General features: G+C 67.5%; 112 protein-coding genes and 2 tRNA genes (2 of these 114 cut by a window edge). 70 read left to right on the top strand and 44 right to left on the bottom strand.

The window, feature by feature from the left end:
* The 4 genes from lysX to GO488_RS14160 all read right to left on the bottom strand — a co-directional run.
* Positions 1-325: the 5' end (the start) of a lysine biosynthesis protein LysX gene (gene lysX, locus GO488_RS14175; RefSeq protein ID WP_162318469.1), read on the bottom strand. 572 nt of this gene lie to the left of the window's left edge; the window shows 325 of its 897 coding nt (coding positions 1-325); its start codon is at positions 323-325; its stop codon lies beyond the left edge, outside the window.
* Between the two features lie 84 nt (positions 326-409).
* Positions 410-574 (bottom strand): lysine biosynthesis protein LysW, encoded by a 165-nt coding sequence (gene lysW / locus GO488_RS14170; protein WP_135303513.1) that lies wholly within the window; start codon positions 572-574, stop codon positions 410-412.
* Positions 575-738: 164 nt separating this feature from the next.
* A complete protein-coding gene (gene argH, locus GO488_RS14165; RefSeq protein WP_162318468.1) occupies positions 739-2,229 on the bottom strand; it encodes an argininosuccinate lyase in 1,491 nt (496 codons plus the stop codon).
* Between the two features lie 3 nt (positions 2,230-2,232).
* A complete protein-coding gene (locus tag GO488_RS14160; RefSeq protein ID WP_162318467.1) occupies positions 2,233-3,549 on the bottom strand; it encodes an argininosuccinate synthase in 1,317 nt (438 codons plus the stop codon).
* A 400-nt stretch (positions 3,550-3,949) separates the two neighbouring features.
* On the opposite strand from GO488_RS14160, the gene GO488_RS14155 reads away from it, so the two are divergent.
* The 5 genes from GO488_RS14155 (at position 3,950) to GO488_RS14135 (ending at position 9,162) form a co-directional block, all read left to right on the top strand.
* A complete protein-coding gene (locus GO488_RS14155) occupies positions 3,950-4,138 on the top strand; it encodes a DUF7554 family protein (protein WP_135303510.1) in 189 nt (62 codons plus the stop codon).
* Positions 4,139-4,195: 57 nt separating this feature from the next.
* Positions 4,196-4,705, top strand: a complete 510-nt coding sequence (locus GO488_RS14150) for a 2'-5' RNA ligase family protein (RefSeq protein WP_162318466.1) — start codon at positions 4,196-4,198, stop codon at positions 4,703-4,705.
* 57 nt (positions 4,706-4,762) lie between these two features.
* The gene (locus GO488_RS14145; RefSeq protein ID WP_162318465.1) at positions 4,763-5,185 is read left to right on the top strand and encodes a PPC domain-containing DNA-binding protein; all 423 of its coding nucleotides are present in this window, start codon (positions 4,763-4,765) and stop codon (positions 5,183-5,185) included.
* A gap of 1 nt (position 5,186) precedes the next feature.
* Entirely contained in the window at positions 5,187-8,849 is a 3,663-nt protein-coding gene (locus GO488_RS14140; protein WP_162318464.1) for a DNA polymerase II large subunit, read from the top strand.
* An 85-nt stretch (positions 8,850-8,934) separates the two neighbouring features.
* On the top strand, positions 8,935-9,162 hold the full coding sequence (locus GO488_RS14135; RefSeq protein ID WP_162318463.1) for a hypothetical protein: 228 nt from the start codon (positions 8,935-8,937) through the stop codon (positions 9,160-9,162).
* Here GO488_RS14135 and GO488_RS14130 read toward each other — a convergent pair whose 3' ends face one another.
* The 4 genes from GO488_RS14130 to GO488_RS19705 form a co-directional block, all read right to left on the bottom strand.
* The gene (locus GO488_RS14130) at positions 9,163-11,043 is read right to left on the bottom strand and encodes an ATP-binding protein (protein ID WP_162318462.1); all 1,881 of its coding nucleotides are present in this window, start codon (positions 11,041-11,043) and stop codon (positions 9,163-9,165) included.
* Positions 11,040-12,875, bottom strand: a complete 1,836-nt coding sequence (locus GO488_RS14125; RefSeq protein WP_162318461.1) for a PAS domain-containing sensor histidine kinase — start codon at positions 12,873-12,875, stop codon at positions 11,040-11,042. Before GO488_RS14125 ends, GO488_RS14130 begins: the two co-directional genes overlap by 4 nt.
* Positions 12,876-12,981: 106 nt before the next feature.
* Positions 12,982-14,565, bottom strand: a complete 1,584-nt coding sequence (gene serA / locus GO488_RS14120; protein WP_162318460.1) for a phosphoglycerate dehydrogenase — start codon at positions 14,563-14,565, stop codon at positions 12,982-12,984.
* A gap of 308 nt (positions 14,566-14,873) precedes the next feature.
* Positions 14,874-15,041, bottom strand: a complete 168-nt coding sequence (locus tag GO488_RS19705; protein WP_164509647.1) for a DUF7556 family protein — start codon at positions 15,039-15,041, stop codon at positions 14,874-14,876.
* A 412-nt stretch (positions 15,042-15,453) separates the two neighbouring features.
* On the opposite strand from GO488_RS19705, the gene GO488_RS14115 reads away from it, so the two are divergent.
* From GO488_RS14115 to GO488_RS14100, 4 genes are all read left to right on the top strand, one after another.
* Entirely contained in the window at positions 15,454-16,299 is an 846-nt protein-coding gene (locus GO488_RS14115) for a CBS domain-containing protein (protein WP_162318459.1), read from the top strand.
* Positions 16,296-18,032 (top strand): glycine--tRNA ligase, encoded by a 1,737-nt coding sequence (gene glyS / locus GO488_RS14110; protein ID WP_162318458.1) that lies wholly within the window; start codon positions 16,296-16,298, stop codon positions 18,030-18,032. The genes GO488_RS14115 and glyS overlap by 4 nt, the downstream gene beginning before the upstream one ends.
* Before the next feature lies 1 nt (position 18,033).
* Entirely contained in the window at positions 18,034-18,627 is a 594-nt protein-coding gene (locus tag GO488_RS14105; protein ID WP_162318457.1) for a diacylglycerol/polyprenol kinase family protein, read from the top strand.
* 108 nt (positions 18,628-18,735) lie between these two features.
* Positions 18,736-21,288: a DEAD/DEAH box helicase gene (locus GO488_RS14100; protein ID WP_162318456.1), complete on the top strand. Its 2,553-nt coding sequence runs from the start codon at positions 18,736-18,738 to the stop codon at positions 21,286-21,288.
* A gap of 51 nt (positions 21,289-21,339) precedes the next feature.
* Here GO488_RS14100 and GO488_RS14095 read toward each other — a convergent pair whose 3' ends face one another.
* Positions 21,340-22,218 carry an Sjogren's syndrome/scleroderma autoantigen 1 family protein gene (locus tag GO488_RS14095; protein ID WP_162318455.1) on the bottom strand — a complete coding sequence of 293 codons (879 nt, stop codon included), beginning with the start codon at positions 22,216-22,218 and terminating at the stop codon, positions 21,340-21,342.
* 180 nt (positions 22,219-22,398) lie between these two features.
* On the opposite strand from GO488_RS14095, the gene mdh reads away from it, so the two are divergent.
* Positions 22,399-23,313, top strand: coding sequence for a malate dehydrogenase (gene mdh, locus GO488_RS14090; protein WP_162318454.1), 915 nt, complete (start codon positions 22,399-22,401; stop codon positions 23,311-23,313).
* 56 nt (positions 23,314-23,369) lie between these two features.
* On the opposite strand, the gene GO488_RS14085 is transcribed toward mdh, so the two are convergent.
* Genes GO488_RS14085 through GO488_RS14075 form a run of 3 tightly spaced genes read right to left on the bottom strand, consistent with a single transcriptional unit; the run spans position 23,370 to position 25,102 of the window.
* Positions 23,370-24,071, bottom strand: a complete 702-nt coding sequence (locus tag GO488_RS14085; RefSeq protein ID WP_162318453.1) for an OapC/ArvC family zinc-ribbon domain-containing protein — start codon at positions 24,069-24,071, stop codon at positions 23,370-23,372.
* On the bottom strand, positions 24,071-24,454 hold the full coding sequence (locus GO488_RS14080; RefSeq protein WP_162318452.1) for a DUF2073 domain-containing protein: 384 nt from the start codon (positions 24,452-24,454) through the stop codon (positions 24,071-24,073). Before GO488_RS14080 ends, GO488_RS14085 begins: the two co-directional genes overlap by 1 nt.
* A gap of 6 nt (positions 24,455-24,460) precedes the next feature.
* Complete coding sequence (locus GO488_RS14075; RefSeq protein ID WP_135303491.1) at positions 24,461-25,102, bottom strand: Era-like GTP-binding protein; 642 nt, start codon at positions 25,100-25,102, stop codon at positions 24,461-24,463.
* 1,156 nt (positions 25,103-26,258) lie between these two features.
* Here GO488_RS14075 and GO488_RS14070 point away from each other — a divergent pair.
* A complete protein-coding gene (locus tag GO488_RS14070; RefSeq protein ID WP_162318451.1) occupies positions 26,259-27,812 on the top strand; it encodes a Cdc6/Cdc18 family protein in 1,554 nt (517 codons plus the stop codon).
* A 4-nt stretch (positions 27,813-27,816) separates the two neighbouring features.
* Here GO488_RS14070 and GO488_RS14065 read toward each other — a convergent pair whose 3' ends face one another.
* Positions 27,817-28,509, bottom strand: a complete 693-nt coding sequence (locus tag GO488_RS14065) for a S26 family signal peptidase (protein WP_162318450.1) — start codon at positions 28,507-28,509, stop codon at positions 27,817-27,819.
* Between the two features lie 48 nt (positions 28,510-28,557).
* Positions 28,558-29,193, bottom strand: coding sequence for a S24/S26 family peptidase (locus GO488_RS14060; protein WP_162318449.1), 636 nt, complete (start codon positions 29,191-29,193; stop codon positions 28,558-28,560).
* 216 nt (positions 29,194-29,409) lie between these two features.
* Here GO488_RS14060 and GO488_RS14055 point away from each other — a divergent pair, with 216 nt between their 5' ends.
* The 6 genes from GO488_RS14055 to GO488_RS14030 all read left to right on the top strand — a co-directional run bounded on the left by GO488_RS14055 (position 29,410) and on the right by GO488_RS14030 (position 34,886).
* Positions 29,410-30,978 (top strand): DNA-directed DNA polymerase II small subunit, encoded by a 1,569-nt coding sequence (locus GO488_RS14055; protein WP_162318448.1) that lies wholly within the window; start codon positions 29,410-29,412, stop codon positions 30,976-30,978.
* A gap of 364 nt (positions 30,979-31,342) precedes the next feature.
* On the top strand, positions 31,343-31,807 hold the full coding sequence (locus GO488_RS14050) for a hypothetical protein (RefSeq protein WP_162318447.1): 465 nt from the start codon (positions 31,343-31,345) through the stop codon (positions 31,805-31,807).
* Between the two features lie 61 nt (positions 31,808-31,868).
* A complete protein-coding gene (locus GO488_RS14045) occupies positions 31,869-32,321 on the top strand; it encodes a pyridoxamine 5'-phosphate oxidase family protein (protein ID WP_162318446.1) in 453 nt (150 codons plus the stop codon).
* 114 nt (positions 32,322-32,435) lie between these two features.
* On the top strand, positions 32,436-33,731 hold the full coding sequence (locus tag GO488_RS14040) for an O-acetylhomoserine aminocarboxypropyltransferase/cysteine synthase family protein (RefSeq protein WP_162318445.1): 1,296 nt from the start codon (positions 32,436-32,438) through the stop codon (positions 33,729-33,731).
* A 180-nt stretch (positions 33,732-33,911) separates the two neighbouring features.
* On the top strand, positions 33,912-34,487 hold the full coding sequence (locus GO488_RS14035) for a DoxX family membrane protein (protein ID WP_162318444.1): 576 nt from the start codon (positions 33,912-33,914) through the stop codon (positions 34,485-34,487).
* A gap of 90 nt (positions 34,488-34,577) precedes the next feature.
* The gene (locus GO488_RS14030; RefSeq protein ID WP_162318443.1) at positions 34,578-34,886 is read left to right on the top strand and encodes a DUF7521 family protein; all 309 of its coding nucleotides are present in this window, start codon (positions 34,578-34,580) and stop codon (positions 34,884-34,886) included.
* Positions 34,887-34,896: 10 nt separating this feature from the next.
* On the opposite strand, the gene serB is transcribed toward GO488_RS14030, so the two are convergent.
* On the bottom strand, positions 34,897-35,529 hold the full coding sequence (serB, locus tag GO488_RS14025; protein ID WP_162318442.1) for a phosphoserine phosphatase SerB: 633 nt from the start codon (positions 35,527-35,529) through the stop codon (positions 34,897-34,899).
* Between the two features lie 200 nt (positions 35,530-35,729).
* Between serB and GO488_RS14020 the strand changes: the two genes are divergently transcribed.
* Positions 35,730-36,653 (top strand): bile acid:sodium symporter family protein, encoded by a 924-nt coding sequence (locus tag GO488_RS14020; RefSeq protein WP_162318441.1) that lies wholly within the window; start codon positions 35,730-35,732, stop codon positions 36,651-36,653.
* A 24-nt stretch (positions 36,654-36,677) separates the two neighbouring features.
* On the opposite strand, the gene GO488_RS14015 is transcribed toward GO488_RS14020, so the two are convergent.
* Positions 36,678-38,861, bottom strand: a complete 2,184-nt coding sequence (locus tag GO488_RS14015; RefSeq protein ID WP_162318440.1) for an ATP-dependent DNA helicase — start codon at positions 38,859-38,861, stop codon at positions 36,678-36,680.
* Between the two features lie 77 nt (positions 38,862-38,938).
* On the opposite strand from GO488_RS14015, the gene GO488_RS14010 reads away from it, so the two are divergent.
* Entirely contained in the window at positions 38,939-39,682 is a 744-nt protein-coding gene (locus GO488_RS14010; RefSeq protein ID WP_162318439.1) for a hypothetical protein, read from the top strand.
* Here the strand turns inward: GO488_RS14010 and GO488_RS14005 are convergent.
* Complete coding sequence (locus GO488_RS14005; RefSeq protein ID WP_162318438.1) at positions 39,673-40,656, bottom strand: cation diffusion facilitator family transporter; 984 nt, start codon at positions 40,654-40,656, stop codon at positions 39,673-39,675. The two genes, GO488_RS14010 and GO488_RS14005, sit on opposite strands and share 10 nt — an antisense overlap.
* A 66-nt stretch (positions 40,657-40,722) precedes the next feature.
* Between GO488_RS14005 and GO488_RS14000 the strand changes: the two genes are divergently transcribed.
* Positions 40,723-41,232: a metallophosphoesterase gene (locus GO488_RS14000; RefSeq protein ID WP_162318437.1), complete on the top strand. Its 510-nt coding sequence runs from the start codon at positions 40,723-40,725 to the stop codon at positions 41,230-41,232.
* Positions 41,233-41,394: 162 nt separating this feature from the next.
* Here GO488_RS14000 and GO488_RS13995 read toward each other — a convergent pair whose 3' ends face one another.
* Positions 41,395-42,063, bottom strand: a complete 669-nt coding sequence (locus tag GO488_RS13995; RefSeq protein WP_162318436.1) for an ArsR/SmtB family transcription factor — start codon at positions 42,061-42,063, stop codon at positions 41,395-41,397.
* 160 nt (positions 42,064-42,223) lie between these two features.
* On the opposite strand from GO488_RS13995, the gene GO488_RS20100 reads away from it, so the two are divergent.
* Both GO488_RS20100 and GO488_RS13990 read left to right on the top strand, forming a co-directional pair.
* A complete protein-coding gene (locus tag GO488_RS20100) occupies positions 42,224-42,346 on the top strand; it encodes a DUF7859 family protein (RefSeq protein ID WP_277814713.1) in 123 nt (40 codons plus the stop codon).
* 43 nt (positions 42,347-42,389) lie between these two features.
* Positions 42,390-43,481, top strand: a complete 1,092-nt coding sequence (locus GO488_RS13990; protein WP_162318435.1) for an aminopeptidase — start codon at positions 42,390-42,392, stop codon at positions 43,479-43,481.
* A 208-nt stretch (positions 43,482-43,689) separates the two neighbouring features.
* Here GO488_RS13990 and GO488_RS13985 read toward each other — a convergent pair whose 3' ends face one another.
* Positions 43,690-44,421 (bottom strand): class I SAM-dependent methyltransferase, encoded by a 732-nt coding sequence (locus GO488_RS13985; RefSeq protein WP_162318434.1) that lies wholly within the window; start codon positions 44,419-44,421, stop codon positions 43,690-43,692.
* A 158-nt stretch (positions 44,422-44,579) separates the two neighbouring features.
* On the opposite strand from GO488_RS13985, the gene GO488_RS13980 reads away from it, so the two are divergent.
* Both GO488_RS13980 and GO488_RS13975 read left to right on the top strand, forming a co-directional pair.
* On the top strand, positions 44,580-44,954 hold the full coding sequence (locus GO488_RS13980; protein WP_162318433.1) for a YccF domain-containing protein: 375 nt from the start codon (positions 44,580-44,582) through the stop codon (positions 44,952-44,954).
* Positions 44,955-44,994: 40 nt separating this feature from the next.
* Positions 44,995-45,315, top strand: coding sequence for a zinc ribbon domain-containing protein (locus GO488_RS13975; protein WP_162318432.1), 321 nt, complete (start codon positions 44,995-44,997; stop codon positions 45,313-45,315).
* Here GO488_RS13975 and GO488_RS13970 read toward each other — a convergent pair.
* Positions 45,312-46,157, bottom strand: a complete 846-nt coding sequence (locus tag GO488_RS13970) for a DUF2157 domain-containing protein (RefSeq protein ID WP_162318431.1) — start codon at positions 46,155-46,157, stop codon at positions 45,312-45,314. The two genes, GO488_RS13975 and GO488_RS13970, sit on opposite strands and share 4 nt — an antisense overlap.
* Positions 46,158-46,290: 133 nt before the next feature.
* Here GO488_RS13970 and GO488_RS13965 point away from each other — a divergent pair, with 133 nt between their 5' ends.
* Positions 46,291-47,187 carry a winged helix-turn-helix domain-containing protein gene (locus GO488_RS13965; protein WP_162318430.1) on the top strand — a complete coding sequence of 299 codons (897 nt, stop codon included), beginning with the start codon at positions 46,291-46,293 and terminating at the stop codon, positions 47,185-47,187.
* 77 nt (positions 47,188-47,264) lie between these two features.
* Positions 47,265-47,540, top strand: a complete 276-nt coding sequence (locus tag GO488_RS13960; protein WP_162318429.1) for a hypothetical protein — start codon at positions 47,265-47,267, stop codon at positions 47,538-47,540.
* An 85-nt stretch (positions 47,541-47,625) separates the two neighbouring features.
* Here the strand turns inward: GO488_RS13960 and GO488_RS13955 are convergent, their stop codons facing one another.
* Entirely contained in the window at positions 47,626-48,645 is a 1,020-nt protein-coding gene (locus GO488_RS13955; protein WP_162318428.1) for a radical SAM protein, read from the bottom strand.
* A gap of 111 nt (positions 48,646-48,756) precedes the next feature.
* Here GO488_RS13955 and GO488_RS13950 point away from each other — a divergent pair, with 111 nt between their 5' ends.
* The 6 genes from GO488_RS13950 (at position 48,757) to GO488_RS13925 (ending at position 54,997) form a co-directional block, all read left to right on the top strand.
* On the top strand, positions 48,757-50,082 hold the full coding sequence (locus GO488_RS13950; RefSeq protein ID WP_162318427.1) for an MFS transporter: 1,326 nt from the start codon (positions 48,757-48,759) through the stop codon (positions 50,080-50,082).
* Positions 50,083-50,435: 353 nt separating this feature from the next.
* Entirely contained in the window at positions 50,436-52,040 is a 1,605-nt protein-coding gene (locus GO488_RS13945; protein WP_162318426.1) for a helix-turn-helix transcriptional regulator, read from the top strand.
* A 91-nt stretch (positions 52,041-52,131) separates the two neighbouring features.
* Complete coding sequence (locus GO488_RS13940; protein WP_162318425.1) at positions 52,132-53,232, top strand: DUF373 family protein; 1,101 nt, start codon at positions 52,132-52,134, stop codon at positions 53,230-53,232.
* Positions 53,232-53,528, top strand: coding sequence for a hypothetical protein (locus GO488_RS13935; RefSeq protein WP_162318424.1), 297 nt, complete (start codon positions 53,232-53,234; stop codon positions 53,526-53,528). The genes GO488_RS13940 and GO488_RS13935 overlap by 1 nt, the downstream gene beginning before the upstream one ends.
* A 39-nt stretch (positions 53,529-53,567) precedes the next feature.
* A tRNA-Arg gene (locus GO488_RS13930) sits at positions 53,568-53,642 on the top strand.
* Positions 53,643-53,989: 347 nt separating this feature from the next.
* A complete protein-coding gene (locus tag GO488_RS13925) occupies positions 53,990-54,997 on the top strand; it encodes a threonine aldolase family protein (protein ID WP_162318423.1) in 1,008 nt (335 codons plus the stop codon).
* 33 nt (positions 54,998-55,030) lie between these two features.
* Here GO488_RS13925 and GO488_RS13920 read toward each other — a convergent pair whose 3' ends face one another.
* Positions 55,031-56,476, bottom strand: coding sequence for a M61 metallopeptidase family protein (locus GO488_RS13920; RefSeq protein ID WP_162318422.1), 1,446 nt, complete (start codon positions 56,474-56,476; stop codon positions 55,031-55,033).
* 241 nt (positions 56,477-56,717) lie between these two features.
* Here GO488_RS13920 and GO488_RS13915 point away from each other — a divergent pair, with 241 nt between their 5' ends.
* Entirely contained in the window at positions 56,718-57,170 is a 453-nt protein-coding gene (locus GO488_RS13915; protein WP_162318421.1) for a TRAM domain-containing protein, read from the top strand.
* Between the two features lie 45 nt (positions 57,171-57,215).
* On the top strand, positions 57,216-57,998 hold the full coding sequence (locus GO488_RS13910) for an SDR family oxidoreductase (protein WP_162318420.1): 783 nt from the start codon (positions 57,216-57,218) through the stop codon (positions 57,996-57,998).
* A gap of 21 nt (positions 57,999-58,019) precedes the next feature.
* Here the strand turns inward: GO488_RS13910 and GO488_RS13905 are convergent, their stop codons facing one another.
* Together GO488_RS13905 and GO488_RS13900 are read right to left on the bottom strand one after the other, a co-directional pair.
* Positions 58,020-58,247, bottom strand: coding sequence for a hypothetical protein (locus tag GO488_RS13905; protein ID WP_162318419.1), 228 nt, complete (start codon positions 58,245-58,247; stop codon positions 58,020-58,022).
* A gap of 145 nt (positions 58,248-58,392) precedes the next feature.
* Entirely contained in the window at positions 58,393-58,692 is a 300-nt protein-coding gene (locus GO488_RS13900; protein ID WP_162318418.1) for a DUF7091 family protein, read from the bottom strand.
* Positions 58,693-58,906: 214 nt separating this feature from the next.
* Here GO488_RS13900 and GO488_RS13895 point away from each other — a divergent pair, with 214 nt between their 5' ends.
* Entirely contained in the window at positions 58,907-59,848 is a 942-nt protein-coding gene (locus tag GO488_RS13895; RefSeq protein WP_162318417.1) for a replication factor A, read from the top strand.
* Positions 59,849-60,460, top strand: coding sequence for an RPA family protein (locus GO488_RS13890; RefSeq protein WP_162318416.1), 612 nt, complete (start codon positions 59,849-59,851; stop codon positions 60,458-60,460).
* A gap of 55 nt (positions 60,461-60,515) precedes the next feature.
* Here the strand turns inward: GO488_RS13890 and GO488_RS13885 are convergent, their stop codons facing one another.
* Positions 60,516-60,932: a VOC family protein gene (locus GO488_RS13885; protein ID WP_162318415.1), complete on the bottom strand. Its 417-nt coding sequence runs from the start codon at positions 60,930-60,932 to the stop codon at positions 60,516-60,518.
* 126 nt (positions 60,933-61,058) lie between these two features.
* Between GO488_RS13885 and GO488_RS13880 the strand changes: the two genes are divergently transcribed.
* The 3 genes from GO488_RS13880 to dpsA (GO488_RS13870) all read left to right on the top strand — a co-directional run bounded on the left by GO488_RS13880 (position 61,059) and on the right by dpsA (GO488_RS13870) (position 62,953).
* Positions 61,059-61,487 (top strand): DUF8146 domain-containing protein, encoded by a 429-nt coding sequence (locus GO488_RS13880; protein WP_162318414.1) that lies wholly within the window; start codon positions 61,059-61,061, stop codon positions 61,485-61,487.
* A gap of 309 nt (positions 61,488-61,796) precedes the next feature.
* Entirely contained in the window at positions 61,797-62,372 is a 576-nt protein-coding gene (gene dpsA / locus GO488_RS13875; protein ID WP_162318413.1) for a DNA starvation/stationary phase protection protein DpsA, read from the top strand.
* Positions 62,373-62,374: 2 nt separating this feature from the next.
* The gene (gene dpsA, locus GO488_RS13870; RefSeq protein ID WP_162318412.1) at positions 62,375-62,953 is read left to right on the top strand and encodes a DNA starvation/stationary phase protection protein DpsA; all 579 of its coding nucleotides are present in this window, start codon (positions 62,375-62,377) and stop codon (positions 62,951-62,953) included.
* 15 nt (positions 62,954-62,968) lie between these two features.
* Here dpsA (GO488_RS13870) and GO488_RS13865 read toward each other — a convergent pair whose 3' ends face one another.
* A complete protein-coding gene (locus GO488_RS13865) occupies positions 62,969-63,421 on the bottom strand; it encodes a DUF5814 domain-containing protein (RefSeq protein ID WP_162318411.1) in 453 nt (150 codons plus the stop codon).
* A 102-nt stretch (positions 63,422-63,523) separates the two neighbouring features.
* Positions 63,524-64,975 carry a DUF4397 domain-containing protein gene (locus tag GO488_RS13860; RefSeq protein WP_162318410.1) on the bottom strand — a complete coding sequence of 484 codons (1,452 nt, stop codon included), beginning with the start codon at positions 64,973-64,975 and terminating at the stop codon, positions 63,524-63,526.
* 271 nt (positions 64,976-65,246) lie between these two features.
* Here GO488_RS13860 and GO488_RS13855 point away from each other — a divergent pair, with 271 nt between their 5' ends.
* From GO488_RS13855 to GO488_RS13845, 3 genes are all read left to right on the top strand, one after another.
* Entirely contained in the window at positions 65,247-65,525 is a 279-nt protein-coding gene (locus GO488_RS13855) for an ArsR/SmtB family transcription factor (RefSeq protein ID WP_162318409.1), read from the top strand.
* A 63-nt stretch (positions 65,526-65,588) separates the two neighbouring features.
* Positions 65,589-65,870: a DUF8036 family membrane protein gene (locus GO488_RS13850; protein WP_162318408.1), complete on the top strand. Its 282-nt coding sequence runs from the start codon at positions 65,589-65,591 to the stop codon at positions 65,868-65,870.
* Positions 65,871-66,207: 337 nt separating this feature from the next.
* Positions 66,208-66,609, top strand: a complete 402-nt coding sequence (locus GO488_RS13845; protein ID WP_162318407.1) for an SHOCT domain-containing protein — start codon at positions 66,208-66,210, stop codon at positions 66,607-66,609.
* 70 nt (positions 66,610-66,679) lie between these two features.
* On the opposite strand, the gene GO488_RS13840 is transcribed toward GO488_RS13845, so the two are convergent.
* The 3 genes from GO488_RS13840 to GO488_RS13830 all read right to left on the bottom strand — a co-directional run bounded on the left by GO488_RS13840 (position 66,680) and on the right by GO488_RS13830 (position 69,436).
* Positions 66,680-66,937: a DUF8028 family protein gene (locus GO488_RS13840; protein WP_479682644.1), complete on the bottom strand. Its 258-nt coding sequence runs from the start codon at positions 66,935-66,937 to the stop codon at positions 66,680-66,682.
* A gap of 358 nt (positions 66,938-67,295) precedes the next feature.
* Positions 67,296-68,180 carry a universal stress protein gene (locus GO488_RS13835; RefSeq protein ID WP_241692946.1) on the bottom strand — a complete coding sequence of 295 codons (885 nt, stop codon included), beginning with the start codon at positions 68,178-68,180 and terminating at the stop codon, positions 67,296-67,298.
* A gap of 62 nt (positions 68,181-68,242) precedes the next feature.
* On the bottom strand, positions 68,243-69,436 hold the full coding sequence (locus GO488_RS13830) for a site-2 protease family protein (protein ID WP_162318405.1): 1,194 nt from the start codon (positions 69,434-69,436) through the stop codon (positions 68,243-68,245).
* A 234-nt stretch (positions 69,437-69,670) separates the two neighbouring features.
* Here GO488_RS13830 and GO488_RS13825 point away from each other — a divergent pair, with 234 nt between their 5' ends.
* The 19 genes from GO488_RS13825 to GO488_RS13735 all read left to right on the top strand — a co-directional run bounded on the left by GO488_RS13825 (position 69,671) and on the right by GO488_RS13735 (position 88,262).
* On the top strand, positions 69,671-70,048 hold the full coding sequence (locus tag GO488_RS13825; RefSeq protein WP_164509646.1) for a CBS domain-containing protein: 378 nt from the start codon (positions 69,671-69,673) through the stop codon (positions 70,046-70,048).
* 262 nt (positions 70,049-70,310) lie between these two features.
* A complete protein-coding gene (locus tag GO488_RS13820) occupies positions 70,311-72,392 on the top strand; it encodes a DEAD/DEAH box helicase (RefSeq protein WP_162318404.1) in 2,082 nt (693 codons plus the stop codon).
* Between the two features lie 39 nt (positions 72,393-72,431).
* Positions 72,432-73,277, top strand: coding sequence for a hypothetical protein (locus GO488_RS13815; RefSeq protein WP_162318403.1), 846 nt, complete (start codon positions 72,432-72,434; stop codon positions 73,275-73,277).
* Between the two features lie 75 nt (positions 73,278-73,352).
* Positions 73,353-75,212 carry an SLC13 family permease gene (locus GO488_RS13810; protein WP_162318655.1) on the top strand — a complete coding sequence of 620 codons (1,860 nt, stop codon included), beginning with the start codon at positions 73,353-73,355 and terminating at the stop codon, positions 75,210-75,212.
* A 56-nt stretch (positions 75,213-75,268) separates the two neighbouring features.
* Positions 75,269-75,339, top strand: a tRNA-Pro gene (locus GO488_RS13805).
* A 237-nt stretch (positions 75,340-75,576) separates the two neighbouring features.
* The gene (mbhE, locus tag GO488_RS13800) at positions 75,577-77,928 is read left to right on the top strand and encodes a hydrogen gas-evolving membrane-bound hydrogenase subunit E (RefSeq protein ID WP_162318402.1); all 2,352 of its coding nucleotides are present in this window, start codon (positions 75,577-75,579) and stop codon (positions 77,926-77,928) included.
* The gene (locus tag GO488_RS13795; protein WP_162318401.1) at positions 77,925-78,389 is read left to right on the top strand and encodes an MnhB domain-containing protein; all 465 of its coding nucleotides are present in this window, start codon (positions 77,925-77,927) and stop codon (positions 78,387-78,389) included. Before mbhE ends, GO488_RS13795 begins: the two co-directional genes overlap by 4 nt.
* Positions 78,386-78,727: a sodium:proton antiporter gene (locus GO488_RS13790; protein ID WP_162318400.1), complete on the top strand. Its 342-nt coding sequence runs from the start codon at positions 78,386-78,388 to the stop codon at positions 78,725-78,727. The genes GO488_RS13795 and GO488_RS13790 overlap by 4 nt, the downstream gene beginning before the upstream one ends.
* 1 nt (position 78,728) lies before the next feature.
* Complete coding sequence (locus GO488_RS13785; RefSeq protein WP_241692944.1) at positions 78,729-80,336, top strand: complex I subunit 5 family protein; 1,608 nt, start codon at positions 78,729-78,731, stop codon at positions 80,334-80,336.
* Positions 80,333-81,040, top strand: a complete 708-nt coding sequence (locus GO488_RS13780) for a Na+/H+ antiporter subunit E (protein ID WP_162318399.1) — start codon at positions 80,333-80,335, stop codon at positions 81,038-81,040. The genes GO488_RS13785 and GO488_RS13780 overlap by 4 nt, the downstream gene beginning before the upstream one ends.
* On the top strand, positions 81,030-81,335 hold the full coding sequence (locus tag GO488_RS13775; RefSeq protein ID WP_162318398.1) for an MrpF/PhaF family protein: 306 nt from the start codon (positions 81,030-81,032) through the stop codon (positions 81,333-81,335). The genes GO488_RS13780 and GO488_RS13775 overlap by 11 nt, the downstream gene beginning before the upstream one ends.
* 103 nt (positions 81,336-81,438) lie before the next feature.
* Positions 81,439-81,780: a monovalent cation/H(+) antiporter subunit G gene (mnhG, locus tag GO488_RS13770; RefSeq protein WP_162318397.1), complete on the top strand. Its 342-nt coding sequence runs from the start codon at positions 81,439-81,441 to the stop codon at positions 81,778-81,780.
* Positions 81,781-81,855: 75 nt separating this feature from the next.
* Entirely contained in the window at positions 81,856-83,034 is a 1,179-nt protein-coding gene (locus tag GO488_RS13765; RefSeq protein ID WP_162318396.1) for an AGE family epimerase/isomerase, read from the top strand.
* Between the two features lie 149 nt (positions 83,035-83,183).
* Entirely contained in the window at positions 83,184-85,280 is a 2,097-nt protein-coding gene (locus GO488_RS13760) for a minichromosome maintenance protein MCM (RefSeq protein WP_162318395.1), read from the top strand.
* The gene (locus tag GO488_RS13755; RefSeq protein ID WP_162318394.1) at positions 85,281-85,553 is read left to right on the top strand and encodes a DUF7854 family protein; all 273 of its coding nucleotides are present in this window, start codon (positions 85,281-85,283) and stop codon (positions 85,551-85,553) included.
* A gap of 173 nt (positions 85,554-85,726) precedes the next feature.
* Positions 85,727-86,062, top strand: a complete 336-nt coding sequence (locus GO488_RS13750) for a DUF7855 family protein (RefSeq protein ID WP_162318393.1) — start codon at positions 85,727-85,729, stop codon at positions 86,060-86,062.
* Complete coding sequence (locus tag GO488_RS13745; protein ID WP_162318392.1) at positions 86,059-86,868, top strand: DUF7856 family protein; 810 nt, start codon at positions 86,059-86,061, stop codon at positions 86,866-86,868. Before GO488_RS13750 ends, GO488_RS13745 begins: the two co-directional genes overlap by 4 nt.
* Before the next feature lie 33 nt (positions 86,869-86,901).
* Complete coding sequence (locus GO488_RS13740) at positions 86,902-87,600, top strand: DUF7857 domain-containing protein (protein WP_162318391.1); 699 nt, start codon at positions 86,902-86,904, stop codon at positions 87,598-87,600.
* The gene (locus GO488_RS13735) at positions 87,597-88,262 is read left to right on the top strand and encodes a MinD/ParA family ATP-binding protein (protein WP_162318390.1); all 666 of its coding nucleotides are present in this window, start codon (positions 87,597-87,599) and stop codon (positions 88,260-88,262) included. Before GO488_RS13740 ends, GO488_RS13735 begins: the two co-directional genes overlap by 4 nt.
* Here GO488_RS13735 and GO488_RS13730 read toward each other — a convergent pair.
* Positions 88,241-89,101, bottom strand: coding sequence for a transcription initiation factor IIB (locus tag GO488_RS13730; protein ID WP_162318389.1), 861 nt, complete (start codon positions 89,099-89,101; stop codon positions 88,241-88,243). The genes GO488_RS13735 and GO488_RS13730 overlap by 22 nt on opposite strands.
* A gap of 175 nt (positions 89,102-89,276) precedes the next feature.
* Here GO488_RS13730 and GO488_RS13725 point away from each other — a divergent pair, with 175 nt between their 5' ends.
* The gene (locus GO488_RS13725; RefSeq protein WP_162318388.1) at positions 89,277-89,777 is read left to right on the top strand and encodes a DUF7858 family protein; all 501 of its coding nucleotides are present in this window, start codon (positions 89,277-89,279) and stop codon (positions 89,775-89,777) included.
* A gap of 194 nt (positions 89,778-89,971) precedes the next feature.
* A complete protein-coding gene (locus GO488_RS13720; protein ID WP_162318387.1) occupies positions 89,972-91,492 on the top strand; it encodes a glutamate-cysteine ligase family protein in 1,521 nt (506 codons plus the stop codon).
* An 11-nt stretch (positions 91,493-91,503) separates the two neighbouring features.
* Here the strand turns inward: GO488_RS13720 and GO488_RS13715 are convergent, their stop codons facing one another.
* From GO488_RS13715 to GO488_RS13695, 5 genes are read right to left on the bottom strand one after another with little or no spacing between them, the layout of a single operon-like run.
* Complete coding sequence (locus tag GO488_RS13715) at positions 91,504-91,953, bottom strand: TIGR00725 family protein (protein ID WP_162318386.1); 450 nt, start codon at positions 91,951-91,953, stop codon at positions 91,504-91,506.
* A gap of 44 nt (positions 91,954-91,997) precedes the next feature.
* On the bottom strand, positions 91,998-93,419 hold the full coding sequence (gene phaC, locus GO488_RS13710) for a poly(3-hydroxyalkanoate) polymerase subunit PhaC (RefSeq protein WP_162318385.1): 1,422 nt from the start codon (positions 93,417-93,419) through the stop codon (positions 91,998-92,000).
* Between the two features lie 3 nt (positions 93,420-93,422).
* On the bottom strand, positions 93,423-93,968 hold the full coding sequence (locus tag GO488_RS13705; RefSeq protein ID WP_162318384.1) for a poly(R)-hydroxyalkanoic acid synthase subunit PhaE: 546 nt from the start codon (positions 93,966-93,968) through the stop codon (positions 93,423-93,425).
* Between the two features lie 47 nt (positions 93,969-94,015).
* A complete protein-coding gene (locus GO488_RS13700; protein ID WP_162318383.1) occupies positions 94,016-94,567 on the bottom strand; it encodes a hypothetical protein in 552 nt (183 codons plus the stop codon).
* A gap of 6 nt (positions 94,568-94,573) precedes the next feature.
* The gene (locus tag GO488_RS13695) at positions 94,574-94,873 is read right to left on the bottom strand and encodes an AbrB/MazE/SpoVT family DNA-binding domain-containing protein (RefSeq protein WP_162318382.1); all 300 of its coding nucleotides are present in this window, start codon (positions 94,871-94,873) and stop codon (positions 94,574-94,576) included.
* Between the two features lie 296 nt (positions 94,874-95,169).
* Here GO488_RS13695 and GO488_RS13690 point away from each other — a divergent pair, with 296 nt between their 5' ends.
* Positions 95,170-95,727: a MaoC family dehydratase gene (locus GO488_RS13690; protein ID WP_135304670.1), complete on the top strand. Its 558-nt coding sequence runs from the start codon at positions 95,170-95,172 to the stop codon at positions 95,725-95,727.
* Positions 95,728-95,764: 37 nt separating this feature from the next.
* Here GO488_RS13690 and GO488_RS13685 read toward each other — a convergent pair whose 3' ends face one another.
* From GO488_RS13685 to GO488_RS13670, 4 genes are all read right to left on the bottom strand, one after another.
* Positions 95,765-96,607 carry an alpha/beta fold hydrolase gene (locus GO488_RS13685; RefSeq protein WP_162318381.1) on the bottom strand — a complete coding sequence of 281 codons (843 nt, stop codon included), beginning with the start codon at positions 96,605-96,607 and terminating at the stop codon, positions 95,765-95,767.
* Between the two features lie 71 nt (positions 96,608-96,678).
* Positions 96,679-97,992: an oxidoreductase gene (locus GO488_RS13680; RefSeq protein WP_162318380.1), complete on the bottom strand. Its 1,314-nt coding sequence runs from the start codon at positions 97,990-97,992 to the stop codon at positions 96,679-96,681.
* 81 nt (positions 97,993-98,073) lie between these two features.
* On the bottom strand, positions 98,074-98,586 hold the full coding sequence (gene cgi121 / locus GO488_RS13675; protein ID WP_162318379.1) for a KEOPS complex subunit Cgi121: 513 nt from the start codon (positions 98,584-98,586) through the stop codon (positions 98,074-98,076).
* Positions 98,586-100,994 carry an ATP-dependent DNA helicase gene (locus GO488_RS13670; protein ID WP_162318378.1) on the bottom strand — a complete coding sequence of 803 codons (2,409 nt, stop codon included), beginning with the start codon at positions 100,992-100,994 and terminating at the stop codon, positions 98,586-98,588. The genes cgi121 and GO488_RS13670 overlap by 1 nt, the downstream gene beginning before the upstream one ends.
* Positions 100,995-101,105: 111 nt before the next feature.
* Here GO488_RS13670 and GO488_RS13665 point away from each other — a divergent pair, with 111 nt between their 5' ends.
* From GO488_RS13665 to GO488_RS13655, 4 genes are all read left to right on the top strand, one after another.
* Positions 101,106-101,351: a ferredoxin gene (locus GO488_RS13665; RefSeq protein ID WP_162318377.1), complete on the top strand. Its 246-nt coding sequence runs from the start codon at positions 101,106-101,108 to the stop codon at positions 101,349-101,351.
* A 64-nt stretch (positions 101,352-101,415) separates the two neighbouring features.
* On the top strand, positions 101,416-102,882 hold the full coding sequence (locus GO488_RS13660; RefSeq protein ID WP_162318376.1) for an MATE family efflux transporter: 1,467 nt from the start codon (positions 101,416-101,418) through the stop codon (positions 102,880-102,882).
* Between the two features lie 69 nt (positions 102,883-102,951).
* Complete coding sequence (locus tag GO488_RS20235; RefSeq protein ID WP_422111222.1) at positions 102,952-103,047, top strand: hypothetical protein; 96 nt, start codon at positions 102,952-102,954, stop codon at positions 103,045-103,047.
* On the top strand, positions 103,048-103,833 hold the full coding sequence (locus tag GO488_RS13655) for a DUF7089 family protein (RefSeq protein ID WP_162318375.1): 786 nt from the start codon (positions 103,048-103,050) through the stop codon (positions 103,831-103,833).
* 1 nt (position 103,834) lies between these two features.
* Here the strand turns inward: GO488_RS13655 and GO488_RS13650 are convergent, their stop codons facing one another.
* Both GO488_RS13650 and GO488_RS13645 read right to left on the bottom strand, forming a co-directional pair.
* Positions 103,835-104,962 carry an ORC1-type DNA replication protein gene (locus GO488_RS13650; RefSeq protein ID WP_162318374.1) on the bottom strand — a complete coding sequence of 376 codons (1,128 nt, stop codon included), beginning with the start codon at positions 104,960-104,962 and terminating at the stop codon, positions 103,835-103,837.
* A 419-nt stretch (positions 104,963-105,381) separates the two neighbouring features.
* A complete protein-coding gene (locus tag GO488_RS13645) occupies positions 105,382-107,367 on the bottom strand; it encodes a helix-hairpin-helix domain-containing protein (RefSeq protein WP_162318373.1) in 1,986 nt (661 codons plus the stop codon).
* 109 nt (positions 107,368-107,476) lie between these two features.
* Here GO488_RS13645 and larE point away from each other — a divergent pair, with 109 nt between their 5' ends.
* Positions 107,477-108,352 (top strand): ATP-dependent sacrificial sulfur transferase LarE, encoded by an 876-nt coding sequence (gene larE, locus GO488_RS13640; protein ID WP_162318372.1) that lies wholly within the window; start codon positions 107,477-107,479, stop codon positions 108,350-108,352.
* Between the two features lie 9 nt (positions 108,353-108,361).
* Here larE and GO488_RS13635 read toward each other — a convergent pair whose 3' ends face one another.
* Together GO488_RS13635 and tatC are read right to left on the bottom strand one after the other, a co-directional pair.
* Positions 108,362-108,979: a histidine phosphatase family protein gene (locus tag GO488_RS13635; RefSeq protein WP_162318371.1), complete on the bottom strand. Its 618-nt coding sequence runs from the start codon at positions 108,977-108,979 to the stop codon at positions 108,362-108,364.
* Complete coding sequence (gene tatC / locus GO488_RS13630; protein ID WP_162318653.1) at positions 108,976-110,565, bottom strand: twin-arginine translocase subunit TatC; 1,590 nt, start codon at positions 110,563-110,565, stop codon at positions 108,976-108,978. Before tatC ends, GO488_RS13635 begins: the two co-directional genes overlap by 4 nt.
* 576 nt (positions 110,566-111,141) lie before the next feature.
* Between tatC and GO488_RS13625 the strand changes: the two genes are divergently transcribed.
* Positions 111,142-111,504, top strand: the 5' portion of a protein-coding gene (locus GO488_RS13625) for a twin-arginine translocase subunit TatC (RefSeq protein WP_162318370.1). It continues 1,863 nt past the right edge of the window; only the first 363 of its 2,226 coding nucleotides appear in the window; its start codon is at positions 111,142-111,144; the stop codon falls past the right edge of the window.

Here is a 111,504-nt window from a genome sequence, read left to right as displayed (position 1 = left end):
CGTCGGTGTCGGGCGTCGGGACGCCCGCTTCGACCAGCGCGAGGCTGTTCTTGACCTTGTCCGAGCAGACCTCCGCGACGTCGGGGCCGTTGACGACCGGCACGTTGTAGGCCGCGGCGAACTTCGTCGCGTAGACGCTCCGGGAGGTCGCCAGACAGCGGTCGACGACCAGGTCAAGGTCCTCGAACTCCTCGGGCGCGTCGCTGATGTTGAACTGCTGCTTGCGGACGTCGATCTTCACGACCTCGTGATCGCGCTCGCGCAGTTCCGACAGCAGGAGCTTCTCGTCCTTGCGGATGCGCGAGTAGAGCATTCCGACCTTCATGCTGTGGTCTCCGCGTGTTCGCGGGTCGCGGCGTCACGGGTCACAGTCACGAGCGACGCAACGCGCCGCGCCACCGCGAACACCTCACTCACCCCAGTCCTCTTCGAGCTCGGGCGCGCTGTCGAGCTCGACGGGGTCCGTGGCGACGACTTCGAGCTCGGCGCCACAGGTGGAACAGTCGACGATCTCTCCGACTTCGAGGTTGTCGTGCAGGGACACGTCGGCCCCGCACTCGATGCATTCTGCCATTGTACCTCACCCTCGCACACCCACTCACTTAAACCCTTCGAACCTATCAGAAAGACTATCTAACCATACAGCACTCTAATGGAGTGTTAATCCCGATATCCGCCTATGTCTGAAATCCGTATCAGATTTATGGTATAATTTCCCCTCGCGGGGCTGGTCGTCGCTCACGCATAGCGACTCACCTCCGTCTGCCGGCGGTCTGTCGCGCGTTCGACGGCGTCTCGCCGCGATTCGACCGTCTCTCGGTGCGCCGTCAGAACGTCTTCCGCGTCCGACACCTGTTCGGCGACGGCCGCGGGCGCGGGCCCGCCGCGGGAGTCGCGCATGGCGACGCTCTCGGTCGGATCGAGCGCCCGCTCGACGGCCTCGCGCTCGACGAACTGGGAAAGGGGGTCGCCCAACACGTCCTCGGCGACCGCCGAGAGCGCCTCGTAGTCCGGGGCGTCCTCGTCCGCGTCGAGCCCGGCGGCCGCCTCCGCCACGACCTCGTGGGCGGTGCGGAACGGGACGCCAGCCATCGCCAGCAGGTCCGCGACGCCGGTCGCGGTGGCGAAGCCCTCCCCGGCCGCGGCTTCGAGCGTCTCGGCGGGCCAGTCGGCCGTCGCCACCGCGCCCGCCGCGACCTCGACGCTGTCGGTCACGCTGTCGATGGCGTCCCACGCGTGCCGGCCCGCGCGTTGCAGGTCGCGGTTGTACGCGCGCGGCTGGCCCTTGAGGTTGGTCAGCAGGCCGTTCAGCCCGGCGGTCGCGTCGCCGGTGCGACCCCGCACCAGTTCCAGCGTGTCGGGGTTCTTCTTCTGTGGCATGATGGAACTCGTCGAGGAGTAGTCGTCGTCGAGTTCGACGTGGTCCTTGCTGGCCATCACGATCACGTCCTCGGCGAGACTCGACAGCGTCGTCGCCAGCGCGGCGACGGCGCTGATCGTCTCCACGAGGAAGTCGCGGGTCGCCGAGGCGTCCATCGAGTTCTCCGCTACGGAGTCGAACCCGAGCAGTTCGGCGGTTCGCTCGCGGTTCACCTCGAACGGCGTCCCGGCGAAGGCGGCCGCGCCCAGCGGACTCTGGTTGATGCGCTCGTAGGCATCGAGCAGCCGACCGGTGTCTCGCTGGAGCGCCTGTTCGTAGGAGAGCACCCAGTGAGCCACCGTCGTCGGCTGCGCGGGCTGGAGGTGCGTGTAGCCAGGCATCACCGTCTCGTCGTGGTCGCTCGCCACCGCGAGCAACTGCTCGCGCGCGCCGACGAGCGTCGAGAGCAGGTCGAGGACGTCCTCGCGCAGGCGGTACCGGATGCACGCGGCCACCTCGTCGTTGCGCGAGCGGGCGGTGTGCATCTTCCCGCCCTCCGGCCCGACTCGGTCGATGACCGCGCTCTCGATGGCCTCGTGGACGTCTTCGCCGTCGGAGAGGTCGCCGTGACCCGCCGCCTCGACCTCGTCGAGGGCGGCCAGGATCTCGCCGACCGTCGCTTCGTCGACGATGCCCTGCTCGGCGAGCATCACGACGTGGGCGCGGTCCACCGCGAGGTCGGCCGCGAAGATGCGCTCGTCGTCGGCGAGCGAGGAGAGGAACGAGCGGGCCGGCCCGCCGGCGAAGCGGTCGCGGCGGACGACCGTCTCGTCGTCTGGCTCCGAGGTGGGGTCCTCTCCGTCGCTCATCCGTTATTCCTCCGACTCCGCGTTCGCTGTCTCGCTCACGGTTTCACCGTTCGCGTTCTCCGAGGGCCGCTCACTCCGTTCGCGCCCCTCGCTGCCACCGTCCGTGACCGCCGTGTTCTTGCGCGCGTCGGCCAGGATCTCGTTCGCCAGACGGGACTGGAAGCCGTGGTACTTGGCGACGCCGGTGGCGTCCTGCTGGGTGATGCCGCCGGTGACGTCCTCCTCGTCGAAGGAGGCCGCCGATTCGCTGTAGACGGCGTAGTCGGACTCGCGGGAGACTGGACGGCAGTGACCGCCTTCGAGTTTCACCGTCACGGAGCCGGTGACGCGCTCGTTGGTGTCGTCGACGAACGCTTCGAGCGCGCTGACCAGCGGCGCGTCGACGAGTCCCTCGTAGGCCTTCTGGGACCACTGCTGGTCGACCTGGGCCTTGAACTGGCGTTCCTCCTGCGTGAGGACGAGGCCCTCCAGCGCCTCGTGGGCGGTCAGCAGGACGGTGGCCGCGGGGTGCTCGTAGTTCTCGCGGACCTTGAGCCCGAGCATGCGGTCTTCCATCATATCGGTGCGGCCGATACCGTGGGAGCCCGCCTGCTCGTTGAGCTGCTCGATGAGTTCGACCTTCCCCAGTCCGTCGCCGTCGACGGCGACGGCTTTCCCCTCCTCGAACTCGATATCGACCAGTTCGGCGTCCTTATCCGAGGGATTCTCGGTCCACTTGTAGATGTCGTCCTCGGGGATCGTCGACGGGTCTTCGAGTTCGGAGCCCTCGATCGAGCGGCTCCAGAGGTTCGTGTCGATGGAGTAGCGGCCGCCGTCGCCGCCCTCGACGGGGAGGCCCTTCTCCTGGGCATACTCGTTCTCCCACTCGCGGGTCAGGCCGAGTTCGCGGACGGGGGCGATGACCTCCATATCGGAGTCGCGCCAGATGGCCTCGAAGCGAAGCTGGTCGTTGCCCTTGCCGGTACAGCCGTGGGCGATGCCGTTACAGCCCTCCTCCTCGGCGACCGAGAGGATGGCCTTGGCGATGACCGGGCGCGCGAGCGCGGTGCCGAGCGGGTAGCCCTGGTAGTCGGCGTTGGCCTTCACGGCCTTCAGACAGAGGTCGGCGAACTCCTCCTTGGCGTCGACGACGTACTGCTCGACGCCGAGCGCTTCGGCGGTCTCCTCGGCCTCCTCGAACTCGTAGTCGGGCTGGCCGACGTCGACGGTGACGCCGATGACCTCGTCGTAGCCGTACTCCTCTTTGAGCAGCGAGACGCAGACTGTCGTGTCGAGCCCGCCGGAGAAGGCGAGCGCGACGGTTCCGTTTCCTTCTGGCATAGTTGTGTACTCTGTGGGTTCCGTGGTGTGACTGTCGGTTTGGAATGACGCGCCGGACAGCCGACCGGCGGCGCTTGGGGACGAGACGAACCGTGAAACGGAGTGAAGATAGTAGTGGGCCTAGCAGAGGCCCGGTCGTCGTCGGCTCGGCGTCTGAACCGACTGCTCGTCGGACGGAGTCCGACGGCGTCGTCGGGGGGAAAAACGGGCGGACCCATCGCTCGCGACAGCGAGCCGATCGGTGGCGTGAGTCCGCGTCATGTACTCCCGACTACTGTAGGTCGCCTACTAATAGCTTCCGTGTTCGGGGCGGTCGTGCGTCTTCCTCCCACGCGAATCGATCCCATCCGCACGATACCGCGCCGCAAGCGGTTTCACCTCGCGCGGAGACGGCGACCACATGGACCGCGGAGACATCGACGTTGACACGCTGTTGCGCATCGTCCTCGTCCTCCTCGTCGTCTGGATCGCGCTGGAGATCGTCGAGGGGCTGCTCGGTATCCTCGGGTGGTTGCTCGGCCCGCTGCAGCCGCTCTTGGGACTGGCGCTCGTCGTCCTCATCGTGCTGTATCTGACCGATCGGCTCTGAAGCAGGACCGTCGACCTGACCGCACGCCTTTTCTCGCCCGCCCCGCTCTAACCGACTGTGTACAGCCTGAACGTCCCGCTCCCGTCGGCGGTCACCTCGCTGGCCGGGGAGTTGGCCCGCGACCTGCCGCTCGCAGAGGCCCGGCGACGCGGCGAGCACACGCTGGTCGCCAAGCGCCTCGGCGGCGGCGACCACGCGGTCTACGCGAACATCGAAGCGCGAGCGCGGGACGCCCTGCGCGGGACGGCTCCCTTCTCCGTTCGGATCACCGGCGTGGAGCAGTTCGAAGTGGCCGAGACCGGCTCCTCGCCGGTCGTCTACCTCGCCGTCGAGAGCCCCGAACTGGTCGCGCTCCACGAGCGGCTCTGCGAGGCGTTCGACGTCGTCGACGGCCTGGAAGACGGCGAGTACGTCCCCCACGTCACGGTCGCCCGCGGGGGCGACGCGGCGGCGGCCGAGCGGCTGGTCGGCCGGGAGATAGAGCCGGTCGAGTGGACCGCCGAGGAACTCGAGTTCTACGACGCCGAGCGCGGGCAGTGGGTCAGCCGCGTGGCGCTGCCGGCCTGAGTCCGCCCGCGACCGAGGGCGGTACGTTTTTGCCGTCGCCTGCCATCCAGTTCCTGTATGGATTATCGGGAGGTCGACACGGCCTCGGAGTACGTCTGCCGACTGGACCACGGCGCGGACTGGCGGGGACAGATAGAGGAGTTCGCCGCCGAACGGGACATCGACGCGGCCTTCTTCTACGGTCTGGGCGCGGTACAGGACGCCGAAGTGCTGTTCTACGACCAAGACCGACAGGAGTACGACGCGATCGAGTTCGACGAACCGCTGGAGGTCGCGACCTGCGTCGGGAACGTCTCGCATCTGAACGACGAGCGGTTCGCGCACACGCACGCGGTGCTCTCGCGGCCGGACGGGACCGCGCTCGCGGGCCACTTAGACCGCGCGACGGTGTTCGCCGGCGAGCTGTACGTCCGGGCGTTCGATACGCACCTGGAGCGCGAACACGACGAGCCGACGGACCTGGACCTCTGGAACCTCTGAGATGCGCGAGGCCGACGAGCGGTACTTCGAGACGCTGGAGACGGAACTCGACGCGGCGATGGCCGTCGCCGAGCGCGCCCGCGAGCGCGGCGGCGACCCGAAGCCGGAAGTCGAGATCCCGACCGCGCGCGACATGGCCGACCGCGTCGAGAACATCCTCGGCATCGACGGCGTCGCAGAGCGCGTCCGCGAACTCGAAGGCGAGATGTCCCGCGAGGAGGCCGCGCTGGAACTCGTCGACGACTTCGTCGACGGCAGCGTCGGTGACTACGACACCCGCGAGGGGAAGATAGAGGGCGCCGTTCGAACCGCCGTCGCCCTGCTGACCGAGGGCGTGGTCGCCGCGCCCATCGAGGGCATCGACCGCGTCGAGTTGCTCGAGAACGACGACGGGACGGAGTTCATCAACGTCTACTACGCCGGCCCGATCCGCTCGGCGGGCGGGACCGCACAGGCCCTCTCCGTCCTCGTCGCCGACTACGCCCGCGCGCTGCTGGGCATCGAACAGTACGAGGCCCGCCAGGAGGAGATCGGCCGCTACGCCGAGGAGATAGACCTCTACGACAAGGACACCGGCCTCCAGTACTCCCCGAAGGAGAAGGAGACGAAGTTCATCGCCGAGCACATGCCCATCATGCTCGACGGGGAGGCCACCGGCGACGAGGAGGTCTCGGGGTATCGGGACCTCGAACGGGTGGACTCGAACTCCGCCCGCGGCGGGATGTGTCTCGTCCTCGCGGAGGGGATCGCCCTGAAAGCCCCGAAGATCCAGCGCTACACCCGCAATCTCGACGAGGTCGACTGGCCGTGGCTGCAGGACCTCATCGACGGCACCATCGGAGAGAGCGAGAGCGAGGCCGACGACGGGGCGGCCTCGGACGACGCGAGCGGCGACGCCGCGGGCGATGCGGACGGCGAGAGCGGAGGGGCCGACGGCGACGACGAGGTAGCCGACGAGAGCGAGGAGCGGCCCGGCCCGCCGCGGGTCGATCCCGCCAAGAAGTACCTCCGGGACCTCATCGCCGGTCGGCCGGTGTTCTCGCATCCCTCGAAATCGGGCGGCTTCCGCCTGCGCTACGGCCGGGCGCGCAACCACGGCTTCGCCACCGCCGGCGTCCATCCGGCGACGATGCACCTGGTCGACGACTTCCTCGCGACCGGGACCCAGATAAAGACCGAGCGGCCCGGGAAAGCCGCCGGGGTCGTCCCCGTCGACACCATCGAGGGGCCGACGGTGCGACTGGCCAACGGCGACGTGCGCCGCATCGACGACGCCGAGGAAGCTCTCGAAGTCCGCAACGGCGTCGAGAAGATCCTCGACCTCGGCGAGTACCTCGTCAACTTCGGCGAGTTCGTCGAGAACAACCACCCGCTCGCGCCGGCCTCCTACACCGTCGAGTGGTGGGAGCAGGACTTCGAGGCCGCCGGCGCGGACGTCGCCGCGATGCGGGACTCCCCGCACATCGACTTGGCCGACCCCAGCGCCGACGAGGCCCTGGAGTGGGCCACCGAGTACGACGCGCCGCTGCACCCGAAGTACACCTACCTCTGGCACGACGTGAGCGTCGAACAGATGGCGGCGCTCGCCGACGCGATCGAGGGGGCGGAAGTCGCCGCGACAGACGGTGCTGTAGTTCGAGACGACGGCGACCGGCGAGCCACCACCGGCGACCTCGTCCTCTCGCGGAGCGGCCCGGTCCAGACGGCGCTCGAACACCTGCTGGTCGAGCACACGCAAGACGGGGACCGACTCGTCGTCTCCGACTGGCTGCCGCTGGTGCGCACGCTGGGCTTCTCGCGCTCGCTCGAACGCGACTGGACGCGCTCGGATATCTCCGAGCGCGCGAAGACCTACGGCGAGGGCGAGGCGACCGACGCCATCGGCTACTCGCCCGAGGAGAACGACGGCGACGGACTGAACGCCGTCCTCGCGGTCAACGAGGTCTCGCCCTTCGAAGTCCGGGAGCGGGCACCGACCCGCATCGGCAACCGGATGGGCCGTCCGGAGAAATCCGAGCGCCGGGACCTCTCGCCGGCGGTCCACACCCTCTTTCCCATCGGCGAGGCCGGCGGCTCCCAGCGCAGCGTCGCCGACGCGACCAAGCACGCCGACTCGATGAGCGAGACGCCGGGCCGCGTCGACGTGGAGGTGGCCCACCGCCGCTGTCCCGCCTGCGGCACCGAGACCCACGAGGCCCGCTGCCCGGAGTGCGACCAGATCGCCGAGACGGTGTACGTCTGTCCCGACTGCGAGATGGAGGTAGAACCCGACGAGTCCGGCCGCGCCGAGTGCGGCCGCTGTGAGACGCTCGCTTCGCCGACCCAGTACAAGGAACTGGACTTACAGTCCATCTACCGGGACGCCCTCGAAACCGTCGGCGAGCGCGAGACGGCCTTCGAGAAACTGAAGGCGGTCAAGGGACTCACCTCCGCCGAGAAACTGCCCGAGCCGATGGAGAAGGGCGTCCTGCGGGCGAAGCACGACGTCTCGGCGTTCAAGGACGGCACCGTCCGCTACGACATGACCGACCTCCCGGTGACGGCCGTTCGGCCCGCCGAACTCGACGTGGAACCGGACCGCCTGCGTCACCTCGGCTACGAGACGGACATCCACGGCGACCCGCTCACCCGCGCCGACCAGCTGGTCGAACTGAAGGTGCAGGACATCGTCCTCTCTGACGGCGCGGCCGAACACATGCTCAAGACCGCCGACTTCGTCGACGACCTCTTGGAGCAGTACTACGGCCTCGGGCCGTACTACGAGTTCGAGGAGCGCGAGGAACTGGTCGGCGAACTCGTCTTCGGGATGGCTCCCCACACCAGCGCCGCGACGGTCGGCCGAGTCGTCGGGTTCACCTCGGCCGCCGTCGGCTACGCGCATCCGTACTTTCACGCCGCGAAACGTCGGAATTGCGACGGCGACGAGGACTGCGTGATGCTCCTGATGGACGGCCTGCTGAACTTCAGCAAGTCCTACCTCCCCGACAAGCGCGGCGGGCAGATGGACGCGCCGCTCGTGATGTCCTCCCGCATCGACCCGAGCGAGATCGACGACGAGGCGCACAACATGGACATCATGGACACGTATCCCCGCGAGTTCTACGAGGCCACCCGCGAACTCGCCGACCCCGCCGAGGTCGAGGACGTGATGAAGATCGCCGAGGAGACGCTCGGCACCGACCGCGAGTACACCGACTTCCGGCACACCCACGACACGACGAACATCGCCGCGGGACCGGACCTCTCGGCGTACAAGACGCTGGGGTCGATGGAGGACAAGATGGACGCCCAACTATCAATCTCGCGGAAACTGCGGGCCGTCGTCGAATCGGACGTGGCCGAGCGCATCATCGAGTACCACTTCCTGCCGGACCTCATCGGCAACCTCCGGGCGTTCTCCAGACAGGAGGTCCGCTGTCTGGACTGCGGAGAGTCCTATCGACGGATGCCGCTCACGGGCGACTGCCGGGAGTGCGGCGGCCGCGTGAACCTCACTGTCCACGAGGGGTCGGTCAACAAGTACATCGACACGGCCATCCGCGTCGCCGACGAGTTCGGCGCTCGCGATTACACGAAACAGCGCCTGAAGATTTTGGAGCGGTCCATCGAGTCCGTCTTCGAGAACGACCACAACAAACAGTCCGGCATCGCCGACTTCATGTAGGGGTCGGCTGAGCACTCAGGGCGCAAGACGGACGTGCGACGGCCGTCCGATGGGTGCTTTTGCCGGGTGGGGACGATTACCACACATGCCCACGCGACTCACCGGAGTGGCATCGCCCCCGACGCCGCCGACCACCGAGAACGGCATCGAGAGCGGACGCGTCACGCCGCATCGGCCGTCGACCGTCGCCTCGCGGAGTCACCTGTTGCTCCTGCGCTGTCAGATCGCGGCCTTAGAGCTGGAGTTACAGCGCGAGCGGCAGCGTCGGCAGGAGGTCGTCGACCGGTACGAGCGGTTGCTGGCCGAGCGCTGATCACCGGATGACGCCGGTGAACTCGAAACGCGCGCCGCCCGATTCGCTCTCCGTGGCGCGGACGGACCACCCGTGGGCGTCCGCGATGGTCTCGACGATGTAGAGACCGTACCCCGTCCCCCCATCGCTGCCCGTGTAGCCCATCTCGAACACCGCCTCGCGCTCGCTCTCCGGGACCCCGACGCCGTCGTCCTCGACGTAGAAGCCGTCGGCGAGCATCCCGACGGTGACCGTCACCGCATCGGTCTCGTCTGCCGGTCCGTGTTCGACGGCATTCCGAAACAGGTTCTCCAGTAGCTCTACCAGTCGGGAGCGATCGGCCTCGATGGTCGCCAGTTCCTCGGTGACTATATTAGCGCGCTGGTCGGAGACGCTCTCGCGAGTGTCGAGGACGGCCTCTCGCAGCTGAACGCGATCGGTCTCGCCGACCGTCTGCCCCTTCTTCGCGAGCGTCAGCAGTTCCTCGGTCAGCTGTTCCATCCTGTCGAGCGCGCGGTCGGCTCGTTCCAGATGGGCCGGCTTCGGGTCATCCTTCGCGAGTTCGATGGAGGAACTGGCGACGCTGAGCGGGTTGCGGAGGTCGTGACTGACGATGCTCGTGAACTCCTCTAAGCGCTCGTTCTGGTGTTCGAGTTCGCGTTCGCGCTCGGCGCGGTCGAGCGCCGCCTCGACGTTCGCGGCGAAGATGTTCGCGAGTTCGTACGTGAACTCGTCGATCGTCCGCTCGCCCGTCGTGACGCCGAAGACGCCGTGCGAGCCGAGCGGGACGAGCGCCGCCGCCGGTCGCTCGATGGCGTCCCAGTCGGTGACCGCGTCGCTCCCGTCTTCGAGGACGAACAGCGCCTCGGCCCGCTCGTGGGCGCGTTCGCACCACTCGGCGTACCGGGCGTAGATGGACGGCTCGCCGTCGGACTCGACCGGCTGCAGCTCCCCGGTCGTCCTGTCCGCGAGGACGAGTTGCACGCGCGGGAGCGCCGGGATGTCCTCGGCGATCGAGGCGGTCACGTCGCCGATCTCGGTTCGGTCGCCCGCCCGGACGAGGTCGCGGCTGGCCTCGTGGACCGCCCGGACGACGTGCTCCTGTCGCTTCTCCTCGGTGATATCGCGCGTGCCGCCGACGATGCCGGTCACCGCTCCGGCCCGATCGTAACGGGGGGCTTTCGTCGTGTTGACCCACCGGCTGTGGCCCTCGGCGTCGACGTAGTGTTCGACCTTGTTGAGCATTGGCTCCTCGGTCGCCATGATCCGCTGTTCCTCCTCGTAGAGGTCCTCGGCGAGGCTCATCGGCATGAGCTCGTAGTCCGTGAGCCCCATCAGCGCCTCGCGGTCGAAGTCGTACTCCCGCGCCGTGACGGCGCTGGTGTCGACGAAGCGGCCCACGTCGTCCTTGACGAACAGTTGGTGAGGAAAGGACTCCAAGAGCGAGTCCAACAGCGCCGCGTCCGACTGGAAGTGCTCCTCGAAACCGGCGACCTGCTTGATCCGCCGAACGATGAGTTCCGTTCGCTCGCCGGCCATCGTCATCGCGGCGTCGCCGCCGTGGTCGACGACTCGACGGGCGAACTCCCGGGTCGTCATCATCGCCGATTCGATGTCGACGCCGTAGACGGCGACCGGAACGCCCGGGTGCGCCTCGACGAACTCGTCGAGTTGCGCCAGCCCGTCGACGGCGTCGTGCGTCTCGGTCTCGGGCGCGTGTAACAGCACGCAGCAGTCCGAGTTTCCCTCGACGGCAGCTACGTCGCCGACGACGGAGACGGCGACGTCGTCGACCGCTCGGAGCGCGGCAACGACCGGTCGGAGCCGCCCGTCGGGGTCGACACAGGAGACGCCTATGGGCGCGGTGGCCGTCGTCGTTCGACCGTCGCTATCGGCGGTCACCGGACCGTCACCCCCGTTATCTCGAAGCGAGTGTACCGGCCGTCGGTGTCGGCGCTCGTCACGGTCCAGCCGTAGGCCTCCGCGATCGTCGAGACGATGTAGCGGCCGTACTGGGTCCAGTCGTCGGTGTCGAGCGGGCGCGTCGCCGACGGGTCGGCCTCGGTCGATCCGTCGCCGTCGGCCTGTTCGATGTAGAGGCCGTCGTCACCGAGGCGGCCGACCCGGATCGTACGGCCGTCGGCCTGCCGCAGCAACACCCAGAAGAGGTTCTCGAACAGCTCGCGGAGGCGGTCGCGGTCGGCGAGGACGGTCCCGGCGCCGTCCAGTTCCAGCGTGGCGGCACCGGTATCGAGCGCGCCCCACGCGGCCTCGGCCAGCGAAGCGACCTCGACCGGCGTTCGCTCCCCGACGATCTCGCCCTCTCGCGCGAGCGTCAGCAGCTCGTCGACGAGGCGGTTCATCTGAGAGAGCGCGGCGTAGAGGCGGTCTCCGTGCTCGCCTTCGGCGTCTAACATCTCGGCCGCGCCGAACGCGATCTGCAGTGGGTTGCGCAGGTCGTGACTGACCATCGTCGCGAACTCCTCGAGGCGCTCGTTCTGGCGCTCCAGCTCCGCCTCGCGCTCTCTGAGTTCCTGTTCTCGCTGCGCCCGGTCGAGCGACGCCTCGACGGTCGCGCCGAGCACGTTCGCCAACTCCAGCGTGAACTCGTCGAGGGGGTCGTCCGGCCACATCCCCAGCGCGCCGTGTCGGCCGAGCGGCAGGACGACGGCGTCGATCGCCGACGGGTCGGCCGCGTCGGTGCGGACCGTCCGACCGTTCGGCTCGGTCGTGACGTACTGCGGGTCGCTCGTCTCGAAACTCCGCCAGAACCACCGTTCGTACCGGTCGAACGCCGTCTCCCGCTCGTCGGTCGTCACACTCGGGCGGAGCGTCTGGCCGTCGTAGAGCGCGACCTGAACCGACGGGAGCGCCGCGATGTCGTCCGCGAGTTCCGTCGTCGCCCGGCAGACGGCGGCCCGCGTCTCCGCTCGCATCAGGTCTCGGCTCCCCTCGTGAAGCATCGCCACGAGGCGCTCGCGACGGCGCGACCGCGTCACGTCGCGCGTGCCGCCGACGATGCCGGTGACGTTCCCCCCGGCGTCGTATCTCGGAACCTTCGTCGACGTCACCCAGCGGTCCCGTCCGTCCTCGACGTAGTGTTCGACGACGTCGACCTGTGGCTCCCCCCGTTCGCGGATGCGGCGCTCCTGCTCGTAGAGCGCGTCGGCGAGGTCGGGATGGAGCAGTTCGTAGTCCGTGAGCCCCGCTAGCTGGTCGCGGTCGTACCCCTGTGGCTGTGTCGTCGGCCGACTGCCCACGGCGAAGCGGCCGTGGTCGTCCTTGACGTAGACGTCTTCCGGAAAGTGCTCGAAGAAGTCCGCGAGCAGTCGCTCCGCCGAGTCGAACCCGTCGTCGCCGGTCGCCGCACAGCGCAGTCGATGCGCCAGCAGTTCGCCGCGTTCGGGCGGGACGTACACGGCGTCGGCGGCCCCCGCCTCGAGGGCCTCGACGGCGACCGCGGCTCCCGGAAAGCCGATAGCGTAGAGCACGACCGGGCAGTCGACGGCCGCGATCGCCGTCTCGACGCCGGCGACGCCATCCCGTTTCGGCGTCGTCGTCTCGTCGTGGACGACGACCACGAGGTCGTACCCGTCGGTGTCGGTCTCGGCGAGCGATTCCGGGTCGGTCACGTGGTCGATCTCGAACCCGCGTTCGGCGAGTTGACCCGCTAAGACGTCGAGTCGTCCACTCCCGTCCGCGAACAGGATCCGAACCACCTGTTTGTCGTCCACTCCCATACCACCACTTCGTTACCGGACAGTAACCACCGCGGCAGATAACCGTTCCCCTCGGAGAATCAGCGGGAAAAACCCGACTCGCTCGCCGTCTGGTCGCCGACTAGTCGTCGAGCGCGACGTAGGTCGTCCCGATGATGCGGTCGTCCTCGTTCAGTCGGTCGAGGATCTCCGCGCCGGGCTGGGAGTCGAGGTTGTACACCGAGAGCGCCTCCCCGCCGATGGTCTCGCGGCCGTTGAACATCCCCGCGATGTTTATGTCGGAGTCGCCCAGGACCGTCCCGATGAAGCCGATGGTGCCCGGCTCGTCCTTGTTGCGGACGACGAGCATGTGCCCGTGCGGGACGGCCTCGATGCGGTGGTTGTCGATGCGGACGATGCGGGACTCCTCGCCGCCGAACTGGGTCCCACAGACCGACACCGACTCCTCGCCGTCGGAGACGGTGACGGTGATGAGGCTCTGGTAGTCCTCGGCGGAGCTCGTCTTCGACTCCGTGACGTCGATGCCGCGCTGTTCGGCGATCTGCGGGGCGTTGACCGCGTTGACCTGGATGTCCGACGGCGCGAAGACGCCCTCCAGCGCGCTGGCGGTGACGTACTCGACGTCCTCGTCGGCGATGTCGCCGGCGTAGGTCACTTCGACGGAGCTCATGTGGCTACCGAACAGCTGGACGGCGATGCGACCGGCCGTGCTGGCCAGTTCGAGGTACGGCTCGACGCGCTCGAAGGTCGCCCGGTCCAGCGACGGCGCGTTGAGCGCGTTCGCCACTGGCTGGTGGTCGAAGGCGGCGATAACCTGGTCGGCAGTCGAGGTGGCGACGTTCTCCTGTGCGGCCTCCGTCGACGCGCCGAGATGCGGCGTGAGGATGACGTCCTCGACGCCCAGCAGGGGGCTGTCCTCGGGGAGCGGCTCCTCGCCGAAGACGTCCAGCGCCGCGCCCTTGAGGACGCCGTCCTCGACGGCCTCGGCCAGCGCGGGCTCGTCGATGATGCCGCCGCGGGCGCAGTTGACGACGTAGCCGCCCTCCAGTTGAGCGAGTTCCTCCTCGCCGATCATGTTCTCGGTCTCGGGGGTCAGCGGCGTGTGGATGGTGACGAAGTCCGCGGCGTCGAGGCAGTCGTCGAGATCGTCGACCAGTTCCGCGCCGAACTGCTTCGCGCGGTCCTCGCTGATGTAGGGGTCGAACGTGACGATGTCCATTCCCAGGTTACCGAGGCGCTTGGCGACCTCCTGGCCGACGCGACCGAAGCCGACGACGCCCAGCGTCTTGTTGTTGACTTCGGTCCCGAGGAACTCGCCTTTCGCCCACTCGCCGGCCTTCATGCGGTCGTGAGCTTGCGGGATGGAGCGAGCGGTGGCGAAGGCCATCGCGACGGTGTGTTCGGCGGCGGCGCGGACGTTGCCCTCGGGGGCATTGGCGACGATGACGCCGTGGTCGGTGGCGGCGTCGATGTCGATGTTGTCGACGCCGATCCCCGCCCGGCCGACGATGACCAGCTCGGGAGCCGCCGAGAGCACTTCGTCGGTGACTTCGGTGCCCGAGCGAACGATGAGCGCGTTCGCGTCCGACACCGCGTCGAGGAGCGCGTCGCCCTCGACGTCGTAGGCTGTCTCCACTTCGTGGCCCGCCTCGCGTAACCGGTCGAGACCGGCGTCGGCGATGGGGTCCGTGACGAGTACCTTCATACCCGACCGAACTTACCGGGGGGGCATAACGCTTGTTTTCTCGGAACGCACTGACGGGACTCCGCGACAGTATCGGCCGGTTTCGCCGTCTGAAACGCGCGTTGAAAAATTTCGGGAGCGTTCGATCGCTCTACCGGTCGCTCGCCGAGACTCGCGCGCCGAGCGTCCGCCAATCCGACGCGGACGTGGCCTCGCCGTCGGTCGCGCCCGACGACTGTGTCCCTCGTGGCGTCCGCACACCGAACGAGAACACCGGGGCTATCGGGGTCGATGCTCGGCTCGAAAAGGCGTCTTCCGGATGGGCCGACTTACCGCCACTCCGGGAGCGATGCGGCGTCGGAAAGCGGGAGTGTCATATAGGCGTCGTCCTGCGAGATATCTGCGATGACGAGCGTTTCAGTCTGACCTTCCTCGACGGAAGCCATGACTTCTGCGTCTTCGGCGACCTCCGCTGGGGCAACCGTGTCCGGCTCCATGCATGATAATATGTAACACCCACATATAAACGTAGCGGAATCACCGTCCGACGTGGGAGTACGTGCTACAATTCTGAACAAAAGAATCGTCAGTAAGTCGTAATGAATCTCGTTCGGAGCACGGAGAGACGAGCCCGATGTCCCTCGTTTTGTAGCGGAAAGAGGCGCTGCGGGAGAGAGTATACCGGGACGGATCCGATTCTTGGATACGCGATGTGAACATACCAGTTTTCGGTGGATTCTCTCCGCGCCTCGCCGTGCCGGCGCTCGTGTCTCCCCCGACCGGTCCGATCCAGTTCGGCACCCCGGCCTCGACATCGACGGCGGGAGACGGCTTCGTCGGACGATAACTCCCGGACGAGACCAGTGGATGTTAAGGACTTAGTAGATGCGGGGAGGAAGGTACGGCAGTATGAACGTTGCAGACGCGATGACGCCGCGCTCGGAAGTCGTCACGGTCGAGATTCCGGGTACCCGTGACGACGTGCTGGAGTACCTCCAAGAGCGGGCGTTCTCGTCCGTCCCCGTCATCAAAGAGACAGACGGCGGCGAGGAGTTCCGCGGGATCGTCTCTCGCGAGACGCTCATCAACAACCCCGACGAGGACCAACTCGCGATTCTGGTCGAGGAGACGCCGACGATCACGGCCGACGCGAGTATCGAGGAGGCCGCGCGGCTGATGGTCACCGAGGCGGCGCGTCGAGTCCCCGTCGTCGACGGCGAGTTAGAGGGCATCGTCACGATCACCGACGTCGTCCACGCCATCGCCAACGGCGACGTCGACGGGGACGCCGAAGTCGGCGGACTCGCCCGGAGCGACATCAACTGCATCTACGTCGAGACGCCCCTGACCGTCGCCGAACGGGAGCTCTCCCACGCGGAGGTCCCCTACGGCATCGTCTTAGACGACGGCGGCGAGATGGCCGGCGTGCTGACCGAAGTCGACATCATCGACGTGGCCCGCGTCGTCGAGGGCGAAGACGACACCGGTGACTCCATCGCCAATCAGGACGACGAGTGGGCCTGGGAGGGCATCAAGGCCGTCGGCGGTCGCTACATGCCGACCCGCAACGTCGAGTTGCCGACCGAACCCGTTCGGGAGTTCATGACCGCCGACGTCGTCACCGTCAGCAAGCGTCGGACCGCGCGGGAGGCCGCTCAGCAGATGATCGAACACGACATCGAACAGATCCCGCTGATGGCGGGCAACGAACTCGTCGGCATCGTCCGCGACGTCGACCTGCTGGAGGCGCTATGAGCGAGGGCGAACGGCTGACCGAGCTGGCCAAGCGACGCGGCTTCTACTTCCCGTCCGCGGGCGCGTACGGCGGCGCTTCGGGCTTCTGGACCTACGGCCCGCAGGGCGCGGCGCTCAAATCGAACATCGAGGACGCGTGGCGCGACCGCTTCGTCGTCCGCGAGGGCCATCAGGAGATCTCCGCGCCGGACGTGATGCCCGAGCCGGTCTTCGAGGCGTCGGGCCACCTGGAGGGCTTCGACGACATGATCATCGAGTGTCCCGGCTGCGGCGCGACCCACCGCGCCGACCACCTCGTCGAGGACGAGACCGACATCGAGGAGGCCGAGTCCCTGCCGAACGAGGAGATCATGGATATCATTGCCGACCACGGCATCGAGTGTCCCTCCTGTGGCGAGTCGCTTTCCGGCGTCTCGGTCGACAACTTCAACCTGATGTTCGAGACGAACATCGGCCCCGGCAGTTCCTCGCCGGGCTACCTCCGCCCGGAGACCGCACAGGGCATCTTCGTGGAGTTCCCGCAGCTCTCGGAGTACGCCCGCAACCAGTTGCCCTTCGGCGTCGCCCAGATCGGGAAGGCCTACCGGAACGAGATCTCCCCGCGGAAGTCCCTCGTGCGCGTGCGCGAGTTCACGCAGGCCGAACTCGAACACTTCGTCGACCCCGAGGACGACGAACCGCCGCTCGAAGCCGTCGAGGACGTGACGCTGCCGCTCTACTCCGGCGAGAGCCAGCAGGCCGAGGACGGCGGCGTCGAGAGGCTGACCGTCGGCGAGGCCGTCGAAGACGGCGTCATCGCGAGCGACTGGGTGGCCTACTACCTGGGCGTCGCCCGCGACTGGTACGAGCGCATCGGCGTCGACATGGACCGCTTCCGGTTCCGTCAGCACCTCCCGGGCGAGCTCGCCCACTACGCGTCGGACTGCTGGGACGCCGAGACCGAGATCGACGGCGACTGGATCGAGGTCACCGGCTTCGCCTACCGGGGCGACTACGACCTGCGGAAACACGCCGACCACTCCGGCGAGGACTTCACCGTCTTCAAGCAGTACGACGAACCCGTCACGGTCGAACGACCGACGGTCGACCCCGACATGAGCTATCTCGGTCCCGAGTTCGGCGGCGACGCGCAGGCCGTCGCGGACGCGCTCGAAGCGCTGGCCGAGCGCGACCCGGATGCCTTCGAAGGCGACGAGGTGACCGTCGAGGTCGACGGCGATTCGTATACGGTGCCGGTCGAGGAGACGAACTTCAGCGTCGAGGAGGTGACCGAGAACGGCGAGCACGTCCGACCGCACGTCGTCGAACCCTCCTTCGGCGTCGGTCGCCTCATCTACACCGTCCTCGCGCACGCCTACACCGAGGACGAGGTCGACGGCGAGGAACGCACCTACCTCGACCTCCCGCCCGAACAGGCCCCGACCACCGTCGGCGTCTTCCCGCTGATGGACAAGGACGGCATGGCCGAGTACGCGGGCGACATCGCGGACGCGCTCCGGGAGGCCGGCCACTCGGTCACCTACGACGACTCGGGCGCGATCGGCCGACGCTACCGCCGACAGGACGAGGTCGGCACGCCCTACTGCGTCACCGTCGACTACGAGAGTCTCGAAGAAGACACCGTCACCCTCCGCGAACGCGACTCCACCGAGCAGACGCGGGTCTCAATCGACGGCCTCGCCGAGACGCTCGACCGCCTCGTCGACGGGGAGACGACCTTCGACGCCCTGTAAGATGGCCGACGAGGTCGCCCGGCGGCTCGTCCACGTCACCGGCTCGACGGTGCCGCTCGCGCACGTTCTCGCCCCCACCGTCGTCACCTGGCGGGTCGTCCAGGCGTTCCTCGCGCTCTCGCTCGCCGTCGTCGTCGTCCTGGAGTTCCTCCGCCTCTCCGTCGGGTTGGACTGGGCGATCTACGACCGACTGACGCGGCCCTACGAGCAGGACAACCCGGCGGGCTACGCGCTGTACATCGTCGGGATGGCCCTCGTCGCGGGTTCGGTCGGCGTCCTCGGCATGCCCGTCGCCGTCGCCGTCTCGGCGATGTTGATGCTGGCCATCGGCGACCCCATCAGCGGCCTGCTCGGCTCCAACGACGCCAGCACCGTCAAGCAGGTCTGGGTGTTGCTGGCGATGTTCGGCGTCTGTACGCTGCTGGCCTCGCCGTTCGTCCCGCCCGCGGCGGCGGTCCTCGGTGGCCTGGCCGCGACGTTCGCCGACGGCGTCAAACCCACCGTCGCCGGCTACGTCGTCGACGACAACTTCTCGATCCCCGTCCTCGCCGCCGCGGCGATGTGGGCCGGCGTGGCGTTTCTCGGTGGCTTCTGAACCGCTCGATAGCGACACCACCACCGACCGTGCCGAGCGAACCGCGAGCGCTTCACTTTCACCACGCTACCTGAATCCTTAACCGGCATCGGGACGAACGCCACCCCAATGGCGACCGCCGACGCCGACGCAGACGCCGGTGGGGAGTACGTCGAGCACCCGCTGGTCACCGACGATCTGCTGGAGAACCGTCGGTATCAGGTCGAACTCGCCGACGTGGCCGAACACGGCGACACGCTCGTCTGTCTGCCGACCGGCCTCGGGAAGACGACCGTCTCCCTGCTGGTGACCGCCCGACGCCTCGCCACCGTCGGCGGCAAGTCCCTCCTGCTGGCCCCGACGAAACCGCTCGTCCAGCAACACGCCGAGTTCTACCGCGAGGCGCTGACGATTCCCGACGACGAGATCGTCGTCTTCACCGGCGAGGTCCGCCCCGACGACCGCGCCGACCTCTTCACCGACGCCCGAATCGTCATCGCCACGCCGCAGGTCGTCGAGAACGACCTCGTCGGCAACCGGATCGACCTCGGGCCGGTCACCCACTGCACCTTCGACGAGTGCCACCGCGCGACCGGCGACTACGCCTACAACTACATCGCCGACCGCTACCACGCCGACGCCGGGAACCCCCTCGTCACCGGCATGAGCGCCTCGCCCGGTGACGACGAGGAGGCCATCTTGGACGTCTGTGAGAACCTCGGCCTCTCGGAGGTCGCGGTGATGACCGAGGACGACGCCGACGTGGCCGAGTACACCCACGACACGAGCGTCGAGTGGAAGCGAATCGAACTGCCGGAGGTGGTAATCGAGATCCGCGACGCCGTCAACGAGGTGGTCGCCGACCGCCTGGCGGAACTGAAAGAACTCGGCATCACCAACAAGTCTTCGCCGGACGTCTCCGAGCGCGAGATCCAAGGAATGCAGGCCGAGCTCCGGAAGCTGATGGACAACGACCAGAGCGAGGGGTACCAGGGGATGAGCTTCCTCGCGGAGATCCGGAAGCTCCGGACGGCGGTCACCTACGTCGAGACCCAGAGCGTCGAGTCTCTGCGGCGGTACTTCGAGCGCTTGAAGGAGGCCGCGCGCTCCTCGGGCGCGTCGAAGGCCGACCAGCGGCTCGTCAGCGAACCCAAGATCCGCGAGGCGATACGGAAGGCCCGCGACTACGACGACCTCCACCCGAAGTTCCGCCGCACCCGGATGCTGCTCGCCGAGACGCTCGGCATCGAGAACGGCGAGCGTGTCATCGTCTTCACCGAATCGCGGGACACCGCCGAGACCCTCGTCGACTTCCTCTCGGAGCACTTCCAGACCGAGAAGTTCGTCGGCCAGAGCGACACGGAGGGCAGCGAGGGAATGACCCAGAAAGAGCAACAGGAGACGCTCGATCGCTTCCGCAGCGGGGAGTTCGAGGTGCTCGTCTCCACCTCCGTCGCCGAGGAGGGGCTGGACGTCCCCGAGGTCGACCTCGTCCTCTTCTACGAACCGGTCCCCACCGCCATCCGCGCCATCCAGCGGAAGGGCCGGACCGGCCGACAGGCCGAGGGTCGCGTCGTCGTCCTGCTCGCCGAGGACACGCGCGACGAGGCGTATTTCTGGAAGGCCAGGAACGACCAGAAGCGGATGAAACACGAGCTGAACGACCTCAAGAGCGCCGCCGGCGAACTCGAAGCCCGACTCGACCAGACTGGGCTGGACGAGTACGAGGACGCCGACGGGACCGGCCAGGCCAGCGGATCGGGCGCAGTCGACAGTTCCAGTGGAAGCGGGGGGGTAGCCGAGACTGCCGAGGCGACGGCCACTCCAGCCGAAACTGAGGGCGGATCGGCGACCGGAGAGAGCGAGGGTCCGGACGCCGACGCCGCCGCCGGTGCCGACGGTTCCGGTGACAGCGACGGTGACGGCCAGACCGGTCTCGACGCCTTCGCCGGCGAGGACGTGGCCGCGACCGAGACCGGGGCGAGCGAGGCGGAACTCGACGGCACCGTCGCGGCCGCCGACGGCGACGACGGGATCGAGATCGTCGCCGACCAGCGCGAACTGGACTCGACCATCGCCCGCGACCTCTCGACGCGCGAAGGCGTCGAGACGCGACTGGAGACGCTCGCCGTCGGCGACTACGTCCTCTCGGACCGCGTCGTCGTCGAGCGCAAGACGGTGGCTGACTTTTTGGATACCCTGACTGGCGGCGACCGCTCGATGTTCGAACAGGTCGGCGACGCCACCCGCCACTACGCCCGCCCCGTCGTCGTCATCGAGGGCGAGGACCTCTACGGGTCTCGGAACGTCCACCAGAAGGCGATCAACGGCGCGCTGGCGTCGCTGGCCGTGGACTTCGGCGCGAGCGTGATGCACACCGCGGACGAGGGCGAGACGGCCGACCTGCTAGAGGTCATCGCCGGCCGCGAGCAGGACGACGGCGACCGCGAGGTGAGCGTCCACGGCGAGAAGCAATCGAAGACCCTGCCCGAACAGCAGGAGTACGTCGTCGCCTCGGTCGCCGAAGTCGGTCCGGTCACCGCCCGCAGTCTCCTCGACCACTTCGGCAGCGTCGAGGCGGTGATGACCGCGGCCCACGAGGACTTACTCGACGTCGACGGCATCGGCGACGTGACCGCAGAGCGCATCCGCGACGTGGTCGGTGCCGACTACGAACCCTGAGTCCGCCTTCCGCGTCTATTTCGCTCGCGGCGGATAGCGGCGTTACCGACGCTAGCGTCTCGTCGCGTCGAGCGCTTCGGCCGCCTCGCGGGCCGCCGCGAGGTAATCCTGAGCCTCCCTCGGGTTCTCGGTGGCCGCGGCCCGCTCCGCGAACCGTCGGACCGTCTGCGCGAGCGCCGTCTCCGCCGCCGCGAGGTCGGTCGCCACGTCGCCGCCCGACTCGGACCGGGCGGCGGTTCGAGTCGAAGCGGAGGGGGTCGACCGACCGGCCGGCGACGGCTGTCGACGGGCAGAATTCCGCTGTGGGTCCTCTTCCCGCGATTCCGTGCCGGCATGGTCGGTCCCGGCACCTTCCGCCGGCTGTTCACCCCCCGCTTCGGCTGGAGTGCGCTCCGGGTCGGCCGACGGTATCTCCTGGGACGTCTCCCGGACCTCGCGCTCCGACCGGCCGGCGGTCGGGTCCTCGGTAGCGGGCCGTCCGCTGGCCGTCTGCTCGCCCGTCGAACCGGTGGCGGGCGAGTCCGTGCCGGCCGGCGCTTCGTCGCCGGCTTCGCCGTCGGCGGCCGCACTCTCGTCGTCCCCGCCGAACTGGACGCGGGCCTCCTCGCTCGGGTTGGCGACCTCGATGTGGTCGCCTGACTCCCCGCTCGCGTCCGGTCCGCTCTCGTCGTCCGCTCCGTCTCCGGTCGTCTCCGTCTCGTCGTCGGCCTCGGCTTCCTCCCGCGAGATCGGTTTCTGGCAGGTGGGACAGAACTCCTGGCCGTCGTAGCGGAAGACGGGATCCCCGCAGTCCGAACAGTGAGCGTTCGTCATCGTCGCGCCCTTCAACAGGAGTTCGCTCATCTGTTCGGTCGCCTCGCGTTTCTCCTCCTCGGCCTCGAACCTCTCGCGTAACTTCTCGCGCTCGGCCTCTTTGTCGAAGTCGCTCATACCCGATGCAACGCCGCGGGGCTGAAAACCCTTTACGGGTAGCGACTGGCGAACGGGGGCTCCGTTCCGGTGGAGAGGCGTTCCGACGGGCCTCTCGTGGCGGACTTGTTCATCGTCGTTTGCCCGGATGAAGGGGGTTTCGACACGTTTAACGTTCGCGCGGCAGGCGTTTCGAATGGTATGACAAAGGTAAGCGTAGTCGGCGCGGCCGGAACGGTCGGCGCTGCGGCAGGGTACAACATCGCGCTCCGCGACATCGCCGACGAAGTCGTCTTCGTCGACATCCCCGACAAGGAAGAGGACACCATCGGGCAGGCCGCCGACACCAATCACGGCATCGCCTACGACTCGAACACGACGGTCCGACAGGGCGGCTACGAGGACACCGCCGGCTCGGACGTCGTCGTCATCACGGCCGGCATCCCCCGCCAACCGGGCCAGACCCGCATCGACCTCGCGGGCGACAACGCGCCCATCATGGCGGACATCCAGTCCTCGCTGGACGAACACAACGACGACTACATTTCGCTGACCACGTCGAACCCCGTCGACCTGCTGAACCGCCACCTCTACGAGGCCGGCGACCGCTCGCGCGAGCAGGTCATCGGCTTCGGCGGTCGTCTCGACTCGGCGCGCTTCCGCTACGTGCTCTCGGAGCGCTTCGACTCGCCGGTCCAGAACGTCGAAGCGACCATCCTCGGCGAACACGGCGACGCGCAGGTGCCCGTCTTCTCGAAGGTCCGCGTCGACGGGGCCGACCCCGACTTCACCGACGACGAGCGCGAAGAGATCCTGGGCGACCTCCAGGAGTCCGCGATGGACGTCATCGAGCGCAAGGGCGCGACCGAGTGGGGCCCGGCCCGCGGCGTCGCCCACATGGTCGAGGCCATCGTCCGGGACACGGGCGCAGTCCTGCCCGCGTCGGTCAAGCTACAGGGCGAGTTCGGCCACGAGGACACCGCATTCGGCGTCCCCGTCCGACTCGGCAGTAACGGCGTCGAGGAGATCGTCGAGTGGGACCTCGACGACTACGAAGAAGAGCTGATGGCCGAAGCGGCCGAGAAGCTCTCCGACCAGTACGACGAGATCGAATAAAGCGAGTGATAGCGGGCGTCTCTCGTCCCGTCCACTGTCCGCCGCTTTCGCTCTTTCTAGGACTCTCGAATCGTCTCCGGAACCTGAATCGAGTAGCGCCCGTCTTCCTGCAGGGCGACGATGTACTCCTCGCGGTCGTACAGCTCCATCAGATTGAGTTCGTACTGCCCCGGTTCGAGCACCTTGATCGACTCGAACTGGTCGTTGAGTTCCTCGCGCAGTTCCTGGAGGTCCGGGCGGTCCGCTTCGTCGGGTTCCTCGGATTCGTCCTCGTCCGTCTCCACCGGCTGGAACCGGTGTTCCGTCTCGGAATCGCCCTGCGCCGCGGAGATCTCGTCGGGCGAAACCACGTCGCCGCGAGCGCTCGCCTGTGCGGCGTCTTCCGCGTTGGCGGCCTGTCCTTCGGCTGAGTCGGCCGCCGGTCCGTCGGCGTCCTCGGTCGCGCCGGCAGACGCCCCCGCGCCGGCGTCCGCCTCGGGTTCGGCACCGATAGTCGGCTGCTCGTCTTCGCCCGACGGACCGCCGACGAAGTCTCGAACCGTCGCTGCGGTCTTGCCGACCGTGCGCGCGACCGCGCTGTCGCCGCCCGGTGGCTCCGGCGGTTCCGGCGGTTCCGCGTCGCTATCGGGCGGCGTCCCGCTGTCGACGCCGTCGGGGCGGAACTGGAACTTGTTGCCGCCGCAGTTCGGACAGCCCGAGAGCATCTCCTTCGAGCCGTCGTCGAACACGCGGCCACAGTTCGTGCACTGGTGGGGCATTATTTCCGGGAGACGAGCGCGCTGATGAGGGTTTCGTCCTTGTGGAGCGTCTGGATCTGGTTGGCCGGCCCGATAACGGTCAGTTTCTTCGTCGACTCTTTGCCCATGATACGGTCCAAGATGCTCGCGTCGGCGGCCTCGGATTTGGGGTAGGTCTCGATCTCGATGCCGTTGAACTCGTCGGGGCTGATCTCGGTCATCGTCACCTCGATGAGTCGGGACTCCTCGTCCGGCGAGAGCCCCTCTTCGAGGATGACGATGTTGCCGTCTCGCACCCCGTCGAGAATCATCCGTATCTTCTCCATCGAGGCCATCCCGTCCATCCGTTCCCCGCTGATGAGGTCTATCTGGACGCCGTCGTCCTGTCCTTTGATTTCTGCCATTCTAGTTCACCCGAAGTACTCCGCGATCTTGTCGTAGACCTCGTCCATGTTGTCCCCTTCCAGCGCCGAGAGCGGAATCGTCTCGTGCTGGGGGTAGGCGTTTCGAATCCGCTGGACCGACGAGTCCTCCAGGTCGATCTTGTTCGCGAGAATCAACACCGGGAGGTCCTGACTCTCGATGATACCGATGAGCATCGTGTTGACCTGCGTGAACGGATCGGTCGAGGAGTCGAGCACGTAGATGACGCCGTCGACGTCCTCGCGAAGCCAGTGCATCGCCTCCGCGACCCCTTCCGTGGCTTCCCGGGAACGGCGTACGGCGTCGTCTTTCTCCATGTCGTGTTCGAGGAACTCGGTGTAGTCGACTTTCGTCGTGACACCGGGCGTGTCGACGATGTCGATGGTCACCTTCTTTCCGTCCCGCTCGATCTCGACGTTCTCCTTTCGCCGCGCGCGGCGCGTCTCGTGGGGGACGTGACTCTCCGGGCCGACGGCGTCGCCGGTCCAGTCCCGCGCGATCCGATTCGCAAGCGTCGTCTTGCCCGCGTTCGGCGGGCCGTAGATACCGATCCGCTTCGGGTCTTCTTCAGAGAACAGCGTCGATGCTGCCCGCGAAATGCTATCTTTGAGGTTTGTTAACAATCCCATCCTATCCTCCGGCCGCCCGGACGTGCCGAACTGGCGGCTTCTGCCCGTAGAAGACAGACGAATTCACTTAAGGCTACGTCAGACATATGAAATGACTCTGATATAATTGGCTGTCGAATATATGGGATCTTACTGCGCTTCCTCTTTCAGCAGGATCGACTGAGAGACCGTCGGGGTGTCCGAAAGCGACGAAAACAGCATTCTCTATCGATATTCACCCCTGTCACAGTATATCGATCGTCTAATCGATGTTAGAGTAGACAGGTGAGAGAGCGAGAGTGAAGCGGTCGAGAGTTTGTCAATATGGAGAGGTGACGCGAGACAGCAGGCGTTAGGTGAGCCGGGCGGAGCCGATATGTCAGAATGGGTCCAGAGTAGGTGGACGGGAAACAACGGTGGGCGGGATAGGTTCCCCCCCCACCCCTTCGTTTCGGGTGGAACCGGCAGTAGGTCCGTCATCGGGACCGCGCGACGGCCGATTCGAGAGCGTTCGAGGAGGGCTCGTCGCGACCTAGACTAGCGGTGAATGGACTGACAGAGACTAAAACACTAGTCTAGCCGTACACCACAACTACTAGTCACTTCTTCCTCTCTAGTGCGGGTTTGGTTTTTGTGATACCCTATTAAATCTTTCCTAGACTAGCGACCGACCGCTGCTGACTCACACCCCCACCCACCTTCTTGAGCCATTCCACCCGAAACGAAGGGGTGGGGGGGTCCTCCGGAATTCGGGTTAGAGGTCTCTCCGTCATCTCTCTCGGAAGTGGTAACCACCTCTTACGACGACGGTCGGAGCGATCGCGATCGAGCAACTGCCATAGGTCAACTTCCCCGTGGTTCGGCTCGAATCGACTCACTACCCTCTCTCGCTCGTAGCCAGCCGGTGGTACCACCGCCCTAACGACTGGCTATCGGTCGTCTTCCAAAACCGCGATTCAGAGCGTCTCTTCCCATCGATGGCGACGTTTCAGGTCCAGTCGAGAGCGGCATACGACCGAAATATTTAATATGCAATCAGCCACGGGTTCATGTGGTTCAACTGGACGCACCCGAGAGCGTCGAAACCCGTCAGCGATGGCAAAAACGCGCCTGTCGCGTCCGCTCTCCCTGTGCGTGCCCGTCTTTCCACTCGAAACGAAGGGGTAGCTCTCCGAGCATGACTGACCCAAGCGACGACCCGGACACGGAGCCTGAGACGCCGGAGGACGATTCGTACGACCTCTCAGCGGACGAGCAGTCCGACGAGACGCGATCGGGGATGCCGGATCTCGACGACGTCGTCCTCGACAACCTCGATACCGGCGACAGTGACGACTCCGACGAGGCCTCCCGCGGATTATTCGACGACTTACTGGAGGGCGAACCGATATTCGAGAACAAAGAGGTGCTTCGCCCCTCCTATACGCCGCACAAACTCCCCCACCGCGAGGAGCAGATCAACAACATGGCGACTATCCTCGTCACGGCGCTCCGCGGGGATACGCCCTCGAACATCCTCATCTACGGGAAGACGGGGACGGGCAAGACTGCCAGCGCCAAGTTCGTCAGCGAAGAACTGGAGACGACGTCACAGAAGTACGAGGTCCCCTGCGAGGTCGAGTACATCAACTGCGAGGTGACGGATACGCAGTACCGCGTCCTCGCGCAACTCGCCAACAAGTTCATCAACAAGAACGTCGAGGTGATCGACGACCGGCTCGGGGAACTGAACGACCTCGCTTCGCGCGCACGCGAAGACGACGCCGCCCTCGCCGACGCCGCCTTCGGGAGCGTCGACGCGATCGAAGACGAGATCGACTCGTTGGCCGCGGACAAGGAGGAGTTCGAGGAAGTGCCGATGACGGGGTGGCCCACCGATCGAGTGTATTCCTCCTTTTTCGAGGCCGTCGATTACCACGAGCGAGTGGTCGTCATCATGCTCGACGAGATCGACAAACTCGTCGAGAAGTCGGGCGACGACACGCTCTACAATCTCTCGCGGATGAACTCCGAGCTGGATAACTCCCGGGTCTCCATCATGGGAATCTCGAACGACCTGAAGTTCACCGACTTTCTGGACCCCCGCGTCAAGTCGAGCCTCGGCGAGGAGGAGATCGTTTTCCCGCCCTACGACGCGAACCAGCTGCGAGACATCTTGCAGGCACGGGCCGACGTCGCGTTCAAGGGCGATGCGCTCTCCGAGGACGTCATCCCGCTGTGTGCGGCCTTCGCCGCACAGGAACACGGTGACGCCCGGCGCGCGCTCGACCTCCTGCGGACCGCGGGCGAACTCGCCGAGCGCGACCAGACCGACCACGTCGAGGAGGGCCACGTCCGGCAGGCCCAGGAGAAGATCGAACTCGACCGGGTCGTCGAGGTGGTCCGGACGCTCCCGACCCAATCGAAGATCGTCCTCTTCGCGATCATCCTCTTGGAGAAGAACGGCGTCCGCAACATCAACACCGGCGAGGTGTTCAACATCTACAAGAACCTCTGTGAGGAGATCGACGCCGACGTCCTGACACAGCGTCGGGTCACGGACCTCATCTCCGAGTTGGACATGCTCGGCATCGTCAACGCCGTCGTCGTCTCGAAGGGCCGGTACGGCCGGACGAAGGAGATCTCGCTGTCGGTGCCGACCGAAGAGACCGAAGCGGTCCTGCTCTCGGACTCCCGACTCGGCGACATCGACGACGTGCAACCGTTCGTACAGGCGCGATTCGACAACTGAAACGCTACGCGGCGGCAGTTCCGTTCTGCTGGGGGACCGGGTCGTTCGCCGAGGTGACCGGCCCCGATTCGAGCGCTGCGGCCCGATTCCACCCGAGTCTGATCTCTCCCAACAGCGGGACGCGCCACTCGGCGGTCCCGACGACCCACGACGCCTCGACGGGTTCGCTGATGGGGCTCATCCCGACCTGATCGTAGCGGGCGTTGTTGTCGCCCTTGGTGATGAACCCGGCGTGGGGAGCGGGGCAGTGAGTGAGTTCGGCGCAGTCGTCGGCCGCTCCGATGGCCGCGGGGTCGGCGCGGTCGTACCAGTTCTCGCCGTCCTCGACGTAGAACATCGCTCGGTGGATGATGGGCGTCGTTCGGGTGTCACCGTCGGGGGCGTAGACGATGACGTCGCCGGGCCGCTGGAAGCGGACGTAACTCTCTCCACGCTGGTAGGTCACGACGCCGTGAGTGGCGTTCGGTCCGGCGAACCGCTCCTCTTCCATGACGAACACGAGGTCGCCCTTCTGGATGTGAGGGTCCATGCTGGGGCTCTCGATGGCGACCAGCGGCGGCCAGACGCCGCTGACCGAGAACAACAGGAGGCCGACCAGCAGGACGGCACCGGCGCTGCCGACGACGTCCTTCACGTAGACCAGTGCGCCGGGACCCCCGTCGTCACCGATCGCCGACAAACCCTCGTCGCTGGACATTCCTATGGGGGTACTGCCAGACGGGCAATCAACGTTCCGCTGTCGGAGCTACGTCGCGCGGTTCTGCGGCGGCGACTGCGCCGGCCGCGTCGGCTGCGTCTGGAGGCGGATCCAGCCTAACCCCGGTATCCGGAGCTCCGCCGTGCCGATGACCCACTCGGCGCGGACGACGCCGCTAGTGGTCGTCGCCTGGTCGTACGCGTCGTTGTTGTCACCCTTCGTGATGAAGCCGGCGTGGGGGGCGGGACAGTTGCGCAGTTCGGCGCAGTCGTCGGCCCCGCCGACGGCGTCGGGGTCGGCGCGGTCGTACCAGTTCTCGCCGTCCTCGACGTAGAACATCGCCCGATGGATGACGGCCGTCCGACGTTCGCTCCCGTCCGGTTCGTAGATGATGACGTCGCCGGGCTGTTCGAAGCGGACGTACCCCCCGGCGCTGCGAGCGGTGACGACGCCGTGGACGGCGTTCGGCCCAGAGAACCGTTCCTCGTCCATCAGAAACACCATGTCGCCGGTGTCGATGTGCGGTTCCATGCTCCCGCTCTCGATGGCGACCAGCGGCGGCCAGATACCGCTGACCGCGAACAGGAGCGCGCCGACGAGCAACACCGCGCCGACGCTCGACCCGATGTCGCGGACGTACACCGCTACCGGGACGCTCTCGTCGTCGCCGCTCGCGTCGGCCATCTCAGAACCACCCGCTACAGACTGGCCGGTGTCGTCTGACCTCTCGTCGACAGGGTCGTCGGGGACCATCCGTACCCCGGATTGTCAGCACCCGTGCATCAATGTTGTGACGCCCGCCGAGTACCGGCCGCTCGTCTCGCGGTCACCTGCCGTGTCGCGTCCGCCCGCCGTTTCGGGTCCGCTATATTTTTGCCCGCAGACGCGGAGTACCAGGACGTGCCGCTCTCGACGCCGGCCCGGATCGTCAGCGAACTCGCCAGTCGCGGCTACAACGCCGAGCGCGAGGCCGTCACCCGACTGGCCGACGCGCCGGATTCCGCTGCCGCCCTCGAACGCGCACTGGAAACGGTGCCCGACGACGCGCTGAAGCTCACCGTCGCGCACGTCGATTCCGTTCTCGACCGCGAGGAATCGCGCGCCGACGCCACCGCGCGGCCCGGTAACTCGCCACAGCCGAACGCGACGCCGACAGACGGGGGCGACCCCTCTGTTTCGACTGGAACCGCCGCTTCCCAATCGCCGGACAGCCACGACCGAGCTCCACCCGAAACGAGGGGGTCGCGGGACGTGGACCTCTCGAAGCGAGCCATCGAAGTGGCCAACGACATGACCGGCAACTCGACGGGCACCGGCGAGTATCAGGACTTCGTCACGGTGTTTCGGGACCGCTACGAGAAACTCGCGGGCAACCTGCGCGGCCGGGTGAACCACCGACCGACGGACGCCATCCAGAACATGGCGGGGGGAAGCGAAGCGGCGCTCATCGGGATGGTCTCGGACATCCGCTCGACGGCCAGCGGGCACTGGCTGGTCGAACTCGAAGATACCAATGGGACCTTTCCGTGTCTCGTGATGAAAGACCGCCCGATCGCCGATCTGGTCCAGCAACTCCTCTTGGACGAGGTCATCGCCGTCGACGGAACGCTCGCCGACGACGCGGGCATCCTCTTCGTCGATTCGCTGCACTTCCCCGACGTCCCGCGGACCCACAAGCCCTCGACGGCCGACCGCCACGTCCAGGCGGCGCTGATATCGGACGTCCACGTCGGCAGTCAGGAGTTCATGGCCGACGCGTGGCATCGCTTCACCGATTGGTTGCACACGCCCGAGGCCGAACACGTCGAGTACCTGCTCATCGCGGGCGACATGGTCGAAGGCGTCGGGGTCTACCCCGAACAGGACAAGGAACTCGACATCGTCGACATCTACGAGCAGTACGAGGCGTTCTCGGAGTACCTCAAGGAGGTGCCGGGCGACATGGAGATCCGGATGATCCCGGGCAACCACGACGCGGTGCGGCTGGCCGAACCACAACCCGGCTTCGACGAGGAGCTGCGGGGGATCATGACTGCCCACGACGCGCGGGTCCACTCGAACCCGGCGCTGGTGACGGTGGAGGGGGTTACCATCCTCATGTACCACGGCGTCTCGTTGGACGAGGTCATCGCCGAGCTCCCCGACGAGGAGGCCAACTACGACGAGCCCCACAAGGCGATGTACCAACTCCTGAAGAAGCGCCACGTCGCCCCGCAGTACGGCGGCCACACCCGCCTCGCGCCGGAGGACCGCGACTACCTCGTCATGGAGGAGGTCCCGGACGTGTTCCACACGGGCCACGTCCACAAGCTCGGCTGGGGGAAGTACCACAACGTCCTCGCGCTGAACTCGGGGTGCTGGCAGGCCCAGACGGAGTTCCAGAAGTCCGTCAACATCGATCCCGATGCCGGTTTCGCCCCCATCCTCGATCTGGATACGTTGGATATGACGGTGCGGAAGTTCGCGTGAACCCACCTTTTTCACCCGGGGGCTCGCGCTCGCCAGCGGCGAGCGCTCAACCCCGGGCCAAAAACGTGGGCGAAAAAAGCCGGAATCGCCGTCGGCGATTCCGGTGAACCGGCGGCAAAGCCGCCGGATGCTCTCAGGTCAGCCTGCCCTTCCCTGTCTTCGTGAGCAGCGTGAACGAAGGCTCGTCAGAGTCCGCTCTGACGGTGTCTGTGCGCGATGAAACGCGCTCCCGGCCCGGCGTCGAACTGACTCTCAGATACTCCCCAGTTTGCCCCCTATTTCCACTCCAGCGACGCCGCGGGATGGCATTTTGCGCGCCGGGGTCAGCGAGAACCCTTTTGCGCCTCCCGCGACACGTTCGCCTGTGTCGAAGCCACGTCGCGCCGAAACCGAGTCTGTCGAAACGCGCCGTCGGGTGCTCGCGCTCGCCGGAACGGGCATCGCAACGGCCCTCGCGGGATGCGATGGGGCCTCTCAAACGGAGACGCCGACGCCGACGTCGGGAGAGGTGTCCGTCACGCTCACGCTCGAAAACCGGGACGACGTCGCCCGGTCCTACGAGGTCGTCGTCAATCAGGGATCCAGCGTGACCGATAGTTTCTCGGGGACGTTGCCCGCCGGCGAGTCCGTGAAGATGGTCGCGACGCTCCGGCGGACCGACGAGCAGTACGACTTCAGCATCAACAGCGAGGGCGGCCAACGGGGGCGAACGTGGGACCCCGCGGAGTGTGCCGACTTCGTCGTCGACGCAGCCATCGAGAACGGCGAACCGACGTTCGACGCGCGGTGTCTGAGCGAGGGCGAATCGCCGTCCGCGTCGCCGTCGTAGCCACCGGATCGCGGTTCGCGTCGCCGCCACTCTATTCGGCCGGGCGCTCCTCACGCCGGTCATGGAGATCGTCGAAAACACGCTCGACACCTCGATAGACGAGTTCCTCGCCCGCCCGCTGTTTTGCTTCCTCGCGCAGTCGTCGGCTGCCGGGCCGCGGGTCTCGCCGCTGTGGTTCCGCTGGGAGGACGAACAGGTGTGGCTCGTCGCGATGGAAGACGGGCGTTCGTACCCCGACCGGGTCCGGGAGTACCCCGACTGCGCGCTCGCAGTCGTCGATTTCGACCCGAAATCGGGGGCCGTCGAACACGTCGGGATGCGCGGGACGGCGACGCTCGAAGCCTACGACGCCTCCCGAGCGGGGCGGTTGCTCCGGAAGTACCTCGGTTCCGATCGAGACGAATGGGACGAGCGGTTTCGCGGACTCGGCGGCGACGGCTACGGGCTCGTCCGCTTCGACCCCGAGACGGCGGTCGCGCGCGACCAGTCTTACGCCGGGTCGCTGCAGACCTGAGCGCCGGCCCGTTCGTCCGCGACGACGGCAGATATCCGCCGGTATCCCGGATTCCGAGGGCGTGTCGCCGCTGCCAGCGAGACTTAAGGGGGTCCACCGTGACAGGGCGGGTGTATGAGCAACGACGACCGCCAGTTCGAGACAGACGCGCTCCACGTCGGACAGGAAACGCCGGACGCCGAGGCCCGCGCGCGCGCCCCGCCGATCTATCAGACCACCTCCTACGTCTTCGAGGACGCCGAGGACGCCGCCGCCCAGTTCGCCCTGGAGAAACCGGGACACATCTACTCGCGGCTGATGAACCCCACCGTCGGGATGTTGCAGGAACGACTGGCCGCGCTCGAAGGCGGGGTCGGGGCCGTCGCCACCGCCTCGGGGATGGCCTCGCTCAACCTCGCGACGTTCCTGCTGGCCGACGTCGGCGACAACGTCGTCACCGCCTCCTCGCTGTACGGCGGCACCTACACCTACTACACCCACACCGCGCCGCGAAACGGCGTCGAGACGCGCTTCGTCGACACGCTGGACTACGACGCCTACGAGGAGGCCATCGACGACGACACCGCCTACGTCCACTGTGAGACCATCGGCAACCCGGCGCTCGTCACTCCCGACTTCGAGCGGCTCGCGGAGATCGCTCACGACCACGGCGTCCCCTTCTTCGTGGACAACACCTTCGCCACGCCGTACCTCTGTAACCCCATCGAGCACGGCGCGGACCTCGTCTGGAACTCCACGACGAAGTGGATCCACGGCCACGGCACCACCGTCGGCGGCGTCCTCGTCGACGGCGGGTCGTTCCCGTGGGACGAGTACGAAGAGAAGTACCCCGAGATCGCCGGCGACAACCCGGCGTACCACGGCGTCAACTTCGAAGAGCGCTTCGGCGACGCGGCGTTCACCTACGCCGCCATCGCCCGCGGCCTGCGCGACCTGGGCTGTCAGCAGTCGCCCTTCGACGCCTGGCAGACCATGCAGGGCCTCGAGACCCTCCCCGCGCGGATGGACCGCCACTGCGACAACGCGATGACCGTCGCGGAGTTCCTAGAGGACCACCCGGAAGTGTCGTGGGTCACCTACCCCGGTCTCGAGAGCCACGAGACCCACGACGCCGCGAGCGAGTATCTCGACGGCGGCTACGGCGGCATGATCACGTTCGGGCTCGAAGACGGCTACGACGCCGCCCGGACCACCGTCGAGTCCACCGAAATCGCCTCTCTCCTGGCGAACGTCGGCGACGCGAAGACGCTCGTCATCCACCCCGCGTCGACGACCCACCAGCAGCTCACCGACGAGGAGAAGGCCGCCGCGGGCGTCACCGACGACATGGTTCGCCTCTCGGTGGGGACCGAGGCGGTCGAGGACATCGTCGCGGATCTGGACCAGGCCATTGGGCAGGCGACGCGGTAGCGCCGTCGATCACGGGAACGCGACTCGGCCGTTCGACGGCCGCCGTCTGCGACCGGCGTTCGGTCCGGCGCTCAGCGACCGACTGACGGCGACAGACGCGCTCTGTTCCCACTCTGTGGGAACGCTCTCCTCGATTCAAGGGGTGGCGGGTCCAACTCTCACCTGTAGAGGGAACCAATCATGTCCACCAACACCCGACGCCTCGACGCGGAACTGTTCGGCCGCGAGACCGACTTCGAGTACTCCGAGCACTGGATCGGCTACGCCATCCTCGCGCTCCGGGTCACGATGGGGTGGGTCTTGCTGCAGGGCGGCCTCACGAAACTCATCACGTACCTCGACGCCGACCCGGCGAACGACTGGACGGCGGCCGGTTACCTCGCCAGCGCCATCCCCGAGGGCAACCCCTTCGTGGGGATGTGGGGCGCGATGGCCGGCAGCCCGATGGTCGACCTGCTCGTGATGTGGGGGCTCACCCTCACCGGGATCGGCCTCATCGTCGGCGCGTTCGTCCGCTGGAACGCGTTCTGGGGCGCGGTCATGATGATGATGTTCTGGGCGGCGAGCCTCCAGGGCGGTCTCATGGCCGGGCTCCCCATCGCCCACGGCTGGGTCGTCGACGACCACGTCGTCTACGCGGCGCTCCTGTTCGGCCTCGGTGCGATCGGCGCGGGCCGCATCCTCGGGCTGGACGCCTACCTGGAGAAACTGGAGGTCGTGAAAGAGAACGCGTGGCTCCGCGCGCTCCTCGGGTGAGGACCGTGCGGCCACCTCGTTCGCTACCCGAGAGCCCGGTGGCGGGACAGCCGAGACCGACCCTCCGCTTCGACGTGAGGGGGGACTGATATGGACCCGGCACTCGCGACCGTCCTCGTGGTGATAACCAGCGCCGTCGTGTTGGTCCTCGGCGGCGTCGTCACCCACCTCGCCTACCGAGCGGCCCGCCGGAGCGGATCGCCGGTCATGCGGCGGTTCGCCGTCGGATTCGGGCTCGTCACCCTCGGCCTCCTGCTGGGCGGCGGCGTCCACCAGATGCTCGGCTGGGGGTTTCTGGACGGCGTCCTCGTCCAACGCGTGGTGACGGCGCTGGGATTCGGCCTGCTCGTCCACTCGCTGTACAGCCACGCCGATCCCGAGTCCGCGTCGAGGTCGTGACCGCCTCGCCTCAGAGGATATCCCGTTCTTCGAGGAGGTCGTACAGTTCCTCCATCGTCGAAACGGTCACGTCACACGAGGGCGCGACGGCCGGCTTCGGTTCGAACCCGATCGCGAGCTCGGCGACCTCCAGCATCGGGAGGTCGTTCGCGCCGTCGCCGACCGCGACGGTCCGGTCGCGGTCCTCGCCGGTGATGGCCGTCGCCACTTCCAGCGCGTCGTCTTTCGTCCCCTCGATGAGCGGCCCCTCGACCTCGCCGGTGAGTTTCCCGTCGGCGACGGGGAGGCGGTTGGCGACGATGGCGTCGACTTCGACGCCTTCCTTCGCGAGTGCGGCCTCGACGCCGCGTTCGAACCCGCCGGTGAGGACGGCGACGTAGTGGCCTGCCTCGCGCAGCGCTTCGATGACCTCGCCCGCGCCGGGGCGCAGCTCCACCTCGTCGAAGGCCGCCTGCGCTTCCTCGTCGGGCAGGTCTTCGAGCAGCGCACAGCGCTGGCGCAGGCTCTCCGCGTACTCGATCTCGTCGTTCATCGCCCGCTCGGTGATGTCGGCCATGTCCTGTGCGGTGCCGTTCCGTTTCCCGAGCAACACCGTCATCTCCGAGTCCGAGAGCGTCCCGTCGAAGTCGAACGCGATTAGCATTGCCCGGTGGTTTCGCGCGGAGGGTTTCAAACCATCCGGTTTCCTCGTACGGGAGCGGTCTGTGCGAACGCGCGGCCCGACGGCCGCTGTCCCGTGAGCGGCGACGCCTTCTTCACCGATAGCACACGCGACTCGCGTCCCTAGGTATCCGAGCCGGAACGCGAACGAACAAACCGCGGCGGACCAAGTCGAACACGTCGATGTCGAACTCCCCCCTCGCCCGCGTCGCCGCGCTCGTCGACGAGTGGCTCCTGCTCTGGGTCGTTCTCGCGGTTCTCGTCGGGGTGGCCGTCCCCTCTATTGGCGCGCTTTCCCGGCTATCGACGCCGATTCTGGCGGTCATGATCGGATCGGTGTCACTGACGCTCTCGCCAGAGCGGTTCCGGGAGGTCCGAGGTCGCGCGGTGCTCGCCATCTTGCTCGCACAGACGGCGATGCCGCTTCTCGGGTTCGCGATCGCGTCCGCGCTCTCCCTGTCGCCGGCGCTGACCGCGGGGTTCGTGGTCGTCGGAGCGGTGACGCCGGAGCTGGTCACGCCGACGATGACGGAACTCGGTGGCGGCGATACGGCGCTGGCGACGACGGCGCTCCTCCTCGTCGGACTCGGCACGCTCGCGGTGGTCCCCGGCGCGACGACGGCGCTGCTGGGCGCGTCCGTCACGGTCGACGCCGTCGCCATCGTCGAGCAACTGCTGCTCGCCGTCGTCCTGCCGATGACGCTGGCCGTTTCGCTCCGGTCTCGGTGGCCGGAGCGTATCGGCGCGTACGACGACCTCTACCCGTCCGTCTCCGGCGTCATGGTCGTCCTCCTCGTCGGTATCGTCACCGCGTCGAACGCGTCGCTCGTCCGCGGCGGCGGCGTGACGCTGCTCGTCGTCGCGGGCGGCGCGGTCGCCCTCAACTGCACCGGCTACGCCCTCGGCTGGACCGTCGGGGCTCGGCTCACCCGGCCGGAACGCATCGCGACCGCCCTCTCGGTTGGAATGCGGGACTTCGCGGTCGCCGCCGCGATCCTCGTCGGCGCGGGCTTTCCCCCGGCGGCGACGCTCCCCGCGGTCGCGTTCGGTATCGTCGAGATGGCCACCAGCGCCGGACTGGCGAAGTGGTTCGGCAGGGCGCGGTGAGGTCGGCGACGAGCCGATACCGCCCTACGGCTTCGGCGGCGGCCCGTCGTACGCCCGCATGTCCTGATAGAAGTTCAACAGCGCGAACTTGAGCTTGTCCGGGGCGACGTCGACCATCTCGCTGCGCTCCTCGGGCGGGAACGTCCCGCGGACCGCGTAGTCGTGCATCTCCATCTCGGCTCCCTGCGTGTAGCGCGTGTCTAAGAGGATGCGAGCGCCGAAGTCCTCGGGCGAGCGGACCACCCGACCGAGGGCCTGTCTGGTCTTTCGAACGGTCGGGATCTCGACGGCGTAGCGCCAGCCGGCCTCTTCTGCGTCCGCGTCGTCGGCGAAGGCGGTCCCGTAGGCGTCCTGAACGGCTTCCATTCGGTCGTCGAGATGGGGGTAGGGGACGCCGACCACGACGACGGTGCGGGCGTCGTCGCCGTCGTAGCTCACACCCTCCCCGAGGGTGCCCCACAGCGAGGTAAAGAGGACGCCATCGTCGCCGTCGGTGAACGCTTCGCGGAGGTCGTGCGCCTGTTTGCCGGGTTCGTCGAGATAGCGCGTGCCGCTGACGGCGACCATGTCGTGGTAGCGCTCGGCCTCGCTGTAGGAGGGACAGAAGACGAGCGTATTTCCGGGGGTAAAGCGGATGACGTCCTCCAAGGTGCGCGCGATGGTCCGCTGGGTCTCGGGGTCGTCGCGTTCGCTCGAAAAGAGCGCGGGACCGTCGACGGAGTACGTCCGGCGGCGCTCCTCGGGGAACTGCGCGCCGTAGGCCATCGTCACCGGGTCCGAGAGGCCGACCACGTCCTCGGTCACGTCGAAGGGGCGCAACGTCGCGCTCATCAGCACCGAGGCGTGTAAGTCCTCGAAGAGGTCGCGGGTCACTTCCTCGGGGATGCAGGTGTACAGCTCGGCGCGGCCGTAGACGTCGCCGCTGCTCTCGTCCCGGCGGACGCTCGCGACGGGGTACTGGCCGGCGTCGTCGGACTCGGCCAGCCACTCGGCGAGGAACGTCGCCGCCTGCAGGGTCTGACACTCCTTGCGGGTGTCGCGTTTCCCGTCTTTGAACTCCTCCTCGTAGCGGGCGTCCAGGTCCCGGCCGAGGTCGACCGCTTTGTCGACCTCTTCGGGGAAGCCGGGGCCGGTGTATCCCTGCAGGAAGGAAAGCGTCAGGTCGTCCTTCCGATCGTCGTTGGCGACGGTGACGTCCTCCCAGCGGTCGTCGACCGCCTCGCGGTCGCCGAAGCCGAAGGAGTCCTCGTAGGTCTCGACCAGCGCGTCGCGGAACGTCTCGAGGACGTTGGCAGCGTTGGGCGCGCGCGAGTCCTCGACGCCGTCCAGTTCGTCCAGCGCCTGGTCCAGCGTGTTCTCGGTGAGCGTGCGCCGGGCGTGGTCGCGCGCCGCCGACTCGACGTTGTGAGCCTCGTCGAAGACGGCGACGACGTCCTCGGGGTCCCGGCCGAGCCAGCGGAAGAACTGCTCGCGGATGGTCGGGTCCAGCAGGTGGTGGTAGTTACACACCACGAGGTCGACGCCGTCCATCCCCTCCTTGAGCAGTTCGTACCCGCACATCCCCTGCTGCTCGGCGTACTCGTAGACGTCGTCGGGCGTGCGCACGTCGTCGTAGAGCCACGCGTAGAACTCCTCGGTGTTCTCGGTGAGGTTTCGGTAGTAGTGCTCACAGACGGAGCGCTCCTCGCGGAGTTCTTCCTGCTGCTCCTGCAGGTCGCGCAGTTCGTCGACGACGGCGTTGCGAGCGTCCATCGCCTCGCTGCTGCCAGCCTGTCCCTCTTCTAAGAGTTCGCCCTCGCGGCGTTCGAGGGCCGCGATGTCTTCCTCGACGTCGACGAGTTCGCGGGTCGTGTCCCGCAGGGCCTGACACTCCTCGTAGTCCACGTCGATGTGACACATCGACCCCTTGCCGCGGAAGACGACCGCGCGGAGGCGCTCCTTCCGCGTGATCGCGCGGGCGTCCTCGACGAACTGGCGCATCTGCTGGTGGACGTTCGTCGTGATGACGACGGTCTTGCCCGTCTCGCGGGCGTGTTCGAGCGCCGGGACCAGCGAGGCCAGCGTCTTGCCGGTGCCACACGCACCCTCGAAGAGGACGTCACGGCCCTCGTCTAAGGCGTCGTAGATAGTCGACATCGCCTCTCGCTGGTGGTCGTACGGCTGATCGTACGGGAAAAAGCGGAGGTAGCCGTCGTCGGTCGTCGCCACGGAGTCCGGTTGGTCGCTCTCGGGCAAAAGGGTTCGGCCCCGGCAGCCACTTGTCGCGTCGCCCCCAGTGTGCGAGTATGTGGCGTCCGCTGCTCGTCGTCACGGTTGTCGCCCTCGCGGGCTGTTCGGGGTTCTTGGCGACTGGCGAGGCGAGCGACGCTAGAACGACGCTGACGCCCGCGCCGGTCCCCGAACCGACGGCGACGCCGGTCGAACTGCCCCGAGAAAACGGGAGCGTCGACCTCGACAGAGTGATCGACCGACACGAGGCGGCGCTGGCCGAGCGGAGTTTCCATCGGCACGTCGAACGCGAGGGCCCGCAGAACACGCGGGACGTCTGGATCGACCGCGACGGCGGCGTCGTTCGCGTCCGGCAGACGTTCGGCCCGCTGACCGACGACGCCATCGTCGCCGGCGGCGTCGTCTATCGGAGCGTTCGCGACGACCCGGAGCGGGACTACGTAACCGACGAGAGCGACGGCCGGATTCCCTACGTCTTCTCGGCGTCCGGCGCGCCGCGGCTCAGACAGGTACTCGACGCCGAGGACTACGACCGGGTGGGGACCGTCCGACGGGTCGGTCGCCCGCTCGCGGTCGTCGCCTCGAACGACACGGGCGTGTCCCGCTCCGGGGCCGACCCGAACCAGGCGGTCGCGGTGCGCTCGCGCATCTACGTCGATAGGCAGGGGATCGTCAGGGGCGTCGAGCACTGGGAGCGACGGAAGGACGGCACCGTCGTCGAACTCCGGATGCGGGTCCGGACGGGAATCGACCGCGTGCCGATACCGTGGTGGGCCGAGGACGCGGCTATCTACGGCTGATCGCTGATTTCGGGCTCGATGTATATCTTTCTGATGTCCTCGTTAGTCGCCTGCAGCTCGTCCTCGATGGCGGTGATGGCGTCGTCGATCTCGGTCGTGCTGAGCCCTTTGACGAACGCCACGTCCGCAGAGAGGATCACCTCGTTGGGCCCGAAGTAGATCGTCCGGAAGTCGATTATCTCGGCGACGTGCTCGTCGCTGCGGATGACCTCACGCAGGCGGTCGTTCTCCGACTTCGGGAGGCTCTCGCCCAACAGGAGGCGCTTGTTCTCCCACGCCAGGGCCACGGCGAAGCCCATGAGCATGATACCGATGAGCAGCGCCGAGAGCCGGTCGAAGACCGGGTTGCCGGTCTGCTGTTCCAAGAACAGCCCTGTGAGGGCGATGACGATGCCCGACAGCGCGATCGTGTCCTCGGTCAGCGCCGTCAGCGTCGTCACGTCGCTGGTCTTGCGGAACGCCTCCCGGTAGCTCCCCCAGTCGTTGCGGTTCATCTGCCGTCGCATCTCGGCGCGGGCTTTCACCAGCGCGTACGCCTCGAAGACGAACGCGCCGATCAGGACCGTGTAGTTGACCATCAGCGGGTCGAGCCACGCCGGGGGCTGGAAACTGAAGAAGAGGAACTCGACGGCTTCGCCGGCGTGCTCGCCGCCGCCGTGTCCGCCGCTGGTCAGTTCGTTGTAGCCGTGCTTGGCGCTCTCCCACCCGGCGATACCGAACAGGAGGACTGAGACGAGGAAGCTGTAGAAGAACTGTGCCTTCCCGTAGCCAAACGGGTGGTTTCGGTCGGGGTCTCGGCCGCTGTAGCGGATGCCGATGAGGAGGAACACCTGATTGCCGGTGTCGGAGATGCTGTGGTACGTTTCCGAGAGCATCGCGGCGCTCCCGGTCAGCAGGAAGCCGAAGAACTTCAGGACGGCGATGGCTCCGTTGGCGACGAGGGCGGCGAGGACGACTGATTTACTGCCTGCCATTACCCACACCACACGAGGCGGGCGGAAAGTGGTTCTGGATTTACGTCCGCGGTGTGAAGGGGCGGTATGCTCACCGTTATCTCTGACACGCACGGGACCGACGGCCATCGCTTGGAAGGCGAGACGCTCGCGGCCGTCCGCGAGGCCGACCGCGTCGTCCACGCCGGCGACTTCACCACCGAGACCGTGCTCGACGCCGTCGAATCGGAAACGACAGCGCTCACGGCGGTGTACGGCAACAACGACACGCGAGGGGTCCGAGGCCGACTCACCGACGTCGCGACGCTTTCGTGGGCGGGACTGACGGTTCTCGTCGTCCACGGCCACGAACACACCGAGACGGCGCTCTCGATGCTCGCCCGACAGGAGGACGCCGACGTGGTCGTCGTCGGTCACTCGCACCGACCCGAACTCGCCGAACTGGACGGCCGACTGCTCGTCAACCCCGGGAGCTACGCCGACCCGCGGCGGTACGAACCGGCACACGCGGAACTCGACGTCGAGGACGGGCGTCTCACCGTTCGATTGCGTTCGCCCGACGGGACGACCGTCTCCTCGATAACGCGAAAGCGGTGAGGGGCCGGCGGCCGAAACGGCGTGCCGGCCGCATCGTCGTCGAAGCCGAATGCCAGTAGATGTCAGTGTGACCCGTGACGCGCCGAGCGGGTCGGCACGCATGTGAACGTACTGCACGGCAAATAAAGGAGTTACCGGAGAGTGAAACGGGCGTTTGACACTCTATCGGCGCGCGTACCAGATCGCGCCCAGCGCGAAGAGGACGAACGCGCCGCCGGCGAAGAAGGCGAGGCCGGGCGGCAAGCCGGCGACGGCGTCGGCACCGCCCTGCGAGGCGGCGTCGACCGCGTACGGCGTCCCGCCGTCGGCGACGGTCCCGTTCTCGATGTAGAAGCTCGGGTCGACGCCGCCCGTGTCTCCGCTGCCGCTCCGGATCGTGGGGCCGAAGAACGTCCCGAGACCCCGCCCGAACAGCTGCTGAACGAAGAGGGCCGTCAGACCGACGACTGCGAGCCCGCCCAGCAGGTTCGAGATCGCGGCCCGGAGCCCGGAGGTCTCCTTCTCGTCGCCAGCGCAGATGACCAGCGGCTGGTTCGCGGGCGCGAAGACGTCCATCTCCCGGCCCTTCTCGGAGTAAGCCGTGTCGACGACCTCGACGGCACCGGCCTTTTCGAGCTTTTTCAGGTGGTACTGTGCGTTCTGGAGGGAGGTATCGACACGGTCTGCTAACTCCGCCGGCGGCGCCGGCTCGCGGTTGAGCGCCGCCAGGAGGTTACGAGCGGTCTCCGATGAGAGCGCCGACAAGACGTCGTCCGCGTCCTCGCTATCGACCCCGATGACCCGAGGTTCCGCGTCGGGCACTGCCGGGTCCCGAGAGGGCAGCAACGACATGGAATAGCGTATGTTCCATGGTGTTATGAGTCTTCCCCAAGGTACGGTGACCACTTCACCTATCGCTCAAATACGCATTTTACTCTTCGAAATCGACCCGCTCAGCGGTTTTATCCGGAGTGGCGAAACCTCTTTGTCGGCGCGTCCGCAACCGGATGGTATGGACCTTATCACCTACGGTCTCCTCGCCGCGGTACTCGCGTTCTTCTTTTTCATGTACTTAATGCTGCGGCGGACCTTCCTCGGGTTCCGCGAGGGACTCGAAAACAGCAGGGAGAAGTGACCGACGGCGAAAGTGGTTTGGGGCCGTCGCCGGACCTTTCCCTATGGACCCGCGCATCCGCGAACACGCAGAAGTCGTCGTCGACCACTCCGTCGATCTGAGCGAGGGCGACGACGTCGTCATCGACGCCCACCCCGTCGCCGAGGACCTCGTCGTCGCGCTGCACGAACTCGCCGCCGACCGCGGCGCGAACCCCCTCGTCGTCCAGGACCGACTCGGCGAGCGCTATCAGCGCGCCTTCCTCCGCAACCGCGAGGAGTTCGAGACGCCCGGCCACGTCGAGGCGCTCTACGACGCGATGGACGCCTACATCGCCATCCGGGGCAACGCGAACGTCACCGAGACCAGCGACGTGGACCCCGAAACGAACGCGGCCTACCAGCAGGCTCAGCAGCCCTTACTGGCCGAGCGCCTCTCGAAGACGTGGAACCTCACGCAGTACCCGGCGGCCGCCAACGCCCAGCTCGCGCAGATGTCCACCGAGGGCTACGAGAACTTCGTCTGGGACGCCGTCAACAAGGACTGGGACGCGGTCCGAGAACACCAGTCACAGATGGTCGACATTCTCGACCCCGCCGACGAGGTGCGCATCGTCTCGGGCGATACGACCGACGTGACGATGTCCGTCGCCGGCAACCCGACGCTCAACGACTACGGCGAGAAGAACCTCCCCGGCGGCGAGGTGTTCACCGCGCCCGTCGCCGACAGCGTCGAGGGCGAGGTGCTGTTCGACAAGCCGCTCTACCACCAGGGCCGCGAGGTCACGGACGTCTACCTCGACTTCGAGGGCGGCGAGGTCGTCGACCACAGCGCCGGCAAGAACGAGGAAGTACTCACCGAGGTGCTGGAGACCGACGACGGCGCGAACCGACTGGGCGAACTCGGCATCGGGATGAACCGCGACATCGACCGGTTCACATACAACATGCTGTTCGACGAGAAGATGGGCGACACCGTCCACATGGCCGTCGGCCGCGCCTACGAGGACACCGTCGGCGAGGACAACGAACAGAACGACTCGGCCGTTCACGTCGACATGATCGTCGACATGAGCGAGGACTCGCGTATTGAAGTGGACGGCGAAGTGGTCCAGCGGGACGGGACGTTCGAGTTCGAGGACGGGTTCGAGGGCTGAGTACCGCGCCGAGCCGAGCGAGGCGCGGCCTTTTTCATCGACGTTTTTGCGCGAGTGGTCGCCGGAGGCGACCCGATGCGGAAAAAGGTCGGTCGACACGAGCGAGGACTCGCGTATCGAAGTGGACGGCGAAGTGGTCCAGCGGGACGGGACGTTCAAGTTCGAAGAGGGGTTCTGAGGAGTTCTAGTACGCCGCAGACGCGTATTTCTACGCCGACTTCTCCAGTCGAGCCACGTACTTCGGTCCGTCCTGTTCGACCCCTTCGACGGACCAGACGGTGTCGGCGACCAGATCCCGCATCGTCTCGGGGGCGACGTGGAGGTAGTCGTGCCACTCGCCGACGTACTGCCGGTAGCGGGTCCTGATGCGGACCCGGCCCGGGAGTCGGCCCCGTTCGCGATTTCGCTCGTGATAGTCTAGATGCACCTCTCTATCGGTGATCCTCGGGTCCATGCTGGCGGCGACGAGCGTGGCGTCGTCGGTGGTCACGGCGGCGAGACTACCGAGGACGGCGGGCGCTCGCTCGGCGCTCCCGACCAGTCCGAAGTTGTTGCCGAGCATGACGACGGCGTCGAATCGCTGGTTCAATTCCCCGACGTCGGCGACGTCCAGGATTCGAGCGTCCGCGACGCCGCGATCTCGGGCGACTCGGAGCGCCCCCGGCGAGCGGTCGATACCCGTCACGTCGTGGCCGCGCTCCTGCAACGCCAGCGCGTGGCGGCCGGGGCCACAGCCCGCGTCGAGGACGCGGCCCTCGGCCCACTCGATGGCGGTGCGGTCGAGTGCCTCCCACTCCTCGGGCCGTTCGAAGTACACTTCCGGTCCACCGGGCAGTTCCAGCAGACCGTCGTCTCGCTCGACCGCCTCGAAGGCGTCACCGCGCTCGTGGTAGTCGAGACACATCGCGCCGAACGCGTCGGTCTCGGGGAGGTCGGACATGGCGTAGCCGTCGGCAGGTCGATAGAAAAGTGTTGCTCAAGCGTGTAATAGAATGGCAACGTACGGGCGCGTCGAGGCTCAGACCTCGACGAGATGCGCGCTTGCCCGTGCTGACGCCCGACAGCAGGCTTATCTCCGCCGCTGGGCTATCTCCACCCATGAGCGACCAACCCGCCCTCTTCGTTCGCGCCCTCTGGTTCCTACTGGTGGGGTGGTGGGCGACCGGCATCTGGCTCTCCGTCGCCTGGCTGTTGAACATCACTATCATCGGCATTCCGCTGGGTATCTGGATGATAAATCAGGTGCCGATGCTACTGTCGCTGAAGCGCCGCGATCCGCTCGTCGAGAAGCGAGTCGGCGGCGGACAGTACCCGCTCGTCGTTCGCGCGGTGTGGTTCCTGCTGGTCGGCTGGTGGGCCAGCGGCGTCTGGACCGGCGTCGCCTACACGCTGACGCTGACCGTCGTCGGTATCCCGCTGGCCGTCTGGATGTACAACCAACTGCCCTACGTGGTCTCGCTGTATCGCTACTGACCGGCGAAGCGTTCTCGGTGCTCGAGAACTATGTGAACGCATGGCACTCAGCCAGCTGGAGCTGGCGTTTCGCGTCGGTGCGGGGCTGTTCGTCATCGTCGCGCCGACGCTGCTGTTCCTCGCGCTGTGGCGCGGGCTGGAGTCGATGCGCGACGACGAACTCGTCGAGCGAGCGAGACAGCGAGCGGAGAACGCGGAGCGGTCGAGCACGGAGTGGTCCGTCGGTGGGTCCGCCGTATCGGTCGTCCCGGATAGCGGCGCGAGCCGCGCGGAGACGGTCGCCTGTCCGAGTTGCGGGACGGAGAACCGAACCGGCGTTACCTACTGTCAGGCGTGTCTCGGCGAGATCGCCGACCCCTAATCGCGCCGGAGCTCTCCCTCGCCCACCGAGACGATCAGCGTCGGCGCGGAGCGGTCGACGGTGCAGTCGGTGCCTCGTTCGATCGCGACCGCCGCGGGTTCGGTCTGATTGACGTCGACGGGGATGCTCGCCCTGACGCCGAACTCGCGGCTCGCCCCGCCACCGATCGTGTCCGGGCGCTCGTAGTCGGGAAACTCGTAGGAGAGCCACACGTCGTCGCGGGGCACCGCGTCGGTGCCGACCAGACAGCCGTCGAGCGTCGGCAGCGAGAGCGCTCGGGTGAAGACGAACGGGTTGGTCGCGGTCATCGTCCCGACGGCTCGGTCGACGTTCACGTAGCCGCTATCGGGCGCTCTGGCCGGTGGTGAGACGGTCACTGACTCCTCGGTCCGGAGGTCGTAGGTCACGTCCCCGCCCAGCGCGTCGACGCCGACCAGTACCGCGCTCACGAGGAGGAGGGCGACGACGACGCCGGTGGCCGTCCGCCGCGGCACGTCGATGGTCTGCTGGCGGAGGAGGTACCCCAGCGTCACGAACAGCGCCGCCGAGATAGCGAGCAACAGGAACGTCCCGGTCTCGCTCGGTCCGTATCGAATGACGACGTAACCGACGAAGACGACGTAGGCCACCCCGGAGAGCGCGAAGGCGACGACGTCTAAGACGTCCCGCTCGACCGTGACGCCGGCGACGAAGAAGGCGACGAACGCGAGGAACAGCAGGACGGCCTTGACGGTTATCGAGAGGCCGAACACCACGTCGCGGACGAAGTAGAGGAACGCCGCCGCGGCGAAGAGCACCCCGAGCACATACAGGAGTTTTCCGCTGTCGATCTGGAGCTTCATGGAGGTCGCGTGGACAGACACACGAGCTTCATATCAACCTTGGTACAGTCGCGACCGAACCGACGGCGGTGATTCGGACGGATTCGTCTCCATTGCCCGCCACGTCTAAACCGCGCTCGCCCCATATGGGGCCATGAGCGAGACGGGACTGACCGAGACGGCCGACCCCGACGAGGCGTTCGGCGCGCTGGCGAACGCCACGCGGGTCGACATCCTCCGGGCGCTGTGGTACGCCGACGACCAGACGGCGACGTTCTCCGAACTGCGCGACGCCGTCGAGATGGCCGACTCGGGCCAGTTCAACTACCACCTCGACAAGCTCACCGACCGCTTCGTCACGAAGGGCGAGGACGGCTACGAGCTCACGCTGGCCGGCCGCGCGGTCAACGGGGCCATCCACGCCGGCGCGTACACGATGGACGGCTCGATCGACCCGATGGCGCTTTCGGACCCCTGTCCGGCCTGCGGCGGCGAGCGGACCTTCCACTACGAGGACGAACGCGTCCGCGTCGAGTGTGACACCTGCGACATGACCGCCACCGCGCTGGTCCCGCCGGGGGTCTTCGCCGACTACGACCGCGAGCAGTTGCCGGCGGTCACCAGCCGGTACTTCCGCACCATCTACCAACAGCTCGCCAACGGCTTCTGCTGGCACTGCGAGGGGAAGATCTACCCCACCGTCGTCCCACTGCCCGAGACGACGCTGCACATGGAGACGGTCCCGGACGACGCCGCGGACCTGCCCTTGGTCCGGTACGACTGCCAGCGCTGCGGGGCCGAACTCATCGGCGACCTCGGGGCCGCCCTGCTCTCACACCCCGCCGTCGTTTCCTTCTATTACGATTACGGCATCGACGTCAACGAACGGCCGTTCTGGGAATTCAGCGCGTGGAACACCGACCACGCGGTCATCCGCCAGCGCGACCCGTTCCGCGCGAGCGTGACCTACCGGAGCGGCGACGCCGCGCTGACCCTCGTCGTTGACGACGCCCTCAGCGTGATAGAAAGTGACAGGCGCGACGCCGGGTGAAGGAAATTTCAGTAACCGACGGGACAGAAGTATATTTCAGATTACACTTATCGGGGGCGGCGACCTCTCTATACACGATGGTATCCCCTCGCTACGCCCGACGCGGAGACGCGCAGTACGCCGGAATCGGCGCGAACGACTCGCTTACGCTCCTCGGTCTCGTCGGCTACCTGACCGTGTTGGCCGGCGTCGTCGGCCTCCTCTCCGCGCCGGTTCTCGTCGGCGCGAGTCTCGCCGCGCTCGTCTTCATCGTGGCGACTGTCCGCCTCGCACGTCGATTGGACTCGCCTGCCCCCGCGGCGACTGCCGACCGAGAGTCACGGACCGACGGTCGAGAGCGTCTCGCAGACTGACGCCTGTTCCTGTAGGTCACCGCTGATGACCGCCTGTCGGAACTTCGGCAGAGAAACCGGCTCTCACTCGCGTCGCATACGCAATTCAATCGCCAGCAGCCGCCTGCCCGCCGCCGGCCAGCGGCGTCCGCTCGACGACCGTCCCGTCGTAGGTCGGGTACTGCTCGACGATCTCGCCCTCCTCGACGTCGCCGTCCTCGACCATCTCCTCTAAGAGCCACCACGCGACTTCGACGTGGTCCGATTTGACGGTGTAGAACTCCTCGGGGACGCCGAGCGCCTCCAGTCGCGCCTCGGTGGTCCACGTCTTTCCGTAGACGAGCGTGCCGTCCTCGGTCACGTCGTCGAACGGCCGTCGGACGTTGCGAGCCATCCGCTTGAGTCGGGAGCGGTGCTGGGCGGCGTCCTTGAAGACGCTCGTACAGAAGTAGACCTTCTCGTGGTCGCCCATCTTCTCTAAGATGTCGTGGCTCCCCTCGACGGCGCTCATGTGGTCGTCCTTGAGTTCGAAGCCTTCCTCCTGCATCCGCCGGTAGTTGCCGTCGGACATCTCGAACTCGTTGATGTTACAGAAGTCGGCGGCTCCCTCGTCTAGGAACTCCAGGAACTCCTCTTCGGCGCGGATACCGGGGATCTCGAAGGCGGGAGTCAGTCCCTCTTCACGGGCGATGTAGAGGATCTCCTCCCACTCCGTGCCGTGGAGGTCACCCCACTGCTCTAGCGGTGGGTGGAAGCGGATCTCGTCCAGTCCGGCCTCCGAGAGTCGGCGCATGTTCTCGCGGCCGCCGGTGATGCCGGTGTAGAGGTGCGTGTGGTGGTCCTCGCCGAACTCGTCTTTCAGGAGCGAGAGGTAGTGACAGGTCCGGTCGAGGGCCTCCTGCGGTTCGCCACCCGTGATGGACGTGCCCAGCGCGCTCATGCGCTTGGCCTCCTCGATGACGTCCTCGTCGGTCTCGACGGGACGCTCGTTGGCGTACATCTGGGTGACGTTCTTCCGGTTCTCTCCGAGGGGACAGTAGAAGCAGTCCCGCTGGTCGCAGTAGCCGTAGACGAACAGCACCATCTTGCCGCCCTTGGCGCACTGTTCGCAGCCCTCGGAAATCATCGTGTATCGCTAGAACCACGTCCAACGGGAAAAAGCGTGCGCATCCCGCTCGCCGTGGTGTGCGTCGCCATGGCCCGCTCGCTTATCCCGCTGGCAGTCCCACCGGGCAGTATGGTCGACTCCAGTCGCCGCGGCCTCGCCATCGTCTTCGCCGTCGTCTTCCTCGACCTGTTGGGGTTCGGCATCGTCATCCCCATCCTGCCGTACTACACCCGCTCGTTCCCCGGCGGGACGGAGTTCGTCATCGGCCTGCTGGCGGCGTCGTACTCGGCGATGCAGTTCGCGTTCGCGCCGCTGCTGGGATCACTCTCGGACCGCGTGGGCCGCCGGCCGGTCCTGATTCTCTCGCTCTGTGGCTCGGTGCTGGCGTGGACGGTGTTCGGCCTCGCCACCGCGCTGTGGCTGCTGTTCGCCTCGCGGATGCTCGCCGGCGCGATGGGAGGGAACATCTCGACGGCCCAGGCCTATGTCGCCGACGTGACGCCGCCGGAGCGCCGGGCCGCCGCGCTGGGCTTCATCGGGGCTGCCTTCGGCCTCGGCTTTATCTTCGGGCCGGGCATCGGCGCGGTGCTGAGCTTCGACGCCACCGTCGCCGCCGTCGATTCGGTCGTCCCCGCGGCCGTCCCCATCAATCGCTTCTCGCTGCCGAGTTTCGCGGCGGCCGCCGCCAGCCTCTGCGGCGTCGTCGTCGCCTCGCTCTTTCTCCCCGAGTCGCGAGCGCCGAGCGCGGACACCGATGCGGCGTCTGCGGAGCGTCCCTCCGCGATCGCCCAGTTGCGCGCGGCCATCGCTGCACCGGGGCTGCGAGAACTGCTCTCGGCGTTCTTTCTGGTCTCCTTCGCCTTCTCGGGGGTGCAGATAATGTTCGTCCCGTACGTCGCGGACGTCTACGGCTACACGGCCGCCCAGAGCGCGCTCCTGCTGACCTACATCGGCGTCCTCGCCGTCATCACGCAGGGCGTCCTCGTCGGCCGACTGACCGCCCGCTATCGCCCGGTGACGCTCTCGCTGGCCGGGACCGCACTTCTCGTCGGGAGTATCGGGGCGCTCCCCTTCTCGCGGACGCTCGGTCTCGTCTTTCCGAACCTCACCTCGCTGACACCGTTCCTCACGCCGGAACTACTGGGACTGCTCGCGATCCTGACGGTCCTCCCCGTCGGGAACGGGATCCTCTCGGTGACGCTGACGGCGCTCGTCTCACAGCGGGCCAGCGCGGAGCTGCAGGGCAGCGCGTTCGGCGTCACGCAGGGCGCGGGCAGTCTCGCCCGGACCGTCGGGCCACCGGTGATGGGCGGTCTCTACGCCGCGGTCGGCTACTGGTCGCCGTTCGTCGTCGGGAGCCTCCTTCTGGTCCCCGTCGCGGTGCTCGTCGCTCGACTCGGAACCGTCGAGGAACCGCCCACGCCGCGACCGACGGACCCGGGACACGTCCGATAGCTGTTCGAGCGACGCGCTCCGCGACTGCGAACGCCCGTCCGGGGAAACGCCGGCCGCGCGATGCGTCGACCGAAATAGCTATGTTCTGGACGCTGGCACCGAAAAAAGAAGCCGTCGGCCTGTCAATTGAGTCGGTGTTCGTTCCGAAACGATGCTCGCTACGACAGCGCGGTAACAGTATCTTCCCGATGACACGACGAAATGTCACCCGTGATATCTCGCGGTCCCGGTGTATCAGTACCGACGATCTCGATCCGCAATCTGGCTATACTATCAGATTGTGTAACAAATAGTCTCAACTTGATGCGAAAAGCATTATGTCTCCGTGGCTTCGACAGAGTACAGGCGACAATATGACACGCCCAAGTCTCTCTCTGCTTGGGAACGCCCTTCTCGTGGTGGTCTTACTCGTCTCCACGGCCAGTATCCCGATCGCCGCGCAGACTGCCGGCGCGACCGACGTCCAGATTCGCGGCATCGAACACGCCGGACCGGGGGTCGTCGCCACCGAGAGCGACGGGACCTACGTCACCGCGTGGCAACCCTCGAACGTCACCGTGACCTTCGGGGGCGAGAGCGGCACTTACAGCGTCTGTACGCGGGTCCAGAGCGGCCCGAACTCGGCCACTCAACTCGGCTGTCGACAGATAAACAGCGACGGGGGACAATCGAGCGTCACGTTCGACGTCGAGCAGTGGCCGACCAACGAGACGGGTAGCCAACAGCTCGTCGTCGAGGTGTTCGGGGCCAACGGGACCGACTCGCTCGCACAGACGAGCCGCCCGCTCACCGTGTTCCCGCCGGAGGGCGACGCCGACGGTGACGGCCTCGCGAACCAGCGGGAACTCGAATACGGCGCGGACATTCGAACGAGCGACACCGACGGCGACGGGCTGAGCGACGGCGCCGAAGTGAACAACTACGGCACCAGTCCGACGGACCCCAACAGCGACGGTGACACGCTAAGCGACGGCGTCGAAGTCAACGAGTTCGAGACCAACCCGACCGAGGCCGACACCGACGGCGACGGCCTCACCGACGGCAAAGAGGTGACGACGTACAACACCGATCCGACGGCCGCCGACACCGACAACGACGGTCTCGACGACGGCGAAGAGGTGAACCAGTACGAGACGGATCCCAACGTGGCCGACAGCGACGAGGACGGGCTCGACGACGGCGAGGAAGTGAACCAGTACGAGACAGATCCGACCGACTCAGACACCGACGAGGACGGCCTCACCGACGGCGCGGAAGTGAACCAGTACGAGACGAACCCGACGAAGGCCGACACCGACGGCGACGGCCTCACCGACGGCGAAGAGGTCAACGAGTACGACACGGACCCGAACGACCCCGACACCGACGGCGACGGCGTCGGCGACGGAACCGAAGTCGAACGCGGAACCAACCCAATCACGCGAGTCGAACGCTCCATCGGGTTGCCCGGTGCCGACGTCCGCGTCTCGACGCTGCTGATCCTCGGGGCGATCCTCCTCGTCGGCCTCGTCACCGGTGCCCTCCTAGCCAAGCGACACAGCGGTCTCACCGGGCTCCTTCCGTGGACTGCGACCCGCGACCGCGACGAGGGCGTCCCCGCCGAGTTCTCTCCCCCCAGAAACGACGGCGGCGACGAGCCGACGGACGACGAGACGGGCGACGAGGACGAAGACGCGAGCGGGGCCGCGGCCGACGACACCCAGGAGCAAGCGGAGGAAGAGGAATCACCGCTCAGCGACGAAGAGCGCGTGCTCTACTTACTCGACCAACACGACGGTCAACTCCGCCAGTCGGCGGTCGTCGACGGCACCGGCTGGTCGAAGTCGAAGGTGAGCCGCGTCCTCTCGCGGATGGCCGACGAAGGCACCATCGAGAAGATAAACATCGGGCGCGAGAACATCATCGCCCGGCCCGAGAGCGTCCCGGACCACGCGCGGTCGCAGCCCGACGACCGCTGAGACGGTCCGGTGAAGCGATCCGCCGTCGACACCGATTTTCCCGCCACCGTCTCCCGAAGACAGATAAACGCCGCTCGTCTACCCGGAGACGATGCTGCTGGTGCTGTGTGTGGACTTAGACGACGACCTCGGCCGCAAGACCGACGTGGAGACGCCGGTCGTCGGTCGGGACGCCGTCCTCGACGCGGCCGTCGCGTTAGCCCAGGCCGACCCCGAAGACTCGGACGTGAACGTCCTCTTCGAGGGCGTCCACATCACCGACGAGGTCACCGACGAACCGGTCGAAGTCGCCGCCGTCACCGGCGTCGACGGCAGCGACGTGGCCGCCAACCGCGCCGTCGGCGAGGAGGTCGACACCGTCCTCGCGTCGCTCTCGACCAGCGAGGACGTCCGCGCGCTGGTCGTCACCGACGGCGCACAGGACGAGTCCGTCATCCCCGTCATCCGCTCGCGGATCCGCATCGACGGGGTGCGACGCGTCGTCGTCCGGCAGGCACAGGACCTCGAATCCATGTACTACACCATCAAACAGGTGTTAGACGACCCCGAGACGCGCGGCACCATCCTCGTCCCCCTCGGCATCCTCCTGCTCATCTACCCGCTCACGATCGCCGTCGAGTCGCTCGGCCTCCCGGTCTCCTCGCTGGGCATCATCTCCGGGCTGCTCGGTCTCTACGTCCTCGCCCGCGGACTGGGAGCGGAGCGACTGCTCGACGAAGCCGCCGACCGCGCCACCTCCGGGCTGTACGCCGGTCGCGTCACCATCATCACCTACGTCGTCGCCGCCGCCCTGCTCACCATCGGCGGCGTCAGCGGCGTCAACGTGCTCGAATCCCAGCCCGCCCCGCTCTCGCCCGTCGAGGTCGTCGCCGCGCTGGTCTACGGCGCGATCCAGTGGTTCACCGTCGCCGGCATCACCTCCAGTCTGGGCCGCGTCACCGACGAGTACCTCCACGACGAGTTCGAGTGGCGCTACCTCAACGCCCCCTTCTACGTGCTGGCCATCGGCGGCGTCCTCCACGGGCTGAGCGCCTTCTTCCTCGGAATTCGAAGTCTGGAGTACCTCGCCGTCGTCCTGACCGGCGGCACCCTGCTGGGGCTGGCGAGCACTCTCGCCTTCGCCGTCGCCGAGGCCCGCCTCGATCCGCCCGAACGCCACAACCAAGGCCCCGGCGGCCCCTCCTCCGAGTGATGTACGTCTCCCGCGCCGTCCGGAGCATCCGCGAGGACCCCATCGAGGGCGAACCGGTCGCGCTCTCGCTGGCGACCGACGACGACGCCGACCCCGACGCCGTCGCCGCGGCCGCCGAGGACGCCGGTGCGACGGTCGAACGCCGCCTCCAGTTCGACGACCTCGCCGTCTCGGTCCCGCAGGACCGGGTCGCCGATATCTGCCAGTTGGACGGCCTCACGGCGGTCGAGACGACCGACGTGATCGCCATCGCGACCGGCGACGCCACCGACGAGGACGTCGAGTTCGACCGCTAATCGCACGGCTTTTGAGACTCCTCTACAACTACCGGGTGAGGGCACGTAGCTCAGCCCGGATAGAGCGTCGGACTTCTAATCCGACGGTCGTGGGTTCGAATCCCACCGTGCCCGTGAAGCCGCCGAGCGACGCGAGGTCGCTCGCGACCTCGAACGGCGAGCGGTGCCAACCGCGAGCCAGCGAGGCGTGCTGAACCGCAGCACGCAGGGGATTCGAAGCCTGGAAGTCGCAGCGGCCGAACGAAGTGAGGCCGACCGTCTTCCTTCGGTGAGAATCCCACCGTGCCCGTCCACCTTTTTCTTCGTCGGGTGCGATTCGCGCACCACTCCTCGAAAAACGTGGGCGAAAAAGGCCGGAATCGCCGACGGCGATTCCGGTGAACCGCGCTCGCTTCGCTCGCGCGGATGCCTACCGCACATCTGCCCCCGCTCTTTTGTCGATACGCTCGCTACCACGTCCCATGATAGACCTCCGGAGCGACACCGTCACGCGGCCGAGCGACGCGATGCGGGAGGCGGCCCGCGACGCCAATGTGGGCGACGACGTCTACGGCGAGGATCCGACGGTGAACGAACTGGAAGCGCGAGTCGCCGAGGTGCTGGGGACCGAGGCGGCGCTGTTCGTGCCGTCGGGGACGATGGGCAATCAGGTGGCCGCGCGGACCCACACCGAGCGGGGAGAGGAGGTGCTCTGCGAGCGCGAGAGCCACATCTACAAGTGGGAGCTCGCCGGGCTGGCACAGCACGCACAGGTCCAGCCGCGGACCATCGAGGGCGACGAGCGAGGCGTCGTCGCGCCCGAGCAGGTCCGCGAGGGATACGTCGAGGCCGACGGCCACCGCCCGGGCACGGGGCTGCTGACGCTCGAAAACACGCACAACAGCAAGGGCGGGGCGGCCATCGCGCCCGAGCGGATCGCCGAGGCGGCCGACGCGGCTCACGACCGCGGCGTTCCAGTCCACCTCGACGGGGCGCGGCTGTTCAACGCCGCGGCGGCCCACGATGCGCCCGCCGCCGAGTTCGTCGCGCCCGTGGACTCGGTGATGTGCTGCCTCTCGAAGGGGCTGGGCGCGCCGGTCGGCTCCGTCCTCGCCGGGTCAGAGTCGTTCGTCGAGGCGGCCCGCCGCAACCGGAAGCTGTTGGGCGGCGGGATGCGACAGGCGGGCATCGTCGCCGGACCGGGACTCGAGGCGCTCGAAAATCGCGACCGACTGGCCGAGGACCACCGCAGAGCCGAGCGACTGGCGGCGGGACTCGATCGGATCGACGGTCTCTCGGTCGAGCCGCCGGAGACCAACATCGTCCTCGTGGAGACCGACCGGCCCGCCGAAACGTTCCTCGACGACTGCGAGCGAGAAGGCGTCGGCGGCGTCCCCTTCGCCGACCGCGTCGTTCGATTCTGTACGCACTGGGACGTGGACGACGACGCGATCGACGCGGCCGTCGACGCCGTCCGCCGGGCGGCGTAGCGCTCGCTTCGGACGCTGTCCCCGTCTCTCCGCTCACTGCCTGTGTCGCCACAGCGCCGCGGTGAGCAGACCGACCAACACCGCGAGCGCGCTTGCGAAGAGCGCGAGCGGTGGCGCGTCCGTCCTCGCAGCGCCGCCTCGGCCGCCGCCGTCCGCGACGCTCGGGTCGTCACCGGCTCGCTCGGGCGCGGCCGAGGCCCCGGCGCTCTCTACGTCTCCGGCACCGCTCCGGAGCCGCTCGCTCCCCGACCGGAGTCGGACGTCCTCGTCCGGATGCCGATAGGGGTTCGTCCCTCGCTCGCGTTCCTCTTTCGTCGAGATGCCGTCGCCGTCGGGGTCGACGGGGATCGACGGCGCGGGACCAGCGACGGCGTCGCGGACGAACGCTTCGAGGTCCTCGCCCGCCACCGCCGACACCGCCTCGGCGAACGACGCGAGCGTCACCGGTTCCGACGAGCGGACGAGTCGGTCGAGGACATCGGCGAACGTTCGCTGCCCGCCGGTCGCCGACCGGATCCGCACGTCGAGGGCGGCGACGACGCGGCCCCCTTTGTCGTAGGGGACGTCGGGGCTCGCCCACGTCTCGGGCCGGGTGAGGTCGGCGTCGGCGAAGCGGTCTGTCGTCACCCGCTTCCGGTAGCGGTCGTAGCTGATGCGTCCCTGTTCGAGCGTCGAGCGGGCGGCGTAGTAGTCGGCGGAGCCCTCTTCGAGCCACCGCATCTCGCGGCTCGTCCGGAAGTACTGGCGCGTGTGACGGTACTCGTGGACCCAGACGTTTCTGGGCGTATCGACGCGCTCGTTAGCGCTGACGAGCATCACCGGCGCGCCGTTGGCCGGGACGTAGCCGCCCCGCGCGAGCTGGTTGGGGACGGCGATGACGAGCAGGTGCTCGTGTGCCGGGCCGACCGTCGTCGAGCGTTGGGCGGCCGCGATCGTATCGAGGATCGCCGCTCTGTCCGCCCGGAGCGTCGCCGCGTCGGGGATCACCAGTTGAATCGTCCCGGCGTTGGTCGCCCGGACGCTCGTCTCGTGGGGGCCGAGGTAGACCGCCGACGGCCCGGCGACCCCCTCGTGGCCCTTCGGGACGACCATCGTCTCGTTCCACCCCGGGTTCGGTCCCCGCTGCCAGCGCCAGCGGGCCCGAAGCGAGACCTCGCGCCGGACGACCAGCGACCACTGCTCGCCGGCCGCGGTCCGCTGGCCGTAGGCCGTCTCCATCCCGACCGGCAGCAGGTAGGTCAGCGAGGCCGTCTCGCTCCGCCCGTCCCACTGCCAGCGACCCCCCGTCGACCGGAATCCGTCGGCGTCTAAGACCGTCGCGTCCGAGGGCGCACGGACCGAGAGCCCGGTCACTCGATCGGGGATCGTGAGGACGGCGGTGACCTGGACGCGTCCGGTCTGTTCGGGGAGGCTGTAGACGACGTAGCGGACGTGTATCGCGCCGCCGTCGCCGTCAGTCTGTACCGACGCCGCCGACATATTTGGGGCGTCGCCGTCGGGTACCGCGGCCAGCGCGGGCGACGCATTCGCCGCTAGCGCCAGGGACAGCAGAACGATCGGGACGGCGACTCGGATACGGGACACGCTCTCGTTGTACCATAATCAACTATCGCTACAGATTAAAAAGGGTTCCCCGGAATCGATGGTCGGCGGCCGGTAGCGGTGCCGTACCCGCTGATAGGTCGCAAGCGTTTTGCCAGCGGCAATGCTACCCGATTCTATGGCCGACTGTCCGCTCGCAGACGAGTGCCCCAGCTTCACCGAACGAATCGAGGGGATGGGGTGTACCCATTACGGCGACAGAGGCGGTGCCGAGTGGTGCAACCACTACAACCAGCCGATTTCGGACCTGAAGAGCCAGCCCGTCAAGCCGGGCGAAGAGGTCGTCGTCACCGTCGACGACATCCACGAGAGCGGTGCCGGCGTCGGCCGGACCGACGACGGCTTCATCGTCATGGTCGACGGCGTCCTGCCGCCGGCGAAATCGAAGGTCGAGATCACGAAGGTGCGCTCGAACCACGCGCGAGCGGACGAACTCGAACGGCTCGAACTCGACGAGGAAGAGAGCGACGAGGCGGACGACGACGCCGATGCCGACGTCGATTCCGATGGCGACGGGAGAGACGACGACGGGCGTCGCCTCGGTAGCCGCGACAACTTCTGGGGCAGCTAGGGTCGACGGCGGAGATTTTTGGGTCACTCGGCCGTCGAGTCGACTATGGACTTCGAACTCGACGGCGACGCCGCGCTGTGTACCGCAGCGACCAGCGGACTGGGTCTGGCGAGCGCCGAGCGATTGGCGAGCGAGGGGGCCGACGTCGCCGTCTGCGGGACGACGCGAGCCCACGTCGAACGGGCACGCGAGCGACTCGACGCCGCCGGTGACGGCGACGTCCTCGCCGTCCGGGCCGACATCACCGACCCCGACGAGGTCGAGGCATTCGTCGACGAGACCGTCGAGACGTTCGGCGGCCTCGACCACGTCGTCACGAGCGCGGGCGGACCCGCACCCGGCCCGTTCCTGGATACGACCGAGCGGGAGTGGTACACCGCCTACGACGTGCTCGTGATGAGCGTCGTCTGGACCACTCGCGCCGCCTACCCCTATCTGCGCGAGTCCGAGACCGGCACGATCGTCAACATCGCGTCGCGGTCGGTCCGGGAGGTCATCGACGACCTCGTCCTCTCGAACGCGGTCCGCCGAGCGGTCGTCGGGCTGATGAAGACCCAGTCCCGCGAGTTCGCCCCGGAAGTGCGCGTCAACGCGGTGCTGCCCGGCGCTCACGAGACGCCGCGCATCGAGGAACTCGTCGAGGCCGCCGTCGAACGCGGCGAGTACGCCTCCTACGAGGAGGGTATCGAAGCGTGGTCCGACGCCCCCTTAGAGCGGGTCGGCCAACCGGAGGAACTCGGCGACGTCGTCGCCTTCCTCTCGTCGGCCCGGTCGTCGTACGTCACCGGAACGGCGCTGCCCGTCGACGGCGGAGCGATGCGGAGCTAGGCGCAGCGCCGCTCGGTAGCGTCAGAGCCGCTCGTACCGGTCGGCGCTCGACCCGCCGCCAGCGGCGAGTTGCCACACAAGTATCCCGAGCGAGACGAGCGCGACGGCGGCCGTTGCGACGTAGGTGGTACTCCCGACTTCGTACAACTGGTCGGGAAAGAGCGCGGCCAGAACGAGAAGTCCGACCGCCGAGAAGCCCGCGAGCAGCGGAACGACGGTGAGCCAGAACTGCCGCGCCATCCCGTCCATGCCCCCTCTCTCGACAGCGACGGTAATGAACCCTTTCCCCGGGGTAGTCACGCCCGCTCGAACCGAGTGTCGCCGCTCGTCACCGTCTCCCACAACCCCCCTATTTCGACTGGAAAATCGGCCGACGGTGATACGATGGCGTCGCTCACCACGTCTCGATACTCCCGTCGCGGATGTCCTCGACGCAGCCCTGACAGTCCGGGTGGTCGGCGTCGAAGCAGTCGGGCCGGGAGGCGGGGTCGAGCGAGACGGCGCGGTACTCGGCGTGGCGGCGACAGACGACGCGGGCGCGCCCGTCCTCGTCCGTCGGTAGGCCGACCAGCGCCGCCCGTTTCCCGTCGCTGTAGGCGCGCTTGGCGTCCGAGAGCTGGTTCTCGACCGACCGGAGCGTCTGCTGGATGAACCGTCCGAGTCGCTCGCTGTCGCCCTGCTCGTCGTCGGTCACGTCCACTCGTTACGACTGCTACCCAATCAATCTTCTCGCGTGTGCGGCGGCAGCGCCGACACGTCGCGGGCCCCCCACTCACCGGGAAAGCCGACCCAGACAGGTCGTCACTTCGCGGTTTTCACTTTCACTCCGGCGAGCGAGAGTTTATACGTGAGGCCGACCAATCGTCGAATGTCTCCCATCGAAAACAAGGCGGAGACAGTGACAGCACATGAGTGATTCAGATTTGCGTACCCACGCAGAGGAAGTACACGAGCAGTTCAGCGACCAGCTAGATCTCGACGTCGAGGACGTCGAGGAGCGACTCGACACGCTGGTCAACGAGTACAAAGTCCCGATGAGCGAAGCCCGCCGGAGCGTCGTCAACACGTACCTAGACGAGGCCGGAATGGACCGCGACCAGTTGGGCGGCGGGTCCGGCGGCAACGAACAGGTGCAGGTGTCGGACGTCGACTCGCCCGAGGAGTGGGTCGACATGCGCGTCACCGTCGTGGACCTGTGGGACCCGCGGGCCGACGCCGTCGCGCAGGTCGGCTTACTCGGCGACGAGACGGGCACCATCAAGTTCACCAAGTGGTCGAAGTCCGACCTGCCGGAACTCGAAGAGGGGAAATCCTACTCCCTCCGCAACGTCGTCACCGACGAGTATCAGGGCCGCTTCTCCGTGAAGCTCAACCGGACGACGACGATCGAGGAACTCGACGAGGCGATCGACGTCGGCGACGACAGCGTCGAGGTCGAGGGCGCGCTCGTCGACATCCAGTCGGGGTCGGGGCTCATCAAGCGCTGCCCCGAGGAGGACTGCACCCGCGTCCTCCAGAACGGCCGCTGTAGCGAACACGGCGAGGTCGAGGGCGAGTTCGACCTCCGCATCAAGGGCGTCCTGGACGACGGCGAGGAGGTCACCGAGGTCATCTTCGACGAGGAGGCGACCGAGCAACTCACCGGCATCACCTTAGAGGAAGCCAAGGAGATGGCGATGGACGCGCTCGACACCACGGTCGTCGCCGACGAGATGCGCGACGACATCCTCGGCCGGTACTACCGCGTCACCGGGCCGACGTTCGGCCGGTACGTCCTCGCGGACGAACAGGAGCGACTGACCGGGGCAGTGGATGCCGACGAAGTGCTGATCAAAGCGAGGTCGATCTAGATGGCGAGTACACCCACCCGCGAAGTCGCCCGCCGCGTCTTCGCCCGCGAGTTCAACGACGCGAGCTACACGTTCAAGGAATCGGACGACGACCGAGCGCCGGTGTACGTCCTCCTCCCGACGGGCGAGCGCGCGAACCGCGTGTTCCTCGTCGGCACGCTCACCGAGACGGAGGACGTCGGCGAGGACAGCGAGTACTGGCAGGGACGCGTCGTCGACCCGAACGGCGATACGTTCTTCATGTACGCCGGGCAGTACCAGCCCGACGCTGCCTCGATGCTCCGGGAGCTGGAACCGCCGGCGTACGTCGCCGTGGTCGGCAAGCCTCGGACCTACGAGACCGACGAGGGCGACGTGAACGTCTCCGTCCGCCCCGAGTCCATCTCGCAGGTCGACGAGGCGACGCGCGACCGCTGGGTCGTCGAGACGGCCGATCGGACCCTCGACCGGATCCGCCGGTTCACCGAGGCGGACCCCGAGGACGCCGCGACCGACGAGTACGTCTCGATGGCCTACGAGGAGTACGGCGAGGACGTCTCGGCGTACCGCGACTCGGTGGTCGGGGCCCTAGAGAGCATGCAGGACGAACAGGCCGAAGCGAGCGCCGACTGACCGAACGGCGGCACGTCGGCGTCGCGGCTCCGCTCGGCTGACTTTTCCCGGGCGATCACGTCTCCAGCAGTTCGACCAGCGTCCCCTCGGGGTCTCGCAGGAAGCAGATACGCGTCCCGCTCTCGGTGGTCTGTGGTTCCGAAAGCGTCTCGACCTCGTCTGAGAGGCCCTCGTAAACGGCGTCCAGGTCCTCGACTTCGAGACCGAGGTGGGTCGCGCCGGGTCGGTTGAGATCCCCGTCGGAACGGGGCTCGCCTTCGGGCGCGTACTCGACGAGTTCTATCCGTGCGCCGCCGGCGTCCAGATGCGCGAAGTCGGCGCTGGCTCCCTCGATACCGACGCCGGTGGCGAAGGCGCCGCCGCCGACGGAGAACCGGGCGAGGACGTCCAGTTCGAGCGCGTCGCGGTAGAACGAGACGGCGCGATCGAGGTCGCTGACGGTGACGGCGTAGTGATGTGCGGTCGCGTCCATACCGGAGGCGCGGCCGGCGCGGGGTAAACGCCTGCGGTTGCTCGGTCGCTTTCTTTCGGCGGCCGGCGTTCCGTGCGAGCGTCTGACAAATCGTTAAATAGGGTGAGTGACGAATTGCAGACAACTATGGGGAACAAGAACAAGACCATCTCCTTTCGCGTGAGCGAGGACAAGTTCGAGACGCTCCGCGAGATCGCCGAGGAGCGGGACATCTCCCTCTCCGCGGTGTTTCGGGACTACGTCGACACGCTGGTCGCCCACGACGGGCAGGTGAAGGTCGCGCCGGAACACGAACTCGAAGCCGCGGAGGAGAGCAACGCCGAGAGCTTCCCGCCGAAGGTCGAGGTGCCGAAGAGCTTCGTCCGCGAGCACGAACGCCTCGAACTGGAAGCCGAACACCTCCGCGAGCAGCTCGAAGAGCACAAGCGCTACGTCACGAAGCTCCGCCAGCAACTCGACGAGATGGACCAGGACGAGGTCATCCACTTAGAGGACCTGGACGAGGGCGAGGACGAGGACGCCTCCTACCGCATCGGCAGTTTCGACGACCGCTGATCGACCGTCGGCGTACTCGTCGCTGTTTCTCTCTCCAGTCGGATGCTAGCTGTTTCGCAAACTTGACAAATATATTATATTTTTATCGGGACCGACGGTCGCCCTCTTTCGGGCGCTTTTCCGAGTCGTAGACCGGCCGAATATCGAATGGGAGACGGTCTGAACGACCTTTTGCTCGTTCGCGCTACCCGCGCCCGCGGTTTGGGCTCGCCTAATTATTATCGCTCTGCTAATATTTATAGGGGAGGCTCGCCAAGGGAGAACAGAGTGATGAGACATGCCACGGGAACGCTCGGTCACGGTGGATAGATGACGAGAGAACAACTGGGCCTGGTCCGCGAACCTGAGCGCGGCGACCGCCGCCAGGAGTGGGGAACGCTCGACGCGAACGAACTCAGAATCGATCGCGACGACGCGGCGGCGGTCGTGGACGCGCTCGGCGTCGATTTCGCCGGCTCGTTCAACCTCTTCTATCTTCTGCGGAAGCACTTCTGGACGGCCGAGGGAGCCGAGTTCCACGAGGTCGCCGAGTTCCTCGAAGCCGCCTACAAGCGCACTCGCGAGGTCAACGACGACCTCGCGGTCCGCATCGTCGAACTGGGCGGGATCCCGCCGAACACGCCCCCGACGATTCAGGAGCGCGCCGCGGTCCACTTAGAGGCGGAGGGTCTCTACGACCTGCGCGCCTCGCTCGCCGGGGACCTCGACGGCTACGCGACGCTGGTCGCGAGCATGCGCGAACACGTCGACCTCGCCGAGGGCGTGGGCGATTCGGGTACGGCGGAGCGCCTGCGCGACCACCTGACGACGCTCGAAGACGACGCTCACGAGATCGAGCAGTTCCTCGAAGACGACACGCTCGTCCGGGAGGGGGCGCTCGACTGACCATGACGAGCACGCCACATCTCCGAGACCCCGGCGCGGACCACCGCCGGCAGGAGTGGGACACCGTCCGCGCGAACGAACTCCGGCTGAACCGGGCCGCTGCGGAAGAGCTGGTGGCGGCACTGAACGCCGAGCTCTCCGGGTTCTACCTGCTGTTCAACCAGGTCAGAAAGCACTACTGGACCGTCGACGGGGCGGAGTTCGGCGACGTCGCCGAGTTCCTCCGGTCGGCCGCCGACAGGCTCGCGGAGATGACCGACGACCTCGCGCTCCGCGTCCACGCCCTCGGCGGCGTACCGGTCTGTGGTCCGATGGGTATCCGACAGCACGCCCCGCTCTCCATCGAGACGCCTCATCGTTACGACGTGCGCTCGTCGCTCTCGCGCGACCTCGACGGCTACGCGACGCTCGCGGTACAGATGCGAGACCACGTCGAACTGGCGGACCGGTTCGGCGACCAGGCGACGAACGAACTGCTGAGCGTCCACCTCAAGATGCTGGAGGAAGACGCCCAGACGCTCGCGCGATACCTGGCCGACGACACGCTCGTCCGGAGCGACGCCGTCGGCTCCGAGAACTAACCCACCTCCGCCGCGTTACATCAGTCGATTGCGTCGCTGCTGTACCTCTTCAGCTACCTCGTCCCGGCCGTCGACCTGGGCCAGCGTCTCGACGGCTTCGAGCGTCCGGACGGAGTCGTCCAGGAAGGAGAGCATATCGCCCGGATAGGCGTACAGCAGGTAGTCGTCGCTCATCACGTCGACGACCGCGTCGGGGCCGAGGCCCTGTTCGCGCAGTTCCAGCAGGTAGGCGACGAACTTCCGCTCGGGACAGCCACAGTGTGGGTTGGCCTGACAGTCACAGTCCAGGAAGTCCTCCGCGAAGTCCAGCACGCGGTCCTGCGAGGCGTCGTCGAGCTTCGCCAGCCCCTCGCCCTGAAAGAGGATGTCCAGCGTCGCCCCCTTGAACGCCCCCTTCGGGAAACTCGTCTCTAGCTGGGAGACGAGCTGCTGGTGGTTCTTGACGTAGATCTTGTCCGTGATGGCCACGCTTGTGGTCGCGTAGGCCGCGGCGACCTAAAAGCGTCTCGGAGACGTGGGCCGAAGCGTTCGGGGACCGGGCGGGAGAAGGATGGGGCGGGGCAGCGGCGGCTACATCCCGCCGGTGTCTTGGGCGACGACGAGGTCGAAGGGGGTGTCGGCCGGCTCGTCGTCCGGCGAGAGGTAGCCCGCGGCGAAGGCGGTGTAGGCCTGTCCGCCGGCGAGACTCACGTCGAAGTCGGCGACGACGTCGCCGTCGTTGCTCTCCGTGTCACCCCGAATCTGGACGGTGTAGTCGCCGGCGGGCACCTCGACCGTCCCGGATTCGGTGTAGGCGACGCCGTCGAACAGCGCGTCGCCGCTCGACGCGGCCGTGATGTCGACGGCCGGCGCGTCCGGCGAGACGTGGACCGCTCGGAGGCGAGCGGTGTCGTCGCTCGGACTGGCGGTGTCGTCCGAGAGCACGAGCGGCTGGAAGGGTTCGTCGGCTTCCTCGCCGATCTCGCCCGCCGCGACGATCGTGTAGGCCTGCCCGCTCTCGACGCTCACGTCACCCTCGAAGACGGACGTCTCGGCGTCGCCGGCGGCGGTGATCTCGACGGTTCGGCTGCCGGCGGGCACGTCGAGGTAGTCGCTGACCGCGCCGAAGGGCACGTCTTCGAGCACCGCCGACCCGTCGACGTAGACGTCGACGTTCGGGGCGTTTGGCGACATGTGCGCGACGCGGACGCTCGCTGGGTCGTCGCCCGTCGACTCGCCCGCCGTGTCCTGTGCGACGACGAGGTCGAAGGGGGTGTCGGCCGGCTCGTCGTCCGGCGAGAGGTAGCCCGCGGCGAAGGCGGTGTAGACCTGCCCGCCGGCGAGGCTCACGTCGAACTCGGCGGCGACGTCGCCGTCGTTGCTCTCCGTGTCGCCGCGGACCTGTAGCGTGTAGTCGCCGGCGGGTACCTCGACGTATTCGGACTCGCCGTAGGCGACGCCGTCGTAGACGGCGTCCCCGCTCGACGCGAGGGTCACGTCGACGGCCGGCGCGTCCGGCGAGGCGTGGACGAGTCGGACGCGAGCCGTCTCGCCGCCGGGGTCGCTGTTGTCGTCTTCCAGAATCAGGGGTTCAAAGGGCTGGTCGGCCTCCTCACCGATCTCGCCGATCGCGGCGACCGTGTAGGCCGTCTCCGCCTCGACCGGGACCGCTCCGGAGAAGACCGACGTGTCTCGGTCGCCGGCGGCGGTGATCTCGACCATCCGCTCGCCGGCGGGCACGTCGAGGTAGTCGCTGACCGCGCCGAAGGGCACGTCTTCGAGCACCGCCGAATCGTCGACGTAGACGTCGACGTTCGGGGCGTTGGGCGACATGTGCGCGACCCGGACCGACGCGTTCCCCATCGGCGTATCGGTCGCGGTCGAAGTTTCTGTCTCCGTCCCGGCGTCAGTAGTCGTCTGGGTATCGGTCCCGTCGCCGCCGCTGCCGCCGTCGCCGGCACACCCGGCGAGGCCGACGGTCAACCCGGTCCCGATGCCGAACAGTACCCGTCGTCGACTCGTCTCCGCTGTATCTGATGACATCCACTCCCGACTGCGTATGATGGATAGATAACAGTTTTCGAGAATCTGCCGAAACTCTCACCCAAATCCGGCCATACTCTCTCTGGGAACGGTTTACGGGCGTTTTAGTTAGCTCCCCCGAAAGGCTTTTACCCTGTATTATCGGAGGTATGAAACATGGACCCCTCCGTCTCCGACCCGGCTGGCGGGGCCGGCCGGGACCGACGCGTCGGGTACCGCTCTGCCCATCCGCCGGTGGATTCTTGCTCGCTGGCGGCAACTATACACCAGCATGGACACGGTCCTCTGGCAGACTCTCGCCGGTACCCGCGGAGGACCGAACCGCGCTCGCGTCTTGCGTGCGCTGGACGAACGGCCCAGAAACGCCAACCAGCTAGCCGATGACCTCGATCTGGCGTACAACACGGCCCGCTACCACCTCGACGTGCTCGAAGCCAACGGGGTCATCACGAGCAGCGAGCAGGACTACGGCGCCGTGTATCTCCCGAGCGACCGGACGCGGAATCACTGGGAGACGGTCGAGAAGATACTCACACAGGTGGACGACTGATATGAGCTCGACGAAACTCCCCCGATGGCCGCGGTCCGCCGTCGGGAGACGGGAGCACGCACGATGAGTCTCGTACTGGACGCCGCCCGCGTCGCAGCGGGCATCAACGTCCTGTTACTGGCGGGGCTGATAGCTATCTGGCTGCGAACCTACCGGGAGATCCGCGCCCCGATGACGCTCGGGACGATCCTGTTCGCCACCTTCCTCCTGGCCGAGAACCTCGTCGCGCTGTATTTCTACTTCAACGCGCCGGCGATGCCGACCCTGGCCGTTCAGGTCATGATGCTCCTGCAAATTCTCGAAACGCTCGGTATCGTCGTGCTGACGTACTTCACGTGGAAGTAGCGTCTTTCGGCGCGGCCGGTCTGCTTTCGTTCCTCGTTCTCGTCCATATCCGAATCTGCCGCAACCGGACGGGTCGGTCCCGTCGCCGGCGTCGGCGTGCGACGCGTTGGCTCTCGGCTGTGAACTCGGGATTCGTAACGTATTTCTGTGCCAGCGAAGTAGCTGAAAACGCCTCAGTAGGCGCGTCCGGGCTGGGGTAGTGGCATCCTTTAGCCTTGTGGTGGCTAAGAGGCGGGTTCAATTCCCGCGCCCGGACTCCCCTTCTCTCGACGCATTCGACGTTCATTCGCCGCTGAGACGCCGCATTTTATTATCTCAGCCGCGCTCGTCTCCGGTGTTGACCACTGCTGGGCCGCTCCGCCGGGCGTCCGAGAACGCGACCGAGATAGTCTCGACGCTCGTCACCGGCGTCTGGCTGGCCGCCCTCTTTACCGGGCAGGACTGGTGGTTGGGATTCATGCTGTTCGGATACGTCGTGCTCGTCCCGCTCACCGCCCTCCTCTTCGGCGACCGCGACGAGATGGAGGAGTGGCGGGACGATCAGTGGGGCGAGTCAGCGGACGCGACATCCGAGCGCGACACCGGGAGCGACGACGCGCTCTCGACGCTTCGGGACCGGTACGCTCGCGGCGAACTGACCGACGAGCAGTTCGAGCGGAAACTGGAGACCCTGCTGGAGACCGAGACGCTCGAGGATCTCGAAGAGAGGGATCGGGAACTGCTCTCGGAACGGGAGTAACGGCTGTTTCGAGTCGATTCGTAGTCGTCTAGTGGTGAGAAATACACCGGACCGGGCGACCGAAGCCGGCTCAGAGCGCGGGCGAGTGGTTCCGACCGACGACGGCACAGACGACGTTCAACGCGACGAGTGCGACGACCGAGCGCGGCGAGGACGCGACGAATCCGGTGACGAGCGTGCTCGCGATGAGGACCGGGAGGAGAATGGTCCCCCAGAAGGCGATCCCTCGGACCAGCGCCGTACACACGCCGGCAGTAACGGTACCGACGGTCCGAAGACTTCTCATATCAGAATCTATACGTGAAAGCGGTGAGCGTGCGATGGACATGGCTGATTCGTGTACCGCAACCATGAACTCGAATCGTCATATAAAGTCGATATTATTCACGTCAGTTTTCGAAGTTCGTCTGCAACTGTTTCGATTGCGGATATTTTATAACCGATACAAACGGCCCAAGAGTGGCGAAAACGGCAGAATCGCTTAGCCGAATAAGTCCGCAGTTAGCGCTCTCACTTACCTCTCAGTAACACATTTTCTCTATTGTCTGTCTGACTTATTAGTACAAAATATGATGGTTTCTCCGGGTCTTTATATCAGGGATAAAATATTTGAATACTTTTACTATAGCCATCTCGGCCGGTACCGTCCGACTGGTGCGGTCCACGCTGGCGGTCGGTGAGAGGGTTCACTCGGCCGGTGACTGCTTCACCGAAAGCACCGGTACGTCCGCCAGACGGACGATGCGTTCGGTAACGCTCCCGAGAATGTACCGCTCTAAGCCGGTTCGACCGTGCGTCCCCATCACGATGCAGTCGATCTCGTGTTCGTCGGCGTAGTCCACGATCGAGCGATGTGGATTGCCAGTCAGGAGCTCGGTTTCGACGGTCGAGACGCCCGCGTCCGTGGCGCGGGTCTCGATAGTCTCGACCGCTTGCTCGCCGACGTCTTCGAGCGCCTTGAGCAGATCGCTGGGGTCGACTTGGGTGTCGAGCAGATATGGATCAACGACGTGAACGACGTGGAGTGCCGCGTCCGTGGCCAGCGCGAGATCGATGGCGCGGTCGGCGGCGACGAGCGCGCCGTCGCTTCCGTCGGTCGGGACCAGGATTCGTTCGAACGGGAACCCGAGGGTGGTCTCCTCGTGGACGGTCAACACCGGAACCGACGCCTCACGGAGCGTCCGCTCGGCGACGCTCCCGAGGACGAACCGGTCCAGTCCGGTCCGCCCGTACGTCCCCATCACGATGCAGTCGACGTCGTGGTCGTCGGCGTAGTCGAGGATGCCCCGATGTATCGGGACGCCGCCGACGATGACCGACGTGGTCGCCTCGACGCCGGCCTCGGCCGCTCGCTCGGCGGCCGCCGTCGTCGCTTCCGAGCCGACCGATGCGAACTGGTCGGCGTCGTCGTCTTCGACTCCTGGCGGGAGTTCGCCCATCTCCAGGACGTGGATAGCGTGTAGATGCGCGTCGAAGCGGTCGGCGAGCGTGATCGCCGCCGAGACGGCGGCGTCGGCGACTTCGCTGCCATCGGTCGGAACCACGATCTGGTCGAACATTGTCGTTCGCATTGACATAGTTGCGACGCGCTCTTAGTACCCGCCGTCCGTATCCCGGTATCTCGGTCACTCCTTCAGGACTCCGTCCGGAGCGTCTGTGAGTCGGCGTCGTCGGCGACCCCGTACGCGTCGCTTGATTTGATGATGGAGAGGGCGGTCATGATGTCCGTGCGAGTGAGCAGGCCGAGGAACTCGCCGTCCTCGTCGGTGACGATGAGCCGGCCCACGGAGTTGCCCTGGAGTTGGCTCAGCGCGTCCATCACGTCCGTCTCGGGACCGGTCGTGACCAGGTCGGTCGTCATCACGTCGCCGACGGTGTAGGCGTCGCGCTCGACCTCCCGGACCGCGCGGGCGTCCTCTAAGGTCACGAGGCCGACGATCTCGCCGTCCTTCTCGACGGGATAGCCGGTGTGGCGCTCCTCGAACATCGTCCGGATGAGCTCGGTGACGGACTGTTTCGGCGTGACCGCGGTGACGCGGTCGGCGGGCGTCATCACGTCCCTGACGGTGACGCCCTCGAAGGCGGCCCGCATCGTCATCTGGCGGGACTCGCCCTGTGCGCCGATGTAGATGAAGAAGGCGAGGCCGGCCAGCAGGAGGTTGTTGGCGACGAACAGGCCGAACAGGCCGAGTCCGACGGCGAATATCTTCCCGACCTCGGCGGCGATCTGGGTCGCGCGGGCGTACGAGCGGGTGCGAGCGAGCAGCGCCCGCAGGACGCGCCCGCCGTCCATCGGGAACCCCGGGAGCATGTTGAACACCGCCAGCGCGACGTTCATCAGCGCCAGGTAGGCGAAGACGAAACGCGCGCCCTCGATAGCCGCCGATTGCGTTCCGGGGAGCACGGCGAACGCGACGTAGGAGAGCACGCCGAGAGCGACGCTGACGGCGGGGCCGGCGACGGCGATCGCCAGCTCCTGCTTCCAGTCTTCGGGCATCTCCGTCAGCTGCGCGATGCCGCCGAAGAGCCACAGCGTGATCGAGTCGATGGGGTAGCCGTACCGAATGGCGACGAGCGAGTGGCCCAGTTCGTGGAGCACGACGCCGGTGAAGAGGCCGACGGCGGCGAGGACGCCGAGCACCCACACGAGGTTTCCGTCGACCAACACGGCGGGGTCGAGTCCCGCCCCGAGCGTGTCGTTCAGCAGTTCGACCGTATTCCCTATCTCCGTGCCGATAATCCACGCGAACAGCGGCAAGACTAACAGAAAGGTCAAATCGAGCTGAATGGGGATGCCGAAGGCGCTCCCGATTCGAAACCGACGCATACGATACGTTGTCGGCGGCGCGACTTAAGCGCGCTGTGGGCTAGCAGTTGTCGGGTGCATCGCTGCTATCGAGGGGAGAGATATAGCGCCAGAAAGACCCCACCGAGCGCGCTCCCATTCTTTATATCCTCCTATCCAGAAAAATGGAAATCTTCCGGCACGCTCTCGGCTCTGAAGAGAGGGCCGTTGCCGGTACGAGAAACTATCTTGGTACTTGCGTTCGTCTCTGAGAGTATGAGCTCCAGCGATAGAGTTACTGTCGAAGAAGTCATGTCAAGCCCCCTCGAGATGATCTCGGCGGATGCAACGGTCGAGGAAGCCGTACAACAGATGAGAGGGAAGGAAGTCAACGCTCTGGTTGTCAGAACTACACCGCGGGCCATCATCAGCAGTACCGACGTACTCGCCGCCGTGGCTGACGGGCGAAACGTCTCGGAGTTACAGGTATCGGATATAATGACGACCGACGTCGAAACCGCCTCTCCGGACAATTATATGGAGGAGGTCGCCGCGATGATGACCACGTACGGTGTCAAACACCTCCCCGTCGTTGACGACGATTACGTCGGGATGATCTCCTCGACCGACGTGGCCGCCTACCTTTCGAAATGAGGACTACGGCGAGCCCGCCGAAATCGGTGGATACGTCTCCTATATTCAGGAGATGATTGCCAACACAGTTCGGCGATCTCGCTCGCCGCCTCGATGACCGCTTCACCTATATTGACCACACCGAGTCGGAATACGTCGTCTGTCGAGGATTTCGACAAAGCCGGCTGCTTGCACCGACCCAATCGCTCACGACGAACCGAACGCCGCTTTCGTCGGTTCCGTGTCGAGTGACTGAAGTAGGTCCCCCGCCGTACATACGGTCGTGTCTCAGCAGGCCGCACAGGTGGATACGCTGTTCCTCCACGAACACGGCGAGGACGTGCGGGTAGTCGCCAACCGCGATGGCGGGCGACTCTTTCACGGCGTCCTCGAACTGAAGGAGACCGATGCGGGGCCGCGGCCCCGCCGGCTCCGCATCAGGGACGGGACCAGCGAGGACCTCCGATCGCCCGACCAGTTCGTCGAACTCGCCCGCCGAGCGGCCCGCATCCGCATCTCCGAGCAGACCTCGCCCAACGCCCGCGACCGCATCCGCGAGATGCTCGACGGCTACCAACTCGACGCGAAGGTCGTCCGGACCTGTCGGTACTGTTCGAACGCGGGGCGCTATTCGCCGATCACGAGCGAGACGGCCATCGAGGCCGACGGGGAGACCATCTGCCCGTCCTGCGCCCGCGAGGAACTGGACCGCGAACTCGCCTTCCAGGGCGACATCACCGGCGACGCCCGCGCGCGCCTCGAAGACCTCCTGCTCGAAGTGCAGGACCTAGAGCGCATCACGAACCTGCTGTCGGGGCAACTCGACCCCGACCTGACGAAATTCGACGAGATCTCGGCGACGACGGAGGACGTAGAGCCCGTCGCCGTCAATTCGCTGGGGCTGCACCCGGGCATCCAGCAACACCTCGAAGGCCGCTTCGAGACGCTGTTGCCGGTCCAGAGCCTCGCGGTGGAACACGGCGCGACCGACGGCGCGGACCAGCTGGTCGTCTCCGCGACGGCGACGGGGAAGACCCTCATCGGCGAGATGGCAGGGCTGGACCGCGTCTTGAACGGCAAGGGGACGATGCTGTTTCTCGTCCCGCTGGTGGCGCTGGCCAACCAGAAGTACGAGTCGTTCCAGGAGCGCTACGGCGACATGGTCGACGTCTCCCTGCGGGTCGGCGCGAGTCGCATCGCCGACGAAGGGGGTCGCTTCGACCCCGACGCCGACGTCATCGTCGGCACCTACGAGGGGATCGATCACGCGCTGCGGACGGGCAAGGACCTGGGCAATATCGGCACCGTCGTCATCGACGAGGTGCACACGCTCGGCGAGGACGAGCGCGGCCACCGACTCGACGGCCTCATCTCCCGGCTGAAGTACTACTGCGAGCGCGGGACGACGGAGGCGTCCCGGGACAAGCGAGCGGGCAACGCCAGCGAGCACAGCGGCGACACGCAGTGGATCTACCTCTCGGCGACGGTCGGCAACCCCGGCCAACTCGCGAAGAAGCTCCGGGCGAATCTAGTCGAGTTCGAGGAGCGACCGGTCCCCATCGAGCGCCACCTCACCTTCGCCGACGGCCGCGAGAAGATCGACACCGAGAACAAGCTGGTCAAGCGCGCGTTCGACACGAAATCGAGCAAGGGGTACCGCGGCCAGACCATCATCTTCACCAACTCCCGGCGGCGCTGTCACCAGATCTCCCGCAAACTCAACTACAGCTCCGCGCCGTATCACGCCGGACTGGACAACCGCAAGCGCCAGCAGGTCGAACGGCAGTTCGCCGACCAAGAGCTGGCGGCCGTCGTCACGACCGCGGCGCTGGCGGCCGGCGTGGACTTCCCCGCCTCGCAGGTCATCTTCGACTCGCTGGCGATGGGCATCGAGTGGCTCACCGTCCAGGAGTTCAGCCAGATGCTCGGCCGGGCGGGGCGGCCGGACTACCACGACAAGGGGACGGTGTACCTCCTCGTCGAACCCGACTGCTCGTATCACAACAGCATGGAGATGACCGAGGACGAGGTGGCGTTCAAACTCCTCAAGGGGGAGATGGAACCGGTCATCACCCGCTACGACGAGGGCGCGGCCGTCGAGGAGACGCTGGCGAACGTCACCGTCGCCGGCAAGCAGGCCAAGCGGCTCAACGACCGGATGATCGGCGAACTGCCGACCAAACACGCGCTCGGGAAACTGCTGGAGTACGACTTCATCGACGGCCTCTCGCCGACGCCGCTCGGGCGAGCCGTCACGCGGCACTTCCTCGCGCCCGACGAGTCCTTCCAGTTGCTCGACGGCATCCGCAAGGGACTGGACCCCTACGACATCGTCGCCGAGATGGAACTGCGCGAGGAGCAGTAGGGCCACACCTTCTTGTGGTTCGGCCGTCTTCGCCCGTCCATGGGGCTGTTCGATAAGGTCCGCCGCGCGGTCGGCGGCAGCGAAGACGAGTCGGCCGACGACGAGTCGAGCGACGCCGACGACTCGGAACCGGACGGCCGAGCGACGACGGAATCCACGGCGGATCCGGAGCAGGACGACCGAGCGGGCGAGGGGCCCGCGGACGACTCGGAACTGATAGGCGAGGCCGAGGGACCGGCGGCCGACGCTGCCGAGGTCGAGGGCGGAGCCGCCTCGGAGCCGCGGGCGTTCGCCGACGCGACCGACGAACGAGGCGACGCCGACGCGGGAACCGCGCCCGACGCTGGCGACGCTGACGGCCCGGCCGGAGACCCGCCGTCGGCTGGTCCGTCCGCCGCTTCGGACTCTCCGGCCACCGACCCGCCACCGGTCGACTCGACCGCCGAATCGTCTCCCGCCACCGAGGACCTCAGCGCCGAGTACGCCGAGACGGCGACCGACTTCGCGGAGTTCTGGGGCGAGCGCGACCTCGATTTCACGCCGGAGTCGCTCTCCCGGTTGGACGACCTCGTCGAGTCGGAGTGGGACGGCGACCGGTTCGCGGACGCGACGTTCGGCAGCGAGGCGACGTTCGACGACCGCGCTTTCACGAGCGTCACGCGAGAACTCGGGAGCTACTTCGGCGAGGTGCTGGTCCGGGACCTCGCCGGCGAGTGGAGCGACGAGACCGACCACGAGGCCGTCGTCGTCGTCAGCGGGTGGGACGGCCGACTCGCCGTCCCCGTGTTTCGGGTCGCCGCGAACTCGCTCCGGGAGACCGCGACCTTCGCCCGGAGCTACGAGGCGCTACTGGCCGATATCGACGCCGAGACGAGCGGGGAGTGACCTCGGCGAAATCCCCACGCTTTTGCTACCGCCAGTCCACTCCCCGGTGTGTCGCTGCCACCCGTCACGCCAGGGATGGCGTTCGTGTTCGCGCTGATACTCGTCGCGCTCGCCCTCTTCGCCACCGAGGCGCTGCCCGTTGACGTGACCGCGATCGGCGTGATGGTCGCGCTGATGCTCGTCGAACCGACCACCGAGTCGCTCGTCCAGGCCGGCGTGTTGGCCGAGCCGATCTACATCCTCCACCAGCCCGGCGACGGCGTCTCGCCGCTGACACAGGGGCTCTCGGGCTTCGCCTCGACGGCGACCATCACCGTGCTGGCGATGTTCATCCTCTCCGACGGCGTCCAGCGGACCGGCATCGTCCAGATTCTCGGCTCGAAACTCGCCTCGCTGACCGGCGACGACGAGACGCGACAACTCGGGGCGACCGTCGGTCTGGTCGGCCCCATCTCGGGGTTCATCAACAACACCGCCGCCGTCGCCATCCTCCTGCCGATGGTGACCGACATCGCCCACAGCGGGAAGATATCGCCGTCGAAACTGCTCTTGCCGCTCTCCTACGCCTCGATGTTCGGCGGGATGCTCACACTCATCGGCACCTCGACGAACATCCTCGCCTCGCAGCTGTCGGCGGACTTACTCGGTCAGCCGTTCTCGATGTTCGAGTTCACCCAGTTGGGAATCGTCGTCACCCTCGTGGGCACAATCTATCTGCTGACGATCGGCCGATGGCTCGTCCCCGGACGCATCCCGGCCCGCGAGGACCTCACCGACGAGTTCGAGATGGGCGAGTACCTCACCGAGGTCGTCGTCCGCGAGGACTCCCCCATCGTCGGCCAGACGGTTCGCGAGGCGCTGGCCGAGACCGACTTCGACGTGGACGTCATCCAGCTCATCCGCGGCAAGCGGACCTTCCTCGAACCGCTCGATCCCAAGACCATCCAGGCGGGCGACGTCTTCGCGCTCCGGACCGACCGGGACACGCTCGTGGACCTACTCGACGCCGAGGGGCTCGACCTCCTCCCGGAGGTGGACGTGGACGACGCCGAACTCGAACGCGCGAGCGAACAGCAGAACCTCGTGGAGATCGTCGTCTCGCCGGGGTCGTCGCTCGTCGGTGAGACGCTGACCTCGGCGAACTTCCGACAGCGCTACGACGCGACGGTGCTGGCGCTTCGCCGCGGTCGCGAGCTGTTCCGCCAGCGGATGGACCGCGTCGGCCTGAAGGTCGGCGACACCCTCCTCGTCCAGGCGACGGCCGACAGCATCGACCGCCTCAACGTCAACAACGACTTCATCGTCGCACAGGAGGTCGAACGGCCCGATTACCGCCGGTCGAAGATCCCCGTCGCCGTCGGCATCGTCGCCGCCGTCGTCGCCGTCGCCGCCCTGACGCCCATCCACATCGTCGTCTCGGCGCTCGCCGGTGCGGTGGCGATGATCCTCACCGGCTGTCTCCGCCCGCCGGAACTGTACGACGCCGTCCAGTGGGACGTCATCTTCCTGCTCGCGGGGGTCATCCCGCTCGGCATCGCCCTGCAGGAGACCGGCGGTGCGGACTTACTCGCCGAGGCGTTCGTCCTGGCCGCCCCCGGCCTGCCCGCCATCGTCGTGCTGGGGCTGATGTACGTCGTCACCGCGCTGCTGACAAACGTCATCTCGAACAACGCCTCGGTGGTGCTGATGATCCCCGTCGCCGTCGAGGCCGCCCGGCAACTGGAGGCAAACGCCTTCGCGTTCGTCCTCGCGGTGACGTTCGCGGCCTCGACGGCATTCATGACCCCCGTCGGCTATCAGACCAACTTATTGGTCTACGGTCCCGGCGGCTACCGGTTCACCGACTACGTGAAGGTCGGCGCGCCGCTACAGGCCGTCTTCGCCGTCGTGACGACGCTCGGCATCGCCTTCTTCTGGGGCCTCGCTCCCGCGTGACACGGGGCGTTCCTCAACGAAACGCTTTACTCGGTTACGCGGAGAGAAGTATATGCGGGACCATGGGTTAGTGGTATACTCCGAGCCTTGGGTGCTCGTGACCCCGGTTCGAATCCGGGTGGTCCCACTTCTACGCTGATTTACCGCTTATCGACCGATTTTCGCGCCGCCGAAATCACTTCACGTCGTCGGCGAACGCGAATTCGACTCTCGGATGCAACTCCGCGTCGAAGCGCCGAAGCAGTCCCAAGCCAGCATCAACTGGGCCGACGAGTACCGATTCGAGGAACGCTGGCCGCTCGAAGTCTCCGGGGTGGCCGGCAACAGGGACTAAGTGTGCGCTGGCAGTACGTGGATGCACTCGATGGCCCCCGATTTTTCCGTCGTAGCCGCTGCCGTGGCACTCCCGTTCCTCGCCGCGCTGACAGCGCCGCCGCTCTACCGGGCGCTCGGCGACCGGACCGGGTACGTCGGCGCGCTCGTCGCGGCGTCGTCGTTCGCGCTCGTGAGCACGCAACTCGGCGCGGAGGGCGTCGTCGCCGTCCCCTGGATCCCGTCGCTCGGCGTCGCGGTCCGCTTCGCCGTCGACGGGTGGGCGCTGCTGTTCGCGCTGCTGGCCAGCGGCGTCGGCGTCGTCGTGTTCACCTACTCGGCGACGTACATGCACGGCGGGGAGAACCTCGGGCGGTACTACGGCGTGTTGCTGGCGTTCATGGGGTCGATACTCGGCGTCGCGTTCGCGGCGGACATGGTCGTCCTCTTCCTCTGTTGGGAGCTGACGAGCGTCTGTTCGTTCCTGCTCATCGGCCACGAGACGACCAGCGACGACTCGCGCTACGCCGCCCGGATGGCGATGGTCGTCACCGTCGGCAGCGGGCTCTGCCTGCTGGCCGGCCTCTTGTTGCTCGCGGTGGCCGCCGGCGGCCCGCTCGGCGGCACCACGTTCGACCTCGCGGCGATACTCGCGAACGGCGAGGCGGTCCGGGCGGCGCTGCGCGAGTCGGGGCTGTTCCTCCCGGTGTTGGGCTTGCTGGCTATCGCGGCCGGCGCGAAGTCCGCGCAGGTGCCGCTTCACTTCTGGCTGCCCAACGCGATGGTCGCGCCGACGCCGGTGTCGGCGTTCCTGCACTCGGCGACGATGGTGAAGGTGGGCGTCTACTTCGTCGGCCGCGTCCGGCCGCTGTTCCTCGGGCCCGAGTGGACGGCGCTGTTCGCGACGCTGGGACTGGCGACGATGCTCGTCGGCGCGACGCTGGCGGTGGTCGCGAGCGACAGCAAGGAACTGCTGGCGTACTCGACGGCGAGTCACCTCGGCCTGCTGGTCGCCGCCTTCGGCTTCGGGTCGTACTACGGCCCGCAGGCGGGGAGCTTCCACCTCCTGAACCACGGGCTGTTCAAGGCGGCGCTGTTCCTGGTGGCCGGCATCGTCGTCCACGAGGCCGGCACGCGCAACCTCAACCGCCTCGGAGGGCTCTGGCGGGAGCTCCCGGTGACGGCGGCAATAACGGTCGTCGGGACGCTCTCGATGGCCGGTCTCCCGCCGTTCAACGGCTTCTACTCGAAGGAGCTGCTGTTCAAGGCGGCCTACGAGACGGCGGTCACGGCCGGCGGGCTCGCGTGGGTCTACCCGACGGTCGCCGTCCTCGCGAGCGCGCTCACCGTCGTCTACTCGCTGCGGTTCCTCTGGATATTCCTCGGGGATCGGCCCTCGGAGCTGGAAGTCGCGGGCCGCCCCTCCACTGGACTGCTCGCACCGGCCGGAGCGCTGGCGCTGGTCGCGGCGGTCGTCGGACTCGTCCCGCAAGCGGCCGTCGACGTCGCCGTCCAGGCGGCCGCCGACGCAACGGCGACCGAGGTACACGCGATCCACGCCGTCATCCCGACCCACCTCTCGGGACCGGTCGCGATGTCCCTGACGACGTTCGCACTCGGATTCGCCGCGTTCCCGGCCCGCGACCGCCTCCAAACGGGCGTCGACCGCGTCATCAGCGCCGGGACGCCGCTGTGGCCCAATCGGTGGTACGACCGGCTGGTCGACGGGGCCACGACCACCAGCATCCGCCTCGACGCCGTCGTCCACGGCGGGGCGCTGCGGACCTACGTCCTCTGGGCGCTCGGGTCGGCCAGCGCGCTCGCGCTCGTCGGGTTCGTCGCCGCCGACGTCGCCGTCCGGCCGACCCCGGAACTCGGCGTCCCCCTCGCGGTGGCGCTCGTCCTCGCGGTGGCGCTCGTGGCCGGTGGCGCGATCCTGACGGCCCCCTCGCACGTCGCCGGCGTGCTCACGCTATCGATTCTGGGGTTCATGATCGCCATCTTCTACGTCCTCGCCAGCGCGCCGGACCTGGCGCTGACCCAGCTCATCGTCGAGACGCTCGTCCTGCTGATATTCCTCCTCGTGCTCGACCGGGTGCCGGCGTTCTACCACGACGTAGACGCCAGGGTCGCCCTCACCGACGGGGCGATCTCGCTCGCGGTCGGCGCGGCGGCGTTCGTCTCGGTGCTGGTCGCGGGCCGCGGCGCGAACGAGGCCCCGACGGCCATCGCCGAGTACTACGTCTCGCAGGCGGTCCCGAGGGCCGGCGGGACGAACGTCGTCAACGTCGTGCTCGTCGACTACCGCGGGTTCGACACGCTCGGCGAGAGCTTCGTCATCGCCATCGCCGCCATCGCGGTGATGGTGCTGCTGACGATGCGCAACCGGGGTGAGACGGAGTGACGACGACCATCACCAGGACGACCATCAGGGTCGTCGTCCCCATCGTCCTCGTCGTCGCGATCCTGCTGCTCCTGCAGGGCCACAAGCTACCGGGCGGCGGGTTCATCGGCGGCGTCCTGACGACGGCGGCGCTCGTCCTCGTCTACGTCGCGTACGGACTGGACTACGTGGAGATGGAGGTCCTCGACCGGGAGGTCGAGTCGGGCGGGGGCATCTTCGAGCGCCGCATCGTCACCGCCTACCGGCGGCTGTTCTCCCTCGGGCTCGGGCTGGCCGTGGTCAGCGGCGTCGCGGGGCTGCTGTTCGGCGAGCCGTTCCTCTCGCAGTCGTTCGTCGTCTTCCACGGCGTGCCGATCTATCACGAGGTCGAACTGGCGAGCGCGCTCCTGTTCGACCTCGGCATCTACGGCGTCGTCGTCGGCGGCCTGCTGACCATCGTCTCGGTGGTGGGAGCCGAATGAGCCTCGCGCTCGCTACCGTCGTCGGCGGCCTGTTCGCGCTGGGGACCTTCCTCCTGCTCCGCCGGGACCTCGTGCGGGTCGTCTGGGGCGTCGCCGTCCTCTCGCAGGCGGCGAACGTCTACCTCATCTCGATGGGCGGCGTCGCCGAGGGGAGCTTCACGCAGGTGCCGATACTCGCGACTCACGGCGGGGAAGTCCCCGAAACCGCTGACCCGGTTGTCCAGGCGCTGGTGTTGACCGCCATCGTCATCAGCCTCGGCACGACCGCGCTGGCGCTGGTCCTGTCGTATCGCGCCTACGAGGAGAACGAGACCGTCGACGTCCAGAGGTGGCGGTAGCGTGCCCCCCCACATCGTCGTCGCGCCGATGCTCGTCGCGCTCGGGACTATCCTCGCCGTGCTGGGACTGCGGAGCGCGCGGGCGGCACAGCGAGCGGTGAGCGTCCTCGGCGGCGCGGTCTACGCCGCCGTCGTCGGCCTCCTGACGTGGCGGGTGATGCTGTCGCCGGCCGAGCCGACGCCGCTGGTCTACCAGATCGGCGGCTGGCCGGCCCCCTTCGGCATCACGCTCGTCGCCGACGCGCTCGCGGTCTTCATGCTCGTCATCGCCGCGGTCGTGACGCTCTCGGCCGTCGCGTTCTCGGTGCGGTTCATCGACGAGCAGAACCAGCGGGTGTTCTATCACCCGCTCTTTCACTGCCTGCTGCTGGGCGTCACCGGGGCCTTCCTCACCGGCGACCTGTTCAACCTCTTCGTCTGGTTCGAGGTGATGCTGATGGCCAGCTACGTCTTCGTCGCCTTCTACGGTGAGGCTCCCCACACCGCCGCCGCGTTCCGCTACCTCGTCCTGAACGTCATCGGGAGCGCCGTGATGTTGCTCGCCATCGGCGGGCTCTACGCCACGACGGGGACGCTCAACATGGCCGACATGTCCCGGCGACTGGCCGCGCCGGCGGCCTACGGCGTCGACGTGGCCCCCGTGGTCGGGCTCTCGGCGCTGCTGTTCGTGACGTTCGCGCTCAAGGCCGGGCTCGTCCCCTTCCAGTTCTGGGTCCCGGCGGCCTACCGGTCGGCCCCGCTCCCCATCGCGGCGATGCTGGCCGGCGTGACCAAGAAGGTCGGCGTCTACGCCGTCGTCCGGCTCTACTTCGTCGTCTTCGCCGGGGCGTCGCTGCCGACGGAGTTCGGCCCCATCAGCGGGAACTCGCCGCTGGCCTTCCTCGCCCCGGTCCTGTTCGCGATGGGGGCGGCGAGCATCGTCGTCGGCGGTTTCGGCGCGATCGGGCAGAGCCGCCTCGACGGCGTCTTCGCGTACTCCAGCGTCGGACAGGTCGGGTTCATCGTCCTGCCGGTGTCGTTCGCCGCGGCGGCCCAGTCCGCCTCGTTCCGCCGGCTCGCGCTCGCCGCGGCGCTTGTCTACGCGCTCCACCACGCGCTGACGAAGTCGCTGCTGTTCCTCTCGACGGCGGCGGTCCGCGGGGCCGCCGGGACGACGAACATCTCTCGACTCGGCGGGCTGGCCGCGTTCTCGCCCGCGCTGGGCGGGGTCTTCCTGATCGGCTGCGTCTCCATCATCGGCGTGCCGCCGCTGACCGGCTTCTTCGGGAAGTTCCTCGTCTTCGAGACGGCGGCCGCGCGCTACGCCGCGGCACCCGGGTTAGTCCCCGCTACCGCCATCGCCACGCTGCTCGCGGGCGCGCTGTTCACGCTCCTGTACGCCTCCCGCGCGTGGGTCAGGGGCTTCTGGGGCGAGCAGACGGAGGCGGTCGCGACCGCGACCCTCGACCGCGGCCAGCTCTCGATACTGGCGGCGCTGGCGCTGGTCGTCCTCGCCGTCGGCGTGGGCTTCGACCCGGTCTACGAGTTCGCCGAGGCCGCCGCGGAGGCGGCGCTGGACCGCAGCGCGTACGTCGACGCCGTCGCCCCCCGCGGAGGTGGCGGCCAGTGACCCGTCGCTGGCCGATCGCCGGCGTCGTCTTCGGGGTCCTCTGGGTGTTCGTCCGCGGGCCGGAGTTCACCGCGGCGGCGTTCCTCGGTCAGTTCCTCTTCGGCCTCGCCGTCGGCTTCCCGGTGGCGTTCGTCTTCCGACGGCTGTACGACGACACGTTCGACCTCCGTCGGACGGTCTCGACGCTCCCGGCCGTGGCGGGCTTCCTCGCCGTCTTCGCCCGCGAGGTCGTCGTCGCGAACGTCGACGTCGCTCGCCGAGTGCTGCTGCCGGGGATGCCGCTGGAGCCGGAGGTGATCCTGGTCCCGCTCCGCGTCGAGACGGACCTGGGCATCACGACCATCGCCAACAGCATCACCATCACGCCGGGGACCGTCACGCTCGATCACGACCCCGAACAGAACGCGCTGTACGTCCACTCCATTCAGGGGAGCGACCTCGAATCGGTCGTCGAACCCATACGGGCCTGGGAGCGATACGCCCTCGCCATCTTCGACGAGGAGCGCTCCCCGGACGACCCCGCCCCGCCGATACAGAACACGCCCGAGGACGGGCCGCCCGAGCCCCAGCGCGCGCCGATGATGCCCGGCGGGTTGCTGGGCGGGGACCAGTTACGCGTCGACGACGAGGCGGCCGAAGACGAGGGGGCTCCGGAGTCGGGCGTCGACGACGGCGACGAAGGGAGGGCCGGCGATGGTCGCTGAGGAGACCGTCGTGACGACGGCGGCGGACGTCGGCATCGTCCTCGTCAGCGCCCTCTGTATCCTCTGTAGCTACCGGGTCGTCAAGGGGCCGACCGTCCCCGACCGCGTCGTCGCGCTCGACGCCATCGGCACGAACGTCGTGGCGCTTGCGGTGCTGTTCGCACTGAAGACCGGCCGCGGCCTGTTCGTCACCGTCAGCCTCGTGCTGGCCATCATCGGGTTCCTCTCGACCATCACCGTCGCGAAGTTCGTCACCGAGGGCGACATCATCGAGCGACGGGAGGAGCAAGAATGACACGGCAACGTCTCCCCTCGACCGCACCGCTCGCCGAGCGTTCGCGACCGCTCGACCGCGCGAACTCCGATACGAACTCCACACCGGCGGGAGGTGAGCGCCCGTGGTAACCGTCGCGCTCCTCCGGCAGTGGGTCGTCGTTGGGCTGATCGCCGTCGGCTGTTTCTTCCTGCTGGTCGGCACCGTCGGGCTCATCCGCCTCCCGAACGTCTACAACCGGATGCACGCCACCAGCAAGCCGACGACGCTCGGGACCGCCTCCGTCTTCCTCGCCGGCTTCGTCCACTTCGGGCCGGGCGGAGCCGGCCTGCCGTCGCTCATCGGCATCGTCTTCCTCTTCCTGACGGTGCCGACCGGCGCGCACATGATCGCGCGCTCGGCCCAGCGCATCGGCGTCCCCTTCCTCGGGAGCGTCACCTGGCCGACCGAAGACGAGGAGGAGTGACCGGCGAGCGGCCCGGCGCGTTCGCTTCTTCCGCCGGCACAACGCTCTTGCCGGCCCCCCGCGATTAGCCGACCCATGACCGACTACGCCGACGCCGACTGGCTCCGCGAGCGCATTCGGGCGGTCCTCGACTTCTACTACCCCGCCTGCATCGACGAGGAACACGGCGGCTTCGTCGCGCAACTGGACTACGAGACCGGCGAGGTGTACGACGCCGATAGCAAGCACCTCGTGGCGACTGCGCGTTTCACGCGAAACTTCGCGCTGGCGAGCGAGCTGTTCGGCGACGAGCGGTGGTTCGAGGCCGCCGAGCGCGGCGTCGAGTTCCTCCACGGCGAGTTCAGAGACGCCGAGCGCGGCGGCTATCACTGGCTCTTGGAGGGCACCACGCCCGCCGAGTCGCGGCGAATCTGTTACGGCCACGCGTTCGTCGTCCTCGCGTACGCTCGCGCGGCCGAGGCGGGCGTGCCGAACGCCGAAACGTATCTCGACGAGGTGTGGGAGCTCCTCGACGACCGGTTCTACGAGCCCGATCACGGTCTCTATCGGAGCGCCTACGACGCCGACTGGACCGAGGCCGAGCCCTACCGCGGGCAGAACGCCAACATGCACGCCTGCGAGGCGTCGCTGGTCGCCCACGAGGTCACCGGCGAGGGCCGCTACCTCGACCGGGCGGCGACCATCGCCGAGTCGCTGTGCGTCGACCTGGCGGCGGCGACCGACGGCCGCGTCTGGGAGCACTACGACGCCGACTGGACGCAGGACTTCGCGTACAACCGCGACGAGCCGGCCCACCAGTTCCGACCGTGGGGGTACCAGCCCGGTCACCACGCCGAGTGGGCGAAACTCCTCTCGGTCCTCGACCGCCACCACGACGCCGAGTGGCCGCGCGAGCGAGCGACCGAGCTGTTCGAGACGGCGCTGGACGGCTGGGACGACGACCGCGGCGGCTTCTACTACTCGCTTGACGAGGACGGCGACCCGGTCGTCGACGATAAGTACAGTTGGGAAGTCGCAGAGGCCATTGGGGCCGCCGCCGCGCTCGCGGAACGCACCGGCGACGAACGCTACCGGGAGTGGTACGACCGCTTCTGGACGTATGCCCTCGATACGATGGTCGCGCCGGCGGGCAACTGGTACGAACGCGTCGACGCCGACAACGAGGTGTACCCGACCGGCGACGGCCCGGAGGTCGAGCCGGGCTATCACCCCATCGGGGCGTGTTACGAGGGGCTTCGCAGCCTCGGTGAGTAACTCACTTCGAGAATTCGAATAGACCGACCCCACCCCCTCGTTTCGCGGTCGACCCATCTGTCGCCCCCGAGTTCGCTCCCGCCGTCGACCACTTTCACCATCCTTTGCGAACCTTCTTAGGCGAGTGGGCGTTACCTCTGTGCACTCAAATGGCGACCGCCGAGAACACCGAACTCATCGACCGCTTCGAGGAGTTCTACCGCAACTACTACCGCAACGAGATCGGTGAACTCGCCCAGAAATATCCGAACGATCAGAAATCGCTCTACGTCGACTGGCAGGACCTCTATCGGTTCGACCCGGACCTCGCCGACGACTACCGGACCAAGCCCGAGCAGTTACAGGAGTTCGCCGAGGAGGCGCTTCGCCTCTACGACCTCCCGGTCGACGTCTCGCTCGGACAGGCCCACGTCCGCGTTCAGAACCTCCCCGAGTCCGAGGACATCCGCGAGATCCGCCACGAACACCACGGTAACCTCATCGCCGTCCAGGGCATCGTCCGCAAGGCGACGGACGTGCGCCCGAAGGTCCTCACCGCCGCCTTCGAGTGCCAGCGCTGTGGGACGCTCACCCGCATCCCGCAGGCCGCCGGCGACTTCCAGGAACCCCACGAGTGTCAGGGCTGTGAGCGACAGGGCCCGTTCCGCTTAAACACCGACCAGTCGGAGTTCATCGACGCCCAGAAGATACGGGTGCAGGAATCGCCGGAGGGACTGCGCGGCGGGGAGACACCCCAGTCGATCGACATCAATATCGAGGACGACATCACGGGGAAGGTCACCGCCGGCGACCACGTCCGCGCCACCGGCATCCTCAAACTCGATCAGCAGGGGTCGGACCAGGACAAGTCCCCGATGTTCGACATCTACATGGACGGTATCAGCATTGTCATCGAGGACGAGCAGTTCGAGGACATGGAGATCACCGACGCCGACAAGAAGGAGATCGTCGAACTCTCCAACGAACCCGACATCTACGAGAAGATGGTCGGTGCCATCGCCCCCTCCATCTACGGCTACGAGAAGGAGAAACTCGCCATGATGCTCCAGCTCTTCTCGGGGGTCACCAAGGAGCTTCCTGACGGTTCTCGGATACGTGGAGACCTCCATATGTTGCTGATAGGGGACCCCGGAACCGGCAAATCGCAGATGTTGTCATATATCAGAGAAATAGCGCCGCGCTCGGTCTACACCTCGGGGAAAGGGTCCAGTTCGGCAGGGCTCACGGCGGCAGCGGTCCGAGACGACTTCGGCGACGGCCAGCAGTGGACGCTCGAAGCGGGGGCGCTCGTGCTGGCCGACCAAGGCATCGCCGCTGTCGACGAGCTGGATAAGATGTCGTCGGAAGACCGTTCGGCCATGCACGAGGCGCTCGAACAACAGCGTATCAGCGTCTCTAAAGCCGGAATAAACGCCACGCTCAAGAGTCGCTGTTCGCTGCTGGGTGCGGCCAACCCCAAGTACGGTCGCTTCGACCAGTACGAACCCATCGGCGAGCAGATAGACTTAGAGCCGGCGCTCATCTCGCGGTTCGACCTCATCTTCACGGTCACCGACCAGCCCGACGAGGAGGAGGACCGCAACCTCGCTCAGCACATCATTCAGACGAACTACGCGGGCGAACTGAACACCCACCGGGTCGAGAACGCCACTTCGAACTTCTCCGAGGAAGAGGTCGACACCGTCACGGACGAGGTCGCACCGACCATCGAACCCGACCTCCTGCGGAAGTACATCGCCTACGCGAAGCGAAACTGCTTCCCGACGATGACCGAGGAGGCGAAATCGGTCATCGAGGACTTCTACGTCGACCTCCGGTTGAAGGGACAGGACGAGGACGCGCCGGTGCCGGTGACCGCCCGGAAACTCGAAGCGCTCGTCCGCCTCGCGGAGGCCTCGGCGCGCATCCGACTCGCCGACACCGTCGAGAAAGAGGACGCCGACCGCGCGGTCGACATCGCTCACTACTGTCTCAAAGAAATCGGCGTGGACCCCGAGACCGGGGAGTTCGACGCCGACGTGGTCGAGACCGGCACCTCGAAGAGCCAGCGCGACCGCATCCAGAACATCCGGGGGATCATCGCCGACATCGAGGACGAGTACGACGAGGGCGCGCCCATCGACGTCGTCGTCGAACGCGCCGAGGAGGTCGGCATCGACGAGTCGAAGGCCGAACACGAGATCGAGAAGCTCAAGCAGAAAGGCGAGGTGTACGAGCCCCGCACCGACCACCTCAGGACGACGTAGATGGACCGCATCTCCGCACTCCGGAACGTCGAGGACGCGCTCGCGACCTTCGAGGCCGGCGAGTGCTCGCTCTCGGACCTCGAAGCGACGGTACGCGGCGTACTGCGGACCTACGCCGCGGACTTCGAGGGAGACCTGCAAGCGTATCGAGCGAGCGGCGACGGCCCGGCCGACGGCGTCGTCGTCCTCGCCTCGTCCGGTCCCGACGCCCGAGACCGAGTCGAGGCGCTCCTTGACGATCCCGGCTCGTTCACCGTCGTTGCCGTCGAGTGAGGTGAAAGGACCCTTCCACGCGGCGACGGAGGCCGGAACTCCATGATCGACCGTCTCGACGGGGTCGCCGCCAGCATCGAGTGCCGCGACGGGGAACGCACGGTTCGCACGCGCGGGATGTTGCAGGACTGAATTGGTAAATTTTATATAATTATGGCGGGTCCCCACGCTCGGTGCTACTGGTCGTAACCTACTCGCGGGGGGCTCGACGCGACCTGCGGAACGTCTGTCGGGCACACGAGGGGTGCGTGGTCCGTCAGTTCGGTCGAGCGGCGCTGCTGGAGTGGACGGAGTTCGGCGCGTTCCAGGCGCTCAGACTCCAGGAGAAACACGGACTGGACGTCCAGCTAGAGCGCGTCGTGCCGTTCGAACCCGCGGACGCGCCCGAACACGTCCGCAAGGCCGCGAGCGCCTACGAGTCGCGCGATCAGCCCTCGACGCCATACGAGCGGTTCGCGTCGGGCCGGGACTTCCCCGATCCGGCGGCGATGCGAGGTGAGAAGCTGTGAGACTGACCGTCGGCGGGACTACGTACGAGGGTCGCGTCGTCGATCTCCGCGCGAGGGGGGTCAGCGGGGCGGCCATCGCCGCGGCGGTTCGCGGTGAACGGTGTCTACCCGCGCTTTCCGCTCCCGGTCCGACGCCGGTCTACGACTACTGCGGGCGCGTCTCTCCGGAGATGGGGCTCCGTACGCGGACGGCGCTCGCGGCCGCCGCCCGGTCCCGCGGCATCGGGACGCCACACGACGGCGAGATCGCCGCGCTCCGAGAGAAGTTGGCGTCGCTCGACCCCGATGAGCCGTCGTTACCACCGGCCCACGATCCGGTGGCCGAATCGGCGATCGCGGCGCTCCGGGAGGACGCCGCGACGGCGCGCGGTCGACTGGCCGCGCGAGAGGCGCTGGGAGCGGACACCGACGATGCACGACGGTCCGTTCGGGAGGCGACCGGCGCGCTCAGCGAACGGGAGACCGAGCGGACGGCCGCAGCCCAGAGCCGGGAGCGGCGGCGAGCGGTCGCACGCTCGTACCGGGACCGCCGCGCCGAGCGACGACGAGTGGCCGACCGGCTGGCCAATCGCCGGCGCGACGCCCGAGCGGTGCTCGTCGACCGGCTACGAGGGCGGTTCGTCGCGGCGCTCGACGCGCTCCCCGGTTCGACGCCGACGGACCCGTTCGACGCGTCGCCGGTGCCCGCGGCGCTCTCGATACTCCGGGTCGCACGAACCGACGCGCCGGTGGTCCTCGAAGTCGACCGCTTCGAACATCCGGCGGCCGCCGCCGCGGCGCTCGACGCGCCGGTTATCCGTTGCTGAGCTTTAAATCGGAACGCGGGACCAGGTCGAGGCATGGTCAGCTTCGACTGCGCGACTACCCGACGCGACGGGGTGACGCTGGTCACCGCCCGGCTGTGGGAGATCGACGAACCGACGCGCGTTCGGGTCCGGAATCGCCTCGACGGGCCGGTGTGGCCGCCGCGCCGACAGGGCATGCCGGAAGCGGGATGGACCGACTCGGGGTTCGAGGCCGTCGTCGGGCCGGGATCGCACGCGCTGGGCTACGCGACGCCCGCGCCGCCGGCAGACCCCGCCGCCGAACTCCGCGACGCGACGCCGGCTCCCGACGCCGTTCCGGTCGACGACCGAACCGAAACCGCCGCCGACGTCGTGCGCGAACTCGGCGACCCGTCGCCGCCGGCGGACGCCGTCCCGGTCGACGGAGCTATCAACGAGCCGTCTGAGCCGCAATCTCCAGCATCGACTCCGTCACCGGAGTCGTCGGTTCGACTACCGGACGCCGTCGATTCGTGGCTCGCCGAGATGACTCGTCGGGTCGACCGCGCCGAGGCGCTGGCCGCCGCCGAGACGCTCCGGGAAGCGACGACTGCGGTCGGGGACGCGGGCGGGCTAGCCGAGGTCAGAGCGCTCGCGAACGCGGCGGAACGCGATGAAAGACGCCTCCGAGCGGTGGCAGCGCGCGCCGAGACGCTCGCGGACCGTCGCGCGGCTGCCGGCGTCCCCGTCGAGACGCTGGCTCGGCTCGCATGATCCTGACAGTCACCGGCGGCAAAGGCGGCGTCGGGAAGTCGACGGTCGCGTACAATCTGGCCTCCGAACTCCGCGGCGTCGTCGTGGACGGCGACCTCGCGATGGCCGACCTCCCGGCGAGTCGCGGCCCGGACCTCCACGACGTGCTCGCGGGGCGGGCGACCCCCCACGAGGCCGTCCGGTCGGACGGGCCGGTGACGACGGTTCCCTGCGGTCGGACGCTCGCGGGGGCGCGGGCGGCCGACCCGACGGCGCTCGCCGACGCGCTGACCGAGTTGGACCGAGCGTACCGCTGGGTGGTCGTCGACTCGCCCGCGGGGCTCCGCGCCGACGTCGGGCTACCGCTCGCCGTCGCCGACGCGGCGATTTTGGTCACCGCTCCCGGAGCCGCGGCGCTCGCAGATGCGTTGCGGGTCCGCGAACTCGCGCGGGAACTGGACGCGGGGCTCTGTCGCGTGGTTCTCAACCGGTCGGGACCCGACCCGACGACCCACGCGATCGCCGATCGGTTCGGCGCACCGGTCGTCCCGGTCCCCAACAGCGAGCCCCTCGCCGCGGCGCAGCGCCACGGTCACCCCGTCAGCGAGACGGCACCCGACGCCCCCGCGACCGCCGCCTTCGAGGCGCTCGCCGACGCGGTTCACTCCTGTAGGTCGGTGTAGGTCCCGCGCAGCGTCACCGGCGTCACGTCCGCGGCGTCGGCCGCTTCTGCCTGGGTTAGCTCGACGCCCCGTTCGCGGGCGGCGGTATATAGACAGGCCGCGGCGACGCCGGCGGGGTTGCGACCGCCGACGATCCCCCGCTCGCGTGCCTCATCGACCAGCCGTTCCGCGCGAGTGCGAACCGGATCGGGGAGGTCGAGCGCCGTGGCGAACCGGGGGACGTACTCGCGGGGGTCGATCGGTCCCGTCGGCAGTCCGAGGTCGCGGTTGAGCGCGTCGTAGGCCGCCCGGAGTTCGCTCGGGTCGGCCCGCGCGGCCCGACACAGCTCCTCGACGGTTCTGGCGACGCCCTCCGTCCGACAGGTGGCGTACACCGTGGCGGCGGCGAATCCCTCCAGGGACCGCCCCTGCAGGAGGTCCGCGTTCTGTGCGGACTCGAACAACACGCAGGCCCGGTCGCGGATATTCTTCGAGAGCCCCAGCGAGCCGACGACGCGCCGGATCTCGGTGAAGGCGTATATCTGATTTCGCTCGCGTTTCGAACTCACCTGCGCACGCCGGTGCTCGCGGCGAAGCCGGGCGAACTGGCGGCGCTTGCGCCCCTTGAGACGCGTCGAGCGACCGATCTCCGTCGAGAGACCGCGGTCGTGGCGAGACCGGGTCAGCGGCGCGCCGGTGCGGGCGCGTTCGGTGTCGTCGTCCTCGAAGCTGCGCCACTCGGGACCGCGGTCGATGGCGTCCTCGCTGACCACGAGCCCGCAGTGAGAACACACCGTCTCACAGCCGTCTTTTCGAAGCGATCCGTCACATTCGGGGCAGCCTGCCGTCGTTGCGCTCATCGTACTTCGAGCTACGACCGGCGAGGGGGTTAAAAAACCGATGCTACGGCGGTTGTGCGGCGGTTTTCGGCGCAATCTACCTACCGGTAACCGGTAGGTATCGAGGATCGGCAACGGCTCCGCTCCCGCCGAGAAGCCGGCAGTATTAAATCCAAAAAGGAAGGAATTTATTCCAATGGGGCTATCGGAAATCGCCGCTGGCATCGAGGTGACCGAACGCCAGCGGGAGTGTGGGGTCGCGGCCGTCGACGACACTGACGCGTCGCTGACTGAGCGGCTGTGCCCGTTCGAGGAGTCGTTGCCGTGTTCGGCGAGCGAGGCGGCGACCGTCGTCGAGGCGTACGCGGGCGGGACCGCCGTCGACGCCTGCGGCCACGCCGCGGAGGTGCCGCCGGTGACCGCCGCCAAGACGCTTCACCTGCTCGGCGAGCAGGTCTCGCCGGTCGGGCCTCGGGGACGCGAGATCGTCCGCGACTGGTTGACCGGTGATCTCTCGCGACGCGACGCGATGGAACTGACCGGCGTCGGCGAGCGGACCTTCGCGCTGGCGGCGTACGTCGAGAGCCACGACCCGCTCCCGGCGGCCCGAGACGCCGTCGAGGGGGCGCTGTCGTCGCCGCTCGGCGAGACGGACCCGCTGGGCGAGGCGCGGAGCGACGTCGGCGAGCTACTGTGATTCGAGGTGTCACTGTAATTTCGGGGACGTCGGGAGTGAGCGACGTCGGCGAGCTACTGTGACTGAAAGCGTTACTGGAATCTCGGGGACGTCGGGATGAGCGACGTCGGCGAGCTACTGTAGCTCCGTGACGCTATGCGACCGGGCGAAGCGACTGGGCCACGCTTAACACCTCGCGCCGTGAACCGGCGGCTATGTCGGCATCGGAACTGGCCGCGGCGGTCGCGCAGGCGCTCGACGTGGACGCCGAGGCGTTCCAGACGCGAGCGCGCGAAGAGGCCGAGTTGCTCAAAGAGGAGGTCCGGTCGGGGACGTTCGACAACACCGAGGCCATCGTCGGGATGGAATTGGAGCTGTACGCCGTCGACGACCAGACCGATGCCCTCCGTCGCGTGCCCAGACAGTTACTCGAACTCGTCGGCTTCGAGAAGGAACTCGGCCTCCACAACGCGGAGATGCAGACCAGCCCCGTGCCGCTGAACTCCCACGGGCTCGCGGCCCAGCGCCACGAACTGAAGTCGTCGCTGATGCCGGCCCAGGAACGGCTCGGCACCGAGGGGATCCGGCTCGTCTCCGACGGGATGTGGACGGTGCCGCCGACCGGCGAGACCGCCCGCGAGTACCTCTGTGACGCCGTCGAGGAGGACGGCATCTGCATCGGGACCAACATGTCCGATTCGGTGCGCTATCACACGATGGCCAACACCGACTACCCGTCGGCGTTCGAACTCGATGCGCCCCACGTCTCGCTGCGGGCGGAGTCGGTGATGCCCGAGGCGCTCATCACCTCTATCCAGCCCCACTACCAGATCCCCCACGCGCCGGACCTCCCCGAGTACTTCAGCTACGCGCTGCGCGTCGCCGGGCCGGTGCTGGCACTCGGCGTCAACGCCCCGTTCTTCCCGCCGGACCTCTACGACGACGCGCCCGACGAGGAGATCGTCGACGACGCGCACATGGAGAACCGCATCGGCGTCTTCGAGTCCGTTCTCAACCCGCCGGAAGACGACCCGACGCCGCCGAAGGTCTGTTTCCCGCCAGATTTCGAGACCGTCGAGGACGCCATCGACGACATCGTCGAGGACGACACCATCGTCCCGATGGAACTCCAGTCCGGGACGCGCTTCGACGACGGCTTCGTTCACCTGCGACACAAACACGGCTCGTACTGGCGGTGGGTTCGCCCGGTCTTCGAGGGAGCGACCCGTTCGGCGGCCAACGCCCGCATCGAGTTCCGCCCGCTCCCGGCCCAGCCCACCGTCGACGACGCCATCGCCTTCGAGGCGCTCTTCGCGGGGCTGATGGAGAGCCTGCCGAAACTCGAACACCCGATCCAGTCACAGGAGTGGGAGACCGCCGAGGACAACTTCTACGCCGCCGTCGAGGACGGACTACGGGCGGACATCGAGTGGATAACCGCCGACGGCGAGACGACGACGGCGACCGACGAGATCTACGGCGAGCTGTTCGAACTGGCCCGCGAGGGACTGGAGCTGCACGGCCTCTCGACGGAGGAGGCCCACGAGTACATCCGACCGCTGCGCGAACGCGCCGACCGGCGGCTCACTCCGGCCCGCTGGAAACACGAGTACGTCCGCCGGCGCGTCGAGGAGAAGGTCCCGCTGGCGGAGGCCATCTGGGGGATGCAGTCGGCGTACATCCGCCACCAGCGCGAGACGCTTCTCGACGGCAGTTTCGTCGACTGGCTGGAGTGATCCGTCGGCGGCTACACCGTCGATTCGACGTGCTCGACGGCCGCCTCCGGGCTGTCGACGTGTTCGATGCCGTCCAGTTCGTCGAGTTCGTGCGTGCCCAGCCCCGCGACCGGCCGGCCCAGATCGAGCGCGTGGCCAAGTTCCGAGAGCGTTCCGGCCTTGCCGTCGATGGCGATGACCGCCGCGCCGTTCATCACGACGAGGACGTTCCGGGCGTTCCCGAGGCCGGTGGCGACGACGGTGTCCACGTAGTCGTTGGCGGCGGCGCGGCGCTCGCCGGGGAGGATGCCGATAGTGTGGCCGCCCTCGTCGCTCGCGCCGCGACAGACCGCTTCCATGACGCCGGTCAGCCCACCGCAGACGACTTCGTGGCCCGCTTTAGCGAGCAGTCGGCCGACGGTGCGTGCTTCTCGGTACTGATCGTCGGACACTCTCGAACCGCCGATGACGGAGACGCGCATGGCTCTCCTTGGGCGAGCGCGAGGAAAAAGAGTCGCCGATCGAGTTACAGCTGGTCGAGCCACTCCTGGGCGCGAGACTCGGTCGTCTCGGCCAGTTCGGCGATCTCGGCGGCGTCGTATCCCTTCAGGTCGTCCACGGTGTCGACGCCGGCCTCGTGGAGGCGGTCGGCGTAGGTCGGGCCGATGCCGTCGACGGTCTCGACGTCGGCGGCGGGCTCGGTGCCGACGTCCTCGGTGGCGGCCGCGTCGGTGGCCTCGTCGACGTCTTCCGCGACGTCTTCGACGGCTTCCTCGGCGACCTCGTCGGGCGATTCGACCTCGATGTCGACCTCTTCGTCCTCTTCGTCCTGCCGGTTGCGCTCCTTGTACCACTCGGCGACCTCGGGCCAGAGGTCGGCGTGGGTCGACGAGGAGACCGAGAGGCCGATGTGACCCGTCGAGAACTCGATGGTCCGCGTGTCCTCGCTCGGGATGACGTCGTTGAACGGCTTCGAGGCCTCCGGTGGGATGAGGTGGTCGTACTCGCCCATCAACTGGAGGACGGGCATGTCGAGATTATCGAGGTCGACGTGTTCACCGCCGACTTCCAGTTCGTTCTTGTACAGTTTGTTGTCCTGATAGACGTCTTTGAGGAACTGGACGTAGGTGTCTCCGGCCATGTCGATGCCGTCGCCGAGCCACTTCTCCATCCGGCCGAAGTTCTCGACGAACGCCTCGTTCTCTAAGTTCTCCGCGAGGCGGATGTACTTCGAGACGTAGTTGTCGACGGGGTCCATCAGCGCGAAGCCGATGTCGAGCATGTCCGCGGGGACGTTGCCGAACGTCTCGACGACGTCCTCGGGGTCGTAGTACTCATCGGAGCCCCACTCTTCGAGGACGCCGCCGGTCTGGTCGAAACAGAGTCCTGCGGCCATGAGACCGAGCGCGTTCACCTTCTCCCGGTGGAGCGCGGCGTACATCACCGACATGGTGCCGCCCATGCAGTAGCCGAGAATGTTGATCCTATCCTGGCCGGAGCGCTCGCGGACGACGTCGACGCAGTTGTCGATGTAGCGGTTGACGTAGTCGTCGAGGGTCAGGTGCTGGTCGAGGCGCGAGGGCTCGTTCCAGTCGAGGAGGTAGACGTCGTGGCCCGCTTCGAGCAGGCGGCGCACGACCGAGCGCTCCTCCTGTAGGTCGAGGATGTACGGCCGGTTGATGAGCGCGTAGACGATGAGGATAGGGACCGACTCCTTGTCCTCCTCGTCGACCTCGATACCGGCGGCCTCGGCGTCGTAGTGGAGGAGCTCGAGCTTGTTCTCCTCGTAGACGACTTCGCTCGGCGTCTGGCCGACTTCGACGGACTCCATCAGCTCGAGTCGCTCGTCGGCGATCTGGCTCGTCTCTGCGGCCTCGGACATGGATTCGAGCGTCTTGGTCTGCCAGTCGAGCGCGGCCGCGAACGGGTTGAATTGGTTACTGGACATGAGTTACTCTTCTAGGTGTTCGAGGACGCGGTCGAGCTTCTCTTCGACGGCGTGCTGACGGCGCTCGACTTCGAGGAGGCGCTCCGCGACCTCGTCCATGTCGTCGCGGGTCGGGAAGCCCATCTGAGCGATGGCGTCCTGGTTGAGTTCGTCGGCCTCCTGTTGCATCTCCATCATGGACTCGACGAGCTGGCCGTTGGCGGCCGCGAAGGCCGAGGTGCCCATGACGTGTTTGAACGCCTCGTTGGCCGACTGGAGCCAGATGTCGCGGAACTCCGAGGGGTCGACGTCCTCGCCCTGTGCGGCGTCCGCCGAGCGCTCGACCATCTGCTCTGCCGCGTTCATCCACTCCTCGTAGGCCTGGTTGTAGCCCTGTAGCCCCTCGGAGAGCTCGTCTTCCTTCGGGAGGGAGTCCTCGACGGCGTCGGCCCACGACTCGACGAAGGCGGCCTGTGCCTTCATGTTCTGCTCCATCGAATCGGCGACCGCGTCGTTCATCTGTTCGACCATCTCCGCCCAATTGTCCTGCATCTGGTTGGTATCGCTCATTGGTGTGTAGTAACTCGCGCTGTAACGCACAAAAAACGGCTGGTTCGTTACGCCTCGACGGCGTCGGCGGCCTGGGACTGCACTTCCTCGACCTGCTCTTGGATCTCCTCGACCTGCTCCTGGACCTCTTCGAGCTGGTCGCCGTACTGCTGGGCCACCTCGACGGACTGGGACTCGAGTTCCTCGTGGGCCTCGACGAGCATGTCGACTTGCTCCTCGACGGCGTTGAGGTAGTCCTCGGTCAGTTCGTCGTAGGCGTCGGCGCCCTCGGTCATCTCGCTCTCGAGGTTGTCGAAGACTTCCGCGTGGTTCTCGAGCAGGAAGTCGTACTGCTCGTCGACGGCCTGTCGGATCTCGTTGATCGGGCCGGCCATGCCGGGGACGGTCGTCTCGACGGCGTCGAGGTAGCTGTGGAAGGCGGTCTTCGAGAGCTCGACGCCGCGGCGCTGGGCCGACTCCTGCGTGTCGAGGCTGTCGATGACGGCGCTGTTGACGTTCTTCTGGAAGGAGACGCTCTGTTCGAGGGCCTTCTGGCTCTGTTCGATCGTCGCACGCTGCATCTCGAAAGCGGTCGTGACGGGGGTTGTGTAGTCTACCATTGTTGATTACTCCGTGTCGTTTGTCTTGACCGGGAGGACGACTGTCTGGACGATATCGCCTTCCTCGATGCCGAGCGCTTCGCGTTCGGCGTCGGGAATGCTGATACGGCCACCGCTCTGGACGCGCGTCTTGAACGTCGCCATCTGGCTCATCGCGCCGAGCTGATTCATATCGAAGCTCGGCATGCCGCCGCCGGCGAACAACTGCTTCATCATCTGTTGCTGCTGTTCCATCGCGTTCTCGCTCGCCTGCTGCATCCCCTTGAACATCGGGGGCCACATCAGACCGTCGTCCTCGTCGGCCATCGGTACCTCCATCTACACCCTTCAACGACTTAAAACTTCCGTCGAATACCATCTGCTACCATTGAATGGCATAGAATGGTAACGGACTGAGCGACGGCGAACGATACGCTCGCCGCGCTACGTGTCGTCACAGAATCGTGAAATCCGCGTCCTCGCGGGGTAGAAGCCGTCTCGGGCGTATAGAACTCGGAACAACGCCAAGACTTAATAGCCGGACCACTAAATACGACTCATCAATGAGTTCTGAATCGCCTCGGAACCCACTGCTCGATACGTGGACCGAAACCTCCTCGCACATGTTCAACAGCGTCGTCGCTGCCAACCGGGCCGCCTTCGCGGCCTTCGGCGTGCAACACGACAACGGCGAGGACGAGGACGTCACCGAACCGCCCGCGGAGCGTATCGAGCCGAACGAAGACTTGCCGGAGTGGCACGTCACGATCTCCGAGGACCACCCCGACCACCTCGGCGTCGGCGACCGCGTCGAGTTCACGAAGACGATCTCCGACGACGACGTCCGCCAGTTCGCCGCCGCCAGCGGCGACACGAACCCGCTCCACTTAGACGACGAGTTCGCAGAGCAGACGCGCTTTCGCGGCCGCATCGCCCACGGCACACTCGTGGGGTCGCTCATCAGCGCCGGACTCGCTCGCCTCCCCGGCCTGACCATCTACCTCTCGCAGGATCTGGAGTTTCACAACCCGGTCCGCATCGGTGACCGACTCACCGCCGAGTGCGAGATCGTCGAGGACCTCGGCGACGAACAGTATCGTCTCACGACGCGCGTAAAGAGCGACGACGAGGTCGTCATCGACGGCGAGGCCGTCGTCCTCATCGACGAACTGCCGAACTGAGGCCTCGACAGAACGTCAGCAGAGCGTCAACAGAACGTCAACAGAACGACCGCACGACGCGATTGAACCGCTCCGGTTGTTCGCGCGGCGGGCAGTGGCCGCAGTTCTCGAATATCTCCAGCCGGCTCTCGCCGAGCGACGCGGCCGCTCGCTTGGACCACGATTCGGGGAGCAGGGGGTCCTCTTTGCCGTGGATCAGCATCGTCGGCACGCCGATCTCCGCCAGCCGGTCGGCGTAGTTGGTCCGGAAGCCGTTCTGCTGGAACTCGCTGCGTTGCCAGCGACGCATCGCCCGCACGGTGCGACGGTCGACGACCGCGTTCACGTCGTCGACGAGTTCCTGTGACGGTTCCACTGCGCCCATCCCGCGAAGTCCGGTCCGAATGGCCGGCTTCGAGACGCTCACGCCCTGCCAGAGCATGTTACCGAGTACCGGGGTCTGAAAGATGCCGTTGGCGGCCGTTCGCCAGTAGGCGTCCGCGCCCAGCCCGTAGCTATCGACGAGCACGAGCCGCTCGATCGCGCGGCCGTCGAGTGCGTGACCGAGCGCCAGCGCGCCGCCCATCGAGAGGCCCGCCATCGCGGGCTCGTCGATATCGAGCGCGTCGAGGAACGCCTCGACGGTCTCTAAGTAGAACTCGGTCGTGTACTCGCGGTCCGGTTTGTCGCTCTCTCCGTGGCCCGGCAGATCGGGCGCGTAGACGGTGCGTTCCTCGGCCAGCGCGGGCAGCGCGTGTCGCCAGGACACCGTGGCGGCGTCAAGTCCGATACCGTGCAGAAACACCATCGGCGGTCCGTCGCCGCCGGTTCGATAGTGGAGGTCCACGTCGTCGCCGTCGACCGTCACCTCGACGCGGTCCGACGCGATCTCGGGAGTCATTGGAGTCATTCGGGCTTCGACGCGGATGAGTGTGCTGGTTGCAACTCACGTCTCTGGGCTCGCTAACTCGGCTACTGCTCGCTGTTTCTCTCGTAGGCATTATCTGCGTCGAGTCGCGCCTGCGCCCGAACGACCGACGGCGTTCGACAGCGGCCGGGCTCGCCGGCCACCTGCGGAATCGTGCAGTTGTTGCAACTCGCACAGAGCGCGTCGTGGCCCTCCAGCAGGCGCGCGCCGAGTCGCGGTTCGGCGTAGAAGGGCCGGGCCATGCCGACCATGTCGGCGGCGGGCGCGTCGCCGTCAGCGCCCAGATAGCGGTCGCAGTCGGCCCGCGCCCGAAGCCCACCTTCGAGTAGTACCGGAACGTCGACGCGCCGCCGGACCTGTCGACAGAAGTCGGCGTTCCAGCCCGGCTCGCGGTCGAACTGTCGAGCCTGGAGCCGGTTGAGCAGTTCCACCGCGCGCGCTCGCACCGGCCCGCCGAACGCCGTCTCGTAGGCCGACTGGAGGTCGGCCGCCGCCCACGCTCGGTCGGGGAACGCGCCGCGGATGATGCTCATGTCCCAGAACACGGACACCAGGACGGGTGCAAGCGCGTCGTAGCCAACCGATTCGAGACGCTGTGCCATGTCGAGGCCCGAGGCACGGGAGACGCGTCGCCGGACGAACGGGGGGGAATCCGTCTCGACCGGGACCTTCGTGATCAGCGGGACGTCGCCGGCGTGGTCGCGGACGGCGTCGTGAACGACCTCCAGGAAGCGGACGCCGTCGCCGAATTCGTCGTCCCGGCGGTTGTAGTACGGCGAGAGGAACTGCTGGATGATGCCCATGTTGGCCGCCGATAGGTGGATGCCGTCGTAGCCGGCGTCGACGGCGTAGCCGGCCGAGCGACCGAACTTCTCGGCGAGGTCGTACACCTCCTCGGTCGAGAGGACGTGCGGTTTCAACGAGAGGATGCCCGCGCGGTCGAGCAGCCGGAGGGCGCGCGGCGGCCGGGAGACGGCGAGCTGTCGCCGGTCCGGGTACCGCTCGCGGTACTCGCCGTGCCACAGCGAGAGGCTCCGGAGCCCGCCGTGTGCGAGCTGGACGAATATTTTGCCCTCGTGTGCATGAATCGCGTCGGTCAGCCGTTCCAGGCGGGCGACGAACTCGGGGTCGTGCATCCGCGTCATGTTCGGGGCGGCGAATCCGCCCGTCTCCGTGACGACGCTGGCCCCCTGAAAGACGAGGCCGACGCCCGACTCGGCGGTCGGTTCGAGTTCGTCGACGAGCGCGTCGACGGCGGCCTCGTCGCCGCTGCCGGCGCATTCGAGGACCGGTGCGCGATACAGTCGGTTCGGCACGGTGACGCCGCCGATGTCGACCGGCGCTTCGAGCGCTGTCACTGTCGGGCGGGACGCGACGGGTGGTCGGCTCGCGGACTCATTCGCGTGGCTCTAGGGCGCTCTGCGGGAAAACGCTTGCCGCTACTTCTCGACGACGAGGAGCGCCACTCGCTCGCGGACGGCGTCGGCGAGCGTGCCGTCGGTGGCCGCCAGTTCGGTGTCGGACACGTCGAAGAACGAACGCACTCGTTCGGGGTCGTACTCACCGAGGGTCTCTCCGGGCGCGAGCAGTTCCCGGAGGTCGGCGGCGGCGGCACCCTCGCGGTCGGCGCTCGCGTCGCTCGCTCCGTCGGTGACTAGCGCCGCGACGACGGGCGTCTCACCCTCGCTGACGCCCATCTCCAGCGCGCGGTTGATCTGCCGGCGGCCGGCCGCGTACAGCAGGATCTCGACCCCGAAGTCCTCGGCGATGGCGTCGTCCCGCGACCGGGCGCGCGTCGCCAGCTCGACCGCTCGTTCGAGGTGCGCGCGGTCGACGACGTAGCGGGCGTCGAACACCTGTATCGTCGCGTCGTGTCGCTCCCCAATGGCGTCGAGACGCTCGACGAACGCACCGACGTCATCGATGTCCGCAATCCCTTCGACCACCTCCATCAGAAGTCACCCAGGCTCGACTGGTCCTCGCTCGTGTCGTCGTCTTCCCTTCCGTCTCGCGGATCGGCGGTGTCCACCTCGACGTCGGGGTCGGGCTCGACGCCCTCCATCGAGGGGTCCCGATGGCCGGCGTTTTCGAGGACGTTCTCGGCGGTCTTCCGGCGGCCCCGAAGGGCCGCTAATACGACTGGCTTCGCGGCGTCGCGAAGCTCGGCGCGGTCGGCGATGCCGGCCTCGAACAGGCGTCGCGCGCGCTTGCGGCCGACGCCGCGGACGCCCGCGAGCTCGACCAGTTCCTCCCGGACGCCGTGTTCGACGCGGATGCGGGCCTCGCTGATGGCCCGGGCCACGTCGGCGTCGACCTCGTTCGCCAGCGACTCGGCGGCCCCCAGCAGCCACTGGGCGGTCTCGACCTTCCCGCGGATGTCGCCCGGGCCGACGCCGTAGCGCTCGGTGATTGTCTCCTCGTCGACCTCCTCGGCCCAGTCTTCGAGCAGCCGCGCGGTCTTCAGCGCCGAGAGCCAGTCCTCGAAGCGGCTGTCCTCGAACTCCGAGGGCGTCGGGCCGAGCAGTTCGTCCTCGCGCTCGTACAGCTCCATCTCGAACTCCTCGCGGTCGCCCGAGCGGAGGTAGAGCTGGTACATGTCCGGCGTGCGTGAGACGAGGTGGTAGAGGCCGAGCGCCGAGATCTCGTCGGGGTCGGCGTCGCCGCTCGCTTCCGCCCGTTCGCTCGCCAGTTCGCTCGCGGTCGTGAAGCCGCCCTCGGCGGCGTCGCGTTCGTCGGTTCCGCTATCGGCGTCTCCGGCGTGGCGCTGCCAGTGTTCGAGGCCGTCGATGATCTCGGCGGCGCTCATCGGGTCGAGGTAGAGCCGGGAGACGGTGTGGCCGAGCGAGGTGGCGTCGAGTTCACCCGCCTCTATCTCCAGGAAGCCGTTGCGCTCCAGATACGTCAGCACGTCGTCGGTGACGTTCTCGAGGCGGCCGCTCTCGTCGGTCTGGCTGGCGTACAGCGTCTGTTCCAGGAACTCCAGCAACCCCTCTCGGGAGCGGGCGAACCCGGATGAGACGGTGGCGAGGATGTGCGTGCGAAGCGCCGGCTCGGCCGCGAGCTTCGAGCGCACCGGCTCGGGGTCGGCCCAGACGTACCGCTCGAACAGCTCGTCGAGTTCGTCGTGGCTGTTGGCCACGAGGACGGCCTCGCCGTAGGGGTCCAGCCCCGGTCGGCCCGCTCGCCCCATCATCTGGTGGACCTCCAGCACGGAGAGCGGTTGCATTCCGCCCGCGGTGCCGTCGTAGCGCCGCCAGTCCCGAACCACGACCCGCCGCGAGGGAGTGTTGACGCCGGCGGCGAGCGTCGGCGTCGCACAGACCACCTTGACGAGGCGGTCCCGGAAGGCGTCCTCGACGAGTTCGCGGTGACCCCGCGCGAGGCCGGCGTGGTGGAACGCCGCACCATCGGCGACGGCGTCGGCGAGGTCGTCGCTCGTCTCGGTGTCGCTCACGTCCCGTATCTCGGCGGCCACGTCGGCGAGACGTTCCCGCTCTTCGCCGGTGAGATGGGGACGGACGGTGCTCGCCAGCCGCCCGGCGGCGGCCTCGGCGTTTCGCCGGGAGTTGACGAACACGAGCGAGGAGCCGCCCTCCTCTTCGAGGTTCCCGTCGTCGTCGTAGTCGTCCTGCAGCGTGTCGCGGACGACGGCGGCGGTCGCCTTCTCGTTGTTCTTCACGGCCAGTCGCTTCTGCTGGCCGTCCTCCAAGTGAAGCGCCTGCCCGTAGTGGACGCCCTTCTGCAACTCGATGGGCCGCCAATCTGAGTCGACGAGTTCGGCGTCCAGCCACCCCGCCAGCTCGTCGGCGTTGCCGATGGTCGCCGAGAGCGCGACCGTCTGTAGGTCGGGGTTGAGCCGGCGGAGTTTCGCCAGCGTGACTTCGAGCGTGGGGCCGCGCTGGCCGTCGTCGACGAGGTGGACCTCGTCGCTGACGACGCAGGTCAGCTCCTCGATCCACGGCGCGTCGTTGCGCACGAGCGAGTCGACCTTCTCGCTGGTGGCGACGACGATGTCCTTATCGGCCAGCCAACCGCCCTCGGACTCGTAGTTGCCCGTCGAGACGCCGACGTCCAGACCGTACTGCTCGAACTGCTCGAACTCGGCCTGCTTCTCGCTGGCGAGGGCGCGAAGCGGCACGATGTAGAGCGCCTTGCCGCCCCGCGCGACCGACGAGAGCATCGCCAGCTCGGCGACGAGGGTCTTGCCACTGGCGGTGGGGATGGCGGCGACGAGGTTCTGCCCCTCGGTGACGCCCGCTTCGACGGCCTCGCCCTGTGGCGGGTACAGTTCCTCGATGCCGTCCTCGCGTAGATGGTCCGGGAGCCACTCGGGGACACCCGGCAGGTCCGCAACGTCCATTGTCCCTCCGTTGGGGCCCGCTCCGATTTAAACTGTTGTCTCCGTCTTCGCTCGCCGTCCGCCGAGCGACCGAGGGGAACGCCTTTGGCCGTCACGGGCCAACCCGACCGTATGCACATCGAGTACGACCGCGACACCTGCATCGGGATGTTCCAGTGCGTCGCGGAGTGGGACGCCTTCGAGAAGGACGAGGACGCCGGCAAGGCGGTGCTCGCGGACAGCGAGGAGCGGGAGGAGGACCTGTTCGTGCGGGAGGTTCCCGAAGACGCCGAGTTCGACGCGAAGTTCGCGGCCCGCGCGTGTCCGGTCGAGGCCATCGCCGTCTACGACGACAACGGCGAGCAGCTGATCCCTTAGCGCCGCCATGCACGGCGCTGCCGCCCCGACTCCGAGCGTGCGTTCCCCCGTCAGGGCCCCGTAAATGGTCCGCCGCCTCCTCCAGCGGTTCGTGAAGGGCGTGCCGGCCGTCTTGGCCCGCCTGGGGCTGGTCGACCGACAGAAGGCGACCGAAGCGACGGACCTGGCCGCGCCGGTGATGGTCACCGGCGGCCTGCGCATCCTCCTCAGGCTCGCGGACTTCCTGATGGTCGGTGTCGCGCTCGGCGACGCCGCCATCGCGGGACTGGAACTGGGTTTTCAGTACTACTTCGTCGGCTTCGGGCTCTCGCTGGCGGTCTCCTCGGGGACGATCAGCGTCGTCTCCCGGCTACAGGGCAGCGACCAGCCGGCTCGCGCGAACCTCGCCGTCAAGCAGTCGCTGTGGCTGGCGCTCCTGTTGTCGGTTCCGCTGACCGCCGTCTCGTGGACGTATCCCGACGCGCTCGTCGACGTCCTCACGAACGACCCGACGACCATCGACTACGGCGCGACGTACCTCAGCATCGTGATGCTGTCGCTGGCCCCGCGCTTCTGGAGCATGATCGCCTCGCGGGCGCTCGCCGGCAGTGCGGACACGCGGACGCCGATGTACGTCCGCCTACTGACGCTGCCGACCAACGTCGCGCTCAACGCGCTCCTCATCTTCGGCCTGGGGCCGTTCCCGGAACTGGGCATCGCCGGGGCGGCCTGGGGGACCGCGATCGCGAACACGCTCGCGGCCGTCATCTTCCTCGCGCTGCTGGTCTCCGGGCGGTACGCCGTCCAGTTGTCGTTCGCCGGACCACAGTTCGACCGCGGGCTCGCGGCCGAGATCGTCCGCGTGGCGCTCCCGCTGGCCGGGATGCGCCTGCTGCAGACGTTCGCGCGCTTCCCGTTCCTGTTCGTTCTCGGCGTCCTCGGGACGCCGACGCTCGCGGCCTACGCCATCGGCCGGCGGGTGATGCTACTGGCGCTGATGCCCGCGTGGGGGTACTCCACCGCCGCCTCGACGCTTGTCGGCCAACACCTCGGGGCCGGCGACGAGTCCTCGGCGGCCGATTACGGGTGGCAGACCCTGCGCGTGGCGCTGGCGGTGCAACTGACCGTCGCCGCCGTCCTCGTCGTCTTCGCCCGGCCCGTCGTCTCGCTCTTCGGCACCGAGTATCCCGGCCTCGCGACCCGGTTCGTCCGCGTCTTCGGACTGGGCGTTGCCGGATTCTCCGTCTCGCGGACGATGCGTGGAAGCCTGCGCGGCGCTGGCGACACCCGCTGGCCGCTCTACGGCTCGGTCCTCGGCGACTACTGCTTTCGCCTCCCGGTCGCGGCGGTCGCGCTCCCGACGACGTTCGCGGTGACGATACCGCTCGTCGGCATCAGCATCGCGCCCGGTCTGGGACTCGGTCTGCCGGCCGTCTTCGTCGCCGTCGTCGGCAGCTACTACGTGAAGGCGGCGGTCAACACCGGCCGCTTCTGGACTGGCAAGTGGCGCGACGTGGCCCGTCGCTCCACCGTCGGCGTGGCCGACGACTGACGGGTCTGTCGTCCGGCAAGCAGTAGTCGTTTCTCAACACTTAATGCGGGGCCTGCGATACGGACTCACATGAGCACGGCAACGAAGATCGTCCTCGGAACGCTCGCCGTATCGACTATCCTCTCGGTCGCCATCATCGCCAACCTCATCGTGTTCACGGCGTAGATGTTCACGGAGCGCTCGCTCTCCGGGGAACCGGCCGCGGTCCGGTCGGCGTACGCCCCCGACGCGCTCGTGTTGAACTGCGAGCGCGACTTCGAGACGCTGGACTCGGCGGTCGCGGAGCAACTGCTGTTGGTCACCGACTCCGTGGACCCCCTCGCCTACGACCCGTCGTGGGTCCCCGACGACGCGCCCGAGGAGCTGCACCGCTTCGCGGGGAGCGACCTCACCGTCGGGATGCCCGGCGACGGCGGCGTCGCGTGGACCCACCAGACCGAGCCGCCCTGCGTGTTCGTCAAGCCGCGACTGGAGACGTCGCCGACCCCGTTCGTCGAGTTCCTCATCGCCGAGGCGCTGGTCGAGGTGAGTCTCGACGAGCCGGAGCACTTCCTGGGCTTCTTCGGCGAGCGCTACCCCGAGTTCGCCCGCGTCGTCGGCGATCGACTGGGTCCCGTGGACACCTATCAGCTCGCCGCGGCGCTGTACGACGCCTACCTCGGTCTCCAGACACGCGCCGCGTTCGAGACGTGGGGAGAGGACTACCCCGACCTCTACGACGCCTGGGCCGACGCCGGCGAGCGTCTCGAACCCCGCCTCTCGGACCTCGCGGGCGAGGTCGCTCGCGGGCAGACGGAGTTCGCCGCCGCGGCGGAGCTGGCCTGTAGCGGGGTCAAACACGGACTCTCCCTCCCCGCGCCGTTCGCCGCGCTGGACACCGACGCCTACCGGGAGCACGGAGCCGACTACGCCGTCCAGTGGGCCGAGACGACCTTCGAGAAGATGGGCTGACTTACAGCCGTTCCAACACCGCGTCGGCGTCGTAGTTGAGCGTCAGTCGCCGCGATCGGCCCCTGCCTTCGACCTCGGTGTAGTCGGCGTCGATGATGTCCAACTGGTCGAGCTTGTTGATTATCTCCGAGTAGCGGGTGTAGCCGAGGCCGGTCGCGTCGTTGAACGCATCGTAGATGTCGCCGGCGCGCTGGCCGTCGTGCGCGGCGATGACCTCCGCAAGCGCCGCCTCGGAGTCGGAGAGCTCCCGCAGCCGACGCGAGAGGTGGACGTACTTCGATTTGTCGTAGGCCGACTCGACGTCTTCGAGCTCGACGGCGCGAGAGGCGCGCATCTCGGCGTTCATCCCGGCCCGCCGCAGGAGGTCGATGCCCACCCGCAGGTCGCCGCCCTGCTCCTCGGTGTACTCGGCGACGCGGTCGAGCACGTCGGGTCCGACGACGCCCTCGTTGAACCCGCGCTCGACCCGCTCTTCGAGGATACCGACGATCTCGGCCTGGTCGTACTTGTTGAAGTAGACTTCCTCGGGCCGGAACACCGACTGGACGCGGGTGTCCAGCGCCTCGATGACGTCGAGTTCGAGGTCCGAGGAGATGCAGATGACGCCGATCTTCGCCCCCGAGTGGGCCTCGTGGGCGCGCAACAGGGAGTACAGCGTGTCGCTGGCCTCGCTCTCGTAGAAGAGGTAGTTCACGTCGTCGAGCGCCACCACCAGCACCTCGTCTTCCTCGACGAGTTTGTCCGTGATCTGCGAGAAGAGCTTCTTGAAGGAGATCCCCGAGGAGGGCGGTTCGTACTCGAATATCTCGGCGAACAGCCGCGAGAAGACGGCGTAGCGCGTCGAGTCGACCTGGCAGTTGACCCGCACCGCCTGTACGTCCGTCTGGGCGGTCAGTTCGTCGAAGAGGATCTGCGAGGCCGTCGTCTTCCCGGTGCCCGGCGGCCCGCGCGCGATGACGTTCAGCGGCCGCGAGCCCCGAACGGCGGGCCGGAGCGAGTACTTCAGCGTCTCCATCTGGGTCTCCCGGTGCTTGAACGTCTCCGGGAGCCAGTCGATCTCGAAGACGTGCTCGTCCCGGAACACCGACTCGTCCCAGCCGAGCATCCCCTCCTCGGGGTCGTCGCTCATCACTTTCACCGAGCTTCCCGGACCACTTAACCATTTGCCACCGACGGCGGAAGTGAAACCGCACGCGGGCGTCGGGACGCGTCCCGCTGTCGTGCGACGGCTCGCTGTCGTGACGCTCGCTCCGAACTACGCTACTGCTCACGAGTCGCTACGCTCCTCGTTCGCTATTCGAGGACCTTCGCTTCGCTCAACCCCTCGCTGCTGCTCCGCGGTTCCCTGCGGTCACCGCGTCGCTTTCGTGGTTCTCGCTCGCAGCGCTCGCTCCGAACCACGCTACTACTCCGCGGTTCGTTCCACTCACCGCTCCGCCGAGGGCCCGCCGTCGCTTCGTTCCGGCGGCCCCTCGCGACCGCTCCGCGGTTCCCTGCGGTCACCGCGTCGCTTCGAGGGCCGCGCTCCCGCTGGTCGCGCGCCCCTCGCTACTCGAACTTCCCCAACAACCCCGAATAGAACCCCTCGTCGCCGCCGTCGTCGGCCAGTTTCTCGACGATGAGCTCCGGCGTCGAGCGGGCGAGTTTCCCCTTGACCGGGGAGCGATTCACCCGCAGTTCGCCGTCGACCAGCCCCTCGGCTTGGATGCCGTCGATGGCGAGGTCGGCGTCGGACGCTTCCAGAATATCGTCGGCCAGATGGGAGACGAAGACGGCCGTCACCTCGCGCTCGGCCAGCGATTCGAGGATGCCGGCGATGATGGTCGCCGCCGCGCCGGGCTCCGTGATCGACTCGAGTTCGTCGACGAGCACCATCACCGGGCGGTCGGCGGCCACGTCGGTCACGAGCCCGCCGAACTCCCGGAGGGTGGCCTCGAACGCGCCGGCGTCCAGCGTCCCCTGCGTCTTCGCGTGGTAGTGCAGTTCCGCGACGCGGCCGATGCGGGCCGACTCGGCGGGGACGGGCAGGCCCATGTGCGCGAGCGTCGTCACGAGCGCCACCAGGTCGAGCGTCGACGTTTTCCCGCCGCTGTTGACCCCCGAGAGGACGGTGACGCCGGACACGCCGTAGTCGACCGGCTCCACCTCTTCGAAGGCCACGTCGAGTAGCGGCGAGCGCCCGCCCTCGATCTCGAAGCCGCCCTCGTCGGTCACCTCGGGGAGCGTACACTCGAAGTCGGCGGCGAAGCGGGCGACGGCGAGTTCCACGTCCAGTTCGAGGGCGGCGGTGACGAGCGACTCCGCGTCCGAGCGCATCTCCGCTAAGTCGTCGGCAAGTTCGCGCTTCCGTCGGGTCGCGCGGCGGTCCCGCGCGGCGGTCAGTTCCTCGCGCAGTCGGCTCACCACGTCCTCCTGTCGCTCGACGGGGTAGGCGGGTTCGTCGGGGAAGGCTCGCCGGGCCGTCGCCTCCGTGTCCCGCAGCCGCAGGGCGTCGACGAGGTGGTCGCGGGCCTTCTCGACGGCGGCGGCGTACTCGTCGGCCAGTTCGCGCTGGAGCAGCGAGTCCACGCCCGCGCCGCGCTCGACCAGCGAGAGGAGATCCGTCCCCTCGATGGTCACGTCGCGCTCCTCGATGGCGTCCCGCAGGTGGTCGTTGGCGACGCTCTCGGCGGTCGAGACGGCCGCGTCGAGGTCGTCGACGGCCGTCGAGAGGCGGTCGAGCTCGTCGTCGCCCCGCACGCTGCCGTCGGCGTCGAGCTGTTCGAGCGCGTCGGCGAGCGTTCCCAGATCACACGGCGCGTCGAGGCCGGCGACGCGGTGGACCTCGGCGGCCGCCCGCACCCGGTCGCGGTTCCGCGCGAAGAAGGTCAGGACGCGCTCGGGGACGACCGACGCCGGTTCGGAAAGCGCGTCGGGTTCGACCCGCACGTCGCCCTCGACGTCGACGCCGGCGAAGGCCTCGTCCAGCGCCACGACCGTCGAGTACGAGCGGGCGAGCTCGGCCAGCTGGCGGGCGTCGTCGACCACTTCCACGCTGACCTCCGGGATGGCCTCCTGCGCTTCCGCATACCGCTCGGCGTCGCTCGTGGCGAGACAGCGGTCCCGCACTCGGACGTCTCCCGGTTCCGAGAGCGGTTCGACGCCGGCCAGCGCCGCCCGGACGTCCGGGTCCGGCTCTCGCTCCATCGCTCGCTCGGTGAACGACCGGACCTCCTCGATTCGCTCTCGCACGCCGCTGGGATACAGCGTCTCCAGTCGCTTCGCGGCGTAGTCGGTGACCGTTCGCTCCTGGAGGAGACCGAGCGCCTCGCCGAAGATCTCGCGGGCGCGCGGCGTCGCGGCGAACCCGCCGGGGTCGCCGTGCTCGGCCCGAATCGCGCCGCGGGCGATGCGGGCGGCCCGGCCCTCGCTGATGCCCGGAGCCCGCGCGAGCGTCGTCACGTCGCCCTCGCTGAGCGCCCGTTCGGGGTCGTCTAACTCGCGCAGGGCGGCGGCCGTCTTCGCCCCGACGCCGGGCACCGATTCCAGTTCCATCTGCCGACTCATTCGAGGCCGACGAGAAAAAACCCGTTGTCGCTCGCTGACGTGTTTCCCGGCGGGCGGACGCGAAGGCGTTTTTGCCGTCGGCCCGATAGGGGAGTCCATGCCCCCTGTCGCGGAGAAACTGTCCGCCGCCCGCGAGGACCTACGATCGCGCGACGGCGTGCTCGTCGCGTTCTCCGGCGGCGTCGATTCGAGCGTCGTCGCGGCGCTGGCCCACGACGCCCTCGGCGAGGACGCCGTCGCCTGCACCGCGAAGTCCGAGACGCTGCCCGCCGCCGAGCTGGAGGACGCCACCCGGGTCGCCGAGGAGATCGGCATCCGCCACGAGATCGTGGAGTTCTCCGAACTCGACAGTCGGGAGTTCATCGAGAACGACGACATGCGGTGTTACCACTGCCGGTCGATGCGACTCGGAGCGATGTACGACCGCGCCCGAGAACTGGGCATCGACGTCGTCTGTGACGGCACCAACGCCTCCGACGTGGGCGAGGGTCACCGCCCCGGCCTCCGCGCCGTCGAGGAACTGGACGCCTACTCACCGCTCTTGGAACACGACGTCGAGAAGTCCGAAGTCAGAGAGATCGCCCGCGAGTACGACCTCTCGGTCGCCGACAAGCCCTCGATGGCCTGCCTCTCCTCGCGCATCCCGACCGGCCTCGAAGTGACCGAGGACCGCCTCTCCCGCGTCGAGAAGGCCGAGCGCCTGCTCCGGACGTGGGGCTTCGAGCAGTTCCGCGTGCGCGACCACGACGGCCTGGCCCGCATCGAGGTCGGCGAGGAGGAACTGGAGGCGGCGCTGGACCCCGACTTCGTCCGGGCGGCCCGCGACCACGTCGAAGACTGCGGCTTCGACCACGTCACGCTCGACCTCCACGGCTACCAGACCGGCAGCGTCAGCCCCGAAGAGGAGGAACAGAGCGAGGACGACGTCGTCTCGAACGTCTTCGATACCGAGTATCCCAGCGTCGACGACTGAGGGCGCCGCTCAGTTCTCGGGCCGTTCCCCTTCTCTGACGACCTCCGAGCGCTCGCCGTCGAGACGTATCTCCGTCACCGAACAGTTCGGCGGCGAGTGTCCCGAGAGCGTCCGTTCGCGGCCGCGGTCGGCCACAGTCGAGAGCAGGACCTTGATCACGCCACCGTGGGTGACCAGCAGCACCGTCTCGTCCTCGTCGATCGTCTGGCGGAAGTCGGTCCACGCCGATTCGACGCGGCCGCAGAAGTCGGCGACGCTCTCGCCGCCCTCGGGGTCGGTGTCGAGAATCGAGACGCTCGCCTCCGGTTCGTGGTCGGGGTGGCGGTCGAAGAGGTCCTCGGCGAGAAAGCCCTGATAGACGCCGAAGCCGCGCTCGCGCCACGATTCGTCGAGCGTCGGGTCGGGGAGGCCCTCGGCGGCGTCGACGGCTCTCTCGGCCGTCTCGCGGGTCCGCCGGAGGTCCGACGAGCGGACGCGGTCCACGTCGTAGTTCTCGTCGAGCCACGAGCCGACTCTCCTCGCCTGCTCGCGGCCCCGTTCGGTCAGTTCGGTCGGTGCCCAGCCCTGCACGCGGCCCTCGCGGTTCCAGGCGGTCTCGCCGTGACGGACGACCAGCACCGTGCTCATGTCTCGGCCTCGAACTCCGCATCGCGGTCGTCCTCGGGGTCGCCGCTCCGCCAGCGGGCGAGCGCGAGCGTCCCCTCGAAGAGGACGACGAGGCCGACGGCGACGGCGGCCGCGACGGTCGGTTCGACGCTGAACTGCTGGACCAGGCGGAACAGCGCGGGGTCGGGGCTAGAGAGGTAGCCGACGACGATGGCGACCGCCCAGAGCGGCAGGCGGGCCCGGCGGAGGCCCCGCCAGAGGCGGACGCTGCCGTAGTAGTTCTTGTTGAGGTACGCCGTCAGCTCGAAGAGGACGATGAGGCCGCCGCCGACGAGTATCGGCGGGGCGAGTCCCACCGTCGCCAGCGTGTCCGTGACGGTCGCGGGCAGCTCCTCGTAGTAGCCGGTGGGCACCGGCAGGGGGCTCACGACGTAGCCGACCAGCGCGAACAGCGCGTAGATGGTCGGCCGGCGGTCGGTGAGGTCGTCGATGCTCGGGATCGGCGAACTGCTCCCGGTCCACTTCAACAGCAGGAGCGTCCCCTCGAAGAGGCCGATCATCGTCACCGCGACCATCAGCGGGGCCATCCCGGTCGGGTCGGGGCTGAAGACGAACGCGACGGCGGCGAACCCGCCCCAGAAGTAGAGGCGGCGCTCGACGAGCCACCGGCGGGTCGTCACGCCCATCATGATGGCGAGCATCACGAACAGCGGGATCTGGAAGACCAGCGCGAAGAAGCCGAGCATCAGGACCATGAGGCTGAACGTATCGCCCAGCCCGAACGCCAGGTCGGCGGCTCGGTCGGAGTAGACGCTGAAGTAATCGAACATCGCCCGCAGGACGGCGAAGTACGCGAAGCTGACGCCGATGGCCGCGAGCACGAGGCTGGTCGGGACCGCGGCGAGGTAGTAGCGGCGCTCGCGGGGGTACAGCCCGGGGCGCATGAACAGGTACGTCTCGTAGACGAAGACCGGCAGAGCGACGATCATGCCCACTAGCGACGCGACTTTCAGTCGCGCGAATATCAGCGCCAGCGGGCTGTAGACGTGCGGGCAGTCCACGCCGGACGGCCCGGCGGCCGCGCCGCCCTGCTGGGCCTCGACGGCGACCTGCCCGCAGGCCTCGGCGGGACCGTCGAGGAAGGAGTACCAGAGGAAGTTGATGAGTTCGTCCGAGACGGGGAGCGTGAGGACGGCGACGACGGACATCACGCCGACGACGACGAACAGCCGCATCGCCATCTCCTCGACGTGGTCGGCCAGCGGCATCTCCTGGTCGTCGGGCGCGCCGCCGAACCCGGCTTCGCCGCCGGTGCCGTCTCCGGGGTCGCCGGGGCCGGTCGCCGGTGCGCCGCCGGCTTCCGAGCCGTGACTCGGCGTCGGCGGGATCCCCCGGTCGACGGGGACGTCGGCCGGGACGGCGGCGTCCACGTCGGCGGGGTCGCGGTCGAACAGGCCGGGCCGCGTCGGGCCCGGCAGGGCGTGTGCCCCGGTGGTCGCCTCGTCGCCACCGGCGGGCGCGTCGCCGATCGGGTCGAGGTCGTCGCTTATGGGTTCGAGGTCGTCGTCGCGCTCGACGCGCTCGGAGTCGAGCCCGCCGGACTCCATCGCGTCAGTTCCCGGCAGGTCCGCTTCGGGCTCCGCGTCTCGGTCCCCGTCGCCCTCGCGCGTCGGCGGGTTGACCTCGGCTTCGTTGTCGTCTTCCTCGGGCGGAGAGAGCGCCTCGTCGTCCTCGGGGGCGCGGGGACCGAGCCCCGACGCCGCCGAGTCGTCGACGGCGGCGTCGTCGAACTCGCCGTCCGAGCCCCCCGTTCCCTCCTCGTTCGCCGCCGAAGGGGACTCGCCCCGGTCATCGCCGCTATCGGACGACGCGGACGGTCCGTCCTCGTCGGTCTCGGAACCGAACCACTCCTCGGCCGTCGATTCGTCCTCGACCGCGAGTTCGTCGTCGGACGCCTCCTCGTCGTCCTGCGGATTGACTTCGGCTTCGTTGTCGTCCAGCGTCGGCGGGTCGCGCGGCTCATCGGGGTCGGAGCGCTCCTCGTCCTCGTCGCCGTCCACCATCTGACACTGCATTTGGGGGTGGTAGTTGTAAACTTTCTTTTCGAGCGGCCGCGCTCAGGGGATTCGGACGCTCGCGTGATGGACAAATTGATAACGACGACTCGGTTACTCTCAGGGGACATGGCGAGTGCGATAGACGAGGACACCGTCCAGACTGTCCAGAGCGGTCGGGCGACACTGGGGGCGATGCTCGGCACCGCACAGACGCACCTCCAGAAGGTGTTCATCGTCTTCGTGATCGGAATGATGGGGACCATCATGGGCCTGCAGTACGGGGTCTGGGACCGCCTCAAGCAGGACCTCCTCTACTCGAAGATGGACCTCACGACGCAGGAGGCCGCGAACATCGTCGCGGTCACGCCCTTCGACGTCATCCTCCTGCAGGTGAAGATCGGGGCCGTCGTCGGCATCCTCCTGGCCCTGCCGCTGCTCGTCTACTTCGGTCGGGACGGACTGCGCCAGCGGGGCTGGTGGCCCGCCGAG

Origin of the sequence: Haloarcula limicola, from assembly GCF_010119205.1 — an archaeon.
Taxonomy (GTDB): Archaea; Halobacteriota; Halobacteria; order Halobacteriales; family Haloarculaceae; genus Haloarcula; species Haloarcula limicola.
This window is presented reverse-complemented; position numbering and strand designations above follow the sequence as displayed.

What these genes read in the sequence shown, in the direction of transcription:
- lysW (WP_135303513.1), bottom strand. Translation starts at nt 574, where the DNA reads ATGGCAGAATGCATCGAGTGCGGGGCCGACGTGTCCCTGCACGACAAC.
- argH (WP_162318468.1), bottom strand. Translation starts at nt 2,229, where the DNA reads ATGAGCGACGGAGAGGACCCCACCTCGGAGCCAGACGACGAGACGGTC.
- GO488_RS14160 (WP_162318467.1), bottom strand. Translation starts at nt 3,549, where the DNA reads ATGCCAGAAGGAAACGGAACCGTCGCGCTCGCCTTCTCCGGCGGGCTC.
- GO488_RS14155 (WP_135303510.1), top strand. Translation starts at nt 3,950, where the DNA reads ATGGACCGCGGAGACATCGACGTTGACACGCTGTTGCGCATCGTCCTC.
- GO488_RS14145 (WP_162318465.1), top strand. Translation starts at nt 4,763, where the DNA reads ATGGATTATCGGGAGGTCGACACGGCCTCGGAGTACGTCTGCCGACTG.
- GO488_RS14140 (WP_162318464.1), top strand. Translation starts at nt 5,187, where the DNA reads ATGCGCGAGGCCGACGAGCGGTACTTCGAGACGCTGGAGACGGAACTC.
- GO488_RS14135 (WP_162318463.1), top strand. Translation starts at nt 8,935, where the DNA reads ATGCCCACGCGACTCACCGGAGTGGCATCGCCCCCGACGCCGCCGACC.
- serA (WP_162318460.1), bottom strand. Translation starts at nt 14,565, where the DNA reads ATGAAGGTACTCGTCACGGACCCCATCGCCGACGCCGGTCTCGACCGG.
- GO488_RS19705 (WP_164509647.1), bottom strand. Translation starts at nt 15,041, where the DNA reads ATGGAGCCGGACACGGTTGCCCCAGCGGAGGTCGCCGAAGACGCAGAA.
- GO488_RS14115 (WP_162318459.1), top strand. Translation starts at nt 15,454, where the DNA reads ATGAACGTTGCAGACGCGATGACGCCGCGCTCGGAAGTCGTCACGGTC.
- glyS (WP_162318458.1), top strand. Translation starts at nt 16,296, where the DNA reads ATGAGCGAGGGCGAACGGCTGACCGAGCTGGCCAAGCGACGCGGCTTC.
- GO488_RS14105 (WP_162318457.1), top strand. Translation starts at nt 18,034, where the DNA reads ATGGCCGACGAGGTCGCCCGGCGGCTCGTCCACGTCACCGGCTCGACG.
- GO488_RS14100 (WP_162318456.1), top strand. Translation starts at nt 18,736, where the DNA reads ATGGCGACCGCCGACGCCGACGCAGACGCCGGTGGGGAGTACGTCGAG.
- GO488_RS14095 (WP_162318455.1), bottom strand. Translation starts at nt 22,218, where the DNA reads ATGAGCGACTTCGACAAAGAGGCCGAGCGCGAGAAGTTACGCGAGAGG.
- mdh (WP_162318454.1), top strand. Translation starts at nt 22,399, where the DNA reads ATGACAAAGGTAAGCGTAGTCGGCGCGGCCGGAACGGTCGGCGCTGCG.
- GO488_RS14085 (WP_162318453.1), bottom strand. Translation starts at nt 24,071, where the DNA reads ATGCCCCACCAGTGCACGAACTGTGGCCGCGTGTTCGACGACGGCTCG.
- GO488_RS14080 (WP_162318452.1), bottom strand. Translation starts at nt 24,454, where the DNA reads ATGGCAGAAATCAAAGGACAGGACGACGGCGTCCAGATAGACCTCATC.
- GO488_RS14075 (WP_135303491.1), bottom strand. Translation starts at nt 25,102, where the DNA reads ATGGGATTGTTAACAAACCTCAAAGATAGCATTTCGCGGGCAGCATCG.
- GO488_RS14070 (WP_162318451.1), top strand. Translation starts at nt 26,259, where the DNA reads ATGACTGACCCAAGCGACGACCCGGACACGGAGCCTGAGACGCCGGAG.
- GO488_RS14065 (WP_162318450.1), bottom strand. Translation starts at nt 28,509, where the DNA reads ATGTCCAGCGACGAGGGTTTGTCGGCGATCGGTGACGACGGGGGTCCC.
- GO488_RS14060 (WP_162318449.1), bottom strand. Translation starts at nt 29,193, where the DNA reads ATGGCCGACGCGAGCGGCGACGACGAGAGCGTCCCGGTAGCGGTGTAC.
- GO488_RS14045 (WP_162318446.1), top strand. Translation starts at nt 31,869, where the DNA reads ATGGAGATCGTCGAAAACACGCTCGACACCTCGATAGACGAGTTCCTC.
- GO488_RS14040 (WP_162318445.1), top strand. Translation starts at nt 32,436, where the DNA reads ATGAGCAACGACGACCGCCAGTTCGAGACAGACGCGCTCCACGTCGGA.
- GO488_RS14035 (WP_162318444.1), top strand. Translation starts at nt 33,912, where the DNA reads ATGTCCACCAACACCCGACGCCTCGACGCGGAACTGTTCGGCCGCGAG.
- GO488_RS14030 (WP_162318443.1), top strand. Translation starts at nt 34,578, where the DNA reads ATGGACCCGGCACTCGCGACCGTCCTCGTGGTGATAACCAGCGCCGTC.
- serB (WP_162318442.1), bottom strand. Translation starts at nt 35,529, where the DNA reads ATGCTAATCGCGTTCGACTTCGACGGGACGCTCTCGGACTCGGAGATG.
- GO488_RS14020 (WP_162318441.1), top strand. Translation starts at nt 35,730, where the DNA reads ATGTCGAACTCCCCCCTCGCCCGCGTCGCCGCGCTCGTCGACGAGTGG.
- GO488_RS14010 (WP_162318439.1), top strand. Translation starts at nt 38,939, where the DNA reads ATGTGGCGTCCGCTGCTCGTCGTCACGGTTGTCGCCCTCGCGGGCTGT.
- GO488_RS14005 (WP_162318438.1), bottom strand. Translation starts at nt 40,656, where the DNA reads ATGGCAGGCAGTAAATCAGTCGTCCTCGCCGCCCTCGTCGCCAACGGA.
- GO488_RS14000 (WP_162318437.1), top strand. Translation starts at nt 40,723, where the DNA reads ATGCTCACCGTTATCTCTGACACGCACGGGACCGACGGCCATCGCTTG.
- GO488_RS13995 (WP_162318436.1), bottom strand. Translation starts at nt 42,063, where the DNA reads ATGTCGTTGCTGCCCTCTCGGGACCCGGCAGTGCCCGACGCGGAACCT.
- GO488_RS20100 (WP_277814713.1), top strand. Translation starts at nt 42,224, where the DNA reads ATGGACCTTATCACCTACGGTCTCCTCGCCGCGGTACTCGCGTTCTTC.
- GO488_RS13990 (WP_162318435.1), top strand. Translation starts at nt 42,390, where the DNA reads ATGGACCCGCGCATCCGCGAACACGCAGAAGTCGTCGTCGACCACTCC.
- GO488_RS13985 (WP_162318434.1), bottom strand. Translation starts at nt 44,421, where the DNA reads ATGTCCGACCTCCCCGAGACCGACGCGTTCGGCGCGATGTGTCTCGAC.
- GO488_RS13980 (WP_162318433.1), top strand. Translation starts at nt 44,580, where the DNA reads ATGAGCGACCAACCCGCCCTCTTCGTTCGCGCCCTCTGGTTCCTACTG.
- GO488_RS13975 (WP_162318432.1), top strand. Translation starts at nt 44,995, where the DNA reads ATGGCACTCAGCCAGCTGGAGCTGGCGTTTCGCGTCGGTGCGGGGCTG.
- GO488_RS13970 (WP_162318431.1), bottom strand. Translation starts at nt 46,157, where the DNA reads ATGAAGCTCCAGATCGACAGCGGAAAACTCCTGTATGTGCTCGGGGTG.
- GO488_RS13965 (WP_162318430.1), top strand. Translation starts at nt 46,291, where the DNA reads ATGAGCGAGACGGGACTGACCGAGACGGCCGACCCCGACGAGGCGTTC.
- GO488_RS13960 (WP_162318429.1), top strand. Translation starts at nt 47,265, where the DNA reads ATGGTATCCCCTCGCTACGCCCGACGCGGAGACGCGCAGTACGCCGGA.
- GO488_RS13955 (WP_162318428.1), bottom strand. Translation starts at nt 48,645, where the DNA reads ATGATTTCCGAGGGCTGCGAACAGTGCGCCAAGGGCGGCAAGATGGTG.
- GO488_RS13950 (WP_162318427.1), top strand. Translation starts at nt 48,757, where the DNA reads ATGGTCGACTCCAGTCGCCGCGGCCTCGCCATCGTCTTCGCCGTCGTC.
- GO488_RS13945 (WP_162318426.1), top strand. Translation starts at nt 50,436, where the DNA reads ATGACACGCCCAAGTCTCTCTCTGCTTGGGAACGCCCTTCTCGTGGTG.
- GO488_RS13940 (WP_162318425.1), top strand. Translation starts at nt 52,132, where the DNA reads ATGCTGCTGGTGCTGTGTGTGGACTTAGACGACGACCTCGGCCGCAAG.
- GO488_RS13935 (WP_162318424.1), top strand. Translation starts at nt 53,232, where the DNA reads ATGTACGTCTCCCGCGCCGTCCGGAGCATCCGCGAGGACCCCATCGAG.
- GO488_RS13925 (WP_162318423.1), top strand. Translation starts at nt 53,990, where the DNA reads ATGATAGACCTCCGGAGCGACACCGTCACGCGGCCGAGCGACGCGATG.
- GO488_RS13920 (WP_162318422.1), bottom strand. Translation starts at nt 56,476, where the DNA reads ATGTCGGCGGCGTCGGTACAGACTGACGGCGACGGCGGCGCGATACAC.
- GO488_RS13915 (WP_162318421.1), top strand. Translation starts at nt 56,718, where the DNA reads ATGGCCGACTGTCCGCTCGCAGACGAGTGCCCCAGCTTCACCGAACGA.
- GO488_RS13910 (WP_162318420.1), top strand. Translation starts at nt 57,216, where the DNA reads ATGGACTTCGAACTCGACGGCGACGCCGCGCTGTGTACCGCAGCGACC.
- GO488_RS13905 (WP_162318419.1), bottom strand. Translation starts at nt 58,247, where the DNA reads ATGGACGGGATGGCGCGGCAGTTCTGGCTCACCGTCGTTCCGCTGCTC.
- GO488_RS13895 (WP_162318417.1), top strand. Translation starts at nt 58,907, where the DNA reads ATGAGTGATTCAGATTTGCGTACCCACGCAGAGGAAGTACACGAGCAG.
- GO488_RS13890 (WP_162318416.1), top strand. Translation starts at nt 59,849, where the DNA reads ATGGCGAGTACACCCACCCGCGAAGTCGCCCGCCGCGTCTTCGCCCGC.
- GO488_RS13885 (WP_162318415.1), bottom strand. Translation starts at nt 60,932, where the DNA reads ATGGACGCGACCGCACATCACTACGCCGTCACCGTCAGCGACCTCGAT.
- GO488_RS13880 (WP_162318414.1), top strand. Translation starts at nt 61,059, where the DNA reads ATGGGGAACAAGAACAAGACCATCTCCTTTCGCGTGAGCGAGGACAAG.
- dpsA (WP_162318413.1), top strand. Translation starts at nt 61,797, where the DNA reads ATGACGAGAGAACAACTGGGCCTGGTCCGCGAACCTGAGCGCGGCGAC.
- dpsA (WP_162318412.1), top strand. Translation starts at nt 62,375, where the DNA reads ATGACGAGCACGCCACATCTCCGAGACCCCGGCGCGGACCACCGCCGG.
- GO488_RS13860 (WP_162318410.1), bottom strand. Translation starts at nt 64,975, where the DNA reads ATGTCATCAGATACAGCGGAGACGAGTCGACGACGGGTACTGTTCGGC.
- GO488_RS13855 (WP_162318409.1), top strand. Translation starts at nt 65,247, where the DNA reads ATGGACACGGTCCTCTGGCAGACTCTCGCCGGTACCCGCGGAGGACCG.
- GO488_RS13850 (WP_162318408.1), top strand. Translation starts at nt 65,589, where the DNA reads ATGAGTCTCGTACTGGACGCCGCCCGCGTCGCAGCGGGCATCAACGTC.
- GO488_RS13840 (WP_479682644.1), bottom strand. Translation starts at nt 66,937, where the DNA reads ATGTCCATCGCACGCTCACCGCTTTCACGTATAGATTCTGATATGAGA.
- GO488_RS13835 (WP_241692946.1), bottom strand. Translation starts at nt 68,180, where the DNA reads ATGCGAACGACAATGTTCGACCAGATCGTGGTTCCGACCGATGGCAGC.
- GO488_RS13830 (WP_162318405.1), bottom strand. Translation starts at nt 69,436, where the DNA reads ATGCGTCGGTTTCGAATCGGGAGCGCCTTCGGCATCCCCATTCAGCTC.
- GO488_RS13825 (WP_164509646.1), top strand. Translation starts at nt 69,671, where the DNA reads ATGAGCTCCAGCGATAGAGTTACTGTCGAAGAAGTCATGTCAAGCCCC.
- GO488_RS13815 (WP_162318403.1), top strand. Translation starts at nt 72,432, where the DNA reads ATGGGGCTGTTCGATAAGGTCCGCCGCGCGGTCGGCGGCAGCGAAGAC.
- GO488_RS13810 (WP_162318655.1), top strand. Translation starts at nt 73,353, where the DNA reads ATGGCGTTCGTGTTCGCGCTGATACTCGTCGCGCTCGCCCTCTTCGCC.
- mbhE (WP_162318402.1), top strand. Translation starts at nt 75,577, where the DNA reads ATGGCCCCCGATTTTTCCGTCGTAGCCGCTGCCGTGGCACTCCCGTTC.
- GO488_RS13790 (WP_162318400.1), top strand. Translation starts at nt 78,386, where the DNA reads ATGAGCCTCGCGCTCGCTACCGTCGTCGGCGGCCTGTTCGCGCTGGGG.
- GO488_RS13775 (WP_162318398.1), top strand. Translation starts at nt 81,030, where the DNA reads ATGGTCGCTGAGGAGACCGTCGTGACGACGGCGGCGGACGTCGGCATC.
- GO488_RS13765 (WP_162318396.1), top strand. Translation starts at nt 81,856, where the DNA reads ATGACCGACTACGCCGACGCCGACTGGCTCCGCGAGCGCATTCGGGCG.
- GO488_RS13760 (WP_162318395.1), top strand. Translation starts at nt 83,184, where the DNA reads ATGGCGACCGCCGAGAACACCGAACTCATCGACCGCTTCGAGGAGTTC.
- GO488_RS13755 (WP_162318394.1), top strand. Translation starts at nt 85,281, where the DNA reads ATGGACCGCATCTCCGCACTCCGGAACGTCGAGGACGCGCTCGCGACC.
- GO488_RS13740 (WP_162318391.1), top strand. Translation starts at nt 86,902, where the DNA reads ATGGTCAGCTTCGACTGCGCGACTACCCGACGCGACGGGGTGACGCTG.
- GO488_RS13735 (WP_162318390.1), top strand. Translation starts at nt 87,597, where the DNA reads ATGATCCTGACAGTCACCGGCGGCAAAGGCGGCGTCGGGAAGTCGACG.
- GO488_RS13730 (WP_162318389.1), bottom strand. Translation starts at nt 89,101, where the DNA reads ATGAGCGCAACGACGGCAGGCTGCCCCGAATGTGACGGATCGCTTCGA.
- GO488_RS13725 (WP_162318388.1), top strand. Translation starts at nt 89,277, where the DNA reads ATGGGGCTATCGGAAATCGCCGCTGGCATCGAGGTGACCGAACGCCAG.
- GO488_RS13720 (WP_162318387.1), top strand. Translation starts at nt 89,972, where the DNA reads ATGTCGGCATCGGAACTGGCCGCGGCGGTCGCGCAGGCGCTCGACGTG.
- GO488_RS13715 (WP_162318386.1), bottom strand. Translation starts at nt 91,953, where the DNA reads ATGCGCGTCTCCGTCATCGGCGGTTCGAGAGTGTCCGACGATCAGTAC.
- phaC (WP_162318385.1), bottom strand. Translation starts at nt 93,419, where the DNA reads ATGTCCAGTAACCAATTCAACCCGTTCGCGGCCGCGCTCGACTGGCAG.
- GO488_RS13705 (WP_162318384.1), bottom strand. Translation starts at nt 93,968, where the DNA reads ATGAGCGATACCAACCAGATGCAGGACAATTGGGCGGAGATGGTCGAA.
- GO488_RS13700 (WP_162318383.1), bottom strand. Translation starts at nt 94,567, where the DNA reads ATGGTAGACTACACAACCCCCGTCACGACCGCTTTCGAGATGCAGCGT.
- GO488_RS13695 (WP_162318382.1), bottom strand. Translation starts at nt 94,873, where the DNA reads ATGGCCGACGAGGACGACGGTCTGATGTGGCCCCCGATGTTCAAGGGG.
- GO488_RS13690 (WP_135304670.1), top strand. Translation starts at nt 95,170, where the DNA reads ATGTTCAACAGCGTCGTCGCTGCCAACCGGGCCGCCTTCGCGGCCTTC.
- GO488_RS13685 (WP_162318381.1), bottom strand. Translation starts at nt 96,607, where the DNA reads ATGACTCCCGAGATCGCGTCGGACCGCGTCGAGGTGACGGTCGACGGC.
- cgi121 (WP_162318379.1), bottom strand. Translation starts at nt 98,586, where the DNA reads ATGGAGGTGGTCGAAGGGATTGCGGACATCGATGACGTCGGTGCGTTC.
- GO488_RS13670 (WP_162318378.1), bottom strand. Translation starts at nt 100,994, where the DNA reads ATGGACGTTGCGGACCTGCCGGGTGTCCCCGAGTGGCTCCCGGACCAT.
- GO488_RS13665 (WP_162318377.1), top strand. Translation starts at nt 101,106, where the DNA reads ATGCACATCGAGTACGACCGCGACACCTGCATCGGGATGTTCCAGTGC.
- GO488_RS13660 (WP_162318376.1), top strand. Translation starts at nt 101,416, where the DNA reads ATGGTCCGCCGCCTCCTCCAGCGGTTCGTGAAGGGCGTGCCGGCCGTC.
- GO488_RS20235 (WP_422111222.1), top strand. Translation starts at nt 102,952, where the DNA reads ATGAGCACGGCAACGAAGATCGTCCTCGGAACGCTCGCCGTATCGACT.
- GO488_RS13655 (WP_162318375.1), top strand. Translation starts at nt 103,048, where the DNA reads ATGTTCACGGAGCGCTCGCTCTCCGGGGAACCGGCCGCGGTCCGGTCG.
- GO488_RS13650 (WP_162318374.1), bottom strand. Translation starts at nt 104,962, where the DNA reads ATGAGCGACGACCCCGAGGAGGGGATGCTCGGCTGGGACGAGTCGGTG.
- GO488_RS13645 (WP_162318373.1), bottom strand. Translation starts at nt 107,367, where the DNA reads ATGGAACTGGAATCGGTGCCCGGCGTCGGGGCGAAGACGGCCGCCGCC.
- larE (WP_162318372.1), top strand. Translation starts at nt 107,477, where the DNA reads ATGCCCCCTGTCGCGGAGAAACTGTCCGCCGCCCGCGAGGACCTACGA.
- GO488_RS13635 (WP_162318371.1), bottom strand. Translation starts at nt 108,979, where the DNA reads ATGAGCACGGTGCTGGTCGTCCGTCACGGCGAGACCGCCTGGAACCGC.
- tatC (WP_162318653.1), bottom strand. Translation starts at nt 110,565, where the DNA reads ATGGAGTCCGGCGGGCTCGACTCCGAGCGCGTCGAGCGCGACGACGAC.